93 protein-coding genes and 1 pseudogene (1 of these 94 cut by a window edge) are annotated in these 109,756 nt (G+C 70.1%); 60 read left to right on the forward strand and 34 right to left on the reverse strand.

What is annotated here, in order from left to right:
- On the reverse strand, positions 1–566 hold the 5' portion of the coding sequence (locus ACH4TV_RS18365) for a S8 family peptidase (protein ID WP_398399207.1). Its footprint begins 1,213 nt before the window's first position; 566 of the gene's 1,779 nt are visible here — the first part of the coding sequence; the start codon lies at positions 564–566; its stop codon lies off the left edge, out of view.
- Positions 567–879: 313 nt separating this feature from the next.
- Here ACH4TV_RS18365 and ACH4TV_RS18370 point away from each other — a divergent pair, with 313 nt between their 5' ends.
- Positions 880–1,845, forward strand: coding sequence for an SMP-30/gluconolactonase/LRE family protein (locus ACH4TV_RS18370; protein WP_398399209.1), 966 nt, complete (start codon positions 880–882; stop codon positions 1,843–1,845).
- Positions 1,846–1,955: 110 nt separating this feature from the next.
- Here ACH4TV_RS18370 and ACH4TV_RS18375 read toward each other — a convergent pair whose 3' ends face one another.
- The 8 genes from ACH4TV_RS18375 to ACH4TV_RS18410 form a co-directional block, all read right to left on the reverse strand.
- Entirely contained in the window at positions 1,956–2,960 is a 1,005-nt protein-coding gene (locus ACH4TV_RS18375; RefSeq protein ID WP_398399211.1) for a PAC2 family protein, read from the reverse strand.
- 202 nt (positions 2,961–3,162) lie between these two features.
- Positions 3,163–3,834 (reverse strand): FadR/GntR family transcriptional regulator, encoded by a 672-nt coding sequence (locus ACH4TV_RS18380; protein ID WP_398399213.1) that lies wholly within the window; start codon positions 3,832–3,834, stop codon positions 3,163–3,165.
- 209 nt (positions 3,835–4,043) lie between these two features.
- The gene (locus ACH4TV_RS18385) at positions 4,044–5,357 is read right to left on the reverse strand and encodes an amidohydrolase (protein ID WP_398399215.1); all 1,314 of its coding nucleotides are present in this window, start codon (positions 5,355–5,357) and stop codon (positions 4,044–4,046) included.
- Complete coding sequence (locus tag ACH4TV_RS18390; protein WP_398399217.1) at positions 5,354–6,127, reverse strand: nucleoside phosphorylase; 774 nt, start codon at positions 6,125–6,127, stop codon at positions 5,354–5,356. Before ACH4TV_RS18390 ends, ACH4TV_RS18385 begins: the two co-directional genes overlap by 4 nt.
- On the reverse strand, positions 6,124–7,020 hold the full coding sequence (locus ACH4TV_RS18395) for an ABC transporter permease (RefSeq protein WP_398399218.1): 897 nt from the start codon (positions 7,018–7,020) through the stop codon (positions 6,124–6,126). Before ACH4TV_RS18395 ends, ACH4TV_RS18390 begins: the two co-directional genes overlap by 4 nt.
- The gene (locus ACH4TV_RS18400) at positions 7,020–8,084 is read right to left on the reverse strand and encodes an ABC transporter permease (RefSeq protein WP_398399220.1); all 1,065 of its coding nucleotides are present in this window, start codon (positions 8,082–8,084) and stop codon (positions 7,020–7,022) included. Before ACH4TV_RS18400 ends, ACH4TV_RS18395 begins: the two co-directional genes overlap by 1 nt.
- A 1-nt stretch (position 8,085) precedes the next feature.
- Entirely contained in the window at positions 8,086–9,651 is a 1,566-nt protein-coding gene (locus ACH4TV_RS18405) for an ABC transporter ATP-binding protein (RefSeq protein ID WP_398399222.1), read from the reverse strand.
- Entirely contained in the window at positions 9,632–10,684 is a 1,053-nt protein-coding gene (locus ACH4TV_RS18410; protein ID WP_398399224.1) for a BMP family ABC transporter substrate-binding protein, read from the reverse strand. Before ACH4TV_RS18410 ends, ACH4TV_RS18405 begins: the two co-directional genes overlap by 20 nt.
- A 337-nt stretch (positions 10,685–11,021) precedes the next feature.
- On the opposite strand from ACH4TV_RS18410, the gene mtnA reads away from it, so the two are divergent.
- Positions 11,022–12,062 carry an S-methyl-5-thioribose-1-phosphate isomerase gene (mtnA, locus tag ACH4TV_RS18415; RefSeq protein WP_398399226.1) on the forward strand — a complete coding sequence of 347 codons (1,041 nt, stop codon included), beginning with the start codon at positions 11,022–11,024 and terminating at the stop codon, positions 12,060–12,062.
- 65 nt (positions 12,063–12,127) lie between these two features.
- Here mtnA and mtnB read toward each other — a convergent pair whose 3' ends face one another.
- The 3 genes from mtnB to ACH4TV_RS18430 are packed head-to-tail and all read right to left on the reverse strand — an operon-like array spanning position 12,128 to position 14,057.
- Positions 12,128–12,736, reverse strand: a complete 609-nt coding sequence (mtnB, locus tag ACH4TV_RS18420) for a methylthioribulose 1-phosphate dehydratase (RefSeq protein WP_398399228.1) — start codon at positions 12,734–12,736, stop codon at positions 12,128–12,130.
- The gene (mtnC, locus tag ACH4TV_RS18425) at positions 12,733–13,461 is read right to left on the reverse strand and encodes an acireductone synthase (RefSeq protein WP_398399230.1); all 729 of its coding nucleotides are present in this window, start codon (positions 13,459–13,461) and stop codon (positions 12,733–12,735) included. The genes mtnB and mtnC overlap by 4 nt, the downstream gene beginning before the upstream one ends.
- Positions 13,458–14,057, reverse strand: coding sequence for a 1,2-dihydroxy-3-keto-5-methylthiopentene dioxygenase (locus tag ACH4TV_RS18430; protein WP_398399232.1), 600 nt, complete (start codon positions 14,055–14,057; stop codon positions 13,458–13,460). Before ACH4TV_RS18430 ends, mtnC begins: the two co-directional genes overlap by 4 nt.
- A 581-nt stretch (positions 14,058–14,638) precedes the next feature.
- On the opposite strand from ACH4TV_RS18430, the gene ACH4TV_RS18435 reads away from it, so the two are divergent.
- The 4 genes from ACH4TV_RS18435 (at position 14,639) to mtnK (ending at position 19,664) form a co-directional block, all read left to right on the forward strand.
- Entirely contained in the window at positions 14,639–15,736 is a 1,098-nt protein-coding gene (locus ACH4TV_RS18435; RefSeq protein ID WP_398399234.1) for a substrate-binding domain-containing protein, read from the forward strand.
- Positions 15,723–17,267: a sugar ABC transporter ATP-binding protein gene (locus ACH4TV_RS18440; protein WP_398399236.1), complete on the forward strand. Its 1,545-nt coding sequence runs from the start codon at positions 15,723–15,725 to the stop codon at positions 17,265–17,267. Before ACH4TV_RS18435 ends, ACH4TV_RS18440 begins: the two co-directional genes overlap by 14 nt.
- A gap of 172 nt (positions 17,268–17,439) precedes the next feature.
- Positions 17,440–18,480, forward strand: a complete 1,041-nt coding sequence (locus tag ACH4TV_RS18445; protein WP_398399238.1) for an ABC transporter permease — start codon at positions 17,440–17,442, stop codon at positions 18,478–18,480.
- A gap of 11 nt (positions 18,481–18,491) precedes the next feature.
- A complete protein-coding gene (mtnK, locus tag ACH4TV_RS18450; RefSeq protein WP_398399240.1) occupies positions 18,492–19,664 on the forward strand; it encodes an S-methyl-5-thioribose kinase in 1,173 nt (390 codons plus the stop codon).
- 6 nt (positions 19,665–19,670) lie between these two features.
- On the opposite strand, the gene ACH4TV_RS18455 is transcribed toward mtnK, so the two are convergent.
- The 5 genes from ACH4TV_RS18455 to ACH4TV_RS18475 all read right to left on the reverse strand — a co-directional run bounded on the left by ACH4TV_RS18455 (position 19,671) and on the right by ACH4TV_RS18475 (position 25,652).
- Positions 19,671–20,231, reverse strand: a complete 561-nt coding sequence (locus ACH4TV_RS18455) for an SMI1/KNR4 family protein (RefSeq protein WP_398399242.1) — start codon at positions 20,229–20,231, stop codon at positions 19,671–19,673.
- A 114-nt stretch (positions 20,232–20,345) separates the two neighbouring features.
- Positions 20,346–21,962, reverse strand: coding sequence for an FAD-dependent oxidoreductase (locus tag ACH4TV_RS18460; protein WP_398399244.1), 1,617 nt, complete (start codon positions 21,960–21,962; stop codon positions 20,346–20,348).
- 8 nt (positions 21,963–21,970) lie between these two features.
- The gene (gene glpK / locus ACH4TV_RS18465; RefSeq protein ID WP_398399246.1) at positions 21,971–23,527 is read right to left on the reverse strand and encodes a glycerol kinase GlpK; all 1,557 of its coding nucleotides are present in this window, start codon (positions 23,525–23,527) and stop codon (positions 21,971–21,973) included.
- Between the two features lie 132 nt (positions 23,528–23,659).
- Entirely contained in the window at positions 23,660–24,454 is a 795-nt protein-coding gene (locus ACH4TV_RS18470) for an MIP/aquaporin family protein (RefSeq protein ID WP_398399248.1), read from the reverse strand.
- 433 nt (positions 24,455–24,887) lie between these two features.
- Complete coding sequence (locus tag ACH4TV_RS18475; protein ID WP_398399250.1) at positions 24,888–25,652, reverse strand: IclR family transcriptional regulator; 765 nt, start codon at positions 25,650–25,652, stop codon at positions 24,888–24,890.
- 308 nt (positions 25,653–25,960) lie between these two features.
- Between ACH4TV_RS18475 and metH the strand changes: the two genes are divergently transcribed.
- The 4 genes from metH to ACH4TV_RS18495 all read left to right on the forward strand — a co-directional run bounded on the left by metH (position 25,961) and on the right by ACH4TV_RS18495 (position 33,985).
- Positions 25,961–29,473, forward strand: coding sequence for a methionine synthase (metH, locus tag ACH4TV_RS18480; RefSeq protein WP_398399252.1), 3,513 nt, complete (start codon positions 25,961–25,963; stop codon positions 29,471–29,473).
- A 98-nt stretch (positions 29,474–29,571) separates the two neighbouring features.
- Complete coding sequence (locus tag ACH4TV_RS18485; protein WP_398399254.1) at positions 29,572–30,273, forward strand: HAD family hydrolase; 702 nt, start codon at positions 29,572–29,574, stop codon at positions 30,271–30,273.
- A 444-nt stretch (positions 30,274–30,717) separates the two neighbouring features.
- Complete coding sequence (locus tag ACH4TV_RS18490) at positions 30,718–32,319, forward strand: ABC transporter substrate-binding protein (RefSeq protein WP_398399256.1); 1,602 nt, start codon at positions 30,718–30,720, stop codon at positions 32,317–32,319.
- Positions 32,320–32,404: 85 nt separating this feature from the next.
- Positions 32,405–33,985: an ABC transporter substrate-binding protein gene (locus ACH4TV_RS18495; protein ID WP_398399258.1), complete on the forward strand. Its 1,581-nt coding sequence runs from the start codon at positions 32,405–32,407 to the stop codon at positions 33,983–33,985.
- Between the two features lie 76 nt (positions 33,986–34,061).
- On the opposite strand, the gene ACH4TV_RS18500 is transcribed toward ACH4TV_RS18495, so the two are convergent.
- Together ACH4TV_RS18500 and ACH4TV_RS18505 are read right to left on the reverse strand one after the other, a co-directional pair.
- On the reverse strand, positions 34,062–34,733 hold the full coding sequence (locus ACH4TV_RS18500) for a response regulator (protein WP_398399260.1): 672 nt from the start codon (positions 34,731–34,733) through the stop codon (positions 34,062–34,064).
- 129 nt (positions 34,734–34,862) lie between these two features.
- Positions 34,863–35,741, reverse strand: coding sequence for a RecB family exonuclease (locus tag ACH4TV_RS18505; protein WP_398399261.1), 879 nt, complete (start codon positions 35,739–35,741; stop codon positions 34,863–34,865).
- Positions 35,742–35,920: 179 nt separating this feature from the next.
- On the opposite strand from ACH4TV_RS18505, the gene ACH4TV_RS18510 reads away from it, so the two are divergent.
- From ACH4TV_RS18510 to ACH4TV_RS18520, 3 genes are all read left to right on the forward strand, one after another.
- Complete coding sequence (locus tag ACH4TV_RS18510; RefSeq protein ID WP_398399262.1) at positions 35,921–37,396, forward strand: site-2 protease family protein; 1,476 nt, start codon at positions 35,921–35,923, stop codon at positions 37,394–37,396.
- A gap of 38 nt (positions 37,397–37,434) precedes the next feature.
- Positions 37,435–38,337, forward strand: a complete 903-nt coding sequence (locus ACH4TV_RS18515) for a tRNA (adenine-N1)-methyltransferase (RefSeq protein WP_398399263.1) — start codon at positions 37,435–37,437, stop codon at positions 38,335–38,337.
- 204 nt (positions 38,338–38,541) lie between these two features.
- Complete coding sequence (locus tag ACH4TV_RS18520; RefSeq protein WP_398399265.1) at positions 38,542–39,123, forward strand: hypothetical protein; 582 nt, start codon at positions 38,542–38,544, stop codon at positions 39,121–39,123.
- A gap of 118 nt (positions 39,124–39,241) precedes the next feature.
- On the opposite strand, the gene ACH4TV_RS18525 is transcribed toward ACH4TV_RS18520, so the two are convergent.
- Entirely contained in the window at positions 39,242–39,547 is a 306-nt protein-coding gene (locus ACH4TV_RS18525; protein ID WP_398399267.1) for a ferredoxin, read from the reverse strand.
- Between the two features lie 253 nt (positions 39,548–39,800).
- On the opposite strand from ACH4TV_RS18525, the gene arc reads away from it, so the two are divergent.
- From arc to prcA, 6 genes are all read left to right on the forward strand, one after another.
- The gene (gene arc / locus ACH4TV_RS18530) at positions 39,801–41,567 is read left to right on the forward strand and encodes a proteasome ATPase (protein WP_398399269.1); all 1,767 of its coding nucleotides are present in this window, start codon (positions 39,801–39,803) and stop codon (positions 41,565–41,567) included.
- 234 nt (positions 41,568–41,801) lie between these two features.
- On the forward strand, positions 41,802–43,313 hold the full coding sequence (gene dop, locus ACH4TV_RS18535) for a depupylase/deamidase Dop (RefSeq protein WP_398399271.1): 1,512 nt from the start codon (positions 41,802–41,804) through the stop codon (positions 43,311–43,313).
- Positions 43,314–43,468: 155 nt separating this feature from the next.
- On the forward strand, positions 43,469–43,684 hold the full coding sequence (locus ACH4TV_RS18540; protein WP_006379817.1) for a ubiquitin-like protein Pup: 216 nt from the start codon (positions 43,469–43,471) through the stop codon (positions 43,682–43,684).
- Positions 43,681–44,295, forward strand: coding sequence for an endonuclease VII domain-containing protein (locus tag ACH4TV_RS18545; protein WP_398399273.1), 615 nt, complete (start codon positions 43,681–43,683; stop codon positions 44,293–44,295). The genes ACH4TV_RS18540 and ACH4TV_RS18545 overlap by 4 nt, the downstream gene beginning before the upstream one ends.
- Positions 44,247–45,092 (forward strand): proteasome subunit beta, encoded by an 846-nt coding sequence (gene prcB / locus ACH4TV_RS18550; RefSeq protein WP_398399275.1) that lies wholly within the window; start codon positions 44,247–44,249, stop codon positions 45,090–45,092. Before ACH4TV_RS18545 ends, prcB begins: the two co-directional genes overlap by 49 nt.
- 55 nt (positions 45,093–45,147) lie before the next feature.
- Complete coding sequence (prcA, locus tag ACH4TV_RS18555) at positions 45,148–45,888, forward strand: proteasome subunit alpha (RefSeq protein WP_398399277.1); 741 nt, start codon at positions 45,148–45,150, stop codon at positions 45,886–45,888.
- 89 nt (positions 45,889–45,977) lie between these two features.
- Here the strand turns inward: prcA and ACH4TV_RS18560 are convergent, their stop codons facing one another.
- Positions 45,978–46,997 carry a LacI family DNA-binding transcriptional regulator gene (locus tag ACH4TV_RS18560; RefSeq protein ID WP_398399279.1) on the reverse strand — a complete coding sequence of 340 codons (1,020 nt, stop codon included), beginning with the start codon at positions 46,995–46,997 and terminating at the stop codon, positions 45,978–45,980.
- A gap of 108 nt (positions 46,998–47,105) precedes the next feature.
- Here ACH4TV_RS18560 and ACH4TV_RS18565 point away from each other — a divergent pair, with 108 nt between their 5' ends.
- The 11 genes from ACH4TV_RS18565 to ACH4TV_RS18615 all read left to right on the forward strand — a co-directional run bounded on the left by ACH4TV_RS18565 (position 47,106) and on the right by ACH4TV_RS18615 (position 58,806).
- Entirely contained in the window at positions 47,106–48,365 is a 1,260-nt protein-coding gene (locus tag ACH4TV_RS18565) for an MFS transporter (protein ID WP_398399281.1), read from the forward strand.
- A 9-nt stretch (positions 48,366–48,374) separates the two neighbouring features.
- The gene (pafA, locus tag ACH4TV_RS18570) at positions 48,375–49,736 is read left to right on the forward strand and encodes a Pup--protein ligase (protein ID WP_329279181.1); all 1,362 of its coding nucleotides are present in this window, start codon (positions 48,375–48,377) and stop codon (positions 49,734–49,736) included.
- 130 nt (positions 49,737–49,866) lie between these two features.
- Positions 49,867–50,871 (forward strand): FKBP-type peptidyl-prolyl cis-trans isomerase, encoded by a 1,005-nt coding sequence (locus ACH4TV_RS18575; protein ID WP_398399283.1) that lies wholly within the window; start codon positions 49,867–49,869, stop codon positions 50,869–50,871.
- Positions 50,872–50,980: 109 nt separating this feature from the next.
- Positions 50,981–51,352: an FKBP-type peptidyl-prolyl cis-trans isomerase gene (locus ACH4TV_RS18580; protein WP_398399285.1), complete on the forward strand. Its 372-nt coding sequence runs from the start codon at positions 50,981–50,983 to the stop codon at positions 51,350–51,352.
- Between the two features lie 201 nt (positions 51,353–51,553).
- Positions 51,554–52,507, forward strand: a complete 954-nt coding sequence (locus ACH4TV_RS18585) for a helix-turn-helix transcriptional regulator (protein ID WP_398399287.1) — start codon at positions 51,554–51,556, stop codon at positions 52,505–52,507.
- A 16-nt stretch (positions 52,508–52,523) separates the two neighbouring features.
- Positions 52,524–53,570, forward strand: a complete 1,047-nt coding sequence (locus ACH4TV_RS18590) for a helix-turn-helix transcriptional regulator (protein WP_398399289.1) — start codon at positions 52,524–52,526, stop codon at positions 53,568–53,570.
- A complete protein-coding gene (locus ACH4TV_RS18595; protein ID WP_398399291.1) occupies positions 53,567–53,860 on the forward strand; it encodes a hypothetical protein in 294 nt (97 codons plus the stop codon). Before ACH4TV_RS18590 ends, ACH4TV_RS18595 begins: the two co-directional genes overlap by 4 nt.
- 179 nt (positions 53,861–54,039) lie before the next feature.
- Positions 54,040–54,234: a hypothetical protein gene (locus tag ACH4TV_RS18600; protein WP_398399293.1), complete on the forward strand. Its 195-nt coding sequence runs from the start codon at positions 54,040–54,042 to the stop codon at positions 54,232–54,234.
- A 258-nt stretch (positions 54,235–54,492) separates the two neighbouring features.
- On the forward strand, positions 54,493–54,777 hold the full coding sequence (gene tatA, locus ACH4TV_RS18605; protein ID WP_398399295.1) for a Sec-independent protein translocase subunit TatA: 285 nt from the start codon (positions 54,493–54,495) through the stop codon (positions 54,775–54,777).
- Positions 54,778–54,830: 53 nt separating this feature from the next.
- Complete coding sequence (gene tatC, locus ACH4TV_RS18610; protein ID WP_398399297.1) at positions 54,831–55,793, forward strand: twin-arginine translocase subunit TatC; 963 nt, start codon at positions 54,831–54,833, stop codon at positions 55,791–55,793.
- 151 nt (positions 55,794–55,944) lie between these two features.
- Positions 55,945–58,806 carry a DEAD/DEAH box helicase gene (locus tag ACH4TV_RS18615; protein ID WP_398399299.1) on the forward strand — a complete coding sequence of 954 codons (2,862 nt, stop codon included), beginning with the start codon at positions 55,945–55,947 and terminating at the stop codon, positions 58,804–58,806.
- 76 nt (positions 58,807–58,882) lie between these two features.
- Here ACH4TV_RS18615 and atzF read toward each other — a convergent pair whose 3' ends face one another.
- The 4 genes from atzF to ACH4TV_RS18635 all read right to left on the reverse strand — a co-directional run bounded on the left by atzF (position 58,883) and on the right by ACH4TV_RS18635 (position 66,043).
- On the reverse strand, positions 58,883–60,616 hold the full coding sequence (gene atzF, locus ACH4TV_RS18620) for an allophanate hydrolase (RefSeq protein WP_398399301.1): 1,734 nt from the start codon (positions 60,614–60,616) through the stop codon (positions 58,883–58,885).
- A 482-nt stretch (positions 60,617–61,098) separates the two neighbouring features.
- Positions 61,099–64,614: a 5-oxoprolinase/urea amidolyase family protein gene (locus ACH4TV_RS18625; protein WP_398399303.1), complete on the reverse strand. Its 3,516-nt coding sequence runs from the start codon at positions 64,612–64,614 to the stop codon at positions 61,099–61,101.
- Entirely contained in the window at positions 64,611–65,222 is a 612-nt protein-coding gene (locus tag ACH4TV_RS18630) for an urea amidolyase associated protein UAAP2 (RefSeq protein WP_398399305.1), read from the reverse strand. The genes ACH4TV_RS18625 and ACH4TV_RS18630 overlap by 4 nt, the downstream gene beginning before the upstream one ends.
- Positions 65,219–66,043 carry an urea amidolyase associated protein UAAP1 gene (locus ACH4TV_RS18635; RefSeq protein WP_398399307.1) on the reverse strand — a complete coding sequence of 275 codons (825 nt, stop codon included), beginning with the start codon at positions 66,041–66,043 and terminating at the stop codon, positions 65,219–65,221. Before ACH4TV_RS18635 ends, ACH4TV_RS18630 begins: the two co-directional genes overlap by 4 nt.
- Before the next feature lie 207 nt (positions 66,044–66,250).
- On the opposite strand from ACH4TV_RS18635, the gene ACH4TV_RS18640 reads away from it, so the two are divergent.
- The 6 genes from ACH4TV_RS18640 (at position 66,251) to ACH4TV_RS18665 (ending at position 71,927) form a co-directional block, all read left to right on the forward strand.
- Complete coding sequence (locus ACH4TV_RS18640; protein ID WP_398399309.1) at positions 66,251–66,895, forward strand: TetR/AcrR family transcriptional regulator; 645 nt, start codon at positions 66,251–66,253, stop codon at positions 66,893–66,895.
- Between the two features lie 329 nt (positions 66,896–67,224).
- Positions 67,225–68,901, forward strand: a complete 1,677-nt coding sequence (locus ACH4TV_RS18645; protein WP_398399311.1) for a sensor histidine kinase — start codon at positions 67,225–67,227, stop codon at positions 68,899–68,901.
- The gene (locus tag ACH4TV_RS18650) at positions 68,898–69,305 is read left to right on the forward strand and encodes a roadblock/LC7 domain-containing protein (protein WP_398399313.1); all 408 of its coding nucleotides are present in this window, start codon (positions 68,898–68,900) and stop codon (positions 69,303–69,305) included. Before ACH4TV_RS18645 ends, ACH4TV_RS18650 begins: the two co-directional genes overlap by 4 nt.
- On the forward strand, positions 69,302–69,781 hold the full coding sequence (locus ACH4TV_RS18655; protein WP_398399316.1) for a DUF742 domain-containing protein: 480 nt from the start codon (positions 69,302–69,304) through the stop codon (positions 69,779–69,781). Before ACH4TV_RS18650 ends, ACH4TV_RS18655 begins: the two co-directional genes overlap by 4 nt.
- The gene (locus tag ACH4TV_RS18660; RefSeq protein WP_398399318.1) at positions 69,762–70,388 is read left to right on the forward strand and encodes a GTP-binding protein; all 627 of its coding nucleotides are present in this window, start codon (positions 69,762–69,764) and stop codon (positions 70,386–70,388) included. Before ACH4TV_RS18655 ends, ACH4TV_RS18660 begins: the two co-directional genes overlap by 20 nt.
- A 72-nt stretch (positions 70,389–70,460) precedes the next feature.
- On the forward strand, positions 70,461–71,927 hold the full coding sequence (locus ACH4TV_RS18665; RefSeq protein ID WP_398399320.1) for a cytochrome P450: 1,467 nt from the start codon (positions 70,461–70,463) through the stop codon (positions 71,925–71,927).
- Between the two features lie 11 nt (positions 71,928–71,938).
- On the opposite strand, the gene ACH4TV_RS18670 is transcribed toward ACH4TV_RS18665, so the two are convergent.
- Entirely contained in the window at positions 71,939–72,883 is a 945-nt protein-coding gene (locus tag ACH4TV_RS18670; protein ID WP_398399321.1) for an RluA family pseudouridine synthase, read from the reverse strand.
- Positions 72,884–73,021: 138 nt separating this feature from the next.
- Between ACH4TV_RS18670 and ACH4TV_RS18675 the strand changes: the two are divergent.
- The 5 genes and pseudogenes from ACH4TV_RS18675 to ACH4TV_RS18695 form a co-directional block, all read left to right on the forward strand.
- Positions 73,022–73,590 (forward strand): annotated as a pseudogene (locus ACH4TV_RS18675) (GNAT family N-acetyltransferase); the annotation flags it as partial.
- A gap of 344 nt (positions 73,591–73,934) precedes the next feature.
- Entirely contained in the window at positions 73,935–74,318 is a 384-nt protein-coding gene (locus ACH4TV_RS18680; RefSeq protein ID WP_398399323.1) for a transposase, read from the forward strand.
- Positions 74,319–74,669: 351 nt separating this feature from the next.
- A complete protein-coding gene (locus tag ACH4TV_RS18685) occupies positions 74,670–75,713 on the forward strand; it encodes a hypothetical protein (protein ID WP_398399325.1) in 1,044 nt (347 codons plus the stop codon).
- 109 nt (positions 75,714–75,822) lie between these two features.
- On the forward strand, positions 75,823–77,199 hold the full coding sequence (locus ACH4TV_RS18690; protein ID WP_398399327.1) for a cytochrome P450: 1,377 nt from the start codon (positions 75,823–75,825) through the stop codon (positions 77,197–77,199).
- Positions 77,200–77,243: 44 nt separating this feature from the next.
- Positions 77,244–77,384 (forward strand): hypothetical protein, encoded by a 141-nt coding sequence (locus ACH4TV_RS18695; RefSeq protein WP_398399329.1) that lies wholly within the window; start codon positions 77,244–77,246, stop codon positions 77,382–77,384.
- A 537-nt stretch (positions 77,385–77,921) separates the two neighbouring features.
- On the opposite strand, the gene ACH4TV_RS18700 is transcribed toward ACH4TV_RS18695, so the two are convergent.
- From ACH4TV_RS18700 to ACH4TV_RS18710, 3 genes are all read right to left on the reverse strand, one after another.
- The gene (locus ACH4TV_RS18700) at positions 77,922–79,484 is read right to left on the reverse strand and encodes an amino acid permease (RefSeq protein ID WP_398399331.1); all 1,563 of its coding nucleotides are present in this window, start codon (positions 79,482–79,484) and stop codon (positions 77,922–77,924) included.
- 338 nt (positions 79,485–79,822) lie between these two features.
- Complete coding sequence (locus ACH4TV_RS18705; protein WP_398399333.1) at positions 79,823–80,671, reverse strand: siderophore-interacting protein; 849 nt, start codon at positions 80,669–80,671, stop codon at positions 79,823–79,825.
- Positions 80,672–80,881: 210 nt separating this feature from the next.
- The gene (locus tag ACH4TV_RS18710; protein ID WP_398399761.1) at positions 80,882–81,811 is read right to left on the reverse strand and encodes a 5'-3' exonuclease H3TH domain-containing protein; all 930 of its coding nucleotides are present in this window, start codon (positions 81,809–81,811) and stop codon (positions 80,882–80,884) included.
- Positions 81,812–82,020: 209 nt separating this feature from the next.
- Between ACH4TV_RS18710 and ACH4TV_RS18715 the strand changes: the two genes are divergently transcribed.
- The 4 genes from ACH4TV_RS18715 to ACH4TV_RS18730 all read left to right on the forward strand — a co-directional run bounded on the left by ACH4TV_RS18715 (position 82,021) and on the right by ACH4TV_RS18730 (position 86,923).
- Entirely contained in the window at positions 82,021–83,109 is a 1,089-nt protein-coding gene (locus tag ACH4TV_RS18715) for a glycine betaine/L-proline ABC transporter ATP-binding protein (protein WP_398399335.1), read from the forward strand.
- On the forward strand, positions 83,102–84,940 hold the full coding sequence (locus tag ACH4TV_RS18720) for an ABC transporter permease/substrate binding protein (protein WP_398399337.1): 1,839 nt from the start codon (positions 83,102–83,104) through the stop codon (positions 84,938–84,940). Before ACH4TV_RS18715 ends, ACH4TV_RS18720 begins: the two co-directional genes overlap by 8 nt.
- 468 nt (positions 84,941–85,408) lie before the next feature.
- Positions 85,409–85,978, forward strand: coding sequence for a helix-turn-helix domain-containing protein (locus ACH4TV_RS18725; RefSeq protein ID WP_398399339.1), 570 nt, complete (start codon positions 85,409–85,411; stop codon positions 85,976–85,978).
- A 201-nt stretch (positions 85,979–86,179) separates the two neighbouring features.
- Positions 86,180–86,923, forward strand: coding sequence for a helical backbone metal receptor (locus ACH4TV_RS18730; protein ID WP_398399341.1), 744 nt, complete (start codon positions 86,180–86,182; stop codon positions 86,921–86,923).
- Here ACH4TV_RS18730 and ACH4TV_RS18735 read toward each other — a convergent pair.
- Positions 86,850–88,043 carry a TDT family transporter gene (locus ACH4TV_RS18735; protein WP_398399343.1) on the reverse strand — a complete coding sequence of 398 codons (1,194 nt, stop codon included), beginning with the start codon at positions 88,041–88,043 and terminating at the stop codon, positions 86,850–86,852. The genes ACH4TV_RS18730 and ACH4TV_RS18735 overlap by 74 nt on opposite strands.
- A gap of 70 nt (positions 88,044–88,113) precedes the next feature.
- On the opposite strand from ACH4TV_RS18735, the gene ACH4TV_RS18740 reads away from it, so the two are divergent.
- Positions 88,114–89,037 (forward strand): LysR family transcriptional regulator, encoded by a 924-nt coding sequence (locus ACH4TV_RS18740; protein WP_398399345.1) that lies wholly within the window; start codon positions 88,114–88,116, stop codon positions 89,035–89,037.
- Positions 89,038–89,125: 88 nt separating this feature from the next.
- Here the strand turns inward: ACH4TV_RS18740 and ACH4TV_RS18745 are convergent, their stop codons facing one another.
- Together ACH4TV_RS18745 and ACH4TV_RS18750 are read right to left on the reverse strand one after the other, a co-directional pair.
- Positions 89,126–89,842, reverse strand: a complete 717-nt coding sequence (locus ACH4TV_RS18745; protein WP_398399347.1) for a gamma-glutamyl-gamma-aminobutyrate hydrolase family protein — start codon at positions 89,840–89,842, stop codon at positions 89,126–89,128.
- 49 nt (positions 89,843–89,891) lie between these two features.
- Positions 89,892–90,632, reverse strand: coding sequence for a FadR/GntR family transcriptional regulator (locus ACH4TV_RS18750; protein ID WP_398399349.1), 741 nt, complete (start codon positions 90,630–90,632; stop codon positions 89,892–89,894).
- Between the two features lie 95 nt (positions 90,633–90,727).
- Between ACH4TV_RS18750 and ACH4TV_RS18755 the strand changes: the two genes are divergently transcribed.
- The 6 genes from ACH4TV_RS18755 to mycP all read left to right on the forward strand — a co-directional run bounded on the left by ACH4TV_RS18755 (position 90,728) and on the right by mycP (position 99,387).
- Positions 90,728–92,098, forward strand: coding sequence for a glutamine synthetase family protein (locus tag ACH4TV_RS18755; RefSeq protein ID WP_398399351.1), 1,371 nt, complete (start codon positions 90,728–90,730; stop codon positions 92,096–92,098).
- Between the two features lie 11 nt (positions 92,099–92,109).
- Positions 92,110–93,501 carry an aldehyde dehydrogenase family protein gene (locus tag ACH4TV_RS18760; protein ID WP_398399353.1) on the forward strand — a complete coding sequence of 464 codons (1,392 nt, stop codon included), beginning with the start codon at positions 92,110–92,112 and terminating at the stop codon, positions 93,499–93,501.
- Positions 93,498–94,289 carry a 3-oxoacyl-ACP reductase gene (locus ACH4TV_RS18765; protein ID WP_398399355.1) on the forward strand — a complete coding sequence of 264 codons (792 nt, stop codon included), beginning with the start codon at positions 93,498–93,500 and terminating at the stop codon, positions 94,287–94,289. Before ACH4TV_RS18760 ends, ACH4TV_RS18765 begins: the two co-directional genes overlap by 4 nt.
- Before the next feature lie 72 nt (positions 94,290–94,361).
- Positions 94,362–95,282: a DUF2510 domain-containing protein gene (locus ACH4TV_RS18770; protein WP_398399357.1), complete on the forward strand. Its 921-nt coding sequence runs from the start codon at positions 94,362–94,364 to the stop codon at positions 95,280–95,282.
- A gap of 1,697 nt (positions 95,283–96,979) precedes the next feature.
- Positions 96,980–98,185 carry a hypothetical protein gene (locus ACH4TV_RS18775; protein ID WP_398399360.1) on the forward strand — a complete coding sequence of 402 codons (1,206 nt, stop codon included), beginning with the start codon at positions 96,980–96,982 and terminating at the stop codon, positions 98,183–98,185.
- On the forward strand, positions 98,182–99,387 hold the full coding sequence (gene mycP, locus ACH4TV_RS18780) for a type VII secretion-associated serine protease mycosin (RefSeq protein WP_398399361.1): 1,206 nt from the start codon (positions 98,182–98,184) through the stop codon (positions 99,385–99,387). Before ACH4TV_RS18775 ends, mycP begins: the two co-directional genes overlap by 4 nt.
- 26 nt (positions 99,388–99,413) lie before the next feature.
- Here mycP and ACH4TV_RS18785 read toward each other — a convergent pair whose 3' ends face one another.
- Positions 99,414–100,406: a serine hydrolase gene (locus ACH4TV_RS18785; RefSeq protein WP_398399363.1), complete on the reverse strand. Its 993-nt coding sequence runs from the start codon at positions 100,404–100,406 to the stop codon at positions 99,414–99,416.
- 149 nt (positions 100,407–100,555) lie between these two features.
- On the opposite strand from ACH4TV_RS18785, the gene ACH4TV_RS18790 reads away from it, so the two are divergent.
- Positions 100,556–101,287 (forward strand): SseB family protein, encoded by a 732-nt coding sequence (locus ACH4TV_RS18790; protein WP_398399365.1) that lies wholly within the window; start codon positions 100,556–100,558, stop codon positions 101,285–101,287.
- Here ACH4TV_RS18790 and ACH4TV_RS18795 read toward each other — a convergent pair.
- Entirely contained in the window at positions 101,284–101,649 is a 366-nt protein-coding gene (locus tag ACH4TV_RS18795; RefSeq protein ID WP_398399367.1) for a DUF1844 domain-containing protein, read from the reverse strand. The genes ACH4TV_RS18790 and ACH4TV_RS18795 overlap by 4 nt on opposite strands.
- Before the next feature lie 370 nt (positions 101,650–102,019).
- Between ACH4TV_RS18795 and infC the strand changes: the two genes are divergently transcribed.
- The 7 genes from infC (at position 102,020) to pheT (ending at position 109,653) form a co-directional block, all read left to right on the forward strand.
- Positions 102,020–102,739: a translation initiation factor IF-3 gene (gene infC, locus ACH4TV_RS18800; protein WP_398399762.1), complete on the forward strand. Its 720-nt coding sequence runs from the start codon at positions 102,020–102,022 to the stop codon at positions 102,737–102,739.
- A 106-nt stretch (positions 102,740–102,845) separates the two neighbouring features.
- Entirely contained in the window at positions 102,846–103,040 is a 195-nt protein-coding gene (rpmI, locus tag ACH4TV_RS18805) for a 50S ribosomal protein L35 (RefSeq protein WP_398399369.1), read from the forward strand.
- Positions 103,041–103,142: 102 nt separating this feature from the next.
- The gene (gene rplT, locus ACH4TV_RS18810) at positions 103,143–103,526 is read left to right on the forward strand and encodes a 50S ribosomal protein L20 (RefSeq protein ID WP_383281281.1); all 384 of its coding nucleotides are present in this window, start codon (positions 103,143–103,145) and stop codon (positions 103,524–103,526) included.
- Between the two features lie 268 nt (positions 103,527–103,794).
- Positions 103,795–104,640 (forward strand): TrmH family RNA methyltransferase, encoded by an 846-nt coding sequence (locus ACH4TV_RS18815; RefSeq protein WP_398399370.1) that lies wholly within the window; start codon positions 103,795–103,797, stop codon positions 104,638–104,640.
- Positions 104,641–104,694: 54 nt separating this feature from the next.
- A complete protein-coding gene (locus ACH4TV_RS18820; protein ID WP_398399372.1) occupies positions 104,695–105,873 on the forward strand; it encodes an ATP-binding protein in 1,179 nt (392 codons plus the stop codon).
- A gap of 148 nt (positions 105,874–106,021) precedes the next feature.
- Positions 106,022–107,149 (forward strand): phenylalanine--tRNA ligase subunit alpha, encoded by a 1,128-nt coding sequence (pheS, locus tag ACH4TV_RS18825; RefSeq protein ID WP_398399374.1) that lies wholly within the window; start codon positions 106,022–106,024, stop codon positions 107,147–107,149.
- Positions 107,149–109,653 carry a phenylalanine--tRNA ligase subunit beta gene (pheT, locus tag ACH4TV_RS18830; protein WP_398399376.1) on the forward strand — a complete coding sequence of 835 codons (2,505 nt, stop codon included), beginning with the start codon at positions 107,149–107,151 and terminating at the stop codon, positions 109,651–109,653. The genes pheS and pheT overlap by 1 nt, the downstream gene beginning before the upstream one ends.
- Positions 109,654–109,756 lie beyond the last annotated feature (103 nt).

Raw genomic sequence — 109,756 nt, forward strand, 5'->3', positions numbered from 1 at the left:
CAGTGGGCGTCCACACCCTCGGGCGCGGGCCGCAGATAGCCCTGGCGGTGGGTGAAGTCGGGCGTGGCGGGCGCGCCCTCCTTCAGCCGCCGCCCGTCGTCCGTGCTCGGTCCGGTCGTCTGCAACGAGGCCGGTACGGAGCCCGGCTTCACGTACGCCGTGTCGATGCCCGGCAACGCGGCGATCCTGGCGCGCAGTTCCTGGGCGCGGTCCTCGCCGCCGCGCACCCGGTAGAAGAGCGCGAGGTCGGGCAGGCTCTCCGAGCCCATGCCCATGCCCATGCCCATGCCCATGTCCGTCCCGGCGGTGTGCTGGGCCTGCTGGAGGCGCTCCTCGCTGCCGAACAGCGGTTGCAGAGCGAGCTGTTCGTCGTCGAGGAACATGTTGAGGGCCGATACGTCGCCGCCGGCCGCCGAACGTACGCCGTCGGGCCGGGCGCGCAGCCTGGCCTCGGGTCGGGCGACGACGATCAGTTCCTGCTCGGTCCCTCGATAGGTGAATCCCGCTCCGTCGGGCCCCGGCCCGGAAGCTCCCGGGCCCTGGGCCGGCTGTACCTGGTCGGTCATCGGATACCGCTCCCTTCGATCCGTGCGGGTGCCAAGCAGCGGGTCGTTCCGGGGCTCACCCTGCTCCTCCGGCGGGAGTCCGTCCACCCCATGGCCACCAACAGGGTTTTAAATCAAGTTGAATTGGGCACCGTGTACAAGCTTCCGCAATACGTCCTCAAACAGATGTCACGCCATAATCCGGCCAGATGCTGTCGAGGTGCTGTCGACTCTCTGCGCCGGGCTGTGGCGTGAGTCGACATGTGATGTGGTGTCAGGGTCAGTTGACCCGCAGGACCGGCCAACTGCCGGTCCCTTCCCGGAGGGAAGCCCCGTGGCACCCACGCACGGTTCCTTCGCACACCACGTCAGCCGCCGCGGAATCCTCGCGGCGGGCGCCGCCACCGTCACGGCCGCGCTGGTCGCCTCACCGGCCGCCGCGTCCCCGAAGTCCTGGCCGACCCTGATACCGCTGCCCAACGGCTTCCGCCCGGAAGGCATAGCCACCGGCGCCGGCCCCTACGCCTACCTGGGCTCGCTCGGCGACGGCTCGATCTACCGCGCTGATCTGCGCACCGGCGCGGGCGAGATCATCTCGACCGGGCCCGGCACCCCGTCCGTCGGGCTCAAACTAGACGGCCAGGGACGGCTGTTCGTCGCCGGACGTACCGAGGGCGCCCGGGTCGTCGACACCCGCACCGGCGCGATCCTCGCCTCGTACGCCCTCACCACCGCGACCCCGACCTTCGCCAACGACGTGTTCCTGACGCCCCGCGGAGCGGTGTTCACGGACTCCTTCCAGCCCGTGCTGTACGTCCTTCCGCTCGGCCGGGGCGGCGCGCTGCCGGGCGCCGGCGATGTCGTACGGATCACCCTGAGCGGTGACTGGAGTCAGGTGCCCGGCGAGGTCTTCAACGCCAACGGCATCACGGGCACGCCCGACGGGAAGGCGCTGCTCGTCGTTCAGTCCGGCGTGGGCGGACTGCACAGGGTGGACCCGCGCACCGGGGTCACCAGGCTCGTGGACCTCGGCGACGCGGCCCCGCTCACCAACGGCGACGGCCTGCTCCTCCTCGGGCGCACGCTGTACGTCGTACAGAACCAGCAGAACGCGGTCGACGTGTTCACGCTCTCGCCGGACGGGAGCAGCGGGGTCTTCCGACGGCGCATCACCGACCCGGACTTCGACGTGCCGACCACCGCGGCGGCGTACCGGAACCGGCTGTATCTGCCCAACGCCCGGTTCTCGACCACGCCGACGCCCGAGACGACGTACGCCGTGGTCGCCGTGGACCGCTGACGGACGCCGATACGTCACGTACGGCGGAAGGGCCGGTGCGCGTGGTGCGCACCGGCCCTTCTCGCTGTTTCTCCGAACTCTTCCGGACTCTTCCGGAGAGATCGCGGAGATCACTCCTCGGGGGAGTCCTCGTCGTCCGTGCTCGGGAGCTGGGGCGGTTTCGGCGGCTGCGGTTTCGGGCGGCCGGCCGGGTTGTCCCGCAGGTACGGCGGGCTGTCGGTGCCGTCCGCGGTGGCGTGGCCGCCGGGGCCCGGGCCGGGGCCTGCCGGGCCGGTGCCGTCGCGGCGGCGCAGATAGCGTTCGAACTCGCGGGCGATCGCCTCGCCCGTCGCCTCGGGCAGCTCGGCGGTGTCCCGGGCCTCCTCCAGCGTCTGCACGTACTCCGCGACCTCGCTGTCCTCGGCGGCCAGCTGGTCCACGCCCACCTGCCAGGCACGCGCGTCCTCGGGCAGTTCGCCCAGCGGGATGCGGATGTCGATCAGGTCCTCCAGGCGGTTCAGGAGGGCCAGCGTCGCCTTCGGGTTCGGCGGCTGTGAGACGTAGTGCGGGACCGCGGCCCACAGGCTCACCGCCGGTACGCCCGCGTGCGTGCACGCCTCCTGCAGGATGCCGACGATGCCCGTGGGGCCCTCGTACTTGGTCTCCTCCAGGTCCATGCGCTGGGCCAGATCCGGGTCGGACGTGACCCCGCTGACCGGAACCGGACGTGTGTGCGGGGTGTCGCCGAGCAGTGCGCCCAGGATCACCACCAGCTCCACGCCCAGCTCGTGCGCGAAGCCCAGCAGCTCGTTGCAGAACGAGCGCCAGCGCATCGACGGCTCGATGCCCCGGACCAGCACGAGATCGCGCGGCTTGTCGCCGCCGACGCGGACCACTGACAACCTTGTCGTCGGCCACGTGATCTTGCGTACGCCGGCGTCCAGCCACACGGTGGGGCGGTTGACCTGAAAGTCGTAGTAGTCCTCGGCGTCCAGCGCCGCGAACACCTCGCCCTTCCACTCCCGGTCCAGATGCGCGACCGCGGCGGAGGCGGCGTCACCGGCGTCGTTCCAGCCCTCGAACGCGGCCACCATGACTGGGTCGATCAGCTCGGGAACCCCCTCCAGCTCGATCACCCAGCGCCTCCTTCCGACGTGCCCTCGCTTGACCACCCAACCTTACGGCGTGCGGCGGGGGCGCTCGCAGCCCCCTTGCACGGGGGAGTGACCGGATCACTGCCCCGATAGCCACCCCGAAACACCATCCGTGAGCCACCCCTCCTCACCCGGTCATTCATCCGAGCGTTCGGTGACGGCGGGACCGGGGGCTCCGGCACGGCTAGAGGGTCGATCTCAGCCACTGCTCCACGCTCGCGATGTGCACTGTCGCCCACGACCGCGCCGCCTCCGCGTCCCGGTCGCGCAGGGCGCCCAGGATCGCCCGGTGCTCGTGCAGGGTGCGGCTGACCGCGTCCTCCTGGGTCAGCCCGCGCCAGATCCTGGCCCGGGTGGTGGGCCCGGACAGACCGTCGAGCAGCGAACACAGCACCGAGTTGCCGGAGCTCTGCACGATCCCCCGGTGGAACTCCAGGTCGGCGGCGACCAGCTCCTCCACCGACGGTTCACCGCCCAGCCGGTCCAACTGGGCGGACAATGCGTCAACTTGCTGCTCGCTGATGCGCAGCGCCGCCATCGCGGTCGCGGCCGGCTCCAGAATGCGGCGCACGGCCAGGAACTCCAGGACCGTGTCGTCGCGGTGGAAGTCGACGACGAAGCTCAGTGCTTCGAGCAGGAGTTGGGGATCCAGACTGGTGACGTAGGTGCCGTCGCCCTGCCGTACGTCGAGGATCCGGATGAGCGACAGAGCGCGCACCGCCTCCCGCAGGGAGTTGCGCGACAGGCCGAGTTCGGCGGCCAGCTCGCTCTCCTTGGGCAGCCGGTCGCCGGGGCGCAGCGACCCGGAGACGATCATTCCCTTGATCTTTTCGATCGCCTCGTCGGTGACTGCCATGGCGGGCCTCCCTGTCGTTCAGACATCCGATGTCTCAGGCCATTATGGGGGTTCAGTGGGCTGAACGGGACACAAAATGCGATGTCAGCCCGTACGAGGGTCCCTCAAGGGTGGCTGGAACGGTACCCGCGGGCTGCCGGATCGGCAGCCCGTTCGGGTGGCGGCCCGGCAGCCAGTACGGGCTCCCGGGCCGGCATCCCGTGCGCGGGTCAGACCAGCGCTTCCAGATCGGCGAGGGCGGCGGCCTCGTCGAGCGTGGTCAGCGTCCGGTTCCGCATGAGGACCCTGCCGTCCACGACGGTGTCCCGGACGTCCGCCGAGTGCGCCGCGTACGCGAGCGTCGACCACGGGTCGTGCCGGGGCCGCAGATGCGGGGCGCTGAGGTCGAGCACGATCAGGTCGGCCCGCTTGCCCGCCTCCAGGGAACCCAGCCGGTCGCCCAGACCCAGCGCCTTCGCGCCCTCGACGGTCGCCATGCGTACGGCCTGTTCGGCGCCGACGGCAGTGGGGTCGCCGCCCGCCTTGTGCACGAGGGCCGCCTGCCGCACCGCCCCCAGCACGTCCAGCGTGTTGGAGCTGACGGCCCCGTCCGTGCCGAGCCCGACGGTCACACCGGCGCTGAGCAGCCGGGGAACCGGCGCGATACCGCAGCCGAGCTTCAGGTTCGAGACCGGACAGTGGGCGACGGACGTGCCGGTGCGGGCCAGCGCCGCGATCTCCGGGCCGGTCAGGTCCACGGCGTGGGCCAGCAGCAGGTCGGGGCCGAGGAGCCCGAGCGAGTCGAGCAGTTCTACGGGGCGCTTGCCGTACCGCACCTCGACGGTGGCGACCTCGGTCGCGTTCTCGGCGGCGTGGATGTGCAGCAGCGCGCCGAACTCCCTTGCCAGGGCGGCGATTTCGACCAGCTGGTCGGGGGAGAGAGTGTAGGTGGAGTGCGCGAAGAGGACGGGGCGGTGGCCGGGGCGCGGTGTGCCCCGGGCGGCCAGGTCCTGGCGGGCCCACTCCAGACGGTCCTCGTAGGCGATGCCGTCGGGCGGCTCCGGTACGTCCATGAAGGTGGGGCCCGTGTGCAGCCGCCAGCCCGCCTCGCGGGCCGCCTGTTCGGCCGCCTCGTGGAACCAGTACATGTCGAGGGCCGACGTCACCCCGGCCCGTACGCTCTCGGCGACCGCGACCCGGACGGCCGCCGCCACGTTCTTCGGCGCCAGCAGCTGGGCCTCCCACTTCAGCACCCGCTCCAGGAAACCCTGGAGGGTGACGTCGTCGGCCCGGCCGCGCAGAAGCGTCATCGCGAGGTGGGTGTGCGTGTTGACCAGGCCGGGGAGAACCAGGCAGTCCGTGGCGTCAAGGGACTCGGCGGCTGTGAACCGGGTTGTCAGCTCGGCGGCCGGGCCCACGGCGACGATCTCGCCGTCGCGGACGGCGACTGCCCCGTCCTGCACGACGGTTCCGGCCTCGTCGACGGTGAGGACGTCACCGCCGTGGACCAGGAGGTCGATCCGCTCACTCGGCTGCCCGCTCATACGACGGGCTCCCCGTCCTCGGCGGCTTCGGACTCCGCCAGCAGGCGCAGCGCCTCCAACGACACGACAGCGCCGCGTTCGACGCCCTCCGCCACCACTTCCCGGTGCGGGTCGTAGCCGCCGGTGGCGATCTCGTCGACCAGTTCGTCGGCGTTCGCTCCGTCGATGACGACCACTCCGCCCGCGACCAGCCCCCGCAGTGAGGCCGTCACCAGCAGCGCGCTCAACTCCATCTCGATCGCGGCGAGTCCGGCGCCCTCGTAGGAGAAGAGGGGGAGGAGACCGGGCTGGAAGGCGGCCCGGGTCCACACGATGCCCCGGTGGTGGGGGGCGCCCGCCTCGCGCGCCGCCCGCTGGAGTGCGAGCACCGCCTCGGGCGAGGACACGGCCGGGTACTCCGGGGGCAGCAACTGCTGGGTGACACCGTCGTCCCGGACGGCCGCCTCGGCGATGACGAGGTCGCCGTCGCCGATGCCCGGCTTCATCGCACCGGCCGTACCGAACCGCAGGAACGTCCGCACGCCGGCCTCGGCCAGCTCCTGGAACAGCAGGATGGCACCCGGGGCGCCCACCCCGTGCGAGGCGACCACCACCGGCACGCCCTTCCAACTCCCGCTGAACACGCGGTATTCGCGGTGGTAGGACACCTCCTGCGCGCCCTCCAGCTTGGCGCCGACGAGGGCGGCGCGCAGCGGGTCGCCGACGACCAGCGCGCGCGGCGGCAGCCCCGTGCGGGGTATCCGGGTGACGGGCAACAGGTCCTGCGTCATGAAACGACTCCGGTGGCAGTGGACGTGGGAGGGGACACGGAGGGGGAAGGGCTGCGGCGACGGCGCCGGGCCGTCGTCAGGAAGAGGGCGCCCAGCGTGACGACGTACGGCGCCGCGTCGGTCGCCTGCTGTGGCAGGCCGAGGCCCTGGAGGCGGAAGCCGACCGCCTCGGCGACGCCGAACAGCAGCGCCGCCAGCAGGACACCGAGCGGCAGCGCACGGCCGAGCATGACCGCGACGACGGCGATCCAGCCGCGCCCCGCCGTCATGTTCTCGGAGAACAACGTGACGTTGCCGAGGGCGAGTTGGGCCCCCGCGAGCCCGCACAGCACACCCGACACGAGCACCGCCGCGTACTGGTATCTGACCGGGCTCACACCGAGCGTGGCCGCCGCGTCCGGTGCCTCGCCGACGCCACGGAGCCTGAGCCCCCACACATGCCGGGACAGCATCAGCGCGGCAACGCCGACCGCCGCCCACGCCAGATACGCGAGCGGTGAGAAGCCACCGACCAACGGCAGCCCGGTCAGTGACGGATCGTCAAAAGTGCCCTGCACACCGAAGACCGTACGGAGGAGGAAGCTGGTCAGGCCGACCGCCAGGAGATTCAGGGCGATTCCGAGCACTACGGCGTCCCCGCGCAGGGTCACCGCACCCACGGCCAGGATCAGCGAGTACGAGGCGGAGGCGAGGGCCGCCGCCAGGACGCCGAGCCAGGGGCTGCCGGTGAACCAGCTCGTGGCCACGGCGGTGAAGCAGCCCATCAGCATCATGCCTTCGAGGCCGATGTTGAAGACGCCCGCCCGTTCGCAGATCGCCCCGCCGAGCGCCGCCAGCAGGATGGGGGTCAGCGCGCGCAGCGCCGACATGAGGAGATCGGAGTCGAAGAACATCACACCGCCTCCTTACGACGGTTGAACCACCACTGGGGAAAGCGCAGTCGCGCCGCCAGGAACACGATCACGATCGCTTGCAGCACCTGGGTCAGCTCGCGAGGTACCTCGGTCGTCCGCTCCATCGACAGCCCGCCGACCTGGAGCATCGCGAAGAAGAAGGACGCGAGAACCGTGCCGACGGGTGCGGCGGCGGCGAGCAGGGCCGCCGTCAGACCCGTCCAGGTGTAACCGGACGCGGTGAGCGAGCCGTCGAGGAAGCGGTACGGGAAGCTCAACACGCCGATGGCGCCCACGAGTCCGGCCAACGCGCCGGACACCGCCATCAGGCGCAGCGTCAGACCCTTACGTTCGACGCCCGCGTACGCGGAGAAGCGGGAGTTGAGGCCGGTCATCCGCATCTCGTAGCCGAACGCGGTGCGTTGGTCGGTGAACCAGTACGCGGCGGCGGCCACGGCGACCAGCAGCAGCCCGCCGGTCACGGTCGACGAACCGAACGCGGGCAGCGCCACCCCGTCCGGCAGCTGGCGGGTCTGGGGGAGGCTGGAGCCGGGCTCCTTGAGCGGATAGCGGGCCAGGTAGGAGGCGAAGGACGCCGCCGGGTAGCTGAGCAGCAGGCTGCTCACCAGCAGCGGTACGCCGAACCGGTTCTCGCACAGGGCGGCCAGGGCCGCGTACCCGGCGCCGGCCGCCATGCCGGCGAGCAGCGCGAGGACGACGGTGAGCGGCGCGGGCAGTGGCGAGTACAGCCCGGTGACCGCCGCGGCCATCCCGCCGAGCACCAACTGGCCGTCCCCGCCCAGGTTGATGAGCCCGGCGCGCAGCGGCACGGCCAGCGCGAGCGCCAGGCCCAGCACGCTCGTCAGGGTGGTCAGCGTCGACCCGATGCCGTCGGCGCCGAGCGAGCCGCTGAGCACCGCGCCGTACGCGGCGACCGGATCGGCGCCCGTCCCCAGAAGGAACAGGGCACCGATGACGACGCCGGCGAGCACCGAGAAGGCGACGGGGGAGCGGAGAGCTTTCGTTATGTGGGTCACCGGTGATGTCCGGGTTGTTTGTTTCATGTCACTCTCTGACCTTTGCCTGGGCCACCGGAGTGACCTGAGCCGAGCTGTCGGTGCCGCCCGCCATCGCGAGGCCCAGCGTCCGTTCGTCGGCGTCGGCCTTGGCGTACGACGCCGTCACGCGGCCCTCGTACATCACCAGGACCCGGTCCGCGAGGCCCCGGATCTCGCTCAGCTCGGCCGAGACGAGCAGGACGGCGTGGCCGGCGTCGCGGTAGGCGATCAGCTGGTCGTGGATGTTCTGGACGGCGCCGATGTCGACTCCGCGCGTGGGCTGCTCGACGAGCAACAGCGGGGCGTCGTGGGCGAGTTCGCGACCGATGAGCAGCTTCTGCAGGTTGCCGCCGGACAGCGAGGACGCGGGCACCTCCGGTCCGGCCGCCTTGATGCCGAAGCGCTCGATCAGGCGCCGCGCGTGGGCGCGTACAGCCGCGGGCGGAAGGAGTCCGCGTGCGGAGAGCGACGTACGGTGGTGGCCCATCGCCAGGTTGTCCGCGACGGACGCGGCAGGGGCCGTTCCGACGGCGTGGCGGTCCTCGGGGACGTAGGCGAGGCCCTTGGCGCGGCGCTCGGTCGCCGAGGCGTGAGTGATGTCGTCGCCGAGCAGCGCGACCCGTCCGGAGGTCACCGGGCGCAGTCCGGCCAGCGCCTCCACCAGCTCGCTCTGGCCGTTGCCGGCGACGCCCGCGATACCGACGATCTCCCCTGCGCGGACGGCGAGTTGAACGTCCCGTACGCCGTCCGTGGCGAAGTCGGTGACGTCCAGGACCACATCGCCCGGAGTGCCGGGGGCGTGGACGCGGTCGAGTTCCACGGCGCGGCCGGTCATCGCGGCGGCGATCGCGGCGGCGGACGTCTCGGCGGTGACCAGCCGGGCGACGACCCGGCCGTCCCGCAACACCGTGACGTTGTCGCTGCCTTCGAGGACCTCGCGCAGTTTGTGCGTGACCAGGATGACCGTACGGCCCTGTGCGGCAAGGGACTTGAGGACTGTGAAGAGGGCGTCCGCCTCGGCGGGCGTGAGGACGGCGGTCGGTTCGTCGAGGATGAGCGTCCGGGCGCCGCGGTGCAGCAGCTTGAGGATCTCGACGCGCTGGCGCAGTCCCACGGGCAGGTCGCCGACCCGGGCGTCCGGATCGACCGACAGCCCGTGTTCGTCGGCCAGTTCACGCACCCGGCGGCGGGCCGCTGCCCGGTCCACGAGGCCGAAACGGCGCGGCTCGGCGGCGTACACCACGTTCTCGGCGACGCTCAGCGAGTCGAACAGCTTGAAGCTCTGGTGGACCATGCCGAGCCCGGCGGCCATCGCGTCGCCGGGGTCGGAGAAGGCGACCTCGTGTCCGTCGACGTGGACCGAACCGGCGTCCGGCCGTTCCATGCCGTACAGGATCGACATCAGCGTGGACTTGCCGGCGCCGTTCTCGCCCATCAGGGCGTGGATCTCACCGCGCCGGACGGTCAGGTCGACGGAGTCGTTGGCGAGCGTGCCGGGGAACCGCTTGGTGATTCCCCGGAGCTCGACGGCCACCGCCGGTGCGTCGGTCGCGTCAGGCGGCGGCGGGGTCATCGACCGTCAGCTCTCCGGACACGATCTGGTCGCGCAGCGCCTCGACCTTCTTCAGGACGTCCGGGTGGGTCGCGATCACGCACTGGGAGTCGGCCACACCGTCCTCCAGACCCGTGAGGCTGATGCCGCCCTCCTTCAGGCCGTACGAGGTGGTCGTGCCCGTCTGACCGGTGAGGACCTGCTCGACGCCCTTCTCGACGGCGATGTCCGTGCGCTTGATCACATTGTCGACGATCGTGCCGGGCGCCGAGGGGCACTGGTTGACGTCGACGCCGTACGCGAAGGCGCCCTTCGCCTTGGCCGCCTCGAACACGCCGTAGTTGCCGGCCGCGGCAGCGGCCATCAGCTGGTCGTAGCCCTTGGAGAGCAGGGAGTTCGCCTGCTCCTTGGCGCGCGCCGAGTCGTCGAACGGGGACTGGCCGCCGACGAAGCGTGTGGACGTCTCCGTCTTGGGCGCGACCTGCTGGGCGCCGGCCGCGAACGGGTCGCTGAAGCGGCGGAACACGGGCGTGTCCAGCACGTCCACCGCGCCGACCTTGCCGCTCTTGCTCAGCAGCCCCGCCTCGGCGCCCGCGAGGAAGACGCCCTCGTGCTCGCGGAAGACTCCACAACTGACGTTGTCGAACGCCTTCGTCGTGCACGCGTCGATCATCAGGAACTGCTGCTTGGGGTGCGCCTCGGCCTGCTGCGCGACCAGGTCCGCGAACTCGAAGCCGACCAGCACGACGACGTCGGGCGCCGCGTCGACGGCCGCCTGCACGTTCTGCTGCTGGGAGGCGGTGTCGGTGGACTCGAACACCTTCTCGGTCCCGTTGTGCGCCTTCGCGGCGGCCTTGACGCCGGTCACCGCCAGCTTGAGGAACTCGTTCTGCCCGACGGCGTCCGGCGTGACCAGCGTGAAGGACTTCCCGCTGCCCGCGCTGCTGTCGTCGGACGCGTCGTTCTTCGCGGCGGCGTTGCAGGCGGTGGCACCGGCGACGAGCAGCGCGACGGTGGCGGCGAGGGGGAGCGTACGACGGGATCTGCGAGGCATCGGGGACCTTCCGGAGGTACGTACGGCTGGTTGCGTACGACACAGCCCGCGCTCTGCGCTGAGCACGGGAAGGGGGAGCGAACGTGATGAGCGGGCGGGACGGAACGGGGGACGCCGAGGGGGACGGGTCAGCGTCGACAGCCGTCGCTCGCGCACCGGCCGTGATCGAGGAAGCGGCGCATCGTGAGCAACACGTTTCCTCCTTCGCATCGGCCGGCGGGTACAGGTGCTGGACTCTAACATCGGATTCCGGCCACCGGCCCAGCTGTCTCGAACTGTGGTTTGCCGAGGTCATGTACGGTGTCGCGCACCGTCGGAACTTCAGGAGCGTCCCGCTATGCCCCAGGAACTGCGCGCCGTCGGCTGGACCGGAAACAGCCTCGCGCTCATCGACCAGACCCTGCTGCCGCACCGCAACGAGACCATGGATGTCCGCGATGTGGACACCCTCGTGGACGCGATCCAGCGGCTCGTCGTGCGCGGCGCACCCGCGATCGGTGCGGCAGGCGCGTACGGGGTCGCCCTCGCGCTGCTCCAGGGCGAGCGGGAGGGGTGGTCCGAGGAGCAGGTGCGCAAGGCCGTGGCCCGGATCCGCGAGGCCCGGCCGACCGCCGTCAACCTCATGGTGTGCGTGGACCGGGTCATGACGCGCTTCGGGGAGGGGCTGGAGGCGGTTCTCGACGAGGCCGCCGCCGTCCAGCGCGAGGACGTCGAGGGCAACCGGGCGATGGGCGCGCACGGCGCCGACTGGCTGATCGAGCGCCTCGCCGCGAGCGTCGGCGACCGCCCGCTGCGCATCCTGACCCACTGCAACACCGGCGCGCTCGCAACGGCCGGATGGGGTACGGCACTTGGCGTCATCCGCGAACTGCACGCACGGGGCCGGCTGGAGGTCGTGTACGCCGACGAGACGCGCCCGCTGCTCCAGGGCTCACGCCTGACCGCCTGGGAGCTGGTCCAGGAGGGCATCCCGCACTACGTTCAGGCGGACGGGGCCGCGGCCGGCACGATCCTGCGCGGCGAGGTGGACGCGGCGATCGTCGGCGCCGACCGGATCGCGGCCAACGGGGACACCGCCAACAAGGTCGGCACGGTCGGGGTCGCGCTGGCCTGCGCCGACGCCGGAATACCGTTCCTGGTGGCGGCGCCCACGACCACGGTCGACCTGGCGACGGCCACGGGCGCCGGCATCCACATCGAACTCCGGGGCGAGGACGAGGTGGTGGAGTGGGCGGGCGTACGGACGGCGCCCGCCGAGTCACGCGGCCACAACCCGGCGTTCGACGTGACACCGGGGCGACTGGTGACGGGGCTGGTGACGGAACGGGGCGTGCTGGAGGTCTCCGCCGGTCAACTGCCGGGCGAGCACCTGCAGTAGACCGAAGAACAGTCAGGGGGTCCCCGGATTCCGGGGACCCCCTGACCGCTGTTCACCGACCGACGTCAGCGCGGCGAGAGTTCCAACTCCAGCAGCCACTCCACGACTTCGGTGTGGTGCCGTGCCTGGCGGGGGTCGTCCCCCCAGACATACAGCCCGTGTCCCGCGACCACGACGGCCGGCATCCGGGGGTCGCGGGCCGCTTCCAGACGGTCCCCGAGCACCTTCATGTCCTGGCTGTTGGTGATGACCGGCAGGGTCACCTCGACGTCGTGGGCGGGCTGGCCGACGCCCTTGAGCATCTCGACGTCCTTGAACACGATCCCGCCGGGCTCGCGCCGGCCCATCGCCACGGACGCCACGGTGTGCACGTGCACCACCGCGCCGGCGCCGGTCAGCGCGGCGACCCGGGCGTGCAGCTCGGCCTCGGCGGACGGCTTGCCGCCGTTCACCGCCGCGCCCTGTGCGTCCACCAACACCACGTCCGCGGGCGTCAGTTCACCCTTGTCGTGGCCGCTCGCGGTGACCGCGAGGAGCAGCGGATCGCGGGACAGCACCACGGACAGGTTCCCGGAGGTGCCCCGCATCCAGCCGAAGGAGGCGAAGCGCGCGGACTCGGCGGCGAGTACCGCTCCGGCCTCCTCAAGGTCGAGCGTGCTGATGTCGGCGGTCACGTGGTGCTCCTAGTCGTGCGGATGCTGATCTCGTCGAACGACCCCGCCTGCGCGTGGTCCCCGACGCCCTGCTCGTAGTACGGCTCCCCGGGCCGCCGGATCCCGACGGTCCGCCACCCGGCGGTGCGTGCCGCGTCCAGCTCGCCCGGCCGGTCGGAGAGGAAGAGGAGACGGCTCGGGTCGGCGGTGCCGGTCGCCTCCGCGATACGGCGGTACGACTCCGGCTCCTGCTTGGGCCCCGCGTTCTCGGTGTCGTACAGGCCCGAGACGAGCGGCAGCAGGTCGCCCTCGGGGGTGGACGCGAACCACGCGCGCTGCGCGGCGACCGACCCGGAGGAGTAGACGTACAGCCGAAGCCCGCTCGCGTGCCAGGTGCGCAACGCGGGCAGGACGTCGTCGTAGAAGTGCGAGACGAGGTCGCCGCGCGCGAAGCCCTCGGACCAGATGATGCCCTGGAGGGTCTTGAGGGGCGTCGCCTTACGGTCCTCGTCGAGCCAGGCGTTGAGGGTCTTCTCGACGCGTACGGCGTCGGCGCCGGGCTCGTCGATCAGCTCGCGCACCTGCGCGACCGCCCGCGCCACCTCCGGCTCACCGCTCCGCTCCGAGAGCAGTGCTCCGAAGCGAGAGCGGGAGTACGGATACAGCACGTCGACGACGAACCCGGTCGCGCTCGTGGTGCCCTCGATGTCGAGCACCACAGCGTCCACCGTGAACTCCAGGGTCACGCGGCGGCCCTGTCCTGCTGGAACCCGGCGTCGATCGTGTCGTAGTCCGGGAAGCGGGAGGCGATGGGCGAGCCGGTGAAGCTGCCGATCCAGCCGTCCTCCTCGTGGAAGAAGCGGATCGCGGTGAAGGCAGGGCTCGTGCCCATGTCGAACCAGTGCGTGGTGCCGCGCGGCACGCCCAGCAGGTCGCCCTTCTCGCAGTACACGGCGTGTACTTCGCCGTTCACGTGCAGATAGAAGATGCCGGAGCCGGAGACGAAGAAGCGGACCTCGTCATCGTCGTCGTGCGTGTGCTCCTGGAGGAACTTCTCGCGCGCCGCCTTCGCCTTCGCCGGGAACCCCGGGTCGTCGCTGGGGTGCAGACCGAGGACGTCGACCGTGGTGAAGCCCTCCTCGGCGTTCAGCTTGTCGATCTCCGCGCCGTACGCGGCGAACACGGTGTCGCTGTCGGCGTCCGCGGGGACGTCCTCGCGGATCGGCCACTGCTCGTAGCGCACACCGATCGGGGCCAGCGCGGCGGCGATCTCGACGGGGTCGGAGGTACGGCGCACGACGGTCTCCGGGCCGGACTCGGGCCAGGTCGTCAGCAGGGTCATAGGACAACTCCAGGTGGCTGGAAGGCTGGAAGGGGGGAGTGGAACGCGAGCACGAACGAAAACGAAGGCAAGGGGAAGGAGGGCTACGGAGGGGGGAGGCGCAGGAGCAGGAAGGCGACCGGGGCCGGTCGTCAGTCGCGACAGCCGCGACACAGCGCGTCGGTACAGCGTCGTACCGCTGTCGCGCAGGGTGTCGTCATCATCGGAGCCTCACTGTCCCGGGTCGGGTGCCGGTCCCGTGATGGTAACTCCCGGCGGCGGGTCGGCAGAGTGTGACGAATCAGGCGTTCCATATAGTGAGATGCGATGTCCAAGCCTTTGACGAATGGCTGGAAACGTTCTCATGATCTCCCTATGAAGACGCTGCTGCTCGTGCGGCGGCTGTACGTGGACTTGCTCCGGTCGACCACAGCCCGCTGTCGCTGACCTGACCCGGAGTACCCGAGACGCCCCCGGCCACGGTGTGAATGCCACCCCGTCGCCTCCTCGCGCTCGGGGCCGGACACTCCCGCGCCTGCGCCTTCCGGCCATCGCCCCTCCCTCTTCATCCCTCCCGTACTGCCCTGCCCCTGGAGCCCCGCATGTCCCGCACCCGTCTGCCCCTTGCCGCGCTCTCGCTGGCCTCCGTCTCGGCGCTCTTCCTCGCGGGCTGCTCGCAGTCGACGAACGCGTCGACGGACACCGGTGACACGGCCGCCTCCGCGGCGGCGGCCACCGGCACCAAGCCGGCGCCCTTCGACAAGGGCACGGTCAAGGTCGCGCTGGTCCGCCAGAGCGGCGCCGGCGACTACTTCGAGCAGTGGGGCAACGGCGCCAAGGCGCAGGCCAAGGCCCTCGGCATCGACCTGACCGTGTACGACGCCCAGGCCGACAACGCCAAGCAGGCCACCGACCTGTCCTCGGCGATCAACTCCGGCGCGCAGGCGATCATCGTGGACCACGGCTTCCCGTCCACCATCCAGCCCGAGATCGACAAGGCCGTGAAGCAGGGCATCAAGGTCGTCGTCTACGACGTCGAGACCGCGACCAAGGGCGTCGTCAGCACCAAGCAGGACGACGCGAGCATGGCCCAGGCCGTCCTCGACGTGATGGCGAAGGAACTCGGCAAGGACGCCAAGGTCGGTTACGTCAACGTGGCCGGCTACGCGGCCCTCGACAAGCGCGACAGTGTCTGGAAGTCGACGGTCGACGCCAACGGCTGGAAGCAGGCCTTCAAGGTCGGCAAGGTGACGGACTCCACCGCCACGGACAACGTGCCGCTGGTCTCCGCCGCGCTCACCCAGCACTCGGACGTGGCGGGCATCTTCGCGCCGTACGACGAGCTGGCCAAGGGCACCGTCCTCGCCGTGCAGAACAAGAAGCTCCAGGACAAGGTGAAGGTGTTCGGCGCGGACGTCTCCAACGCCGACATCCAGAACATGACCGCGGACGGCAGCCCATGGGTCGCCACGGCGGGCACCGACCCGTCCGCCGTCGGCGCCGCCGTCGTCCGTACGGCAGCCCTGGAACTGGCCGGCCAGCTGAACAAGACGTCGGTCGAGTTCCCGGCCGTCGCCATCACGCAGGACTTCCTGAAGAGCAAGAACATCCAGAACATGGACCAGCTGCGCGCCGCGCTGCCCGCCCTCAACCTCTCCCAGGTCAGCACGGCCGACTGGATCGCCAATGTCGCCCACTGAGGCGTCCCAGGCGTCCCAGGCTTCCCCCGCGGCAGTGGGTCTGCGGGACGTCAGCATGGCCTTCGGCGGCAAGCCGGTCCTGGAGTCCGTCTCGCTGGACATCGCACCGGGCAGCGTCGTCGCGCTGCTCGGCGCGAACGGGGCCGGCAAGTCCACGCTCATCAAGATCCTGTCCGGCGTCCACACGGACCATGGCGGCAAGGTGACCGTCAACGGTTCCCCGGCCGCCCTCCAATCCCCGCTCGCCGCCCGCCAGTTGGGCATCCAGACGGTGCACCAGCGGATCGGTGAGGGCATCGTGCCCGGGCTCACGGTGGCCGAGAACCTGGTCTTCGAGGAGCTGGCCCAGGCGCGCGGCAACCCGTTCCTCAACGGGCGCCGCGTGCTGGCCCGCGCCCGCGAGATCCAGTCGGCCCTGGACCTGGGCTGGAGCGACGCCCTGCTGAAGCGGGACGTCACCGAACTCGGCATCTCCGACCGCCAGTTGCTCATCCTGGCCCGCGCCCTGGCCACCCGTCCGCGGCTCCTGATCCTCGACGAGCCGACGTCCGCGCTCTCGGCCGCCGAGGCGGAACGCCTCTTCGCGCTGGTCGAGAAGATGCGCGACGACGGCATCGCGGTGCTCTACGTCTCCCACCGCCTCGGCGAGATCGACGCGCTGGCGGACCGGCTGGTCGTTCTGCGGGACGGCCGTCTCACCGAGGACCAGGTCAAACCCTTCGACTGGGACAGCGCCCTGCGCGCCATGCTCGCCCAGGCCCAGGAAGCGACCACGGCCCGCCCCCGGCCGGCCGGCGGCCCGGGCGAGACCGTCCTCTCGCTGCGCGGCGTACGGCTCCTGGACGGCCGTACACCCCAGGACCTGGATCTGCGGGCGGGCGAAGTCACCGGCATCGTCGGCCTGTTGGGCGCCGGCAAGACCGAACTGGCCCGCGGCCTCTTCGGCGCCGAACCGTTCACCACGGGCGCCGTACAACTCGACGGCAAGGCGTACGAGCCGCGCCGCCCCGCCGACGCGATCCGCGCCGGCATCCATCTGGTCCCCGAGGACCGGCACGCGGACGCCCTGGTCCCCGGCTGGTCGCTCGCCCAGAACATCTCCCTCCCGTTCCTCAAGTCCCTCTCGACCGCCGGGCTGGTGAACCGCTCGAAGGAGGACGCCCTCGGTCGCGCCACCATCGAGGCGCTCGGTGTCGTCGCCCGCGACGAGCACAGCACCGTCGAGGAGCTGTCCGGCGGCAACCAGCAGAAGGTCGTCGTCGGCCGCTGGCTCGCCGAACGCCCCCGCGTCCTCATCCTGGACGAACCGTTCCGAGGCGTGGACATCGGCGCCCGCCGCGACATCGGCCGCCGCGCCCGCGCGCTGGCGGCGGAGGGCTCCGCCGTCCTGGTCCTGTCGGCCGACGTGGACGAGGTCCTGGAGGTCGCCGACCGGGTCGTTGTCCTGGCGGCCGGGGAGATCCATCTCGACGCGTACGGCGAGGACGCGGAGCGGGATCGGGTCATCCAGACGATCTCGGCATCCGTCTGATGTCGGCCGGGGGAGGGGCGGTTCGTTGGCTGCGGGCCGGTGGGGGCTGGTCGCGCAGTTCCCCGCGCCCCTGTCGGGGCGCGGTAGTGCGCCCGGCTTTCCCGGCCCCGCCACCCGTCGCCCCCGCCCACCTCACGCCGGCCCCACTCCATGCCACCCCAGGAAGCACCCCATGACCACCACTCAGAGCGCCCCCGTGAAGACGGCGACCCCGCCATCACTCGCCGCCGGTCCGCGCATCCAGAACGCGGTCATCAAGTACGGCTTCATCTTCGTCACCGTCACGCTCTTCATGTACTTCGCGCTGAGCGAGCCGTCGTTCCGTGACTCCGCGACGCTTCTCGACACCCTCCGGTACGTCTCCGTCGCCGCGATCCTGGGCCTCGGTGTCACGCTCACCATGGCCGTCGGCGGAATGGACATGTCGGTCGGCGCGGTGGCCGGGCTCGGTGTGACCGTCGCGGCGAAGACGATGGTCTCGTACAACCAGGTCGGTGTGGTCGCGATCATCGCGGTGATCGTCGCGGGCGCCCTCGCGGGCCTGCTCAACGCCCTGCTCATCGTGGTCCTCAAGATCCCCGACATGCTGGCCACGCTGGGCACCATGTTCGTCATCCAGGGCACCAAACTCATCCTGGTCGACGGGCAGTCGATCACCCCGGGCATGACCCAGTCCGACGGCACGACGGCCCCCGGCAAATTCACCGAGGGCTTCCTGCGCATCGACCGCGGCACGATCCTCGGCATCCCCGTCTCCGTCGTCATCTTCGGTGCCCTGACGGTCGTCGCCTGGGTCTTCCTGGCCCGCACCCGCTGGGGCCGCGTGCTGTACGCGATCGGCGCCAACCCCGAGGCCTCCCGCCTGGCGGGCATCCGCGTGGGCGCGTACCGGGCGCTGGCCTACGTCCTTTCCGGCGTCCTCGCCTCGATCGGCGGCCTGATCCTGGCGGCGCGCATCGGCCAGGGAGACGTCTCCGCCGGTACGTCCCAACTCCTCGAAGCCGTCGCCGTAGCCCTGGTCGGCACCTCCGTCCTCGGCCGGGGCCGTCCGAACGTGTGGGGCACCGCCCTGGGCGCGGTCCTGATCGGCATCATCACCACGGGCCTGACCATCAAGGGCCTGCCGTACTACACGCAGGACGTGGTCGAGGGCGCCGTCCTGATCCTCGCCCTCGTCTTCAGCTTCACCCTGTCCAAGCGCCGCACCGCATAAGGAAGTTCACGATGGGCTACCGCATCCTGGAGCCGGCCGACATCCCCGCGTACCTGAACGAGCGAGGCCACTGGCCGGACCCGTCGGACATCGAGGTCCGCGAGGTCTCCGACGGCAACATGAACCGCGTGTTCCTTGCCTCGTCCGCCGACGGCACCCGCAGCCTCGCCGTCAAGCAGGCCCTGCCCTGGGTCCGGGTGGCCGGCCCGTCCTGGCCGATGAGCCCGGAGCGCGCCGACGCCGAGGCAAGGGCGTACGAGCAGGTCGCGAAGGTGGCCCCCGACAAGATCCCGGCGATCCTCGGCTACGACCCGGAGAACTACGCCCTCGTCATGGAGGACATGTCGGACCTGGAGGTCCTGCGCACCCTCCTCAACGAGGGCGCCGCGTACGGCCCGGACACGTCCGCCCGGATCGGCGAGTTCGTCGCCCAACTGGCGTTCGCGACCAGCGACTTCGGCATGCACTCCGCCGAGCGCAAGGCGCTCGTCGCCGCCTCCGTCAGCCCTGAGCTGTGCAAGATCACCGAGGACGTCGTCCTCTCCGAGCCGTACATCGAGCACGAACACAACCACTGGCACGCGGACTTGGACGACCTGGCGACGGAGTTCCGCGCGGACGCGAGGCTCCGCACGGAGGTCGCCGACCTCCGCCACACCTTCATGACGAGCGCCCAGGCCCTCCTCCACGGCGACCTGCACACCGGCAGCGTCATGGTCGGCGACCGCGAAGGCGCCCCGGTGGTACGGGTCTTCGACCCCGAGTTCTCCTTCGTCGGCCCGATCGGCTACGACCTCGGCGTCTACTGGGCCAACGCCCTGGTCTCGGCGGAACGGGCCCGGGCGCTCGGCACGCTGTCCGACCACGCCGACCAACTCGCCCTGTCCTGGGATGCGTTCGAGGCCGAGTTCCGCCGCCTGTGGCAGACGAGGGTCGACACCTTCTTCGACGACGCGTACCTGGACCGCTTCCTGCACAGGATCTGGACGGAGTCGCTCGGCTACACCGGCACCGAGATCATCCGCCGCATCATCGGCTTCGCCCACCTGACCGACCTGACAACGCTGCCGGACCCGGTTCCTGCCTCACGCAGGGCACTGCTGCTCGGCCGCGAACTGGTCGTCCGCCGCGAGGAGTTGACGGACGTCGACGCAGTACGCGCGGTAGTGGAGTCCCTGGCCTGACGGGCATCACGCCATGTCGAACCATCCGTTGCCGGCCGCCCAGTGAGCGACCCAGCCGGCGAAGCCGGGCGCGGAGGTCGTGTACCCGAACTCCGCGCCGAACGGCATGGCGCCCACATCGGTGATGTGCCAGATGTGCCCCCGCTGGGGTCCGGTGACGACGAGGTGCCAGTTGATGGCGCACCCGTCCGTGCCGAGCACGATCGAACCGTGCTTGAGGACGTGCTCGATGACGGCGTCGGGATCCTCGTAGGGTCCGTCGTCCTCCTCCCACAGCCACTTCTGTGCGAGCGGGAACGGTTTGGCCAGGTCCCGGGCCGTCCCGTCGTCGCTCCAGTCGTCGGGCAGTTCGGCCAGTCCCACGAGCCCGTACTCGGGCGGCCCGGCGTACGAGCCGTCGGTGACTTCGGCGACGAACGTCCGGTACGGCTCGGGCAGGACGACCCGGTGCTCCGCCTCGAAGGCGCGCACCGCCGCCCAGCCGAGGGCGGACTCGCCGCCGTCGTCCACGTCGAACGCGGTGCGCAGCGCGGCGAGTTCAGCCGGATCGGCGTGTTCGGTGTTCATGAGGCAAGGGATAGCACCCGCCTCTGACAACGGCTGACGCACCCGTACACGCACCGACGCACGCCGAAGGGGCGCCCCCCCGGCCAGGGAGCCGCCCCGTCACGCTCGTACCGCCTACTTCTTGTCGAGCAGATCCTGGACCTTCGCCCGGACGTCGTCCGTGGCAAGTCCCCGAATCGTCAGTGTGGTCCGACGGCGCAGCACGTCGTCGGCCGTCTCCGCCCACTCGTTGTCCCGCGCGTAGACGACCTGCGCCCAGATCTCCGGCGCGTCGGCGTGCACACGCTCACCCAGTTCGGGGTTCTCGTTGGCCAGCCGCGCGATGTCGAACGCCAGCGACCCGTAGTGCGTCGCGAGGTGCCTCGCCGTGTCGGCGGCCATCCGCGGACCCGGCGCCGGCGCGTCCACCAGCAGCCGGTGCGCGACGGCGCGCGGGTTGGCCACACCGGGAAGCGGCAGCCTCTTCGGCAGGGCCGAGACGGGCTCGAAGCCGTCACCCAGCGGAGCGCCGGGCAGCGTCTCCAGCTTCTGCATGACCATGCGGCCGATGTGCCGGAAGGTAGTCCACTTGCCGCCGGAGACGGACAGCATCCCGCCCCTGCCCTCGGTCACGACCGTCTCCCGCTTGGCCTTCGCCGTGTCACCGGGGCCACCCGGCAGCACCCGCAGACCCGCGAAGGAGTACGTGATCAGGTCGGGGGACAACTGCTGGTCGCGCACGGAGAACGCGGCCTCGTCGAGGATCTGCGCCGTGTCCTTCTCGGTGACCGAGACGTCCGCCGGGTCGCCCTCGAACTCCTCGTCGGTGGTGCCGAGCAGGAGCATGTCCTCCCAGGGCAGGGCGAAGGTGATGCGGTACTTGTCGATCGGGGTGGCCAGCGCGGCCTTCCACGGAGACGTCCGCTTCAGGACCAGGTGCGCGCCCTTCGACAGCCGGATGGACGGCGCCGCGTCCGGGTTCTCCATCTTGCGCAGGTGGTCGACCCAGGGGCCGGTGGCGTTGAGCACGAGCCTGGCGTTGACGCCGAAGTCGTCACCGGAGAGCCGGTCGCGCAGGTCGGCGCCGGTGACCCGGCCGTTGGTGAAGCGCAGCCCGGACACCTCGGAGTGGTTGAGCACGACCGCGCCCGACTCGACGGCCGCACGGACCGTCATCAGCGCCATGCGCGCGTCGTTCATCTGTCCGTCGCCGTACACGGCCACGGCCTTGAGGTTCTCGGTGCGCAGCTCAGGCACGTCCTGCGCGGCCTTGGCCGGCGACAGCAGGTGCCCGACGCCGTCACCGAACGCCGACAGGGCGGAGTAGGCGAAGACGCCCGCCCCCAGCTTCGCCGCGCCGTGCGGCCCGCCCTTGTACACGGGGAGGTAGAACGTGAGCGGGTTCGCCAGGTGGGGGGCCACCTGACGCGACACCGCACGGCGCTCGAAGTGGTTCTCCGCCACCAGCCTCACCGCGCCGGTCTGCAGGTAGCGCAGACCGCCGTGGAGAAGCTTGGAGGAAGCGGAGGAGGTGGCGCCGGCGAAGTCACCGGCGTCGACCAGAGCCACCCGCAGACCGGACTGCGCGGCATGCCAGGCCGTCGAGATGCCGAGGATGCCACCGCCGATCACGAGAAGGTCGTACGTCGCCTTGGAGAGCTGCTCCCGGGTCTCGGCGCGGCTGGGGTTCGTGCCGGAGGCCGGGTGCGTACCGAGGGCAGGCACGGACTGCAGGGTGGACTGGCTGGTCATGTGGTTTCTTACTCCTCGACAGAGCTGTCTTCGAGCCAGCCCATGGACCGCTCCACGGCCTTGAGCCAGCTCTTGTACTCACGGTCGCGCTTGGCCGCGTCCATGTTGGGGGTCCACTCGGCGGCCCGGCGCCAGTTGGCGCGCAGGTCGTCGGTGTTGGTCCAGAAGCCGACGGCGAGACCGGCGGCGTAGGCGGCACCGAGGCAGGTCGTCTCGGCGACCATCGGACGCACCACGGGGGCGTCCAGGAAGTCCGAGAGGGTCTGCATCAGCAGGTTGTTGGAGGTCATGCCGCCGTCGACCTTGAGGGCCGCGAGCTCGACGCCCGAGTCCTTGGTCATGGCGTCCGTGATCTCACGGGTCTGCCAGGCGGTGGCCTCCAGGACGGCGCGCGCGAGGTGCGCCTTGGTGACGTACCGGGTCAGGCCGGCGATCACACCGCGGGCGTCGGAGCGCCAGTACGGGGCGAACAGACCGGAGAAGGCCGGTACGAAGTAGGCGCCGCCGTTGTCCTCGACCGATGACGCGAGCGTCTCGATCTCGGCGGCGGTGGAGATCAGGCCCATCTGGTCGCGCATCCACTGCACCAGCGAACCGGTGACCGCGATCGAGCCCTCCAGGGCGTAGACCGGGGCCTGGTCGCCGATGCGGTAACCGACCGTGGTCAGCAGGCCGCTGTAGGAGTTGATGATCTTGTCGCCGGTGTTCATCAGCATGAACGTGCCGGTGCCGTACGTCGACTTGGCCTCGCCCTCGGCGAAACAGGTCTGGCCGAACAGGGCCGCCTGCTGGTCGCCGAGCGCGGAGGCGACCGGGATGCCGCCGAGCAGGTCGCCCAGCTTGCCGCCCGTGACCTCGCCGTACACCTCGGCGGAGGAGCGGATCTCCGGGAGCATCGACAGCGGGACGCCGATCGACTCGGCGATCTTCGGGTCCCACTCCAGCGTGTGCAGGTTCATCAGCATGGTGCGGGAGGCGTTGGTGACGTCGGTGACGTGACGGCCGCCGTTGACACCACCGGTCAGGTTCCAGATGACCCAGCTGTCCATGGTGCCGAAGAGGATGTCCCCGGCCTCGGCGCGTGCGCGGAGGCCCTCGACGTTGTCGAGCAGCCAGCGGGCCTTGGGGCCGGCGAAGTACGAGGCCAGCGGCAGGCCGGTCTCACGGCGGAAACGATCCTGCCCGACGTTGCGGCCCAGCTCCTTGCAGAGCGTGTCCGTACGGGTGTCCTGCCAGACGATGGCGTTGTGGACCGGCTCACCGGTGTTCTTGTCCCACAGCAGCGTCGTCTCGCGCTGGTTGGTGATGCCGATGGCCTTGATGTCGTCGCGGGTGATGTTGGCCTTCGCGATGGCGGAGGCGACGACCTCTTCGACGTTCGTCCAGATCTCGACGGCATCGTGCTCCACCCAGCCCGGCTTCGGGAAGATCTGCTCGTGTTCCTTCTGGTCGACGGAGACGATGCGGCCGTCCCGGTCGAAGACGATGCAGCGGCTGGAGGTGGTGCCCTGGTCGATGGCTGCGATGAACGGCCCGGTGCCGTGGGAATGCGTGGCGGCGGTCACTGTGAGCTCCTGAAAGGTCCGTGGGTTCCGTGGGTATGGGGCTGGCTTACGGCGTGTTCGCCGGCGGCTCCGAGCGGGCGTACCCGCTCGTTCGGGCAGATGTACCCGCTCGCGGGAGCGGGCGCACCGGCTCTAAGCAAAGGCGACGTTGTAGATGCCCGCAGCGATGGCGCCGCCGATCAGCGGACCGACCACCGGAATCCAGGCGTAGCTCCAGTCGGAGCCGCCCTTGTTGGGCAGGCGCAGGAGGGCGTGCACGATGCGCGGACCGAGGTCACGGGCCGGGTTGATCGCGTAGCCGGTCGGGCCACCGAGCGAGAGGCCGATGGAGACGACCACGAGGGCGGTGATCAGCGCGCCCAGGGTGCCGAGACCCTTGCCGCTGTCGTTGAGACCCTGGGTGAGGACCGCGAGGACCAGCACGACGGTGCCGATGATCTCGGTGGCGAGGTTCTGCCACGCGACGCGGATCTCGGGACCGGTGGAGAAGATGCCGAGCACAGGGCCCGCGCCCTTCTCCTGCGCCTCGACGGCCTTGGTCTTCGTGGCCTGCGCGCCCGGACCGCCGACGATCTCCCTGTCGGTGAGGTGCGCGTGGAACTGGCCGTAGTAGGCCACCCAGACGAGCGTCGCGCCGATCATGGCGCCGAGCAGCTGACCGCCCCAGTACTCGGGAACGGTGCTCCAGTCGTCGTTCTTGATCGCGAGGGCGAGAGTCACGGCCGGGTTGAGGTGGGCGCCGGAGAGCGGCGCCGAGGTGTAGACGGCCGTCAGTACGGCGAAACCCCACCCGAAGGTGATGGCGAGCCAGCCGGCGTTGCGGGCCTTGGAGGCCTTCAGCGTGACGGCGGCACAGACACCGCCGCCGAGCAGGATGAGTATGGCGGTACCGATGGTCTCGCCGATGAAGATGTCGGAGCTGGACACCCGCGACTCCTTTGTCCTTCGTCCAGGGGAAGCTGCCGGCCCTTGGCGTTGTCACACTCTAACGCCTATTGCCGGTCGGTGTTCGACAATGTCGACCGATGGACGCGAGTCTTGTCCCGGTGTTACAGGCGCGTCAAGAGTTCTGTTATCGAAAACACGATCGTTATTGATTGCTGTGAGCTATCGATCTTGAGCTGAGTCCACCGGGGTACGGGAGAGGGGGGGGGCGGGGGGCCGCCCCCCCCCCCCCCCCCCCCCCCCCCCCCCCCCCCAACCCCCCCCCCCCCCCCCCCCCCCCCCCCCCCCCCCCCCCCCCCCACCCCCCGCCGTTCGGGCGGGCCTGCGAGATCTCGAGCGCGCCGGGCGCCCCCGGGGGGGGGGGGGGGGGGGGGGCGGGGGCCCCCCGCCCCGCCCCTCTCCCGTACCGCAGACCTCAGAAGCGCCCCGCGCCCAGATCGCGCGACACCGCGCGCGCACAGTCCCGGACCGCCGCGATCAGCTCCGGGCGCAGCTCGCCGTCCCGGCAGACCCGTTCCACCGCGCCGGTGACGCCGACCGCGCCGACCGGCATCCGCCGCCGGTCGTGGATGGGCGCCGCGATGGACGCCACACCCTCCCAGGTCTCCTCGACGTCGGCCGCGTACCCGCGCGCGCGGGTGAGGTCCAGGACGCCCTCGAAGCCCTCCAGATCGCTGATCGTCCGGTCGGTGTACGACTTGCGCTCGGCCTCCAGGACCTCGCTGTGCGCGACCGGGTCGTAGGCCGACAGGACCTTGCCCAGGGCCGTGGAGTGCAGGGGTTGCATGGCCCCGACCTCCAGCACCTGCCGGCTGTCGTCGGGGCGGAAGACGTGGTGCACGATGAGCACGCCGTGCTGGTGCAGCACCCCCAGGTGGACGCTCTCGCCGCTGGAGCGGGCCAGGTCGTCGGTCCACACCAGGGCGCGTGCGCGCAGCTCGTGGACGTCCAGGTAGGTGGTGCCCAGGCGCAGCAGTTCGGCGCCGAGCTGGTAGCGCCCAGAGGCGGGGTCCTGCTCGACGAAGCCCTCGTGCTGGAGGGTGCGCAGAATGCCGTGGGCCGTGCCCTTGGCGAGGTCGAGCGACGAGGCGATGTCCGAGAGGCCGAGCCGACGCTCGCCGCCCGCGAGGAGCCGCAGCATCGCCGCCGCCCGTTCGAGCGACTGGATGTTCCGTGCCATCGCCGTCCTGCCTCCGTCCCCTTCGACCGCCAGCAACCGGCGCTCGCTACCACCGTTCGGCAATGTCGAACACTACCGGTCCCTGGTGACTGCCCGCCAATGGCCGGTCGACACCTGTTACATCCCGCGTACATCCGGATGGATGTACCGCGTACGTGCCGACGGCTTTCGGCCATGACACGCTCGCCACGTACGTCCGTCCCGTGGACGCCCTGACCATACGGCCCCGCCCCGGGCTACCCTGGCGGCGTGCGCCTTCTCCGCGAAGCCGCAAAGCCGACAGCCGTCGCACTCCAGGGAGCCCTTACATGGCCTCGTTGCCCACCCCTTCCGCCGACAACAGGACCCGTGTGTCCGCCCTCCGGGACGCACTCGCCACCCGTGTGGTGGTGGCCGACGGCGCGATGGGCACCATGCTGCAGGCGCAGGATCCGACGCTGGAGGACTTCGAGAACCTCGAAGGCTGCAACGAGATCCTGAACGTCACCCGCCCCGACATCGTCCGCTCCGTCCACGAGGCGTACTTCTCGGTGGGCGTCGACTGCGTCGAGACGAACACCTTCGGCGCCAACCACACGGCGGCGACCGAATACGACATCGCCGACCGCGTGTACGAGCTCTCCGAGTCCGGTGCCCGCATCGCCCGCGAGACCGCCGACGACTTCGGCGCCCGCGACGGCCGTCAGCGGTGGGTCCTCGGCTCGATCGGCCCCGGCACCAAGCTGCCGTCCCTCGGCCACATCGACTTCCAGACCCTCCGCGACGGCTTCCAGGCGAACGCGGAGGGACTCCTCGCCGGCGGCGCCGACGCCCTGATCGTGGAGACCACGCAGGACCTCCTCCAGACGAAGTCGTCGATCCTGGGTGCCCGCCGGGCCATGGAGGCCACCGGCCTCGACGTACCCCTGCTGGTCTCCATGGCCTTCGAGACGACCGGCACGATGCTGCTCGGCTCGGAGATCGGCGCCGCGCTGACCGCGCTCGAACCGCTCGGCATCGACATGATCGGCCTGAACTGCTCGACCGGCCCGGCCGAGATGAGCGAGCACCTGCGCTATCTGTCCCGCAACTCCCGCACCCCGCTCCTCTGCATGCCCAACGCCGGCCTGCCGATCCTCACCAAGGACGGCGCCCACTTCCCGCTCGACCCCGAGGGCCTGGCCGACGCCCAGGACACCTTCGTACGGGACTACGGCCTGAACCTGGTCGGCGGCTGCTGCGGAACCACCCCGGAGCACCTGCGGCAGCTCGTGGAGCGCGTGCAGGGCGCCACGCCCGTCGAGCGCCGGCCGCAGCCCGAACCCGGCGCCGCCTCGCTCTACCAGACGGTCCCGTTCCGCCAGGACACCGCGTACATGGCGATCGGCGAGCGGACGAACGCCAACGGGTCGAAGAAGTTCCGCGAGGCCATGCTCGACGCCCGCTGGGACGACTGCGTGGAGATGGCCCGCGACCAGATCCGCGAGGGCGCGCACATGCTCGACCTGTGCGTGGACTACGTCGGCCGGGACGGCGTCGCCGACATGAAGGAACTCGCCGGCCGCTTCGCCACCGCCTCCACGCTGCCGATCGTCCTGGACTCCACGGAGGTTCCCGTCCTCCAGGCGGGCCTGGAGAAGCTCGGCGGGCGCGCCGTCATCAACTCGGTGAACTACGAGGACGGCGACGGACCGGAGTCCCGCTTCGCCAAGGTCACGAAGCTGGCCCAGGAGCACGGCGCCGCGCTGATCGCGCTGACGATCGACGAGGAGGGCCAGGCCCGTACCGTCGAGCACAAGGTCGCCATCGCCGAACGGCTGATCGAGGACCTGACGACGAACTGGGGCATCAACGAGTCGGACATCCTCATCGACACGCTGACCTTCACCATCTGTACCGGCCAGGAGGAGTCCCGCAAGGACGGCATCGCCACGATCGAGGCGATCCGCGAACTCAAGCGCCGCCGCCCGGACGTGCAGACCACCCTCGGTCTGTCCAACATCTCCTTCGGCCTCAACCCGGCCGCCCGCATGCTGCTCAACTCGGTCTTCCTCGACGAGTGCGTCAAGGCGGGCCTCGACTCGGCGATCGTGCACGCGTCGAAGATCCTCCCCATCGCCCGCTTCAGCGAGGAGGAGGTCACCACCGCCCTCGACCTGGTCTACGACCGGCGCGCAGAGGGCTACGACCCGCTCCAGAAGCTGATGGCCCTGTTCGAGGGCGCCACCACCAAGTCCCTCAAGGCCGGCAAGGCGGAGGAACTCGCCGCCCTGCCCCTGGACGAGCGACTCCAGCGCCGCATCATCGACGGCGAGAAGAACGGCCTGGCGGCGGACCTCGACGAGGCCCTGACGACCCGCCCCGCCCTCGACATCGTCAACGACACCCTCCTGGAGGGTATGAAGGTCGTCGGCGAGCTCTTCGGCTCCGGCCAGATGCAGCTCCCGTTCGTCCTCCAGTCCGCCGAGGTCATGAAGACGGCCGTCGCCTACCTCGAACCCCACATGGAGAAGACGGACGACGACGGCAAGGGCACGATCGTGCTCGCCACCGTCCGCGGCGACGTCCACGACATCGGCAAGAACCTCGTCGACATCATCCTCACCAACAACGGCTACAACGTCGTCAACATCGGCATCAAGCAGCCGGTCTCCGCGATCCTCGAAGCCGCGCAGGAGCACCGGGCCGACGTCATCGGCATGTCCGGCCTCCTCGTGAAGTCGACCGTGATCATGAAGGAGAACCTCCAGGAACTCAACCAGCGCAAGCTGGCCGCCGAGTACCCGGTGATCCTCGGTGGTGCAGCCCTGACCAGGGCGTACGTCGAACAGGACCTCCACGAGATCTACGAGGGCGAGGTCCGCTACGCCCGCGACGCCTTCGAGGGCCTGCGCCTGATGGACGCCCTGATCGGCGTCAAGCGGGGCGTCCCCGGCGCCAAGCTGCCCGAACTCAAGCAGCGTCGCGTCCGCGCGGCCGCCGCCGTACAGGTCGAGGAGCGCCCCGAAGAGGGCCACGTCCGCTCCGACGTCGCCATCGACAATCCGATCCCCACCCCGCCCTTCTGGGACACCCGGGTCATCAAGGGCATCCAGCTCAAGGAGTACGCGAGCTGGCTCGACGAGGGCGCCCTCTTCAAGGGCCAGTGGGGCCTCAAGCAGGCCCGCGCCGGTGACGGTCCGACCTACGAGGAGCTGGCCGAGACCGAGGGCCGCCCCCGGCTGCGCGGCCTCCTGGACAAGCTCCAGACGGAGAGCCTGCTGGAGGCGGCCGTCGTCTACGGCTACTTCCCGTGCGTCTCCAAGGACGACGACCTGATCATCCTCGACGACCAGGGCAACGAACGTACGCGCTTCACGTTCCCGCGCCAGCGCCGTGGCCGCCGGCTGTGCCTGGCCGACTTCTTCCGCCCGGAGGAGTCCGGCCAGACGGACGTCGTCGGGCTCCAGGTCGTCACCGTCGGCAGCCGGATCGGCGAGGAGACCGCCAAGCTCTTCGAGGCGAACTCCTACCGCGACTACCTCGAACTGCACGGCCTGTCCGTCCAGTTGGCCGAGGCGCTCGCCGAGTACTGGCACGCGCGCGTGCGCTCCGAACTGGGCTTCGCCGGCGAGGACCCGGCCGACGTCGAGGACATGTTCGCCCTCAAGTACCGCGGCGCCCGCTTCTCCCTCGGCTACGGCGCCTGCCCCGACCTGGAGGACCGCGCCAAGATCGCCGACCTTCTCAAGCCCGAGCGCATCGGCGTCCACCTCTCCGAGGAGTTCCAGCTCCACCCCGAGCAGTCCACCGACGCCATCGTCATCCACCACCCCGAGGCGAAGTACTTCAACGCACGCTGATCGGACAAGACGTAGACTGGTCGGTCCATCGCAGGCCGGTTGCCCTCTGTGCACTCAGGGGCAACCGGCCTGATCGTCCCTCAAGGAGGTGCGCCAGGATGACCAGCACGGTCCCCGCGCTCGGAACCCGTACGGCCGAAGGCTCAGCACTCCAGGCCGTACTCCTCGACATGGACGGCACCCTGGTGGACACCGAGGGCTTCTGGTGGGACGTCGAGGTGGAGATCTTCGCCGGCCTCGGTCACACCCTCGACGACTCCTGGCGGCACGTCGTGGTCGGCGGCCCGATGACCCGCAGCGCCGGGTTCCTCATCGAGGCCACCGGCGCCGACATCACCCTCGCCGAACTCTCGGTCCTGCTCAACGACGGGTTCGAACACCTCATCAGCCGCGCCCTGCCGCTGATGCCGGGCGCCGCCCGCCTCCTCGCCGAACTCTCCGCGCACGAGATCCCGACCGCCCTCGTCTCCGCCTCGCACCGCCGGATCATCGACCGCGTCGTGGCCTCCCTCGGCCCGCAGCACTTCGCCCTGAGCATCGCCGGGGACGAGGTGGAGCGGACGAAGCCGTACCCCGACCCCTATCTGCTCGCGGCGGCCGGCCTGGGCGCCGACCCGGCGAGATGCGCCGTCATCGAGGACACGGCGACCGGCGTCGCCGCCGCCGAGGCCGCCGGCTGCCACGTCATCGCCGTGCCCTCGGTCGCCCCCATCGCCCCCGCCGCGCGCCGCACGGTCGTCACCTCGCTGGAAGAAGTCGACCTGCCCTTTCTCCACGGACTGATGACGGAAATGCACTGACCCCTTCACCGAGTGTGCCCGTCGAATGCGGGAAAACGCGCGGATGAACGCAAGGGCCGTCATCTGAGAATTACCGCGGCTCCACGGAATCTCTCGCAATGGCAAAATTCGCGTATGCACCAATCACGCTGAACGTGTGAGCTTCGCCACGCGGAAAGGCCCCGGCGACGGGCAAGTGGCGTGTACACGCGCCCCTTTCAGGGGCTCTCGGCACGCCCTTGTGTCCCGTTTGGGGAGAACCTGCGCGGAATCATTCCGCCGCCGGTTTTTCGGTGCGTCCGCACCCGGTTCCGCAGCGTGATGAGCCCTCAACTCCGGCTGCCTGTGGGCCCCTCCGCGGTGCGGACTAACCTCGTTGAGAGAACATCGAACTAATCCCGTACCCGCGCGCACCACCCCACGCACGCCGGGTTTCTGGGATCGACAGCCTGGAGAAACCCGAGCATGAACCGCAAGACTCTGGTGCTGCCCGCCGCGCTCGGCCTGCTCGTTCCCGTGCTCGCCGCCTGTGGCGGAGCCGGTGGCAGCGGCAGCGGCGGCGATGCCATCGTTGTCGGCACCACGGACCGGTTCACCGCCTCGACCGAGACTCCGGCGCCGATCGACCCGGCGTACGCCTACGACGTCGGCACCTGGAACATCCTGCGTCAGACCGTGCAGACCCTCATGGTCCAGCCGCGCGGCGACGGCGACCCGGTGCCCGAGGCCGCCGAGAAGTGCGGGTTCACCGACACCGGCAACGAGCGCTACGCCTGCACCCTGCGCAAGGGCCTCAAGTTCGCCGACGGCAGCGACGTCAAGGCCGCCGACGTGAAGTTCTCGATCGACCGGGCCCTGCGGATCCAGGCCGACAGCGGTGTGTTCGCCCTGCTGTCCACGATCGACACCGTCGAGACCGAGGGCGACCGCGAGGTCGTCTTCCACCTCAAGACCGCCGACGCCACCTTCCCGTTCAAGCTGTCCACCCCGGTCGCGGGCATCGTCAACCCGGACGACTACGACAAGGACAAGCTGCGCGACGGCTTCAAGGTCGACGGCTCGGGCCCGTACACGCTCCACGCCGAGGTCAAGAACGACGAACTCGTCAACGCCGTCTTCACCAAGAACCCCCATTACGAGGGGCAGTTGACGCCGAAGAACGACAAGGTCGAACTGCGTTCCTTCGAGGACGCCGCCGCCATGGGCACCGCCCTCTCCAAGGGCGACATCGACCTGATGACCCGCACGATGTCGCCCGAGCAGATCCGGAAGCTCGACGACGAGTCGGCCGGCGACATCGACCTCGTCGAGATGCCCGGCCTCGAAATCCGCTACCTCGCCTTCAACACCAACGCCCCGACGGTGAAGACCAAAGCCGTCCGCCAGGCGATGGCCCAGATCATCAACCGCGCCGAACTCGTCTCCACGGTGTACGGCGACGAGGCCCAGCCGCTCTACTCGCTGGTCCCGGCCACCATCACCGGTCACTCGAACTCCTTCTTCAACAAATACGGCGAGCCGAGCGACATCAAGGCCAAAACCCTGATGGCCAACGCCGGTATCACCGCCCCGGTGAAACTCACCCTGCACTACACGACCGACCACTACGGCCCGGCCACCAAGCAGGAGTTCGAGGAACTGCAGAAGCAGCTCAATGCCAGCGGGCTGTTCAGCGTCACCATCGAGGGCACGCCCTGGGCCACCTTCGCCCCCGCCGAGCGAGAGGGCGAGTACGACGTCTACGGCATGGGGTGGTTCCCCGACTTCCCCGACGCGGACAACTACCTCGCGCCGTTCCTCGACAAGGACAACTTCCTCAAGTCGCCGTACGCCAACAGCCGGATCCGCGCCACCCTGATCCCGGAGTCCCGCCGCCAGGCCGACCGCCTCACCGCGTCCAAGAGCCTCACGGACATCCAGGACATCGTGGCCGACGACGTACCCGTGCTGCCGCTGTGGCAGGGCAACCAGTACATCGCTGCCCGCGACGGCATCACCGGCGCCGAGTGGGCCCTCAACTCCTCCTCGACGCTCCAGCTCTGGGAGCTCGGCCGCGGTGTGAGCTGACCGGCACACCCGTCCGACGCACGTTTCCCGACCCGGGACCGGGACGGTCCCGGGTACTCAAGACCCGACGACAAGGCACATCCACGTGAACCTGCGCAACCAGTGGCCAGTCCTGCCCATCGTGGCGGGGCTGGCCTCCGGCCTCCTGACCGGATGCGGCTCGGAGAACGGTGACTCGGGGGCCGACGGCTCCACGGTGGTGATGGGGATGTCCGACGACGTCCTGGCCACCGACCCGGCCTCCGGCTACGACCCCGGCTCCTGGCTGTTGTTCAACAACGTCTTCCAGTCGCTCCTCAGCTTCCCCAAGGGCGGCACCGAACCGGTGCCCGAGGCCGCCAGGGAGTGCGCCTTCAGCGACGCGCAGACCAAGGTGTACAAGTGCACCCTGCGCGACGGCCTGAAGTTCAGCAACGGTGACTCGCTCACCTCGGAGGACGTCAAGTTCTCCTTCGACCGCATGCTGAAGATCAACGACGACGCCGGTCCCGCGATCATGTTCCCCATGCTCGGCTCGGTGGACACCCCGGACGAGAAGACCGTCGTCTTCAACCTCAAGGTGGCCGACGCCACCTTCCCCAGCAAGATCGCCTCCGGCGCAGGCTCGATCGTCGACCACCGGCAGTACGACGAGGACGGCCTGCGCAAGGACGGCGAAGCCGTCGGCTCCGGCCCCTACCGGCTCGACTCGTTCGGCGAGGACAGCGCCGTCTTCTCCGTCAACCCGAACTACAAGGGCACCGCCGAGGTCCAGAACTCCGGCGTCACCCTCAAGTTCTTCCACGGCGACCAGACCAAGCTGAAGAAGGCCTTCCTCGACAGGGACGTCGACATCGCCTACCGAGGCCTCAAGGCCGGCGACATAGCCGACCTGGAGCAGAACAGCGGCGACGAGGGCATCGACGTCGTCGAGGGCACCAGCGCCGAGGTCCAGCACCTCGTCTTCAACATGAACGACCCGGTCACCGGAAAACTCGGCGTGCGCAAGGCCATCGCCTACCTCCTCGACCGCGAAGCCCTCGTCGACCAGGTCTACGAGGACACCGCGACGCCCCTCTACTCGATCATCCCGGCCGGCATATCCGGTCACAACACGGCCTTCTTCGACACCTACGGCGCCCGCCCCTCCCAGACCAAGGCCAAGGCGGCCCTCCAGGCCGACGGCATCACCGGCAAGGTCAAACTGACCCTCTGGTCGACCCCGTCCCGCTACGGCCCCGCCACCGACGACGAGTTCGCGGCCATCGCCAAGCAGCTCAACGCCAGCGGCCTCTTCGAGGCGACCGTCCGCTCCGTCCCCTTCGAGCAGTACGAGAAGGACATCGAAGCCGGCAAGTACGGCGTGTACGTGAAGGGCTGGGTGCCGGACTACCCCGACGCCGACAACTTCACCGCCCCCTTCTTCGGCAAGGGCAACGTCCTCGGCAACAACTACACCAACAGCACCATCACCGACACGCTCATCCCCGGCACCGCCGCCGAGAGCGACCGTGCCGCCACCGACGCGGACTTCGCCGAACTCCAGGACATCGTCGCCCAGGAGGTCCCCTTCCTCCCTGTCTGGCAGGCCAAGCAGTACGCCGTCGCCCACGACAACGTCTACGGCCTCGAGTACTGCCTCGACGCCTCGACCGTCTTCCGCTTCTGGGAGATCAACAAGGGCTGACCCGGCCGGTACGCGAACGAGGGCGCCCCTTCCGTTCCCGGAAGGGGCGCCCTCGTCGTCGTACCCACAGACCCGGCTACTGAGCGCCGGGACGCACCAGCCCGCTCTCGTACGCGTACACCGCGGCCTGTACCCGGTCGCGCAGCCCCAGCTTGGTCAGCACATGCCCGACATGCGTCTTGACCGTCGTCTCGCTGACGAACAGGTCAGCGGCGATCTCCGCGTTCGACAGCCCCCGCGCCACCAGCTTCAGCACCTCGACCTCACGCTCGGTCAGCGTGTGCAGGGTGTCGGGCACCGGCTCGTCGCCCGACGGCAGATGCCCCGCGTACTTGTCGAGAAGCCGCCGGGTGATGCTCGGCGCGAGCATCGCCTCGCCCGCCGCCACCACCCGGATCGCCTGCACCAGCTCGACCGCCGGCGCGTCCTTCAGCAGGAAGCCACTGGCACCGGCCCGCAGCGCCTCCACCACGTACTCGTCGAGATCGAAGGTCGTCAGCACCAGCACCTTCGCCGGCCCGTCCCGCCCCGGCCCGGTGATCTGCCGGGTCGCCTCCACACCGTCCATCCGCGGCATGCGGATGTCCATCAGCACCACATCGGGCTGCAACGCACGCACCTGGTCGATCGCCTGAAGACCGTCTCCGGCCTCGCCGACGACCGCGATGTCCTGCTCGGCCTCCAGAATCATCCGGAACCCGGTACGCAGCAGCGGCTGGTCGTCGACAAGTAGGACGCGGATGGCCACGTAAGTCTCCTTCGCTAGTCCGCCCCCATTCTGCCTTGCGGGGGCACAGCCCCTCGCAGGGGCGCGGGGCTGTGCCGATCTGCGGCTCCGCCGCGGGGCGCGCTCAGCCCCCACCGCCCCGCAGACGACTCACGACCCACCCGGCGGAGCCACCCGCACCGGCAACGGATAAGGCGGGGGAGTACCCCCGAACTCCGGACAAACCGCCTGGTGGTCGCACCACCCGCACAGCTTCGTCGGCCGGGGCCGCCACTCACCCGTCTCCGTCGCCTCCCGGATCGCCTCCCACAACGCGTGCAGCTTCCGCTCCACCCGCTCGAGATCGGCCGGCACCGGGTCGTACGTCAGCACATCCCCACTGCCGAGATACACGAGCTGAAGCCGCCGCGGCACCACGTTCTTCAGCCGCCACACCACCAGCGCGTAGAACTTCATCTGGAACAGCGCGCCCTCCGCATACTCCGGACGCGGCGCCTTCCCCGTCTTGTAGTCGACGATCCGCACCTCGCCCGTGGGCGCGACATCGACCCGGTCGATGATCCCGCGCAGCTTCAGCCCCGAATCCAGCTCCGCCTCGACGAACAGCTCACGCTCCGCCGGCTCCAGTCGCGTCGGATCCTCCAGCCCGAACCAGCGCTCGACCAGCCGCTCCGCCTCACCCAGCCACCGCGCCAGCCGCTCCCCGTCCGGATCGTCCGCGAACAGCTCCACCACCTCCGGCCGCGTCTCCCGCAGCCGGTCCCACTGCCCCGGGATCAACGACTTCGCGCGCGGCGCCGTCCGCTCGGCCGCCGGCGCGTCGAAGAGCCGCTCGAGAACCGCGTGCACCAGCGTGCCTCTCGTCGCCGCCTCACTCGGCTTCTCCGGCAACCGGTCGATCACCCGGAACCGGTACAGCAAAGGACACTGCATGAAGTCACTGGCCCGCGAGGGCGACAGGGACGCCGGCGCGGAGGGCAGCACGACCGGCGAGACGGACTCGGCGGCGCCCTCGGTGCTGATTTCCATGACGACGACCTTACGGCCCACCACTGACAGTGACCCGACCGCCGCCACGGCCCACCCACGACAGCCCGGCGAACACGGGGGGTGCCGGGGCGGAACACGACGCGACGGCCGCATACCATCGACCCGAGACCCTTTCGCCCCGGAGCGGAAGGGGGAGACGCATCTGACAAGGGGACACCGTGGACGAGAGCGGCGGGAGCGGACAGCCGCGCTCCGGCAACGACCAGTCGACCGACCGCCACACCGGGCGAACGGCCCCGACCACCGACCCCACACCCCCCGAACCCACAACGGCCGCCACCCGCCTCACCCAGACCGAGCAACCCGAGCCGGAGACCGCGCAGGCCGACGAGCACACCGAGCCCGAGAAGCCGACCCCCGCCCCGGAACCGGAGCCCGCGAAACCGGCGGAGCCCACAAAGACGAAGGCGCCCGACGACACCCCCGAGCGCATCCGCACCACCCCGCGCCTCGCCAAGTCCCGCGCCCCCCGCAAACCCAAGGAACCCGGCGGCGGGCTCCTCATGGGACGTCCCTTCGGCGTACCCGTCTACGTCGCACCCAGCTGGTTCCTCGTCGCCGCCCTCATCACCTGGGTCTTCGGCGGCCAGCTCGACCGCGTACTGCCCGAACTCGGCGCCCTGCGCTACCTCGTCTCCCTCTTCTTCGCGGTCGCCTTCTACGCCTCCGTCCTCGTCCACGAACTCGCCCACACCGTCGCCGCCCTCCGCTTCAAACTCCCGGTACGCCGCATCCAGCTCCAGTTCTTCGGCGGCGTCTCCGAGATCGAGAAGGAGTCCGAGACCCCTGGCCGCGAATTCGTCCTCGCCTTCGTCGGCCCGCTCCTCTCCCTGATCCTTGCGGGCGTCTTCTACCTCGCCCTCCAGACCGTCGAACCCGGCACCGTCCCCGGCGTCCTGCTGGCCGGCCTGATGATCTCCAACCTCATCGTCGCCGCCTTCAACCTCCTGCCGGGCCTGCCCCTCGACGGCGGCCGCATGCTCCGCGCCGTCGTCTGGAAGATCACCGGCAAACCCATGAGCGGTACGATCGCCGCCGCCTGGGTCGGCCGCGCCCTCGCCGTCTCCGTCCTCATCGGACTCCCGCTGCTCACCCAGTCCGGCGCCCTCGGCTCCAGCGCCGAGGACAGCGTCGGCATGGACACCGTCACCGACGCCCTGCTCGCCGCCATCCTCGCCGCGATCATCTGGACCGGCGCCGGCAACAGCCTCCGCGTGGCCCGCCTGCGCGAACACCTCCCCGAGCTGCGCGCCCGCAACCTCACCCGGCGCGCCGTCCCCGTCGAGACCAACACCCCGCTCTCCGAGGCCCTGCGCCGCGCCAACGACGCCGGAGCCCGCGCCCTGGTCGTCGTCGACCCCGACGGCGAACCCCTCTCCCTCGTCCGCGAAGCCGCCATCGTCGGCGTACCCGAACACCGCCGCCCCTGGGTCTCCGTCAGCGGCCTCGCCCAGGACCTCACCGACGGCATGCGCGTCTCCGCGGAACTCTCCGGCGAGGAACTCCTCGACACCCTGCGCGCGACCCCCGCCAGCGAATACCTGGTCGTCGAGGAGTCCGGCGAGATCTACGGAGTCCTCTCCGCAGCCGACGTGGAACGCGCCTTCGTCAAGGCCATGGCCCGCCCCTCCTAGTGGTCGGACGCCCCCGTCAACACCGGTAGGCTGTTCACATGTCCGAACCGACCGGTGCCGCCCGCAGGCGCGGGCCCTTCAAGGTCGGGGACCAGGTTCAGCTGACCGACCCCAAGGGCCGCCACTACACGTTCACGCTCGAAGCCGGAAAGAACTTTCACACCCACAAGGGTTCCTTCCCGCACGACGAGCTGATCGGCGCACCCGAGGGCAGCGTTGTCCGCACCACCGGAAACGTCGCCTACCTCGCGCTGCGCCCCCTGCTCCCCGACTATGTCCTGTCCATGCCCCGCGGCGCCGCCGTGGTCTACCCCAAGGACGCGGGCCAGATCCTGGCCTTCGCCGACATCTTCCCCGGCGCCCGCGTCGTGGAAGCGGGCGTGGGCTCCGGCTCGCTCAGCAGCTTCCTGCTGCGCGCCATCGGCGACCAGGGCATGCTGCACTCCTACGAGCGCCGCGAGGACTTCGCCGAGATCGCCCAGGCGAACGTGGAGCGCTACTTCGGGGGCCCGCACCCCGCCTGGCAGCTCACCGTCGGCGACCTCCAGGACAACCTCAGCGACACCGAGGTCGACCGCGTGGTCCTCGACATGCTCGCCCCCTGGGAATGCCTCGAAGCCGTCTCCAAGGCACTCGTCCCCGGCGGCATCGTCTGCTGCTACGTGGCGACCACCACCCAGCTCGCCCGGACCGTCGAGTCCATCCGCGAGATCGGCTGCTTCAACGAGCCGAGCGCCTGGGAGTCGATGGTCCGCAACTGGCACATCGAGGGCCTCGCCGTCCGCCCGGACCACCGGATGATCGGTCACACCGGCTTCCTGCTCACCGCCCGCCGCCTCGCCGACGGCGTCGAGCCCCCCATGCGCCGCCGCCGCCCCTCCAAGGGCTCCTACGGCGACGACTACTCCGGCCCGAACCCCGACGGCGGCAACAGCCGCTGACCGCACCAACGCACGGACACCGTGGCCGAGTTCCCCCGATACTCCGGGAACTCGGCCACAACGCTTTCCGGTTGACGCGGCCGACGCAACAACGGCACCACTACTCACACCCGACACCGCGTACCCCGCCGTTCCCTCGCAGTGTGACGTGTGGCACCATGCGGGACACCCCACCGGCACAGCCCTCCACGGGAGACACTCCGAGTGCAGCAGTCCGCCGTCCCGGAACTGGCCCACACACACGCCCGCCCCATCCACTGGCTCGCCACGGCCACCGCCCTCGCCGGTGTCGTCGCCCTCTCCTCGGCGCTCCAGCCGGGCTCCGCGACCGCGGCCCAGGCAGCCGGCCCCGGCCCCGCAGGAAGACCCGCAGCGGCGGCAGCACCCCCTGACCCCACCGGCGTCGACTTCCCCCTCCAGTGCGGCCCGCTCCCGGTCCTCGTGGAGAACAAGGCCACCGGAGACCTCGACGGCGACGGCAGACCCGAAACGGTCGCCTCCGTGCGCTGCGACGCCGGCTCCGGCACCCCGCCCAACGGCGTGTACGTCCTCACCCAGGCCGCCGACACCAAGGAGCCGCGCCTCGTCGCGACCCTCGTCGACCCCAAGGACCGCCTCACCGCCACCGACCTCACGGTCAGCGACGGGACGGTCACCGCCACACTCCTCGGCTACTCGTCCCTCGACGTCCCCAGGTGCTGCCCCGACGTCAACGAGCGCGCCAAGTGGCAATGGAAGAACGGCGCGTTCCTCCGCTCGACACCCGCCGGCGCCCAGAGCGTGTGACACGCGCCCCTGGGGCGACGGGTGGCCGCGGAACGTACGTACGACCAGCGCCCTGTGAGAAACCAGACAGCGCCGAGGGGCGGATTTCAGCCAGTCGTAGCGCGGAGAAGTCGGACGGTCACTCCGCGTCCGGGCCGAAAACCTCGACCCTGTCCGAAACTCGACGTACGTGAATACAGTCGCCCGGACACTCCTTCGCGGAGTCCACCACATCGGTCAGCAACAACAGCGGAACCGGCGTCGTCGCACCCGGGGCCTGCAGCAACTCGTCCCCGGAGCTCTTCACATACGCCAGCCCGTCGATGTCCAGCTCGAAGACCTCCGGCGCGTACTGGACACAGATTCCGTCCCCCGTACACAGGTCCTGATCGATCCAGACCTCCAGCGCCTCGGCGCCGGTCCCGGCCTCCTCCTGCACGGTCACATCTCCTGCCGTTTCTGCGCCGAGCAAGGCAATCCGACGGCAAGTCGGCCCAGCTCTGACGGGTGTTGAACACTTCGACCCTACCTCCGGCCGCTTCCCAACCACGTTCTGTGGGTATTCCCCTGGCGTGAGGGAGAGCGCAAGGGTGAAGATCGGACACACCTCGACAGTCTTTGTGATCTAGGGGTTTCAATCGACACCCACCCAGGTAGGGTCTGGAAGCGTCCAGCTCCCCTTGGAGGAGGTGAGGACCGTGGCAGCCCACGACGACGACATGAACCGCGGCATCCGCCCGGGACGAGGGTCCGACGACCCGTCCGGGCAGATTGCCTACCTTGAGCAGGAGATCGCCGTCCTGCGGCGCAAGCTCGCCGACTCTCCGCGACACACGAGGATTCTCGAAGAGCGGATCGTCGAGCTGCAGACCAACCTGGCCGGCGTGTCCGCACAGAACGAGCGGCTCGCCAACACACTCCGTGAGGCCCGCGACCAGATCGTGGCCCTCAAGGAGGAGGTCGACCGGCTGGCACAGCCCCCGGCCGGCTTCGGTGTCTTCCTGGTCGCCAACGAGGACGGCACGGCGGACATCTTCACCGGAGGCCGCAAACTCCGCGTGAACGTCAGCCCAAGCGTCGAGCTCGAAGAGCTCCGACGCGGCCAGGAAGTGATGCTCAACGAAGCTCTCAACGTGGTCGAGGCCATGGAATACGAGAGCGTCGGAGACATCGTCACCCTCAAGGAGATCCTTGAGGACGGCGAACGCGCCCTGGTGCAGGGGCACACCGACGAGGAACGGGTGGTACGGCTCGCCGAGCCCCTCCTGGACGTCGTCATCCGCCCCGGCGACGCACTCCTGCTCGAACCCCGCTCCGGCTACGTCTACGAAGTCGTACCGAAGAGCGAGGTCGAGGAACTCGTCCTCGAAGAAGTACCCGACATCGGCTACGAGCAGATCGGCGGCCTGGGCAACCAGATCGAAATGATCCGCGACGCCGTCGAACTCCCGTACCTCCACCCCGACCTCTTCAAGGAGCACGAACTCAGGCCGCCCAAGGGCGTTCTGCTCTACGGGCCCCCCGGATGCGGAAAGACACTCATCGCCAAGGCCGTCGCCAACTCGCTGGCCAAAAAGGTCGCCGAAGTCACCGGCCAGGCCACCGGCAAGAGCTTCTTCCTCAACATCAAGGGCCCGGAACTCCTCAACAAGTACGTCGGCGAGACCGAGCGGCAGATCCGCCTCGTCTTCCAGCGTGCGAGGGAGAAGGCCTCCGAGGGCACCCCCGTCATCGTCTTCTTCGACGAGATGGAATCCCTCTTCCGCACCCGCGGATCCGGCGTCAGCTCGGACGTGGAGAACACCATCGTCCCGCAGCTGCTCGCCGAGATCGACGGCGTGGAAGGCCTGCAGAACGTGGTCGTCATCGGCGCCTCCAACCGCGAGGACATGATCGACCCCGCCATCCTGCGCCCCGGCCGCCTCGACGTGAAGATCAAGATCGAGCGTCCGGACGCCGAATCCGCCAAGGACATCTTCCAGAAGTACCTGACCGAGCGCCTCCCGCTGCACCCCGAGGACGTGGGGGAGCATGGCGGCGACAAGATCGCCACGGTCCAGAGCATGATCCAGACAGCCGTGGAACACATGTACACGGAATCCGAGGAGAACCGCTTCCTGGAGGTCACCTACGCCAACGGTGACAAGGAAGTCCTCTACTTCAAGGACTTCAACTCCGGCGCCATGATCGAGAACATCGTGGGCCGGGCCAAGAAGATGGCCATCAAGGACTTCCTCGACCACAAGCAGAAGGGCATCCGCGTCTCCCACCTCCTCCAGGCTTGCGTGGACGAGTTCAAGGAGAACGAGGACCTCCCCAACACCACCAACCCGGACGACTGGGCCCGGATCTCCGGAAAGAAGGGCGAACGGATCGTCTACATCCGTACGCTCATCACCGGGAAGCAGGGCGCGGACACCGGACGCTCCATCGACACGGTGGCAAACACCGGTCAGTACCTGTAAAAGACGGGGTGGCTGCGGGTGCCCTCACCGGGTACCCGCAGCCAACTGTTTTTCAGGCCACAGCTGGAGCAAGGCAATGACGCAAATGATCTCCCCACCAGCGCAAAGGCGTTCTAGGCTCTTTCGTACCGCCGAGTCGCGCAGTGCGGGGACGGGCACCGCACACGCACCGGAGCGCCAGCGGTACTTGAGCGGCGTCCCCGACCGAGGACACCGCCGGGCAAGGAGGGCCGCATGACCGTACGGCGAGTAATGGGCATCGAGACGGAGTACGGGATCTCCGTCCCCGGCCACCCCAACGCCAATGCCATGCTCACCTCGTCCCAGATCGTCAACGCCTACGCGGCGGCGATGCACCGGGCCCGGCGGGCCCGCTGGGATTTCGAGGAGGAGAACCCGCTGCGAGACGCGCGAGGCTTCGACCTCGCCCGCGAGTCCGCCGACTCCAGCCAGCTCACCGACGAGGACATCGGCCTGGCCAACGTCATCCTGACCAACGGCGCGCGGCTGTACGTCGACCACGCACACCCCGAATACAGCTCCCCCGAGGTCACCAACCCCCGCGACGCCGTCCTCTGGGACAAGGCCGGCGAACGCATCATGGCCGAAGCGGCCGAACGCGCCGCGCAACTCCCTGGCGCCCAGCCGATCCACCTCTACAAGAACAACACCGACAACAAGGGCGCCTCCTACGGCACGCACGAGAACTACCTGATGAAGCGGGAGACCCCCTTCTCGGACATCGTGCGCCACCTGACGCCCTTCTTCGTCTCCCGCCAGGTCGTCACCGGAGCGGGCCGCGTGGGCATCGGCCAGGACGGCCACGAACACGGCTTCCAGCTCAGCCAGCGCGCGGACTACTTCGAGGTCGAGGTGGGCCTGGAAACCACCCTCAAGCGCCCCATCATCAACACCCGGGACGAGCCCCACGCGGACGCGGAGAAATACCGCCGACTCCACGTGATCATCGGCGACGCGAACCTCTCCGAGATCTCGACCTACCTGAAGCTGGGCACGACGGCGCTGGTCCTCTCCATGATCGAGGACGGCTTCATCGCGGTCGACCTGGCGGTGGACCAGCCCGTACGCACCCTCCACCAGGTCTCCCACGACCCGACGCTCAAGCGCCTGGTCACGCTCCGCAGTGGACGCACACTGACCGCCGTACAACTTCAGATGGAGTACTTCGAACTCTCGCGCAAATACGTGGAGGAGCGGTACGGGGCTGACGCCGACGACCAGACGAAGGACGTCCTGGCTCGCTGGGAGGACACCCTGAACCGCCTGGAGAACGACCCCATGAGCCTCGCCGGCGAGCTCGACTGGGTCGCCAAGCGGGAACTCATGGAGGGCTACCGGCGCCGTGACAGCCTCGACTGGGACGCCGCCCGGCTGCACCTGGTCGACCTCCAGTACGCGGACGTACGGGCCGAGAAGGGCCTTTACAACCGCCTCGTGGCCCGTGGCCGCATCAAGCGCCTGCTGGACGAGGGAGAGGTCGAGAGGGCGCGTACGAAGCCCCCGGAGGACACGCGCGCGTACTTCCGCGGACGCTGCCTGGAGCAGTACGCGGACGACGTCGCGGCGGCCTCCTGGGACTCGGTGATCTTCGACCTGCCGGGCCGGGACTCGCTCCAGCGCGTCCCAACCCTGGAGCCGCTTCGCGGAACGCGTAATCACGTGAAAGAGCTCCTGGACCGCTGCCGCACGGCAGAAGACCTGGTCAGGGTCCTGTCGGGCCACTGAGCGGGCCTTCGGGGCGCGACGGCCGGACAGGGTGGAAAGTGCGGCGTCCGGGAATCATCGAGGTGGTTCCCGGACGTTGTAGGAACAGCGGGGCCAATGTCGGACCCTGCTTGTAGGGTCTGATCAAGAACGTCGAACCGAGCGGGGTGAGGGTTATGGCGACCAAGGACACCGGCGGCGGACAGCAGAAGGCGACGCGCAGCACCGAGGAGGTCGAGGAGGCACCTGAGGCACAGGTATCCGAAGACCTCAAGGAGCGCCAGGAGAAGCTGAGCGACGACGTGGACTCCGTCCTCGATGAAATCGATGACGTACTCGAGGAAAATGCCGAGGACTTTGTTCGTAGTTTCGTGCAAAAAGGTGGAGAATGACCGATCTGTCCGACTCGCCGCAAGGTAAGCGGTGTACGGGCTGTAAGCGCGCATTGCCTACGGAGTGCTTCGCGGCGGACAGGAATCGTTGCGACGGCCTTCAGGTGCGGTGCCGGGAGTGCGTGGCTGAGTACAGTGCCGCGCACTACCGGCGGCGCCGGCAAGCGGTCGGGAAGTCTGTGCGGGAAAAGTTGGAAGTCCCGCATGGGCACAAGCTCTGCCGGACCTGTGGCGAGATCAAGCCGCACAGTGAGTGGCACCGTAACGCAACCGCGTCGGACGGCCTGTCGACGCGTTGCAAGGCATGCCGGGTCATTCAAGGGCGACAGGGTCATCTGAAGCGCAACTACGGCATGACCGAAGCCGAACGTGACGAGATGGTCGCCTCTCAAATGGGGCTCTGCGTGATCTGCCTGAAAGCTCCTGCCATTCATGTGGATCATTGCCACGAGACGGGTAGGGTCCGTGGCGTACTGTGCTTCAACTGCAATTCGGCCATCGGCAAGTTGGGAGATGATCCCGACGCTGTTCGTCGGGCTGCCGCCTACTTGGAAGGATCCCCGTGGAAGCCAACACTCGTAGCACCGGGCGTCTACCGGCTGCCTTCCTGACGCCCGGGTCGTCGTCCTTCATGGACTTCCTGTCCGACCATCAGCCGGAGATGCTCCCGGGCAAGCGGCAGTTGCCGCCTACCCAGGGTGTGATCGAGGCGCCGCACGGCACGACCATCGTGGCCGTCACCTTCCCGGGTGGTGTCGTGCTCGCCGGTGACCGGCGAGCGACCATGGGGAACGTCATCGCGCAGCGGGACATCGAGAAGGTGTTCCCGGCGGACGAGTACTCGGCTGTCGGGATCGCCGGCACCGCCGGTCTGGCCGTCGAGATGGTCAAGCTGTTCCAGCTGGAGCTGGAGCACTTCGAGAAGGTGGAGGGGGCGCAGCTCTCGTTGGAGGGCAAGGCGAACCGGCTGTCCACCATGATTCGTTCGAACCTCGGTATGGCCATGCAGGGTCTTGCTGTGGTGCCGTTGTTCGCCGGGTTCGATGTGGACCGGGGGAAGGGGCGCATCTTCTCGTACGACGTGACGGGTGGGCGTTCCGAGGAGCACGGGTATGCCGCGACGGGGTCCGGGTCGGTCTTCGCGCGGGGTGCGATGAAGAAGCTGTACAGCCGTGATCTGAGCGAGTCGGAGGCGACGACGCTGGTCATCCAGGCGTTGTACGACGCCGCGGACGACGATTCGGCGACCGGTGGTCCTGATGTCGCGCGCAGGATCTACCCGATTGTCACGGTGATCACCGAGGACGGTTTCCGCAGGCTGACGGACGAGGAAGGCGCGGAGATCGCCCGTTCGATTCTGGCGCGGCGTCTGGAGCAGCCCGACGGTCCGCGTGCCGCCCTGCTGTAGTGCCTCTCGTTCTTCAGGTGGTCCAGTGACTTCGACAGAAAGGGACGGTTAACCGGTGTCGACGCCGTTCTATGTCTCACCCCAGCAGGCGATGGCCGACCGGGCGGAGTATGCCCGTAAGGGCATTGCCCGTGGTCGCAGCCTGGTTGTGCTGCAGTATGCCGACGGCATCGTGTTCGTCGGCGAGAACCCGTCCCGTGCGCTGCACAAGTTCAGCGAGATCTATGACCGGATCGGCTTCGCGGCTGCCGGTAAGTACAACGAGTACGAGAATCTGCGGATCGGCGGTGTGCGGTATGCCGATCTTCGGGGGTACACGTACGACCGTGATGATGTGACGGCTCGTGGTCTGGCCAACGTCTATGCGCAGACGTTGGGCACGATCTTCTCGTCGGCGGCGGAGAAGCCGTACGAGGTGGAGCTTGTGGTCGCCGAGGTCGGTGAGTCGGCCGACGGTGATCAGATCTACCGGTTGCCGCACGACGGGTCGATCGTCGACGAGCACGGTTCGGTGGCGGTCGGTGGTAACGCGGAGCAGATCAGCACGTATCTGGATCAGCGTCATCAGGACGGTATGTCGTTGGCCGAGGCGCTGAAGTTGGCGGTTCAGGCGCTGTCGCGCGATACGAACGGTACCGAGCGGGAGATTCCGGCGGAGCGGCTGGAGGTGGCGGTGCTGGACCGTACGCGGCCGCAGAAGCGGAAGTTCAAGCGGATTGTCGGTCGTCAGCTGGGGCGGTTGCTGGAGGCCGGCGGGGCGACTACGGAGGCGGAGAGCGCCGAGGAAGAGGAGTAGTCGTCCGGTGGGCGGTTGTGTTCCGCCTGTTGTTTCTTGTTTTCGCACCCCGGTCGCTTCTGGCGGCCGGGGTGCGGGCGTTGGTGGGGTCAGGAGTGGCGTCTGGGGGGTGCTGTGGAGCCTCGTACGACGAGTTGGACGGGGATGTCGCCCTGGGTGGGGGTGCGGCCGTCGAGGACGGCGAGGAGGGCTTGCATGCCGCGTTCGCCGAAGAGTTCGGCGTCGAGGCGGACCGTCGTCAACTCGGGGTCGATGGCGGTGGCGAGGGCGAGGTCGTCGAGGCCGGTGACGGAGAGGTCGTCGGGGATGCGCAGGCCGAGGCGGCGGATGGCCTTGTAGGCGCCGGTGGCGAGTTTGTCGTCGTCGCAGACGAGGGCGGTGGGGTGCGGGCCGGGGCCGCTGAGGGCGGCCGTGGTGGCCTGCTGGGCGCCTTGGAAGGAGATGGGGGCCTGGATGGTGCGCAGGTCGGTGCCGGGGACGCCGGAGAGCCGTGTGGTGAGTGCCTGGGCGCGTACCTCGAAGGTCCAGGAGGGGATGTCGGCGGCGAGGTGGAGGAAGCGGCGGTGGCCGAGGCCGAGCAGGTGTTCGGCGACTTGGCGTACTCCGTCGGCGATGTCGAGGTTGACGGTGGCGGCGCCGAGGCTGCCCCGGGGGTCGCTGTCGAGCATGACGAGGGGGAGTTGGTCGCCGCGGATGGCGGTGAGGGCGTCGGCGGCCATGGAGGAGGCGAGGACGCCGTCGAGGGCGGCCTGGGCGGAGTGGAAGGGGTCGCGGGCGGGGCCGATGCCCTCGGGGGAGGGGTAGAGGACGACGCCGAAGCCGTGTTCGGCGGCGATGCGGGCGGCTCCGGTGTAGACCCCGGCGAAGAACTCGGTGGTGAGGGCGGGGACGACGAGCAGGACGGTGCGGGTGTGGCCGAGGCGGAGGTTGCGGGCGGCGAGGTTGGGCCGGTAGCCGAGGTCGCGGGCGGCGGCCCGTACGCGTTCCGCGGTGGCCTCGGAGACCCGGCCGCGCCATTTGTCGCCGAGTACGAGGGAGACGGCGGCCTGGGAGACGCCCGCGGCCTGGGCGACGTCACGGCTGGTGGGTCGGGTGCTGCCTCGTGCCACCGTGGGCCTGCTCCTTCGTGTGGACGTGCGGACTGCGCACATGGTACGTATGACGGGCGACGTTATACGTAACACTTCCGGCGTCGCGGTCGACGGGAAGGGCTGGTCATGGCGGCGGGATACCTGGAGATCCTCAGGGCACGGCATGCGGTGCGGCTGCTCGTGGGCACCCTGGTGGGCCGGTTGCCGAACGCCACGGCGGCGATCGCGATCGTGCTGTTCGTCTGTGCCGAGGGCGGCACCTACAGCCTCGCCGGCGGGCTCGCCGCGGCGTACGGGGTGGCGAACGCCGTGGGGCAGCCACTGCTCGGGCGGCTGGTCGACCTGTACGGGCAGCCGCGGATCCAGTTGTCGGGCGCGCTCGTGTCGGCGTTCGGCATGGGGGTGTTCGCGTTCGCGGGCACCGATCCGCTGCCGCTCGCCTATGCCGCGGTGGCGGTCGCCGGGCTTTTCACGCCCCCCTTGGAGGGCGGTCTGCGTGCGCTGTGGCCCTCTGTCCTCCGTAAGGAGGACCACGTGCACACGGCGTACGCGATGGACGCGGTGGCGCAGGAAGTCATGTTCACCGTGGGGCCGTTGCTGGTGACGCTGTGCGCGTCGCTGTGGTCGGCGCAGGCCGCGCTGCTCGTCATGAACGTGATCGGGGTCCTCGGCGCGCTCTCCGTGGTGCTGTCGCCGCCCTCGCGTGCGTGGCGTTCGGCGCCGCGCGAGGCGCACTGGCTGGGCGCGCTGCGTTCGCCGGGGCTGCTGGCGATGCTCGGGGCGTTCCTGTTCGTCGGGATCGCGCTGGGGTCCATCACGGTCGCCTCGGTGTCGTACGCGGACGACAACGGAGGTGACACGGTGTACGGCTGGCTGATGGCGGCCATCGGGCTGGGTGCGCTGCTCGGCGGCACGGTGTACGGGGCGCGGCAGTGGAGCGGGCCGGCGGAGCGACGACTGACGGTGCTGGTGGGGCTTCTGGCGGTGTGTTACCTGCCGTTGACGCTGATGCCGGGCGCCGTGGCGATGACGTTGCTGATGGTGCTCGCCGGGGTGTTCCTGGCGCCGGCCCTCGCATGTGTGTTCGTGCTGGTGGACCGGCACGCTCCGCGGGGGACGGTCACCGAGGCTTTCTCCTGGCTTGTGACGACGTTCACCGTGGGCGCGTCGCTGGGAACGGGCCTGGCGGGGCCGGTCGTCGAGTGGGGCGGAACGCTGTGGGGGTTCGTCGTGCCGGGGGGTGCGGGGGCCGTGTCGTTGCTGGTTCTGCTGGTCACCGGGCGGGTCCTGGCGGTGCCCTCGGGAGGTGCGGTGGTTGCGGTCTCATCGGAAAATGATCCAAACCGTGCTGCCGGAACCCGTTTCAGCACAGGGGATCGGGCGTAATGTTCAGTCATGGACCGCCGCATTTTCGGGCTGGAGAACGAGTACGGCGTCACGTGTACGTTCAGGGGACAGCGGCGTCTGTCTCCCGACGAGGTGGCTCGGTACCTCTTCCGCCGTGTCGTGTCATGGGGCCGCAGCAGCAATGTCTTTCTGCGAAACGGCGCCCGCCTCTATCTTGACGTGGGATCACATCCGGAATACGCGACACCGGAATGTGACGACCTGACGGAACTCGTCACCCACGACAAGGCCGGCGAGCGCATTCTCGAAGGACTCCTGGTGGACGCCGAACGACGCCTGCACGAGGAAGGAATCGCGGGCGACGTCTACCTCTTCAAGAACAACACGGACTCGGCGGGCAACTCTTATGGTTGCCACGAGAACTATCTGGTGGCCCGGCACGGGGAGTTCTCCCGGCTCGCGGACATCCTCATTCCGTTCCTCGTCACCCGCCAGCTCCTGTGCGGTGCGGGCAAGGTACTGCAGACTCCGCGCGGTGCCGTGTACTGCGTGAGTCAGCGGGCCGAGCACATCTGGGAGGGCGTCTCCTCGGCGACGACCCGGTCCCGGCCGATCATCAACACACGTGACGAACCGCACGCGGACGCCGAGCGCTACCGTCGGCTGCACGTCATCGTGGGCGACTCGAACATGTCCGAGACGACGATGCTCCTCAAGGTCGGTGCCACCGACCTCGTGCTGCGCATGATCGAGGCGGGCACGGTGATGCGGGACCTGACCCTGGAGAACCCGATCCGGGCGATCCGCGAGGTCAGCCATGACATCACGGGCCGTCGCAAGGTGCGGCTGGCCAGCGGCCGGGAGGCCTCGGCGCTGGATGTGCAGCGCGAGTACTACGAGAAGGCCGTGGACTTCGTCGACCGGCGAGGTATCCGCACGGGCACGGTCGCGCAGGTGCTGGAGTTGTGGGGCCGGGTGCTCGACTCCATCGAGGCCGAGGATCTGGACCGGATCGGTACCGAGATCGACTGGGTGATGAAGTACCAGCTCATCGAGCGGTACCGGGCCAAGCACAATATGACGATGTCGCATCCGCGCGTCGCTCAGATAGACCTCGCTTATCACGACATCCACCGCAGGCGGGGTCTTTACTACCTGCTGGAGAGGAAGAACCAAGCCGCTCGGATCTGCAACGACTTGAAGATCTTCGAGGGCAAGTCGGTTCCGCCGCAGACCACTCGGGCGCGGCTGCGCGGTGACTTCATCCGGCGGGCTCAGGAGCAGCGCCGTGATTTCACGGTCGACTGGGTGCATCTGAAGCTCAACGACCAGGCACAGCGCACGGTGTTGTGCAAGGACCCGTTCCGCAGCGTCGACGAGCGGGTGGAGAAGCTGATCGCCGGTATGTGAGATTTGCGGCCGGGCGAGTTTCCGGAACGCAACACGGGCGCCGTACGTTTTCCGTACGGCGCCCTTCGCACGCCGTAGAGTTGCGCGGACGCCAGCAACACAAGATCGACACCGATACGAGGCTTTCACCGTGCGCCGACGCTCAGTTCTCCTTGCCGTACCTGCCGGACTTGTCACACTCGCCGGATGCGGTGACGACAAGTCCGACACGAGCAAGGCCAGTGACAGCAGCCCGTCCCCTTCGGCGTCGGGTTCGTCCGGCGCTCCGGCTCCGAAGATCGTCGACGGTCCGCTGCCGGCGGTCACCGCGGGGGCGAAGTTCGGCGAGAAGCCGACGGTGGCCAAGGGCAGCGGTGCCGCGTCGAAGGATCTCGCGGTGAAGACGCTCGTCGCGGGCAACGGCAAGACGGTCGTGGAGAACGACTACGTCGTGGCGAACTACCTGGGCCAGGTCTGGGATTCGGCGAAGGTCTTCGACAACTCGTACGACCGGGGGACCGCGCTCGTCATCCAGCTCGCGCAGGGCAGCATCATCGACGGCTGGCGGTATGCGCTGACGGGCAAGAAGGCCGGCAGCCGTGTCGAGATGGCCGTCCCGCCGACCTGGGGCTACGGCACGCAGGGCAACGCGCAGGCGGGCATCAAGGGCACCGACACGCTGGTCTTCGTCGTGGACGTCGTGGACACGTTCAACGCGAAGAGCTCGGCGAAGGGCAAGGTCGTCGCCCAGGACGACGCCGCTCTGCCGAAGGTCGGTACGAACACCGACGGGGCGGCTCCCTCGATCGAGATCCCGAAGTCCGCCGCGCCCACGAAGCTGGTGGCGAACTACGTCATCGAGGGCGAGGGCGAGGTCGTCAAGGAGACCGAGTCGGTCCTCGTGCAGTACAAGGGCGTGCTGTGGGACACCGGCAAGGAGTTCGACTCGTCGTACAAGAACGGGCAGCTGGTCTCGTTCGGGTTGTCGCAGGTCGTCAAGGGCTGGTCGCAGGGGCTGACGGGCAAGAAGGTCGGCAGCCGCGTGATGATCTCGATTCCGCCGGCCCTGGGCTACGGCGACAACCCGCCGCAGGGCAGCGGTATCGAGAAGGACTCGGTGCTGGTGTTCTCCGTGGACATCCTCGCCAAGATGTGAGCCCTTGTGTGACCTCTTCGTGGAGGTCGGCCTGGCGCGGGCGTCACCTCGCCGGGGATGAAAGACTGTGCGCGTTGCCTTTGTTCATTCACCAGCAGGAGCCAGAGACGTGAGCATCGAGAAGCCCGAGATCGACTTCCCCGGCGGCGAGCCCCCGGCGGACCTCCAGATCAAGGACATCTGGGAGGGCGACGGAGCCGAAGCGAAGGCGGGTCAGAACGTCACCGTCCACTACGTGGGAGTGTCCTTCAGCACGGGCGAGGAGTTCGACGCCAGCTGGAACCGGGGCAACCCGTTCAAGTTCCCGCTGGGCGGCGGCCGGGTCATCAAGGGCTGGGACCAGGGTGTCCAGGGCATGAAGGTCGGCGGCCGGCGTGAGCTGACCATCCCGGCCCACCTCGCCTACGGCAACCAGAGCCCGACCCCGGCGATCAAGCCGGGCGAGACGCTGATCTTCGTGGTGGACCTGATCGCGGTCTGACCGTCCGGTCCGATCGTCGCACGACAGTCGAATGGGATCGGGATCAGGTCGGATCGTCGTACGACATCGGTACGGGATGTGACCGGACTCGATCATCCGGGGTCCATGCCTGTCCGGGCATGGGCCCTCGGCTTTTGCCGCGCCACTTCGGGGCGGTACGGTCATCCGTCGTAAGCACCATAGGGAAGGCGAAGGGCGTCGATGGCCATTGCCAAGGCAGAGCGGCTGATGAACCTGGCGCTGTGCCTGCTCGGAACGCGCCGGCCGCTGAGCAAACGCGAGCTGCGCGACTCCATCGAGGCCTACCTCGAAGCGGGCAGCGACGACTCGTTCAACCGGATGTTCGAGCGGGACAAGGACGATCTGCGCGAGCTCGGGCTGGTCATCGAGACGGTGGAGAACCTCGACGGTGAGGTCGGCTATCGCGCCGGCCGTGACAGCAACCGGCTGCCGCCCATCGCCCTCGACGCCGAGGAGGCCGCCGCCCTGGGCCTGGCCGCGAAGGTCTGGCAGCAGGCCCGCCTCGCCGGTGCGGCCAGCGGCGCCCTGCAGAAGCTGCGCGCGGCCGGGCTGCCCGAGGACGTTGACCCGTACGAGTGGCACGGCGCCCTGGAGCCGCGCATTCCGGTGCACGAGGCCGCCTTCGAACCGCTGATGCTGGCCTGCCGGGACCGCCGCCCGGTCGTCTTCGACTATCGCAAGGCCACCGCCGTCCGCCCCGAGCCTCGTCATGTGGAGCCGTGGGCGCTGGAGTGCTGGCGCGGCCACTGGTATCTCGCGGGCTGGGACCGCGACCGGGGCGCCGAACGGGTGTTCCGGCTGTCGCGGATCACCGGCAAGGTTCGCAGCCGGGGCGCGAAGTACACCGCCGAGGTCCCCGACGTCGTCACCGTCCGCGAGACCGTCGCCAGCTGGGCGGGCGAGACCGCCGACCGGTCCGCGCTGATCCGGCTGCGGGCGGGCGCCGGTTACCCCCTTCGGGCGAAGGCGGCCCAGGTCCGGGAACTCGGCGACGGCTGGGACGAGTTGGAGATTCCGTACGGGCACGGGCTGGACGCCTGGCTGGTGGAGTTCGGGCCGGATGTGGTGGTCCTGGAGCCGGCCGAGCTGCGCGCCGACGTGGTGGACCGGCTGCGCGCTGTGGCCAAGGGCTGAGGGGGAGCACAAGCAAGTGGCAGGCAAACCGGTCAGGCCCGTGAACGCCATCGACCAGACGCGGCGGATGCTGTCCCTGGTGACGTATCTGCGCGAGCGGCCCGGCGCGCGTGTCGGCGATGTCGCCCGCGCGTTCGGAATCACCGAGGACGAGCTGGTCTCGGACCTGGATGTGCTGCCCATGTGCGGCACCAGCTTCCGCGGTGGCGACCTCCTCGACATCGACACCGACGGTGACCGGATCTGGTGGCACAACCCCGCGGCCCTCGGGGAGGAGGCGGCCGAACCGCTCAGGCTGGCCGCCGACGAGGCGACCGCGCTGCTGGTCGCCGCCCGCGCGGTGTCCACGCTGCCCGGGCTGCGCGAGGGCGACCGGCAGGCGCTGCTGCGGGCCACCGCCAAGGTGGAGACGGCGGCCGGCGAGGCCGCCGGGGCCAGCGCGCGGCTGTCGGTGACCTTCGAGTCCGAGGGCGGGGTCTTCGCGGACGTCGACCGGGCGATCTCCGAGCGGCGCCGCCTGTGGATCCGCTACTACTCGCCCGCGCGCGACGAGCTCAGCGAACGGGAGATCGACCCGATCCGCCTGGTCAGCGTCGGGCACACGTACGTGGAGGCATGGTGCCGGCGCTCCGAGGCGCGCCGCACGTTCCGCCTCGACCGGGTCGCCGAGATCAGGATCCTGGACGAGCCGTCCGCACCGCCCGAGATAGAGCTGCGGGACCTGTCGGAGGGGCTGGTGCAGCCGGCCGCCGAGGACCCCGAAGTCGTCGTCGAGGTCGGGCCCGGGGGGCGCTGGGTCGCCGAGTACTACCCGCACGACAGCGCCGACGAGCTTCCCGACGGCGGTCTGCGCATCACCCTGCGCACCCCCGATCCGGCGTCCCTGCGGCGTCTGGCGCTGCGGCTCGGCCGCGACGGGCGCATCGTCTCCCCGCAGGGCCTGGCGGACAGTGCCCGGCAGGCCGCCAGGGAGGCGCTGACGGCGTACGACGGACCGCAGGACGCCCACGGGGCGCAGGGAGTCCAGGACGGGCTGTACGACAGGCGGGAGCAGGGGCGTTGAGCGAGTCTCCGGTGTCAGGTGTGCGGGAAATGACGGTGGAGGCAGCCTTCGCGGGGATGCGAAGAGTGGCCCCCGTGGTGTTCCGGGCCGCCTGCCCGGACTGCCGCGGCAGCTTCGAGCTCACCGCGAGCGCCCTGCGCCTGGCCATCGGCGCCACCAGCCGCACCACCTTCTACTCCTTCACCTGCCCCGACTGCGACGTGACCGTCCGCAAACCGGCCGGTGAACGCGTCGTCGAGCTGCTCACCGGGGGAGGGGTCAGGACCCTGCGGCTGGCTGGGCCGTCTTGAGGGTGCGCTGGTGTGTGTTCTTCGCCCCCGTCGCCCTTACCCGTTCCCATCCCTGAGGGCTGCGCCCCCAGCCCCCCTTTCGCGCTGCACGCGCTCGTCCTCATACGCCGGACGGGCTGAAATGCCCCCGGCCGCCCTTGAACTCCGGACGTGCTGGAAATGCCGCTAGGCTCCGTGGCATGTTCTGGCCGATGTTCGCGATCGCTGTGGGGTTCCTGGGTCTGGCCGTTCTCGGGGTGCTCGCCGTCCGGGTCTTCCTGGAGGCGCAGCGGCTGGGGCAGCAGGTCATGGACTCGGCGCGGCGTATCAACCGTGCCGCCGAGGACCTGGAAAAAGCCGCGGTGCACACGGCACGCTCTGTTGATGCGCTGTGAGTCCGAGGCGGCTCTTCTGTGAGTTCATGGGTTGATGTGTTTTGGGCGACTTCGCCCTGTCACCTTGTCGGTGTCGGCAGGTACGCTGCTGATCGCGGCCGGCAAACGAGGCCCGGACCGCAAACCGGGAGTACGCACAGGGATTGCCTCAGGTTTACCCCAGAGCGTTACGATCGCTGTGAACACGACGGTCGGACACCTGTCCGAACGATCGGACAGCACCCCCACCCAGCCGCCTCGGTGAGAAGGTAAAGACTTATGTTCGGAAGGCTCGGAGCTCCCGAGATCATTCTCATCCTCGTCGTCATCATCCTGCTGTTCGGCGCGAAGAAGCTTCCGGACATGGCGCGCTCGCTGGGCAAGTCCGCGCGCATCCTGAAGAGCGAGGCCAAGGCGATGAAGTCGGAGGGCCAGGAGACGGCCCCCGCCGGCCCGCCGACCACCGACGAGCAGTCCCCGGCTCAGCGCACCATCCAGGCAGCCCCCGGTGACGTGACGAGCTCGCGCCCGGTCACCGAGCCGACGGACACGACCAAGCGCTGATGCAGACGCAAGGCCGGACGCCTCCGGCCTGCCGCACGAGATGAGGACGTGGGTTGCTTAAGTCTGCCCGCAACAAGGAGGAGAAGGGGAGGGATCCCGAGGGGCGGATGCCCCTCGTGGAGCACCTCCGTGAGCTCCGCAACCGGGTCGCGAAGGCCCTGCTGGCGATCGTCGCCGTCACGGTCGTGGCCGCCTTCTTCTACAACGACATCATCAACTTCTTCACCAAGCCCGTGCTCGACTCGGTCGGATGCCCGTCATCCTTCTCCGAGCTGGCGAAGCAGCAGGCCGAGGGGGACAACCCCTGCGCGCAGATCACGATCAACGGCCTGCTCGCACCCTTCACGCTCGCGCTGAAGGTGTCGCTGATGGCCGGCGTCGTGCTCGCCTCCCCGGTCTGGCTCTACCAGCTCTGGGCGTTCGTCGCCCCGGGCCTGCACAAGAACGAGAAGAAGTACGCGTACGCGTTCGTCGCATCCGGTGTCCCGCTGTTCCTCGGCGGGGCCTACTTCGCCTACCGGGTACTCCCGACCACCGCGAAGGTGCTGATCGAGTTCACGCCGTTCGGCGTCGACAACCTGCTGCCGCTGGACGACCTGCTCGACCTCGTCACGCGCATGGTGCTCGTCTTCGGTCTCTCCTTCGAACTGCCGCTGCTGCTGGTCATGCTCAACTTCACCGGGATCATCACCGGCAAGCGCATGGCCGGCTGGTGGCGTGCCATGATCATGGGCATCACGGTGTTCGCGGCGGTCGCGACGCCCAGTACGGACCCGTTGACCATGCTGGCGCTCGCCGGACCGATCTGGATCCTGTACTTCGGCGCGGTGGCGGTCTCGCTGACGAACGACCGGCGCAGGCGCCGGCGCGACGAGGCGGGCCCCGGCGACGACGAGGCCTCCGACCTGGACCTCACCCCGGAGGACATCGGCGAGATCGAGACCGTCTCCGCCAGCCGCGCCCTGCCCGAACAGGCAGGCACGGAGCGGGTCAACGGCTACGACGATGTGACCTGAAGCACTCTTCGCATCACACCGACGCGGAAGCGGCCGGGCGCGCCCACACGGCGCACCCGGCCGCTTCCGCGTCGCGGGGCTCCGCGCCCTCCGGGCCGTCGTCGGCGCTGAGCTGCGGAGATCCTGGGTCTCACAGGCACCGATCCGGATAATGATCGTCCTGTTGTCAGTGGGGGCCGGTAGTCTCGAAAGCACGATGACAGAGGATCTCTCACCGGCCGAGCGGTATGCGGCAGCGCGCAGGCGCGCTGTCGAGCAGGCCACCGCGCTCGCGTCCTTCCGCGAGATGTACGACTTCGGCCTCGACCCCTTCCAGATCGAGGCCTGTCAGGCACTCGAAGCGGGGAAGGGCGTGCTGGTGGCCGCCCCCACCGGTTCGGGCAAGACGATCGTCGGCGAGTTCGCCGTCCATCTCGCCCTCCAGCAGGGCAAGAAGTGCTTCTACACGACACCCATCAAGGCGCTGTCGAACCAGAAGTACGCGGACCTGTCCCGGCGTTACGGCGCGGACAAGGTCGGCCTGCTCACCGGCGACAACAGTGTCAACTCCGATGCCCCGGTGGTCGTGATGACCACCGAGGTGCTGCGGAACATGCTGTACGCGGGCTCGCAGACCCTCCTCGGCCTCGGTTACGTGGTCATGGACGAGGTGCACTACCTCTCCGACCGCTTCCGCGGCGCCGTGTGGGAGGAAGTGATCATTCACCTCCCCGAGTCGGTCACTCTCGTCTCGCTGTCGGCCACCGTGTCCAACGCCGAGGAGTTCGGCGACTGGCTCGACACCGTCCGCGGCGACACCCAGGTGATCGTCTCCGAGCACCGGCCCGTGCCCCTGTTCCAGCATGTGCTCGCCGGGCGCCGGATGTACGACCTCTTCGAAGAGGGTGAGGGCAGCAAGAAGGCCGTCAACCCCGACCTCACCCGGCTCGCGCGGATGGAGGCCCAGCGGCCCTCCTTCCAGGACCGCAAACGCGGGCGTGCCATGCGTGAGGCCGACCGCGAGAGGGAGCGCAGATCGCGCTCACGCGTGTGGACACCGGGGCGTCCCGAAGTCATCGAACGGCTCGACTCCGAGGGCCTGTTGCCCGCCATCACGTTCATCTTCAGCCGCGCGGCCTGCGAGGCCGCCGTACAGCAGTGCATGTACGCGGGGCTGCGGCTGAACGACGACGAGGCGCGGGAACGGGTGCGGGGCATCGTCGAATCGCGCACCTCCTCCATCCCCACCGAGGACCTGCACGTCCTGGGGTACTACGAGTGGCTGGAGGGCCTGGAGCGGGGCATCGCCGCCCACCACGCGGGCATGCTGCCCACGTTCAAGGAAGTCGTCGAGGAACTCTTCGTGCAGGGCCTCGTGAAGGCCGTGTTCGCCACCGAGACCCTCGCCCTCGGCATCAACATGCCCGCCCGCTCGGTCGTGCTGGAGAAGCTCGTCAAGTGGAACGGCGAGCAGCACGCCGACATCACGCCGGGCGAGTACACCCAGTTGACCGGCCGCGCCGGCCGTCGCGGCATCGATGTCGAGGGCCACGCCGTCGTCCTATGGCAGCGGGGCATGAGCCCCGACCACCTGGCGGGACTGGCCGGCACGCGCACGTACCCGCTGCGCTCCAGCTTCAAGCCGTCGTACAACATGGCGGTCAACCTTGTGGAGCAGTTCGGGCGGCACCGGTCGCGCGAGCTGCTGGAGACCTCGTTCGCGCAGTTCCAGGCCGACAAGTCGGTCGTCGGGATCTCCCGGCAGGTGCAGCGCAACGAGGAGGGCCTGGACGGCTACAAGGAGTCCATGACCTGCCACCTGGGCGACTTCGAGGAGTACGCGGGACTGCGCCGCGACCTCAAGGACCGCGAGACCGACCTGGCCCGGCAGGGCGCCGCCCAGCGGCGTGCCGAGGCCGCCGTCGCCCTGGAGAAGCTCAAGCCCGGTGACATCATCCACGTCCCCACGGGCAAGTATGCGGGCCTCGCGCTCGTCCTGGACCCGGGGCTGCCCGCCGGCCGGTCGAACGGCCATCGCGGCTTCGAGCAGCACGACGGCCCGCGTCCGCTGGTGCTGACGGCTGAACGGCAGGTGAAGCGGCTGGCGTCGATGGACTTCCCGGTGCCTGTCGAGCCGCTGGAGCGGATGCGGATCCCCAAGTCCTTCAACCCGCGCTCGCCGCAGTCCCGCCGCGACCTCGCCTCCGCGCTGCGCACCAAGGCCGGGCACATCCCGTCCGAGCGGTCGCGCAAGCAGCGGTCCCAGGCGGCCGACGACCGCGAGATCGCCCGGTTGCGCACCGCGATCCGCGCCCACGCCTGTCACGGCTGCAACGACCGTGAGGACCATGCCCGTTGGGCCGAGCGCTACTACCGGCTGCAGCGCGACACCTCGCAGCTGGAGCGGCGCATCGAAGGCCGTACGAACACCATCGCGCGTACGTTCGACCGCATCGTCGCCCTGCTCACCGAGCTGGACTATCTGCGCTCCGACGAGGTGACGGAGCACGGCAAGCGGCTCGCCCGGCTCTACGGCGAGTTGGACCTGCTCACGAGTGAATGCCTGCGTGCGGGCGTGTGGAACGGGCTCGCGCCCGCCGAACTCGCCGCGTGCGTCTCGGCGTTGGTGTACGAGTCGCGGGCCGGCGACGACGCCATGGCGCCGAAGCTGCCGTCCGGCAAGGCCAAGGCCGCACTCGGCGAGATGGTCCGCATCTGGGGCCGGCTCGACGCGCTGGAGGAGGAGTTCCGGATCACCCAGAGCGAGGGCGTGGGCCAGCGCGAGCCGGACCTCGGCTTCGCGTGGGCGGCCTACGAGTGGGCCTCGGGCAAGGGCCTCGACGAGGTGCTGCGCGAGGCGGAGATGCCGGCGGGTGACTTCGTACGGTGGTGCAAGCAGGTCATCGACGTCCTCGGCCAGATCTCGGCGGCGGCGCCGGTCTCCGGTGGTGAGGGCTCGACGGTCGCGAAGAACGCGCGCAAGGCCGTGGAAGGGCTGCTGCGGGGGGTTGTGGCCTACTCGTCGGTTGGCTAGCCGGTAGGTCGGTAGGAGTGGGTGGGTGCGTGCGTGCGGGGTTGTGTGCCGTTGCTCGCGCGCACCCGGCGGTTGTTCAGAGGCGGTCGTTCAGGTACGCGCGCCAGCCGCCGTACGTCGTGATGTCCTCGGCGCCTTCGAGGGCGGCCGGCTCGCACAGGAAGCCGGGTACGTGGGTGCCGTCGGCGAGTTCGACGCGGCCCAGGGCCATCGGGCGGGGGAGGGCGGCGAGGAGACGGCCGAGGCCTTCGGCCGGGAGGCGCCACACCTCGGCCTCCACGGCCGTTCCGCCGGTCTCTTTGTCGCCGACGTGGACGAGGCCCGGCTTCGGCGGAGTGGTGGCGAGGGCGTGCAGACGGTAGACGGGGGCCGTCGTGGTCGTACGCTCCAACCGGGCGCCCAGGGCGAGGAGCTGGGGGTTCAGTGGCTGGCCCGCGAGATGCGCGCCGACCACCGCGAGGCGGGCCTCGGGCTGGAGCAGACGGGCGATCGTGGCGAGCCGTTCGTCGGTGAACGCCGGGCCGATCAGCATCACACCGAAGGGGAGACCGTCGACCTCGCCCCCGGGTACGGCGACCGCGGCCAGGTCGAAGAGGTTCGTGGAGTTGGTGAAACGGCCCAGGCGGGCGTTGGCGCCCAGCGGATCGGCGGCGACCTCGGCGAGGGTGGGGTGACCGGGGGCCGTGGGCAGCAACAGCGCGTCGGCGTCGGCCAGTTCGGCGAGCGCGTGGGTGCGCAGGGCTGCCAGCCGCTCCTGGTCCGCGTAGAGCTGGTGGGCGGGGATGTCGCGGGCGCGGGTGATGATGCCGGCGACGGTGGGGTCGAGGGTCGTGCTCCCCTCGCCCCCCTCGGCGATCAACTTGTCGACAAACGCACCTACCGCTGTGTAGCGCTCCGCGACGAACGCGCCCTGGTACAGCATCGCGGCGGCCTCGGTGAACGGGGTGAGGTCGATCGTGCGGACGGAGGCGCCCGCGGTGCGGAGTTGGGCGACGGCGGCTTCGTAGGCCTGTGCCCAGCCCGGGTCGAGTTCCCCGAGCTGGTCGAGGGGCGGGACCGCTACGCGCCAGGGGCCGGGGGCGCGCTGGGCGAGGGCGGGGAGGTCGCGGTCGGGCGGGGATGCCATGTGGGCGAGTGCCTGTTCGGCCTCGGGGAGCGTACGGGCGAAGACGGTCACGCAGTCGAGGGAGGCGCAGGCCGGGACGACGCCGGTGGTGGGGACCAGGCCCCGGGTGGGCTTGAGGCCGACGATGCCGTTGAAGGCGGCGGGAACGCGGCCGGAGCCGGCGGTGTCGGTGCCGAGGGCGAAGTCGACGAGGCCGAGCGCTACGGCGGTGGCGGAGCCGGAGCTTGATCCGCCGCTGATGCGGGTGGGGTCGTGGGCGTTGCGGACGGGGCCGTGGGGGGAGCGGGTGCCGACGAGGCCGGTGGCGAACTGGTCGAGGTTGGTGGTGCCGAGAATGATGGCGCCGGCGTTTCGGAGGCGGGCGACGACGGGGGCGTCGGCCTCGGGGAGGTAGGCGTAGGCCGGGCAGCCGGCGGTGGTGGGGAGGCCTTGGACGTCGATGTTGCCCTTGGCGGCGAAGAGTTTGCCGGCGAGGGGGAGGTGTTCGCCTGCGGCGAGGCGGTCGTCGATGCGGGTGGCCTCTGTCTCGACCTCTGCGAGGGGGCGTAGGTCGATCCAGACCTCGGGGCGGTCCACGGCGTCGATGCGGGCGTAGGCCATGCGGACTCGGGTCAGGGTCGACATCTGTGCTCCTTGGTTGTGGGTGGTGTTTGTTTCGCCCCCGCCGCCCTTACCCGTTCCCATCCCTGGGGGCTGCCGCCCCCAGACCCCTGCTACGGCCCTGAACGGGCCTTGTCCTCAAACGCCGGACGGGCTGGGGTGCCTGGGCCTGGGCTGTAGAAGCGGCGGGGGCGGGTGGGCGGGAAAGAAGCTGGGGCTGAAGGGGCCTTGTCCTCCAACGCCGGACGGGCTGGGCTGCCGGGGCCTGGGCTGAAGATGTGGCCCGGCGGGTGGGTGGGAAAGAAGCTGGGGCTGAAGGGGCCTTGTCCTCCAACGCCGGACGGGTTGAGCTGCCGGGGCCTGGGCTGAAGATGTGGCCCGGCGGGTGGGTGGGAACGAAGCTGGGGCTGGAGGGGGCTTGTCCTCGGTCGCCGGCGGGCTGGTATGTCAGCCTCTTGGGGGTCCCCCTCTGGGGGAGTTTGAGGAGCGGGGGTTCGGGGGCAGCGCCCCCGAGGATGGGACGGGTAGGGGCGGCGGGGGCGAGAAACGTCTCTCAGGCGTGACCCTCAGGTGATCGGGGTCAGGACCATCAGTGCTGTGCCCGCCTCCACCTGGGTGCCCGGTTTGATCAGGATCTGGTGGACGACCCCTGCTGCCGGGGCGTGTATCCGGGATTCCATCTTCATCGCCTCCAGGGCCAGGAGCGGCTGGCCCGCTGTCACCTCGTCGCCCGGCGAGACGTTCAACTGCCAGACCGACGCGGCGAATTCGGCCTCTATCAGGCGGCCCCCGGGCGGGATCGTCACCTCGGGGGAGGCGGCCGGTGGTGCGGTGACCGCCTCTGCCCTGGTGAACTCGCCCGCTGCCTCCCAGGCGTCCCGTTCCGCGGAGAAGGCCGTGCCCTGGCGGGAGCGGAACTCCGCTATCGACTCGGCGTTCTGCGCGAGGAACGCCTCGTGCTCGGCCAAGGAGAAGACGCCCTCCTCGATGCGTGGGACGAAGCGGCCCGAGACGATGTCGGCGCGCAGGTCGAGGAGTTCGTCGGGGTCCACGGCGTACCACTTGATGCGGTCGAAGAAGCGGAGCAGCCACGGTGAGCCCGGCTCGAACGCGCCGCGCTGCTGCCAGCCCGACCAGACCTGGGTCGTACGGCCGACGAACTGGTAGCCGCCGGGGCCCTCCATGCCGTAGACGCAGAGGTACGCGCCGCCGATGCCGACCGAGTTCTCGGCCGTCCAGGTGCGGGCCGGGTTGTATTTCGTCGTCACGAGGCGGTGGCGGGGGTCCAGCGGAGTTGCCACGGGCGCGCCCAAGTAGACGTCTCCCAGGCCCAGTACGAGGTACTCCGCCTCGAAGACCGTGCGGTACACGTCGTCCACCGAGTCCAGGCCGTTGACCCGGCGGATGAACTCGATGTTCCACGGGCACCAGGGGGCGTCGTCGCGGACGCCCGCCATGTAGCGGGCGATCGCCTCGCGGGTCGCCGGGTCGTCCCAGGAGAGGGGGAGGTGGACCGTACGGGAGGGGACAGCCAGGCGGTCTGTCGGGGGCATGCCGGTTGCTATCTCCCTTACGGCAGCCAGGAGTTCGGGCTGGGGGAGCAGGGTCGGACTCGCCTGGATCTGGAGTGAGCGGATGCCCGGCGTCAGGTCCGTCACGCCCTCCAAGGACGCCTCCGTCACCGCCTCCATCAGGGCGTGGACGCGCATTCGGAGTGCCAAGTCAAGCTGCATTGGCCCGAATTCGACGAGCAGGTTGTCGTCGCCGCTGCGGCGGTACGTGATGTCGCCGTCCCGGGCCAGTACGCCCCCGTCGACAATCGCGGCCCGAGGCACGCCCGTTGTGTCCACCGGTGCGAAACGGACCGTGTCGCCCGGGCGCAGCTGGCCCAGTTTCCAGCGCTCCGTGCTGATGACGGTCGCCGGGCACACGAAGCCGCCGAGGGAGGGGCCGTCCGGGCCCAGCAGGACCGGCATGTCGCCCGTGTAGTCGACGGCGCCCACGGAGTACGGCGTGTCATGGATGTTGGACGGGTGCAGGCCGGCCTCACCGCCGTCGGTGCGTGCCCAGCGGGGCTTGGGGCCGACGAGTCGTACGCCGGTGCGGGCCGAGTTGAAGTGGACCTTCCAGTCGGCCGCGTAGAAGTCGTGGATGTCCTCCTCGGTGAAGAACTCCGGTGCCGCGTGCGGGCCTTCGACGGCGCCGATGTGCCAGGGGGACGCGAACTCCGGGCGGTCGTGCGGGGGTACCGGGGTCGCCGATGCCGTCACCGCTCCGCCGTGCAGGACGTCGCCCGTGCGCAGCGCCCGGCCGCCGTGTCCGCCGAATCTGCCCAGCGTGAAGGTGGCCGCGCTGCCGAGGAACGGCGGCACGTCCAGGCCGCCGTCGGCGAAGAGTACGTACGTCCGCAGGCCCTGGTCTGCCGGGGCGCCGATCTCCAGTACGGCACCCGCCGGTACCGTCACCGGCTCCCACTGCGCGACCGGCGTGCCGTTGAGGGTAACCGGTGCCGGGGCGCCCGTCACGCACACGGTCGTGGGGTGCGAGAACCTCAACGCCGGGCCCTGGAGGGTGCATTCGAGGCCGGGTGCGCCCTCGTCGTTGCCCAGGGCGCGGTTGCCGAGGCGGAAGGAACGGTCGTCCATCGGGCCGCACGGAGGGACGCCCACCTGCCAGTAGCCGGTGCGGCCCGGCCAGTCCTGGACGGTGGTGAGCGTTCCGCCGGAGACGACCTCGATGCGCGGAGTCGGGTCGCTCACCCCGGCGAGGGTCGCCGTCGAGTGCGTCGCGGAGCGGAAGTCCCGGTGCGCCAGTGCCGCCCGCACCAACCCGAGGTTCGTCTCGATGCCGTCGACCCGGGTGCGGGCCAGCGCCTCGTCGAGCCGGCGCAGTGCGTGTTCCCGGTCGGAGCCGTACGCGATCACCTTGGCGAGCATGGGGTCGTACGACGTGGTCACCTCGGTGCCCGTCTCCACCCAGCCGTCGATCCGCACCCCGCCCGGGAACTCCACCCGCGTCAACAGGCCCGCGCTGGGCCGGTGTTCGCGGGACGGGTCCTCGGCGTAGACGCGGGCCTCGACGGCATGGCCCCGGGGCGTACCGGGATCCCGTACGACGTCTCGCTCACCGCGGGCCAGGCGCAACATCCAGGCGACGAGGTCGACGCCGTAGATCTCCTCCGTGACCGGATGCTCCACCTGGAGCCGGGTGTTGACCTCCAGGAAGTACGCCTCCTCGCGGGCGGCGTCGTACACGAACTCCACCGTGCCGGCGGAGCGGTAGCCGACGGAGGTACACAAGGCGCTTGCGGCGGTGGCTAGTTGGGCCCGGACACGCGCGGGTATCCCCGGCGCCGGAGCTTCCTCCACCACCTTCTGGTTGCGGCGCTGGAGCGAGCAGTCGCGGTCGCCGAAGGTGACCACCCTGCCCTCGCCGTCGCCGAAGACCTGTACCTCGACATGGCGGGCCCGTTCGACGAGCCGTTCCAGGAACACGCCCGCCGAGGAGAAGGAGGCGGCGGCGACGCGCTGCACCCGCTCCCAGGCGTCGGCGAGTTCGGCGGGCGAGGCGCACGCCGACATGCCGATGCCGCCGCCCCCGCCGGTCGCCTTGAGCATCACGGGATAGCCGATGGCGGCGGCCTGCTCCACAGCCTCCTCCAGCGAGGCCAGCAGCCCTGTTCCCGGCGCCAGCGGCACGCCCGCCGCCTCGGCCGCAGCCCGGGCCGTGTGCTTCGCGCCGAACAGCTCCAGCTGCCCCGGCGTCGGCCCCACGAACACGATCCCGGCGTCCTCGCAGCGCCGCGCGAAGGCCGCGTCCTCGGAGAGGAAGCCGTACCCGGGATGGATCGCCCCGGCGCCCGTCTCCTTGGCAGCCGCCAGCACCAGGTCGGCGTCGAGGTACGACTCCTTCGCGGGCGCCGGACCGAGCCGCACCGCCTCGTCGGCGAGCCGGACGTGCGGGGCGGAGCGGTCGGGGTCGGAGTACACCGCGACCGTGCGCAGGCCCAACTCCCGTGCCGTACGGATGATCCGTACCGCGATCTCGCCCCGGTTGGCGACCAGTAGCGTGTCGAAGCTCATGAGGCTTCCGCCGCGGAGCCGGTGCCAACGATGGTCATCTCCACGGCAGTCGGCTCGAAGCCGTTGCAGGGGTTGTTGATCTGGGGGCAGTTGGAGACGAGGACCAGGACGTCCTGCTCGGCGCGGAGTACGAGTTGCAGCCCGGGCGACGAGAGACCGTCGACGATGCCGAGCGTGCCGTCCTTCTCCACCGGCACGTTCATGTACCAGTTGATGTTGGAGACCAAGTCCCTTTTGCCCAGGCCGTGTTTGGCACCCTCGGCGAGGAAGTTGTCGACGCACGCGTGCTGCGACCAGGTGTGGTGGCCGTACCGGAGGGAGTTCGACTCCTTGGAGCAGGCGCCGCCGACCGTGTCGTGCCGGCCGACGTCGTCGGCGACCACGGTCATCAGGGGGGTGTGCTCGTTCGACATCAGGACGCTGCCCGTGGTGAGGAAGATGCCGCCCTGCGCGTGGATCGTGTCGGGCGCGCTGTAGCGAACGGATGTGTCGTGGGCGTCGTACACGAGGAAGTCGACGGCCTGGTTGCCGTGCAGGTCGGTGATGGTCAGCGTCTCGCCGGCGCGGACGACGGACGACCAGGCGGCGCGGGCGGGAACGACGGTCATGCGAGCCCCCTCGTGGCGAGGAATTCGGCGGTGTTGAGGAAGGCGCGGCGGCCCTCGGGGGTGGCCTCCCACAGGGGGTCGCCGGGCCCGGTCGCCTCCGCGCGCCAGGCCAGCACCTCCAGCGGGGTGCTGGTGTAGGCGTCGCGCGGGTCGGCGGGGTGCGGGACGTTCGCGATGAGCACCGTGACGTCCTGCTCGGCGCGCAGCGTCACACTGCCGCCCGGTCCGGCCGAGCCGGTGAAGTCGAGGGAGCCGTCCTCACGTATCTCCACGCCCTGGAAGAAGGAGAGCGAAGGCGGCAGATCGCGCGGCTGGAGGCCGTTCTTGGCGGCGGCCAGCTTGAACAGCTCGCGGCCTGCGGGGGAGGGCGACTGCGGGGTGCCGTCGCCATAGCGGTCGGTGTTGCGTACGAGGGCGGAGGTGCCGCACAGCGCGTCGTGGCGCCCGGAGGTGTCGGCGACCAGGGTGGCGAGGACGCGGCCCTGGTCGGACAGGAGCAGCTGTCCCTCGCCGAGGTAGGCGTTCCACTGCACCTTGACGGTGTCGGCGACGTTCAGCCGCTCCCAGGGCCGGTCCGCGACGAACAGCAGCAGATGGGCGCAGGCGTCGCCGTGCAGGTCGGTCAGGCGTAGCTCGGTGCCGCGGGCCAGCACCCGGTGCGTGTAGTTGCCGCCCGCCACCGTCTCGGCCCACACCAGCCGGCCCGCCGCAGAGGGCGGCTCCGGCCAGTCGGCGGCCGGGACGACGGGCATGGCGTCGGCCCGGGCGCCTCCCTGGGCGCGGGCGTGGTCGCGGGCTCCGTACGTGGTCGATGTCCCCATCGCGGGTCCTCCGGCTCCGAAGTCGTGCTGCGGGTCGTACTGCCTGTAGGGGTCGTACGTGTCCTGGTGCTTGTCCTGGTACTTGATTTCTGTCGCGCGACAGAAATTAGGCGGGCGACGCGACGCCGGAATTGCCCATGTGTTTCTGTCCCGTTACCGATTCCTCACGGAGATCATCGGACCGGGCGGTATGCGAGGATCGAACACATGGGAACGACGGGTAGGCCGGGTGAGCCGGGTGTGCGGCGCGTCGGCAGGCCGCGGGCCGCGCAGCGGCCGGACAGTGGGCTCACCCCGCGAGCCGAACTGCTCGCCGCCGCTGCCGAGTTGTTCACGACCCGAGGCTATGCGGCCACCACCACCCGGACCATCGCCGAGCGGGCGGGGATGCGCCAGGCATCCATGTATCACTACGTCTCCGGCAAGGAGGAGCTGCTTGCCGAGCTCCTGGAGTCCACGGTCACACCGTCGCTGACGTACGCCCGCCAGTTGCTCGCCGACGACGCGGCCCCGGCCGAGGGCCGGTTGTGGGAGTTGTGCCGCACCGACGTCGAGCTGCTGTGCGGCGGCTCGCACAACCTCGGCGGCCTCTACCTCCTCCCCGAGGTGCGCGCCGAACGCTTCGCCGGGTTCCATGCCGTACGGGCCGAGCTCAAGGACGCCTACCGGCAGTTGCTCGCCGGCACCGCGGCCGGCGGGATGCTCGCCAAGAGTGAGCTGGACCTGCGGACGGATCTGCTCTTCGGGCTCATCGAGGGCGTGATCCTGGTGCACCGCTCCGACCCCGAGCGCCCGGTCTCGGCGTTCGCGGAAGCCACGGCGGACGCGGCACTGCGCATCGCCGGTATCTGAGGCCCGCGGCGGCGCCCCGGGGTTCCGGAGGCCCGCATTCACCCGTCACGGTGAGTGGTTTTCGTACGCCCATGCGTCGTGACGCAGTGTGTGCGATTGCATCCGCAGCGTGCAAATGGGCTGAGACTACTCCAGTCGAAGGGGGCATTTCAGAGCCTTGCCGAATATGACACGGCGTTGATCCGGTCGGACTAAGCTCGCCCGCAGCGCACCGAGTTGAGGTGTATTCGTGCGCTTGTTCCCAAAAATACCGAAGATCCAGACAATCCCCAGACGTACCCCACAGCAAGCTCCCCCAACCCCCAGCCGACCTGTCTCAGAGGGCATACATGGTGAGTCTTCAATCGCCTCCCGGTGGCCGTGAACTTCCCTACGCGCGCGTGCTGTTGATGCCGGCCATAGCAATGGCCGGGGCGACCGGAGCCGCCGTCGCCCTGGTGGCGGGGCCGGCCCGGGCCGCCGTCGGCTGGTGCGGAGCCGTCGCCACGATCCTGGTCGTCGTGGTGGCCGCCGAAGCGGTCCGCCGCGGCCGGACCGTCCGCAGCCTGCGGGCCGAGCACACCCGTCACACCGCGTATCTGGAGCGGCGCCTCGCCGCCCACGACGAGGACTTCGACCGGTTCGGCAAGGAAGTCCTGCCGTACGCGCTCCACACGCTGCGTAGCGCCGGTTCACCCGCAGAGGTGATTCGCCGACTGGGTCTGCCGGACTCCACGTACCGCGAACTTCCGGTGCCGCAGCGCAATCTGCTCCAGCAGGTCATGGAGATCATCGACCGCGAGCAGTCCATGCGGGACGGCTCCCAGCGCGCGTTCGTCAGCATCGCCCGGCGCGTTCAGGCGATCGTCCACCAACAGGCCAACGAACTCCGGGAGATGGAGGAGGACCACGGCCGCAACCCCGAGGTCTTCGACGACCTCCTGCGCATCGACCACGGCACCGCGCTGATCGGCCGTCTCGCCGACTCCATCTCCGTGCTCGGCGGTGGCAGGCCCGGACGCCAGTGGCCCCAGCCCGTCGCGCTGTACAGCGTGCTGCGCGGTGCGATGTCCCGGATCCTGGAGTACCGCCGCATCGATCTGAGCTCCATCGCGAAGGTCAACGTCGACGGCAACTCCGTCGAGCCGCTCATCCACGCGGCGGCCGAACTCCTCGACAACGCCACGCGCTACTCGCCGCCCCACACCAAGGTCCACGTCACCGCGACCGAGGTGCAGACCGGCATCGCCATCGAGATCGAGGACGCCGGCGTCAGCCTCAGCGAGGAGTCGCGAGCGCGCGCCGAGGACATGATCGCCCGCGCCCAGGCCGGCTTCGACCTCAACGACCTCGGCGAGGCCCCGCGCCTCGGCCTGGCGGTCGTGGGACGCCTCTGCGAGTCGTACGACATGCAGATCTCGCTCAGGCAGTCCGCGTACGGCGGTGTCCGCGCCGTCCTGGTGGTACCGAGCGACATGCTCACCAGCGACCCGGCCCCCGGACTCGCCCACGGCATCGGCTCCACCGGCGCGCCCAAGATCGAACTCGGTGCGCTGGAAGGCCCCAAGCGCCCGCCCAAGAGGCGCCGCCCCACCACGGGCCCGCGCATCCCGGCGAGCGTCTCCATGGAGGACGACGTCCCGGTCGTCACCGAGTGGACCGACAACGGCCTGCCGCAGCGCCGCAGCCGGGTCAAGACCCCGCTCAGCGAGCGGTACGCCCGCTCCAGGGCCGCCGAGGCCGAGATGGAGGCCAATCCGGAGCTCCGGAAACTGTGGGAGCCCGAGAAGCCGAAGAAGGACGACGAGCCCCTGCCTGGCCTGTGGGTCGAGGCGTTCATGGAGGGCCTCAAGGGCGACCCGGACCCCACGGCCTTCACCCGGAACCCCGACGACCCGACGACGCTCTCCGGCCACCCGGACGACAGCGAGGCCTTCGGCGGCCACCGGGAAGAACCGAGCGCGTCCAGCGCGACCAACCAGCAGCCGGCCCACGCTGAGGCCGACGACGAGGGGGACCTCAAGTGATCTCGCAGCGAGCCAACTTCGACTGGATGCTCAAGGCGCTCGCCGACGGAGTACCGGGTGTCCAGCAGATCGTGGTGCTCTCCGCCGACGGCCTGCGCATCGCCCGCTACGGCGGCGATCCCGACGCCGCCGACCGTGTCGCCGCCGCCTGCGCGGGGCTGCAGAGCCTTGCGGGCGCCGTCGCGCACGAAATTCCGGACAGCGACGGCACCATGCGCATGGTCATCATCGAGGTCACCGGCGGCTACTTCTACCTGATGGCCGCCGGTCCCAACGCCTACCTCGCGGTCCTCGCCAACGTGGTCGCCGAACCCGGCAACATGAGCAACCACATGCGCGACCTGGTCGTCCGGATCGGTGAGCACCTCACCAGTCCGCCCCGGCGGAACGGGCAGACCGTATGACTCCTCCGCAGCGCCGTCGGCGCTACCCGATCAGGCAGGAGCCCCCACCGGAACCGCTCCACCGGAGCGTGGCCGGTACGGAGGGCGGGACAGACCCGGAGAGCGCGGCGGGCCCGGCGCAGAGCACCGAGGGCACCGAGGGGGAGCGGAAGAACCCCGAACGGTTCTATGTGCTCACCGGCGTCGCCCAGGGCGGCGACCGCGCCTCCCTCGACCTCGTCACGTTAATCGTGGCGTGCGCCGAGCCCCCGCCGTCCGCCCCACCGGAGCAGTCGGCGCTGCTCCGGCTCTGCCAGGCCCCCCTGTCCGTGGCCGAGCTCTCGGCCTATCTCAGCCTGCCGTTCAGCGTGGTGACCGTCCTGCTCACCGAGCTGCTGACGGCCGAACTGGTACAGGCGCGCGACCCGCTCATCAGCCAGTCGCTCGCAGACCGTTCCCTCCTCGAAGCGGTGATGCATGGACTTCAAAAGCTCTGACACCATCACGGGTCCACGGACCGAGGACCGCCTGTCGCAGTCCGTCGAGTCCGCGGTGAAGATCGTGATCGTGGGCGGTTTCGGCGTCGGCAAGACGACCATGGTCGGCTCGGTCAGCGAGATCAGGCCGCTGACCACCGAAGAGACCATGACGCAGGCCGGCATCGGCGTCGACGACAACTACGGCTCCGAGTCCAAGACGGCCACCACCGTGGCCATGGACTTCGGCCGGATCAGCATCACCGACCAGCTGGTGCTGTACCTGTTCGGCACCCCGGGCCAGGAGCGCTTCTGGTTCCTGTGGAACGGCCTGTTCGAAGGCGCCCTCGGCGCGGTCGTCCTGATCGACACCCGGCGCCTGGAAGTCAGCTTCGACGTCATAGGGCGACTGGAGGAGTGCGGCGTCCCTTTCGTCATCGCCGTCAACTCCTTTCCGGACGCGCCCCGTTACCCGGTCGAGGACCTGCGCGCGGCTCTCGACCTGGCCCCGGAGATCCCGATCGTGGAGTGCGACGCACGGCGGCGGGCTTCCAGCAGGGACACGCTCATGACGCTGATGCGCTTTCTGCATTCCCTGGAGATGGCGAAGGCGAAAACGTCTGTCTGAACGCGCGGTTCCCACCCGGCACACCATCAACTCATCCGACATCGGATCCACTTCAGTTTCGGAGCGATCACTGTGACGCCTGAGCCCCACTCCCTGACCGGTACGGACGACACGGCCCTCGGCCCACCCCCCGGCTGCCCCGCCCACGGCACGGGCCCCGGCGGGCTGCGTCGGCTCTACGGCCCCGAGGCGGAGGACCTGGGAGCCGTGTACGAGAAACTCCGCGCCGAACACGGCGCGGTGGCCCCTGCGTTGCTCCACGACGATGTGCCGATCTGGGTGGTGCTCGGCCACGGCGAGAACATGCACATGGTGCGCACGCCTTCGCAGTTCAGCCGTGACACCCGGTTGTGGGCTGCCCTGCAGGACGGCACGATCAAGCCCGATCACCCGCTCATGCCGATCGTCGCCTGGCAGCCCATCTGCTGCCACGCCGAAGGCGACGAGCACCTGCGGCTGCGCGGCGCGGTCACCGGCGCCATGTCGACCATCGACCACCGGGGCATCCGCCGCCACATCAACCGCGCGACCCAGCACCTCGTCAACAAGTTCTGCGAGGAGGGCAGGGCCGATCTGGTCGGCCAGTTCGCCGAGCACCTGCCGATGGCGGTGATGTGCGAGGTTCTGGGCATGCCCGACGAGTACAACGACCAGATCGTGCAGGCCGCCCGCGACCTGCTCAAGGGCACCGAGACCTCAATCGCCAGCAACGCCTACATCATGGACGCCCTGATGCGGCTCACCGTCCGCCGCCGGGCCGAACCCAAGGACGACTTCACCAGCCATCTGATCAACCACCCGGCGGGGCTCAACGACGAGGAGATCGGCCAGCACCTGCGCGTGGTCATGATCACCTCGTACGAGGCCACCGCCAACCTCCTTGCCAACGTGCTGCGGGTGGTGCTCACCGACCCGGGGTTCCGCGCCCGGCTCAACGGCGGCCAGATGACGGTGCCCCAGGCCGTCGAGCAGTCCCTGTGGGACGAGCCGCCGTTCAGCGCCATGCTGGGCTACTTCGCCAAGCAGGACACCGAGCTCGGCGGTCAGCACATCCGCAAGGGTGACGGTCTCCTCCTGGGCATCGCCCCGGGCAACGTCGACCCACGCGTGCGCCCCGACCTCAAGGCCAACATGCAGGGCAACCGCTCCCACCTCGCCTTCAGTGGCGGTCCCCACGAGTGCCCGGGCCAGGACATCGGCCGCGCCATCGCCGACGTGGGTGTCGACGCGCTGCTGACCCGCCTCCCGGACGTCCAACTCGCCGGCGAGGAGTACGAACTGCACTGGCGGACGTCCATCTTGAACCGGCACCTCGTGGAACTGCCGGTGAAGTTCGCGCCGAAGCCCCAGCAGGACGTCATGCAGCGGCCCTCCAGCAACCCGGTGCCGCCGCAGCGCCCGAACAACTGGCAGGTCAGCACGCCGCAGCCACAGTGCACAGCTCAGGAGCCCGCTGCTCCGACGCCGGCGGCGATGCCCGAACCGGCCCGTCGGCCGGGCGTGTTCCGGCGCCTCCTGCGCTGGTGGCGCGGCGACTGAGCCGACCGGGGCTACTCGGCCCACTCCTCGTACGACGACCAGGCCCGTAGCACACGCGGGCTGACTATCCGGTGCTCGCGCCCCGTGACCGGATCGGTGAACTCCAGGACCCGCGCCAGCAGTTGGAGCGGGCGCCGGAAGTCACCGTCCGCCACGGGGCCGGTCACCACGGGATAGAGGGGATCGCCGAGGATCGGCACCCCCAAGGTGCTCATGTGCACCCGGAGCTGGTGCGTCTGCCCGGTGCGGGGTCTCAGTCGATAGCGAGCCAGCCCGTCGTCCCGTTGTTCCAGCAACTCCACGTCGCTGACGGCATTGGGCTCGCCCTCGACCTCGCGCGCCGCCATGACCCCACGCTCCTTGACGATCCGGCTGCGCACGGTGCGCGGCAGTGCGAGCGACGGATCGTGCAGGGCGACTGCCTCGTATTCCTTGGCGATGAGCCGGTCGCGGAACAGCGACTGGTACGCGCCGCGCTCCGCGGGGCGCACAGTGAACAGGACCAGCCCGGCGGTGAGCCGGTCCAGGCGGTGGGCGGCGCCGAGCGTGGGCAGGCCCAGCTCCCGGCGAAGCCGCGCAAGCGCGGTCTCCGTGACATGGCTGCCGCGCGGTGTCGTGGCCAGGAAGTGCGGCTTGTCGACGACGACGACGTGCTCGTCGCGGTACACGACGTTCAGCGCGAACGGCACCGGCACCTCGCAGGGCAGTTCCCGGTGGAACCACACGAACATGCCCGGCACGTACGCCATGTCACGCGGTACGGCACGCCCGTCGGCGTCCACGATCAGCCCTGCGTCCAGCATCCCGTCGATCACCCCCGCTCCGGCCGCGAGTCGCTCCACCAGATGATCACGCACGGTCGCCCATTCCGCCCCCTGCGGCAGCTGCACCCGCACCGGATCGACCCCGTCGCGCTGCGGCAGGGGGGAGGGGGGAATCGGGCTTCTGCGTCTCATCGCGATCAAGCTTACGAGGGGGCACTGACAGCGGAGGTGCGAGCCGGTCGGCCTTGTTCTCGGGTCGGTAGAAAGCCGGACTTCCACGGACCGAGGCCGGTACAGATACGGTGTGCCCGCCCGCGCTCCGTTGGCAGAATGCGGGCCGTGCCTTTCCTCACCAGCGCAGTCCTGCCCGCCGGAACATTTGCCCGAACATTTGCCCAGCGCCCACAGCACACCCTGGCCACCGGTGACGGCCCGCTCCTGCCCATGGTCCGCAAGGCCTTCGAGGACCCGCTCCTGAACCGGTGGCACATCCGACGGTCCGAGTCGGAGAGCGAGGTGCGCGGTTGGCTCGGCGGGTGGCTCAAGGCCTGGTCGGGCGAGGACAACGCACGGTGGGCCGTCACCGACGCGGACACCGACCGGCTGCTGGGGCGTGCGGCGCTGCGGGCATCGTGCTTGCCGCCGGCTGCGCCGAACTCGCCTACGGGACATGGACCGCGCTGTGGGCTCGGGGCCAGGGTGTCGCCCCGAGTGCGACGGCGATCCCGACTCGCTGGACCCTCGACGAGATCGGCTTCCACCGCCTCGAACTCCTCCACGCCGTCCGCAACGAGGCGTCCTGCCGGGTGGCCACGAAATCCGGCTTCGCTTTGGAGGGCACCAAGCGCCGGGCCCTCCTCCATCCGGACGTCCGGCGCGACATGCACCTGGACGCGCGTGCAGAGCGACTGACGCTACGCGCGCGTAGCGAGCTGTTCCGGTCTCTGACTCAGCTCGGCCGCCGCTCAGACCCCGATCGCAGAGGGGGCGCGCGTCCTGATCGGGCGACTGCTCAAATGTGAGTGCAACACATTCACGCTTGAATCAACGGCGGCCACTTCCGGTCTGCACCGAACTGCGATGTGATAGAGGGTGTATCGCCGAAGGTGGCGCGTCTGTTCGCGCCACCGTGGAAGGGGCAGCCCGTGGTGCCACGCGTCCCGTTATCGCCCACCGCGGCCGCCACTGCCTCGGCCCTCTTGGCGCGCGCCCGTGCCCGGGCACGCCAACAGCCCAAACGGACATGACCTACGGCCGGCCGGCCGATCCGCGCAGCGTGGCAGGGCAAGGAACTCCTGCGCGACCTCCTGGTCCTGACCGTCACCCGCAGGCACGTCACCCCCGACCGCTCCGCGATCTCCGCCGCCCGCCACCGCTTCTTCGCCCATGTCGCCGACCACGCTCACCTGCCCGAACTCCTCACCTCGGCGAGACCGTCGAGCAGTGGTGGAACGGCCTCGAGACCTACTTGACCACCGGCATCACCAAGGCCGCCGCGGAGGGCAACAACTGCCTCATCAAGCTCGCAGCACGTAACGCCTTCGACTTCCGGAACCGAGCGAACCAACGCCTCTGCTCACGCTGTGCAACCACCCGACGGAACCGACGGGAGGCACGCCCCCACTGAATTCGAAGTCCCCATCTGCTGCCCCGGCGTCTGCCGCACCACGGTGGTCTCACGCCGGCCTGGAGGATGCGCTGCCCCGGCCTGCTGAGGCCGAGCTCCGCCGGTTGACTCTGCTGTGGGAATCGGGGCCATCCGTCGGCGATGTGGCTGGCCACATGCTCTTCCCGTCCGGGAATCTACTGCGGCCGATGCTGCTGCACTGCGCCCCCGCATCGCCACTGGTTTGCCGGATTGCCGGGTGCACCTGTTGTCGTCCGGGGAGTTTCCCCGGGTTACCTCGAGAGCCCGTGCGCGGCAAGGCGGCGCAGCACATCTCGCGAGGAAGAAGCCGATCAGAAAGAGGTGCTCAGCATGGACAAGAACGCGATGGGCGCGTGCATACGCCCCGCCGCGAGAGGGGATTTGCGGGACGGGGTAACGGATCGCGTTCACGCTCACCTCCGTGGCACTCAGGACAGCCTGACCACACCCTTTGTGGTGCGGGAGAACACCTGGGCTCGTGACGTCTTCGCCGCGTCTGTGCAGTGGATGCAGGAGCACGGGCTACTGACTGGCGAACGGCGTCGGTGGCTGGAGAAATGCAACATCGGGGCGCTGCTCGGTCTGACCAATCCGCACACGGACCCCCACCTCCTCCGGCTTGCCGGGGACTGGTACGTATGGCTGTACGCCTTTGACGACGGTGTGTGCGATGAAGCGTTCACTGGTGCCCAGGCGTGGGACATGGCCCATCTGACACTGCGACTCAAGCGATCCGTGACGGGCTTCGCGCCGGGCGAGGAGCCCGAAGAGAACTACGCGCGTGCTCTGTTCGACCTGCGGTGCCGTATCGCCGAACATGCGACGCCCGCCCAACTCGTCCGCTGGGCGGAAGCAGTCCGTGACTACCTGAACGGGCAACTGTGGGAATCCATGTACCGCGCCACCGGACAGACTCCCGCTCTGGACGACTACATCACGATGCGTGAGTCAGCTTCCGGCTGTCTGACCTGCTTCGCGCTCTTACCCTTACTCAACCGCTACCACCTGTCTGAAGAAGAACGCGCCCATCCGGACGTGGAGCAGCTCTCCCGCTCCGCCAACCGAATTATCGCCTGGGACAATGACCTGTTCTCCTACTGGAAAGAGCAGGGAGACCACTCGGCGTTTGCCAACCTCATCACCGCAGTGGCACAGCAACAGCAGTGCGAGACCGCTGTGGCTATCACCTACACCCGAAAGCGGCGCGACGACGAATTGGCCACGTTCCTGCGCACCGAGAAGCGTATCGCCCGACACCTCAGCACGGAGGGAAGGAGTTATATCGCTAATCTCAGGAATTGGGTGAGTGGAAGCCTGGAATTCCACAAGACGAGCCGACGCTTCGCCGCGATGCCCCGCGCCGTGCACCTCTGATCCCTCGCAGCCCCAGAGATCCCTAGCCGACGCGCAGAGAGAGCCGGGGCGCGGGTCTCTGGTTCAGGCAGGTCCGAACTTCAGCTGTTCACACCCCAGGGAGGAACACATGACTAACCGGGCCGGCATTCCTCGGGCGCCAGGATCCTTTCCGCTGATCGGCCACGCGCCGTCCCTGTTGCGTTCCCCGCTGCCGTTCCTCAGCTCGCTGGCTTCGCACGGCACGCTGGTACAGGTCCGAATCGGCCCCATGGTGGCCCTGGTCGTGTGCGACGCACAACTGACACGTCAAGTCCTGCTCAACGACAAAGTGTTCGACAAGGGCGGCCTGCTGTATGACCGGGTCAGGGAGGGATTCGGCAACGGGCTGGCCTTGTGCCCGCATTCATCCCATCGACGTCAACGCCGCTTGATTCAACCAGTCTTCAACCGCGGAAGCCTAGCCCAATATGCCGACACGATGACTGAGGTGATCTACTCGACCATCAATGGATGGGTGGACGGACAAACCATCGACGTCCTCGCGGAGATGCAGGAGGTCACTGCGCGGACCATCGTCGCCTCGATACTGGGCCAGACCTTCACGGAACATGAGCTTTCCGCAATGCTTCGGGACTTCGGAACACTGTCCCGCGGCAGTTACCGGAGAATGTTTCTGCCACCGGCCATGGCGAAACTCCCCACTCCCGGCAACCGGAGCTACCGCGCTGCGCGAGCCCGCGTCCGTCAAGCGCTGACCGCAGCCATCCATACGCGTCGCACCGGGGCTACTTCCCACAAGGACCTCCTGGGAGCGCTCCTTGAGACATCGCAAGAGGGAGAGAGGCTGACGGACGACGAGGTGGTCGACCAGGCAATGATTTTCTTCTTCGCCGGCATGGAATCCACCGCAGCGACACTAGCCTGGTCTCTGCATCTCATAGCCGCTCAGCCAGACATCGAAGGCGCACTGCACAGAGAAGTGGACGCCGTGCTGGCCGGGGCGTCGGCTACTGTCGGTTTTCTGGCCGACCTGGCATACACCCGAAACATCATCACGGAAACCCTACGAATTTACCCCCCCGGCAGTCTTTTCACTCGCGTGACCACCACCCAAACAGATTTGGGCGGCTACGAGATAGGGATGGGGACGACGATTATCTGCAGCCCCTACCTCGTACATCATCAGCCCGCAAATTTTTCCGCGCCAGACGTCTTCGACCCGAGCCGCTGGAACGATACGCTGCGGACCGAGGCGGAGAGGGCAACGTTCATTCCTTTCGGCGGAGGTCCCCGCAAATGTATCGGGGACAATTTCGGCATGATGCAAGCCGTTCTCGCACTGGCCGCCATCGCATCCAGGTGGAAACTCAGCCCTGTTCCTGGAGCCAAGGTGCGTGCCGGAGTCCGGACTGTCATAAATCCGCAAGGACTGCTGATGACTGCAGCATCGCGGTCCACCCATGACGGGTCTTCGAATTCAGTGGGGGTGCGGGGGCGAGTGTGACGCAGGTCAAGGATGACCAGGCAGGCGGATCGGCGGTGTACGTCGTGACGAACGAAGAGTCCGCGGGGGCCTACCCGTCGTGCGGGGTTTTCTCCACCCGGCTGAAGGACTACCTCCCCACCGCCCCCGGGCGCCTGTCCTGCGGCGGGCGCCCGGTGAGCATCGGCGGGCGCAAGGCACGCTGACAGTGCGCCGAACGCGACAGTGACCGCCGCTCGTTCACCGAGTCCATAGGCCAGGTGCCCACGCGGTTGCGTACGACCGGGATCTGGGCCTGTCCTGGCCGATCGTGCAGCACTGCTTCGAAGACTGCGCCGCGAAGCAGTGCTGCCCAAGGAGCCGCCGGTGACCGAGTCGATCGGGATCGACGAGACCCGACGGGTCCAACCGGTGTGGAAGCCTGACTCGGACACGTAGAAGTGGGAGCTTGTCGCGGATGCCTGGCACATCGGCTTCGTCGACGCGATCGGCGGACGCGGACTGTTCGGCCAGGTCGAGGGCCGCAACGCAGCGTCGGTCGCCGACTGGCTGAGCACCCGGCCCGCCGCCTCACGCGAGCAGGTCCGCTACGTCGCCATCGACGCCTCCGGAACCGAGCGAACCAACGATTCCGCTCACGCTGTGCAACCACTCGGCGGAACCGACGGACATGACGGCAGCCGTGATCGAGTTGGTGCTGGGGTTCCTCCCGGTGGTAAGCGCGGACACGACGGCGACGGCGATCAGCTGGATTCTGAGGGCACTGCCGGCGGTGCCCCTTCCTCCGCGATGTGCCCTCGATATGCCCTCTGCCACCGATACAGGCACCCCAGTCCCACCGTGACCCCCAAGAACAACACCGTGAACCACTGGAAGTACCAGTGCCCGCCCGCCGGGTCGTACACCGCCGCTCGCGGCCAGGCCAGGTTGACGGTCATGAAGAGGCCGTAGAGCAGGGCGAGGGCGTTGACGGGGATGCCCCAGCGGCCCAGCGAGAAGAGGGGCTTGCCCGTCTCGTCCGTGCCGTCCGCGTGGAACGTGCCGCGCAGGCGCTGGACCAGCATCGGGCCGGTGACCATCGCGTACGCCAGGTACAGCATCACGATGCACGTGGTGCCGATGGCCAGGAACGCCTCCGGGGACGCGAAGTTGAGGAGGAGAAGGGCCGCCGCCAGGACGCCGACGACGAGGGCCGGGGCGCCCGGCATGCCCGTGCGCGGGTTGACCTTGGCGAGGCGGGCCGAGAACGGCAGCTGGCCGTCGCGGGCCATCGAGAACAGCATCCGGCAGGCCGACGTCTGGATCGCGAGGGTCGCCACCGTGATGGCCACGACCACGTCGGCCAGCAGGGCGCGGCCCACGCCGTCACCGAGGCTGCTCGTCAGGACGTAACTCAGGCCCTCGACGCTGAGCCTGCCGTCGGTGAGGCTCGGGGCGGCGAGCAGGCCGGCGAGGATGATCAGCCCGCCCAGCAGGCCCGCGGAGGCGAGCGCGGCGAGGATCGTACGGGGCGCGGTACGCCGGGGGTCGCGTGTCTCCTCGCTCATCTCGCCCGCGCTGTCGAACCCGATCATCACGTACGCCGCCGTGAACGAGCCCACCAGCAGCGCACCCAACAGGCCTGGCTCCAGCGCCGTACCGGTGTGGAAGGTGATGCCGGGAGTGCGCTCGGAGTGGGTGAACAGAAGGACGATGATCAGGACGGCGCCGATGATCTCGGCGGTCACGCCGACGCGGTTGATCAGTGACATCACGCGGTTGTCGATGACGTTCACGAAGGTCGTCAGGGCCAGCAGGATCACGCCGAGGATCGCCGCGTTGGCCGCGCCGCTCGCCGACGTCGGGGCCGGGTCGTCGCCGACCAGCTGGAAACCGGACCAGATCGCGGGCATGACGACCTGGAGTGCGAGCGCCGCCGCGGCGACCACCACGATCTGCCCGATCACCATGATCCAGCCGGCGAACCAGCCGAAGGTGAGGTTGGAGAGCCGGGACGACCACTGGTAGATCGCGCCCGAGATCGGATAGCGAGCGGCCAGTTCCGCGAAGCACGCGGCGACCAGCAACTGGCCGATCAGCACGGCCGGCCAGGCCCAGAAGAAGACGGGGCCGCCGAACGCGTACCCGAAGGCGAAGAACTGGAAGACGGTCGTCAGGACGGAGATGAAGGAGAATCCGGCGGCGAACGAGGCGTACCGGCCGAGGCTGCGGTGCAGCTCCTGGCGGTAGCCGAACTCGGCCAGGGAGCCGTCGGCGGACGGCTCCTGCGGATCGGGACGTAGGTCGGAGGGAGCGGTCGTGGTCACGGCGGCACCTGCCTTCGGCGCGGTATTCCTGTCGGGTGACAGAAATTAGGGATGCGCTGTTTCGCAGGGATGTCGCGGCCGTGTCGAGGCGGGGCCCAAGTCCTCACGTGCCGACGGCGACCCGGCAATGCGACGAGGCTCGCCGGGATGATATTGCTCGGAAAGGGTGTTCGAACGGCGCCTTCGAGACATCGCGCAGATGTCTCCCGGGGTGCGCGCGACCGGCCTCGACCCGCCCAACTGGGCGATGGTGGCGGGGAGTTCGATGGAGCTGGGCACCGTGGACCCGTAGTTTCCGCTCCGCGCGTCACGCGGAGCGCTCTACGGGCCCCGGAATCTCAGTCGGCTGTCGGTGCGGCGGCCTCCTGCTCTGCCTCCACCTGTGCGTTCCACTCCGGCTTGGACGCCTGCCAGCCGTCCTCGTTGTGGCCGAGACGCCAGTAGCCGGAGATCGAGAGGTCCTCGCGGGGGATCTCGAGCTCCACCCGCAGCAGCCGGCGCAGGTCCTTCACGAAGGCGGCCTCGCCGTGCACGAAGGCGTGTACCCGGCCCGCGGGGAACTCCAGGGCGCGTACGGCCTCGATGAGGGCCTGGCCCAGGGGGCGTTCGCCGCGGTGCAGCCAGACGACCTCCACGTCGGAGTTGATCTTCTGCTCCTCCTCGGGGCCGGCGATCTCCACGAACGCGCGCGCCTTGGCGCCGTCGGGGAGGGCCTCCAGGGTGCAGGCGATCGCGGGCAGCGCGCTCTCGTCGCCGACGAGCAGATGCCAGTCGGCGTCGGGGTTGGGCGCGTAGGCGCCGCCGGGGCCGCCGAAGGCCACCGTGTCGCCCGGCCGGACGCGCATCGCCCATGGGCCGGCCAGGCCCTCGTCGCCGTGCAGGACGAAGTCGAGGGTCAGCTCACGCAGTTCGGGGTCCCAGGCGCGCACCGTGTAGGTCCGGGTCACCGGCCACTGCTCGCGCGGGAACTCCTCGCGGATGCGCTGCATGTCGAAGGGCTGCGGGTAGGTGACGCCCTCGGCCGGGAACAGCAGCTTCACATAGTGGTCCGTTCGGGTGCCTGCCGAGAACTCGGCGAGGCCGTCGCCGCCCAGCACCACGCGCTGCATGTGCGGGGTCAGCCGCTCGGTGCGGACGACTTGTGCGGAGTGGGTCTTCGGAGCCCTGCGTTCCGGGCGCTCTGCCATGACGGCCTCCCTGTTACCTTTGCTTAGGCTTACCTAAGTTAGCATCTCTCCCTGGGAAATCCCTGTTACCCGAGGCAATTGGTTTCGTGGCCATGTCTCAAAACGAGAGCGGCGTTCTCTGTGGCGAGGATGTCGTTCTCTCCGGGCGAGGGTGTCGTGCCTGGTGGTGAGGCACGAGTACATCGTGCCTCGCGCCGGAGAAACGGTGCCTCAGCTTCCGAGTGTCGTGAGCAATCTCTCCAACGAACCCCCAAGTCCCCAGCGGGCGGCGAGCGCTTCGAGCGCCGCGGGGTCGCGAGGAGTACGCGGCACCGCCGTATTGACGTCCGGCAGCGGGACATCGCCGGCGACCAGGACGACCTTGGGCGCGACCTCGACGTACGGCCGTGACTCGTCGAGCCGTTTCCGCTGCGACGGCGTCAGCTTCGCCTTCGGGTCGTCGACCGCGGCCATGATCCCGGCCAGGTCGCCGAACTCGGCCAGCAGCTTCGCGGCCGTCTTCTCGCCGATGCCCGGCACGCCCGGCAACCCGTCGCTCGGGTCGCCGCGCAGCAGCGCCAGATCCGCGTACCCCTTCCCGTCCACCCCATACCGCTCGCGCAGCCACGCCTCGTCGGTCAGTTGCAGGCTGCCCACGCCCTTCAGCGGGTACAGCACACGCACCCCCCGCGCGTCGTCGACCAGCTGGTACAGGTCCCGGTCGCCGGTGACGATGTCGACCGGGCCGTCGGCGCGGCCCGTGAAGGTACCGATCACATCGTCCGCCTCGTACCCCGAGACGCCCACGCGCGCGATCCCGACCGCGTCCAGGACCGCCTCGATGACCGGCACCTGGGGCGACAGCGTGTCCGGCACCTCCTCCTCGTCCGGACCGACCTCGCGCTCCTCGGCGACGCGGTGGGCCTTGTACGAGGGGATCAGGTCGACCCGCCACTGCGGACGCCAGTCCGCGTCCATGCACGCCACCAGGTGATCCGGGTGGTGGTCCCTGACCAGCCGGTCGATGAATTCGAGCAGCCCGCGCACGGCGTTCACCGGCGTGCCGTCCGGAGCCCTCACGGAATCCGGGACGCCGAAATAGGCGCGGAAATAGAGCGAGGCGGTGTCGAGAAGCATCAGTCGTCCGGTCACGCCTCGCATCATGCCGTACACCACTGACAGCCACCCCGCGCGCCGCCTTCCGTCGCCCCGGCGGGCCCGCGCAAGGGCCCCGCCGTTCCATCTGCGAAGGCCTTGTGAACTGGCCCACTCGACCGTTTGCCCATGTCGGGCAGGGGCAGGCGCGACCAGGAACGAGCCCGGTTGTTCGCGCAACCGTGGCAACCGAGGAGCACGACCGAGGAGCACCCTTGTCATCCAGGCTTGAGGCCGAGCATCTGTACAAGGTGTTCGGCAGACGACCCGAGGACGCGGTGAAACGGCTCGAACAGGGAGCCGACCGCGAGGAACTGCGCGACGACGGCACGACCGCGGCCGTCATCGACGCGTCCTTCGCCGTGGAACCGGGCGAGATCTTCGTCGTCATGGGCCTGTCCGGCTCGGGCAAGTCCACGCTGCTGCGCATGCTCAACGGCCTGCTGGAACCCACTGCCGGACACATCCGCTTCGACGGCCAGGACCTGACCGCACTCGGCGACCGCGAACTGCGCGAGGTCCGGGCGAGCAGGATCAGCATGGTCTTCCAGCACTTCGCACTCTTCCCGCACCGCAGCGTCCGCGAGAACGCCGCGTACGGCCTGAGCGTGCAGGGCGTGCCCCGCGCCGAGCGCGAGCGCCGCGCCGACGAGGCGCTCGCCCTGTGTGGCCTGGCCGGCTGGGAGGACTCGTGGCCCGACGAGCTGTCCGGCGGTATGCAGCAGCGCGTGGGCCTGGCCCGGGCGCTCGCCACCGACGCCGACCTGCTGCTCATGGACGAGTCGTTCAGCGCGCTCGACCCGCTGATCCGCCGTGACATGCAGGACCAGCTCCTGGAACTCCAGCAGACCCTCAAGAAGACCATCGTGTTCATCACCCACGACCTCAACGAGGCCATGCGCCTGGGCGACCGCATCGCCGTCATGCGCGACGGCCGCATCGTCCAGACCGGCACCGCGCAGGACATCCTCGTCCGCCCCGCCAACGACTACGTGGCCTCGTTCACCAAGGACGTCGACCGCTCCCGCGTGCTCACCGCGGCCGCCGTCATGGACCCGCAGACACGCGGCGACGAGGCCGACTGCGGCTGCGCGACCGCGACGCCCGACACGCCGTTCACCGAACTGTGCGCGCTGAGTGCCCGCCTGTCCCACCCGGTCGCGGTGCTCACCGCGGACCACGAACTGGTCGGCGTCGTCCCGAGACAGCGGCTCGTCGGCATCCTCGGCGACCAGCAGGGGGACCCCGCGCCCTGCGACAGCCCGCGCGACGCCCGGGACGGGAAGGTGACCGCCGGTGCCTAGGCTCCAGCTCGGCGACTGGGTCGACGACGGCGTCAGCTGGCTCGTCGACCACATGTCCTGGCTCTTCGACGCCATCAAGGCGGTCGTGGAGGGCCTGTACGACGGCATCGACGCGGTGCTCACCGCCCCCGAGCCGCTCCTCCTGGCCGGCATCCTCGCGGTGGCCGCCTGGTGGCTGCGCGGCCTGGTCGCGGGCGTCCTCGCCTTCGCCGGATTCGCGCTCATCGACTCGATGGCCCTGTGGGACCGGGCCATGTCGACACTCTCCCTGGTGCTCGTCGCCACCCTGATCGCCCTGGTGATCTCGCTCCCGCTGGGCATCTGGGCGGCCCGCTCCAGGACGGTCAGCGCCGTCGTACGCCCCGTCCTGGACCTGCTCCAGACGATGCCGTCGATGGTGCTGCTGATCCCGGCGATCCTGTTCTTCGGCATGGGTGTGCCTGCCGGAGTCGTCGCGACCCTGATCTTCGCCCTCGCCCCGGGCGTACGCATGACCGAACTCGGGATCCGGCAGGTCGACGCCGAACTCGTCGAGGCCGCCGAGGCGTTCGGCACCCCGCCCCGCGACACGCTGCTGCGCGTGCAGCTGCCGCTCGCGCTGCCGACGATCATGGCGGGCGTCAACCAGGTCATCATGCTCGGGCTGTCGATGGTCGTCATCGCCGGCATGGTCGGCACCGGCGGTCTCGGCGGCGCCGTCAACGAGGCCATCGGCCAGCTCGACATCGGCCTCGGCTTCGAGGCGGGCCTCGGCATCGTCGTCCTCGCCATCTACCTCGACCGCATGACCGGCGCCCTCGGCGCGCAGATCTCCCCGCTGGGCCGCCGCGCCGCCGCCAAAGCCCGTACCGCGGGCACCCCGAAGCTCTGGAACCACCGTCCCCGCCCGGCGATCGCGCTGGCCGGCGTGGTCGTCCTGGCACTCGTCGCGGGCGGCCTCGGCATCTTCGGCTCTTCCTCGCAGCCGGCCCAGGCCACCGCGACGGACGTGGGCCGGGGCAAAAAGGTCACCATCGGCTACATCCCCTGGGACGAGGGCATCGCCACGACGTTCCTGTGGAAGGAGCTCCTGGAGGAGCGCGGCTTCGACGTCACGACCACCCAGTACGCGGCCGGCCCGCTGTACACCGGCCTCGCCACCGGCCAGATCGACTTCCAGACGGATTCCTGGCTGCCCGTCACCCACGCCGAGTACTGGAAGAAGTACGGCGACCAGCTCGAAGACCTCGGCAAGTGGTATGGCCCCACCTCCCTGGAGCTGGCCGTCCCCTCGTACGTGAAGGGCGTCGACTCGCTCGCCGACCTCAAGGGACAGTCGTCGAAGTTCAACGGCCGGATCGTCGGCATCGAACCGAGCGCCGGAATGATGGGCCTCCTCAAGGACAAGGTCCTGGGGGAGTACGGCCTCGACGGCGAGTACGACGTCGTCGACGGCTCCACCCCGGCCATGCTCGCCGAACTCAAGCGCGCGTACGCCAGGAAGGAACCGGTCGTCGTCACCCTCTGGTCGCCGCACTGGGCCTACAGCGACTACGACCTGACGAAGCTCAAGGACCCCAAGGGCGCCTGGGGAGAGGGCGACGGCGTACACACCCTCGCCCGCAAGGGCTTCGCCGCGGACAACCCCGAGGCCGGCACCTGGCTGAAGAACTTCTCCATGACCGAGCGACAGCTCACCGGTCTGGAGGCGCAGATCCAGCGGTCGGGCAAGGGCAAGGAGCAGGACGCCGTCCGCACCTGGCTGAAGGCGAACCCCGGACTCGCCGAGAAATGGGCGCCGATCGACGGCTCGGAGGGGAGGAACGCGGCCCAGGGGGTATCGAACAACTGAGGGAGCCGCTCAGGAGGGGTGGGTCGCATCAGGAGGCACGCGCGTGTGCGCGGGTGCCTCCTGTGGGGCCCACCCCTCGCGGCGTTCCCGGACGGACACGTTCCACGTAAGAAAAAGATCCGGACAACCACGGAGCGCTACGCCGTCCCCCCGACCGGACCGCCCTGTCGGCGGCTCCCGCTGGTCAGCTTCCTCACTCACGCGCGCGCAGTGCCGTCAGGAGGGCTCGGACGGCTCATCCACTGGCGCGAACCGTGAGGGTTGTGCGCGACGCGAGGTGACACCGATGCGACGGGCGCATGAAACGGTTTGCCGAACATGCGTAGGGTGCAAGGAACTCATCAGAGAACGCGTCGTACGTGGTTCGGGGGCGATCCGGCGAACAGCCGCCGAACACGCGGCGCGATGCGCTGTGATGGGGCGTACGGAGACGGGACGCGACGACGAGCCGAGGAGGGAGCCGGAGCTATGGGCGACCACAAAGAACAGCCCCTGCGGGTGGGCGCGGCCGTCCGGCGGCGGCGCCGGGCGCTGGAACTCACCCTCGCCGTCGTGGCCGAGCGCAGCGGCCTGTCGGTGCCCTTCCTGAGCCAGATCGAGAACGAGCGGGCGCGGCCCAGCCGCAGCTCCCTGGAGAAGGTCGCCGACGCCCTGCGCACGACCGCGGTCGAACTCCTCGCGGCGGCCGACCCGGCGTGCAGCGTCGACGTCGTCCGCGCGGACGCCACCGAACCGCCCCCGGACGAGCCCCGGGTGCGCTCCCTCATCCGCGGCCACCAGCAGCTGCACGCCATGGAGTTCACCGGCGACCACGATGCCGGCCGCGAATTCCAGCACCGCAACGACGAGTTGATGTACGTCGCCGACGGCGCCGTCGAGATCGAGGCGGAGGGCCGCGCACACCGGCTCGGCCGCGGCGACACGCTGTACCTGACGGGCGGGGTGCGCCACCGCTGGCGGGCGACCGTGCCGGACACCCGGGTGATCGTGGTGGCGGTGGCCGAGCACATCGAGGCGGTGCAGGACGGGCGGCGCTGAGGACCTGATGCGCTGAGGACCCGACGCGTTGAGGTGCTGAGGTGCCTCTCCGGCCCTCGATGTCAGACCCCACCGCCATACTGGCGACATGTCCGGCACCTCTGCGTATGCCTTCGACGACGCCTCCGAACACGCGGGCGGCCGTTTCGCTGCCCTCCGTACCGGCTACGAACCGGTGTTCGCCAGTTGGGGGACGCGGCCATGAGGGTGATCTCGTTGGTGCCGTCCCTGACGGAGGCGGTGGCGGTCACGGTACCCGGCGCTCTCGTCGGGGCGACGGACTGGTGCAGCCATCCCGCCGACCTCGGCGCCGAGGTCGTACGGATCGGCGGCACCAAGAACCCCGACGTCGAGCGGATCGTCGCGCTCGCTCCCGACCTGGTCGTCGCCAACGAGGAGGAGAACCGCGAACCCGACCTCGCGGCACTGCGCGCGGCAGGCGTCGAGGTACTGCTCACCGAGGTGCGGGACGTGCCGCAGGCGTTGCGGGAACTGGAGCGGGTGGTGACGGCGTGCGGGGCGAGGACGCGACCCCGGTGGCTGGACGAGGCCGAGGCGGCCTGGTCGGCGCCGGAGCGGTGGTGGGGGACGGCCGCGGGCGCTCGTACGACCGCTGTCGTGCCGATCTGGCGGCGGCCGTGGATGGTGCTGGGGCGGGACACCTTCGCGGGTGACGTGCTGGCCCGGCTGGGGGTCGACAACGCGTACGCGAGCCACGCCGAACGCTATCCGCGCATACCGGTCGAGGAGTTGCGGGCCGCCGTGGCATCGGGGGTGGTCGTACTGCCGGACGAGCCGTACCGCTTCACCGCGGAGGACGGGCCCGAGGCGTTCGAGGGGCTGCCCTGCGCGCTCGTCAGCGGGCGCCATCTCACCTGGTACGGGCCGTCGTTGGCGGCGGCACCCCGGGTGCTGAGCGAGGCCCTGCGAGCAGCTCACCGCTGACCAGACCGCGGACGGTACGGCTCGCGGCGCCGGCCCAGGCGGCGACGAGCAGGACGTACAGGGCGACCGCGAGAGCGTCGAAGGCGACGAGCCCGGTGTGCCGGGCGAGGCTCGTGGCGCCGGTGACACAGGTGCCCACAGGGAAGGTGAAGGCCCACCAGGTCATCGCGAAGCCCATGCCCCGGCGCCGGGCGCGCAGCACCAGCGCACCGGCGAACGCGAGCCACAGCAGGGCGAAGCCCATGACGGGAACGCCGTAGGCGACGGCGACGGCCGAGGCAGCGGTGTGCGGGATGTGGACGACGCCGGGGGCGAGGTCGGCGAAGTTGCCGGCGGCGGTCGTGGACTGGCCGAGCGGGCCCAGGACCAGGAAGAGGGTCGGGGTGAGGACGAGCGGCAGCGGACCGGCCGTGACGAGCCGCGCGAAGACGACCGGCAGCATCACCAGCGTCGCGAGCAGGCTCAGCGTGAACATGCCGACACAGGCGAACAGCAGGGTCCGCTGCCACTGCCCCGGCGGTAGATGGGGGACGAGCAGCGGGCCGAGCGCCGCGGACACCATGGGAGCGACGACAGGGAGCAGCCATACGGGGCTCACCTGTCCCGGGCCGGATCGGCGGCCGGGGCCGCGGACGACGAGGAGATACGGGACGGCTACGGCGGCGACAAGTGAGACGACCGTCCCGGCGGTGAACAGGACCGCGTCCAGGGCGAGGGCGGCCGGGACGCCGATCCAGTCCCGGCCGACGGTGAGGGTGCCGCCGCCGACGGCCGTCAGGGCCATGGCGAGACAGCCGTAGAAGGGTGCCGTCGCCGGGTCGAGGAGCTGGGCGCGGGCCTGGTCGCGGTGGTGGACCCAGTGCAGGGCACGGGCGCCGAGGAGGGTCAGCAGCAGGGCCAGGGAGAGGGCCCAGACGGCCGTGCAGGCGGTACGCAGTCCCGGGATGCCGTCCGTGCCGGTGAGGCCCGCGCCGGCGGTGCCCACGATGGCGGTGCCCATGACGGGGGCGTACCAGTTGGGGCCGAGGTGGCGGAGGCCGCCGAGGAAGGGCCGGGGGAGGGGGTGCGGATGGGGGAGGAGTCGGCGGGGGAGGGGGACGGCGGGTGCTGCGGTGGCCATGTCCTCACGGTCGCGTGGGGTGAGGACGGTCACCAGGGGGGTTGGGTGAATGAGGGCATAAGCTGGATCTATGGGTGATGGCCAGGGCAGGGGCGTGCAGCCGGGGGGAGTCGCGCGACGGGTCCCGGACCTCGGAGCGATGGAACTGCTGCTCGCGGTGGCGCGGCTGGGGAGCCTCGGGCGGGCGGCGCAGGAACTGGGTGTCACACAGCCGGCCGCCAGCAGCCGGATCCGGTCGATGGAACGCCAGTTGGGCGTGGCCCTCGTGGACCGCTCGCCGCGCGGGTCCCGGCTCACGGACGCCGGTGTGCTCGTCACCGACTGGGCGCGGCGGGTCGTGGAGGCGGCGGAGGCGTTCGACGCCGGGGCGCAGGCGTTGCGGGTGCGACGGGACTCCCGGTTGCGGGTGGCGGCGAGCATGACGATCGCCGAGTACCTGCTCCCGGGGTGGCTGCTCGCGCTGCGGGCGCTCCGTCCCGAGACGGCGGTGTCGTTGCTCGCGGGGAACTCGGCGGCCGTGGCGGAGCGGGTCCTGTCGGGCGAGGCGGACCTCGGCTTCGTGGAGGGCATCGGCGTACCGGGCGGGCTGGACTCGGTGGTCGTGGCGAGGGACCGGCTGATCGTGGTGACGGCGCCGGGGCACGTGTGGGCGCGGCGGCGGAAGCCGGTGGGGGCACAGGAGCTGGCGGCGACGCCGTTGATCCTCCGGGAGGAGGGGTCGGGGACGCGGCAGGTGCTGGACACGGCGCTGGGTGGGCTGGCGCGGCCGCTGATCGAGTTGTCGTCGACGACTGCGGTGAAGGCTTCGGCGGTGGGTGGGGCGGGGCCGGCGGTGCTGAGTGAACTGGCGGTGGGGGAGGAGTTGTCGACGCGGCGGTTGGTGTGCGTGCCGTTGGACGGGGTGCGGTTGGACCGGGATCTGCGGGCGGTGTGGCCGACGGGGCATCGGCCGGTGGGGCCGGCGCGGGAGTTGTTGGGGTTGACACGGAGGTAGGTGTTCCGCCCCCGCCGCCCTTACCCGTTCCCATCCCTGGGGGCTGCCGCCCCCAGACCCCCGCTACGGCCCTGAACGGGCCTTGTCCTCAAACGCCGGACGGGCTGGAAATTGCCGCCCGCACCAGCGCTCCCATTACCCGTACGTCCTCGCCCATCTCCGGATGCCACTGCACCCCCAGGACCCACCCGGAGTCGGAACCCCCCGGTTCCACCGCCTCCACCGTGCCGTCCGCCGCGTACGCCGAAGGCAGCAGCCCCTCCCCGAGGCGGTCCACCGCCTGGTGATGGAATGTCGGGACCGATGTCTCCTCCGGCACCGCCTCCGCGAAGCGGGTCCCCGGTACCGGCTTCACCGTGTGGTGGCCGAAGACCCCCGGGGTCTGGGCGTGACCGTCGATGTGCTGGACCAGTGTGCCGCCCAGGGCGACGTTCAGGAGCTGCATGCCCCGGCAGATGCCCAGCAGCGGGGTACCGGTCGCCAACGCCGCCTCGATCAGGGCCAGTTCCCAGGCGTCCCGGGCCGCGGCGGGCGGGCCGGTGCGCGGGTCGCGCTCCGCGCCGTACCGGTCCGGGTCCACATCGGGACCGCCCGCGATCACCACACCGTCGAGCCGGGCGACCGTCGCGGCGGCGTGTGCCGGGTCGTCCGGCGGCAGCATCGCGGCGATGCCGCCGGCCCGCTGCACGAGCCGCGGATACCCGGCCGGCAGCAGTGCGGCGGGCAGCGCCCATGTGCCCCAGCGCACTTCCGACTCCAGGTACGTGCTGACGCCGATGAGCGGGCGTCGTCCGGTTGCCGTCACGAGGGCCTCCCTGGCATCCAATGGCGCACTACCATACCTTTGCGGATGTTCACGTCAGGAACCCCCGCAGCAGCGCCGCCGTCCCCGAGCAGTGCTCCCGCATCATCTCCCGCGCCCCGTCCGCGTCCCCGACGAGCACCGCGTCCACCAGTGCCGCGTGCTGGCGCTGCGAGTGCTCCAGGTTGCGTACCAGCAGCGGGATGCAGTCCAGCAGGTCGTTCACCGTCGCCCGTACCGCCGCGTACTGCGCGGTCAGCGTCGGGGAGCCGCACAGCTCGGCCAGCGTGAGGTGGAACAGCGTGTCCAGGCGGCGGTAGTCCGCGAGCGGGGCGTCCTGCATGCGGGTCAGCGCCTCCCGCAGTCTCCCCGCCTGCTCGGCGGACAGCCCGTGCTGCGCGCACAGCCCGGCTCCGCCCACCTCCAGCACCTCCCGGAACCGCAGCACGTCCTCGATGTCGACCGCGCTGATCCGGCGCCGCAACTCGTCCTCGCCGCCCGCGCCCGCGTCGCCGCGCGGCAGCACGAACGTGCCGCCGTACCGGCCGCGCCGCGACTCCACCAGTCCCTGGTCCTGGAGCACCTTCAACACCTCGCGCAGCGTCACCCGGCTGATCCCGAGCCGCTCCGCGAGTTCGCGCTCGGCCGGCAGCCGCTCGCCGCCGGGTACCAGGCCCAGCCGTACGACCTGCAGAATCTGTTCCAGCGCCTCCTCGAACCCGTTGCCCGCCCGCACGGGCCGCAGCACCGGCGTCAACCGGTCCTCCAAGCCGCCCTCCGCGTCCAGCGACATGTAGCCGTGCCCCCTTCCCAAGCAATGGTTCTCCGCAATACCTTATGGCTTCCGGCCCGGCCGAAAAAGCGCGCAGAAGCCGAAGGAGCTTTCCCGTGGCAGACCGCACACCCCCGCTCAGCGTCGAGGAGCTGCACACCCTCGTCGCCGGCGGCGAGATCGACACTGTTGTCCTGGCCTTCCCCGACATGCAAGGGCGGCTCCAGGGCAAGCGGTTCGCCGCCCGCTTCTTCCTCGACGACGTCCTGCAGCACGGCACCGAGGGCTGCAACTACCTCCTCGCCGTCGACACCGAGATGAACACCGTGGACGGGTACGAGATGTCCTCGTGGGAGCGGGGATACGGCGACTTCGCCATGCGTCCCGACCTCTCCACGCTCCGCCGCCTGCCCTGGAACGCGGGTACAGCGTTCCTCGTCGCCGACCTCGCCTGGAACAACGGGTCCCCGGTCGTCGCCGCTCCCCGGCAGGTTCTGCGCCGGCAACTGGAGCGGCTCGCCGAGCACGGGTTCGACGCGAAGGTCGGCACCGAGCTGGAGTTCATCGTGTTCAAGGACACGTACGAGCAGGCCTGGGACGCCAACTACCGCGGGCTGACCCCGGCCAACCAGTACAACATCGACTACTCGGTCCTCGGCACCGGCCGCATCGAGCCCCTGCTGCGCCGCATCCGGAACGAGATGACGGCCGCCGGGCTGATCGTCGAGTCCGCCAAGGGCGAGTGCAATCCGGGTCAGCACGAGATCGCCTTCAAGTACGACGACGCCCTCGTCACCTGCGACCAGCACGCCGTCTACAAGACCGGCGCCAAGGAGATCGCCAGCCAGGAGGGGGTCTCGCTCACCTTCATGGCCAAGTACAACGAGCGCGAGGGCAACTCCTGTCACATTCACCTCTCGCTCGCCGACGCCGACGGCACGAACGTCATGGCCGGTACGGCGGCCGACCCCGGCGGCATGTCCGAGGTGATGCGGTACTTCCTCGCCGGGCAGCTCGCCGCCCTCCGGGACTTCTCGCTGCTCTACGCGCCCAACATCAACTCGTACAAGAGATTCCAGCCGGGCTCGTTCGCGCCGACCGCCGTCGCCTGGGGGTACGACAACCGCACCTGCGCCCTCCGGATCGTCGGCCACGGCCGGTCCATGCGATTTGAGAACCGGTTGCCCGGCGGCGACGTCAACCCGTATCTGGCCGTGTCCGGGCTGGTCGCCGCCGGGCTGTACGGCATCGAGCAGAAGCTGGAGCTGCCCGAGGCGTGCACGGGGAACGCGTACACCGGCGAGTACGCGCACGTCCCCACGACGCTGCGCGAGGCCGCCGAGCTGTGGGAGAACAGCCCCATCGCCAAGGCCGCCTTCGGGGACGAGGTGGTCGCCCACTACCGCAACATGGCCCGCGTCGAACTCGACGCCTTCGACGCCGCGGTGACCGACTGGGAGCTTCGCCGCTCCTTCGAACGTCTGTGAGAGGTCTTTTCTTGTCTGACGAACGTGAGTACGAGCATGAGCTGCGCGTACTCAACCCCGCCACCGAGGACATCGTCGCCACCGTCCCCGCCGCCACCCGTGAGGACGTCGACGCGGCCGTTGTACGGGCCACACACGCCCAGACGCGCTGGGCCGCCCTCGCGCCCGCCGACCGCGCCCGGCTGCTGCGCCGCTTGGCGGCCACCGTCGACGAACACCTCGAAGAACTCGCCCAGTTGGAGGTGCGGGAGGCCGGGCACGTCATCGGCAACGCGCGCTGGGAGGCCGGCAACGTCCGTGACCTGCTCGACTACGCGGCGGGGGGAGTGGAACGGCTGGCCGGACGACAGATCCCGGTCGCCGGCGGCCTCGACATCACCATCCTCGAACCGCTCGGTGTCGTCGGCGTCATCGCGCCCTGGAACTTCCCCATGCCCATCGCGGCCTGGGGCACGGCTCCCGCGCTCGCCGCCGGCAACGCGGTGATCCTCAAGCCCGCCGAGACCACCCCTCTGACGGCCCTGCGCCTCGCCGAACTCGCCCTGGCGGCAGGACTGCCGGAGGGCCTCTTCCAGGTGCTGCCGGGCCACGGCCCCGTCGCGGGCAACGCGCTCGTCGAACACCCGGGCGTCGCGAAGATCGTCTTCACCGGGTCGACAGCCGTGGGCAAACAGGTGCTGGCGAAGGGGTCGGCCCTGCTGAAGCGGGTCACCCTCGAACTCGGCGGCAAGAGCCCCAACATCGTCTTTGCCGACGCGGACATCGAGGCCGCAGCGGCCGCCGCCCCCATGTCCTTCCTCGACAACTCCGGCCAGGACTGTTGCGCCCGCACCCGCATCCTCGTCCAGCGCTCCGTGTACGACCGCTTCCTCGAACTCCTCGCCCCCGCCGTCGAGTCCGTCCTCGTCGGCGACCCGGCCGACGAGAAGACGCAGATGGGCCCTCTGATCTCCAGGGCCCAACTGGACCGCGTACGCGCGTACGTCACCGACGACCTGGCCGGCATCCGGGGCGAGGCGCCCGCGGGCCCCGGCTTCTGGTTCCCGCCCACCGTCCTCACCGACGTCGACCCGCACGCGCGCGTGGCCGTCGAGGAGGTCTTCGGCCCCGTCGCCGTCGTCCTCCCCTTCGACGACGAGGCGGACGCCGTGGCGCTCGCCAACGGCACCGACTACGGACTCTCCGGCTCCATCTGGACCCGGGACGTCGGCCGCGCCCTGCGCGTCTCACAGGCCGTCAGGGCGGGCAACCTGTCCGTCAACTCGCACTCCAGCGTGCGCTATTCGACCCCCTTCGGCGGCTTCAAGCAGTCCGGGATCGGCCGCGAGCTCGGCCCGGACGCCCTCACCGCCTTCACCGAGACGAAGAACGTCTTCATCAGCACGGAAGGCCCCGCACAGTGACCCAGTCGACCGAAGAGAACATCTGCCGACGCCTGGTCGGCCGTACCGCCGTCATCACCGGTGCCGGCAGCGGCATCGGCCTCGCCACCGCGCGCAGGCTCGCCTCGGAGGGTGCCCACGTCGTCGTCGGTGACGTCGACGAGACACGTGGCAAGGCCGCCGCCGACGAGGTGGGCGGGATCTTCGTCAAGGTCGACGTCACCGACCCCGAGCAGGTCGAGGCGCTCTTCAAGACGGCGTACGACACCTACGGCAGCGTCGACATCGCGTTCAACAACGCCGGTATCTCGCCGCCCGACGACGACTCCATCCTGGAGACCGGCCTGGAGGCCTGGAAGCGCGTCCAGGAGGTCAACCTCACCTCCGTCTTCCTGTGCTGCAAGGCCGCGATCCCCTACATGCGGCGCCAGGGCAAGGGCTCGATCATCAACACGGCCTCGTTCGTGGCGAGGATGGGCGCGGCCACGTCCCAGATCTCGTACACCGCGTCCAAGGGCGGCGTCCTCGCCATGTCCCGTGAACTGGGCGTGCAGTTCGCGCGGGAGGGCATCCGCGTGAACGCGTTGTGCCCCGGTCCGGTCAACACCCCGCTTCTCCAGGAACTGTTCGCCAAGGACCCCGAGCGGGCCGCCCGCAGGCTCGTCCACATCCCGGTCGGACGGTTCGGCGAGGCCGAGGAGATCGCCGCCGCCGTCGCCTTCCTGGCCAGCGACGACTCCTCCTTCGTCAACGCCACCGACTTCCTGGTCGACGGCGGCATCGCGGGCGCGTACGTGACGCCCCTGTAGGCAACAGCCGTACGGATTCCGGGTTCTGGAACACGTACGCAATCCGTTCGGGGCGCGCCCTACAGTGCCGCTATGAGCACGACGCCCCCGCCCGGCTGGTACCGCGACCCGTCCGCCCCGCACGTCGAACGCTGGTGGGACGGCACGGCCTGGACCGAGCACCGGCGCGCACCCGAAGCGCCCGCACCCCCGCCGCAGCCCGGCGGGGGTGCGGGCACAGGCCGCGCCAGGGGCCCCGCCCTCGCGGCCGCGGCGGGCGTCCTCGTCGCCGCGATCGTCATCGGGGCCCTGGTCCTGAGCGGCGGCGACGACACGGGCACGAAGGCGAGTACGGGCAGCACCGGGACGAGCACCACCCCCTCGCCCGCGCCGACCACCTCCGTCCCCGATCAGCCACCGTCGTCCGCTGCCGCCGCCGACGACCCCACACTGGTCACCGACGAGCTCAACGGCATCACCTTCCCCCTCCTCGACGGCTGGGTCAGGCCCGAGTTCGTCGCCGAGGACAACGTCGTCATGACCACCGACGGCACGTACGACTGCCCGGGCGACCCCGGTGTCTGCCGCCACGGCCGGGTCATCTCGCGGACGGTCACCGAGAACGCCGAAACGTCCCCCGAGGCCCTGGCCCGAGCGGACATCGCGGACGCGGCCGACGACGCGTACGACCGTGACCTCGTCGGCAGCAGGCCCTTCGGCGGGCTCACGTCCCACCGGGTCGTGGGCTCGGGAACGGTCGCCGTCGCGGGCCGCGCCGGGTACTTCGTCCGCTGGCGGGTCACCACCGAGACAGGGCCCGGCGGTTACGTCCAGTCGCTCGCCTTCCCGACCACCGTCGGTACGGGGGCACCCGTCATCGTCCGGTTCGTCTTCGACGCGGGCACGGACGGGCCACCGCTCGCCGACCTGGACCGGATCACCAAGGGCATCCGCCCGATCGGCGACACGGACACCGGCGGGGGAGTGGGCAGCAGCATCGGCCCGTCGAACTGACCCGGAGAGCAGGGGAGTTGGAGGTACGGGAACGTGTGTCCCCCCGGTACGTCAGGGCGGCCGCCTTCATGCCAGGCCGCAGCTGGTCGCCGACGGGCAGACCGTCGACGGGCGGGCCGAGCAGCGGCGTCCGCACCTCACCCGGCAGCCGGTCGGACAGCTGCCGCGCGCACAGACAGCCCGGCGCCCCTGTCATCGCAACGGGCCCGGTCAGCGGCGCGCGCAGCCATGAACGACGCCTGCCGGACCTGACTACCGCAGGGCAGGGGGGACGATCCGGGCAGATGCCCCGGTGCCGCGGACTGGTTCCCGCGCTGTCGGTGTCAACCCGTAGAGTGACGCTTCACGCAGGGGAGGTACCACCGCGCGCGGACGTTGTGCGCCCGGATGGCTGCCCGCCCGCGCGGGTATGCGTGCCCGGGACGGCCGCGTCCCGCGCCGCACGGACTCCGCCGACCCTGCCACCGGTACGACGAAACGGGGGGTGCATGAGCACGGAAGCGCGCCGCGCCTCCATCCCCCCGCGTCCGACCACCCCACCACCACCACCGGCCGAGCCACCGGTCACAGAGGACGCGGACGGCACGGCTGCTGGATCTCCGCCGGGCGCAGCGGAGGGTGCGGGGAGCGCCGTGGGCTTCGTCGCCCACGGCCCGCGTACGGCGGGAAACGCGCCGGGCGGCGCCGCACGCAACGGCGCGCAGAGCGCGGACCACGAGCCCGGCCCGAGCCGCGCGGCAACCGGCGACGCGGCAAGCACGTCCGCACACACGCCCGGTACGCCCCGTGTGCCGATGCCTCCGTCGACGAGCCCCCGCGCGGGACGCGACGACGACAGGCTCCCGAGCGGCGCCCGGCCACCGGGCACAACTCCGCCCGGTACGGCACTTCCTGGCGCGCGGGTGACTGACGCGGCGGCCCCTGGGACGAGGGTTTCTGATTCGCCGGTTCCCGGTGCTGCGCCCCCTGGCGGGCCGGTCTCGGGTACGCGGGTCGCTGGCGCGGGTGTGCCCGGCGCGTCGGCGCCCGGCGCGAGGGTTCCTGACACGTCGGGTTCCGGTGCTACGCCCTCGGGGAGGCCGGTTCCGGGTACGCGGGTTCCTGGCGCGGGCGTTCCTGATACGTCGCCCCCTGCCGCTACGCCCCCAGGCAGGCCGGTCCCCGGTACCTCGACCCTCGGCACCACATCCCACGGCAGGGCAGTTCCCGGCACGCGAGTCCCCGACGCATCGGCCCCTGGCGCCTCTGCCCCCGGCACCATGCCCCCTGGCGCGGCGGTTCCCGGCGCCTCGGTCCCCCGCACCACGCCCCCTGGCAGGGCAGTCCCCGGCGCAGCCGTGCCCCGTACGTCGGGCCCGGGCACCTCGGCCCCCCGCACCACGCCCCCCGGCAGGGCAGTCCCCGGCGCGGGCGTGCCCGGTGCGTCGGCCCCGGGCACCTCGGCCCCCCGTACCGCACCCCCCGGCACGCCGGCCGCACCCGCCCCCGGGGCGGCCTCGGTGTCGGGCGTGGCCGAAGACACAACCCCGCCCCGCTTCCCCAGGCTGCGTACCCCCTCCGGCAGGGACACCGGACCCATAGCCCCGCCCCCGCCGCCCTCCTCGGCCCGGTTCCCGGAGGCGCCGCCGGTCGAGCGGTCCGGGGGGACAGCGCGGCCGAGGCCTGATCTGCCGCCGCGGCCGGCGCATCAGCCGCCGGTGGCGCCCTGGCGTCCGACCGTCCCCGCCGAGAGCGGGTCGGAGACGACCACCCGCCTCCGCAAGGTCCCGCCGAATACTCCGCCCCGGCCGGGCGACCAGCCGCGCACCGGCGAGACGGCCGCAGGCCGGCAGACGCACCCCGGTGAGGCGCCTCCCGCGCCCCGACGCAGACCGCGCATGCCGGACCTGCCGCCCGCCCCCGCAGGCCGCCCGTACCTCCCCGGCGCCGACCTGCCGCAGGCGTCGAACGGCCGCCCGGGCACTGCCGAGATGCCTCCGGCGCCGGCCGAACGGCCACGTCCCGCGAACGCGCCCTCCGTCCCCGCGGGCCCCGGCATGCCCGACCCCGCCTTCTCCTGGGCCGCGCCCTACAGCGACGCCGGTTCCGGGCGGCCCGTCGTCTCGCTCGCGCAGCCCGACGTGTACGGCGGTGAGCCGTGGCACCGGTCCTTCAGCGGGCGGGCGGTGCTGGCCGCCGCCTGTGCCGTGCTCGGGCTCGGGCTCATCGGGGGTGCGCTGGCCGGGAGTTGGCTGACCGGGGACGGTTCGGGGGACACCGGTGCGCGCACCGCCTTCACCACGGCCGGGACCCTCTGGCACAGCATCCCTGTGGACCAGCTCTTCCCGCCCACCGTCGAAGGCGCCGGGGCCGGCCCCGGCGGCGCCGACCGGGAGTGGACCCGGATCGCCGTCGCCCCGGACACGGGCTGCGTCGATGCCTTCGACCCGCTGCTGCGCAAGGCGCTCGCGCCCGTCGGCTGCCAGCGACTCCTGCGCGCCACCTACACCGACGAGACCCAGAGTTATGTCACCACCGTCGGCCTGCTCTTCACCAAGGCCGACGTCACCGCGATGCGTGCCCTGCGCGCCCGCTTCAACAACGAGAACCTCGACCGGCGCACCGACCTGATGCCCCGCCCCTACGCGGCCAGGAACACCGTCGCCGCCGATTTCACGGACGCCCAGCGCGCCTCCTGGACCATCTCCGTCCTCACTGACGCCCCCGTCGTCGCGTACGCCGTCTCCGGCTGGGCCGACGGCCGCAAAGTCGACACCCCGGAGCCCGCCGAAAAGGCCATGGCGTCCGGCGCCACCACGGCCCCGGCCCAGGCGGGCCTCGGCCATGAGGCGAAGGGCCTGGCCGACCGCGTCGAACGGGCCTTCCGCAAGACCGCCACCTCGGCCGCGGAGAAGCCGTCATGACCTGGAAACGCCCGGCCCGGAGCGGGCTCCTCGTCCTGCTCCTCGCCGGCTCCCTCACCGTCCTGCCCGCCACCACCGCGTACGCCGACGGCATCCGGGCTCAGCAGTGGGCCCTGGACGCGATGCACGCGCAGGAGGCCTGGCGGACGACCAAGGGCAAGGGCATCACGGTCGCCGTCCTCGACACCGGCGTCGACGCCGACCACCCCGACCTCGTCGGCAACGTCCTCGAAGGCAAGGACATGGTCGGCTTCGGGGCGAGCAGGGGCGACCCGTCGTGGGCCAAGCACGGCACCGCCATGGCCGGCATCATCGCCGCTCACGGCCACGGCTACAACAACGACGACGGAGTCCTGGGCATCGCCCCCGAGGTGAAGATCCTCCCCGTCCGCGTGATCCTCGAAGACAAGGACTCGGCCCGCGGCAAGGCCCGCAACACCCGCGGCAACGCCCTCGCCGAAGGCATCCGCTGGGCCACCGACCAGGGCGCCGACGTCATCAACCTCTCCCTCGGCGACGACTCCAGCTCCGCGCACCCGGAACCCGCCGAGGACGAGGCCGTCCAGTACGCCCTGGAGAAGGGCGCCGTCGTCGTCGCCTCGGCCGGCAACGGCGGCGAGAAGGGCGACCACATCTCCTACCCGGCCGCCTACCCGGGCGTGATCGCCGCGACCGCCGTCGACAAGTACGGCACCCGCGCCGCCTTCTCCACCCGCCGCTGGTACGCCACGGTCAGCGCCCCCGGCGTCGACATCGTCATCGCCGCCCCCGACCAGCGCTACTACCAGGGCTGGGGCACGAGCGCCGCCGCCGCCTTCGTCTCAGGTGCGGTCGCCCTCATCAAGGCCGCCCACCCGGGACTGACCCCGGCGCAGATCAAGCAGCTCCTGGAAGCCACCGCCCGCAACGAACCCAAGGGCGGCCGGGACGACTCCCGGGGCTTCGGCTTCATCGACCCCGCGGCGGCCATCGAGGCGGCCGGCCGCCTCACGCCGGAAGAGCTCAAGGCGGCCGCGTACGGCAAGCAGTACTTCGGTACGGGCCCGGACCCGGCCCCCGAGGAGAAGGACACCTCCAGCTGGGCCGGCCCTGTCGCGGGCGGCCTCGGTGTCGTGCTCCTGGTCGCGGCGGTCCCGCTCTGGCGCGGTCGCCGCAGGACGGTCGAGCAGCCCGCCTACGACTCCTACGACGACGACTTCTGAGCCCGGACAAGAAACCTGACCACCCGTCAGGATGCGGTGTCCGTGCTGCTGTCGCTGTCGGCGTCCGTGCTCGTGAACACCGACACCGCCGCCCGCGCCGCCGCCTCCACCAGCGAAACCCCCTTCGCCTTGGTCGCGTTGCCGTCCGACACCACCGCGACCAGGAACTCCCGCCCGTCCGCCGTCGTCACCCGACCGATGCTGTTGATGACCCACAGCCCGGTCGCCGTACGCGGCAACCACCCGTTCTTCAGGGCGAACCGGCCGCCTGCCGTACCTGTGGCACCCGCGGCCGACACCCCCCAGTCCTGGTCCACGGCTATGGAACCCATCAGGCCCTGGAGATACGTCCGGGACGCCCCGCTCAGCGCCGACGCCTCCCCGTTCTCCGCGAACACCTGCTGAAGCAGGGTGAGTTGATCGGCCGCCGTGGTCTGGGTCAGCCCCCACAGCATGCCGGAGCCGCCCTCGGCGCCGGTCAGCCCGAGGCGCTCGTTGGCGGCGGCGAGGCCCTCCGCCTTTCCGATCGCCGTCCACAGCGCCGACGCCGAGGCGTTGTCGCTGACCTCGATCATCGCGGTGGCGTACCGCTTCTCCTGCGCGGTGAGACCCCGGTCCTCGTCCTGCGCCCGGAGCAGCAGCGCCGCCAGGATGTTCACCTTGACGATGCTCGCCGTGTCGAACGCCCCGTCGCCGTACGTGGCGCTGTCGCCCGACGCGACGTCGAGCACGGCCACGGACACCGCGGCCCCTGCTGCCACGCTCACCGACTTCATCGCCTGGGACAGCAACGTGTCCGGCGCCACCGTGGGCGTGGGGTCCGCGACGGGTTCCACCGACGCCTCCTCGCTCGCACCGGCCGCCACGGGCGCTGCCGCCGCCGACGATACGCGGCCCACGTCCGCGTGCGCCTGCGCCTTCATGTACGCGGTGCCCGCACCCGTACCGCCCATGACGACCGCGGAGGCGAGGACGACGTAGACGAGCGACCGGCGCCGGGGAGCTCTCTGAGAGGCCATGCCGTGATGCTGGTGGCTCTGACTGTGCGGTTGATTAGGCGCATGTTAGATGTCTGTCAGCGATGGCTGAGAATCCCGTGAAACCGGTGAACACCAGGTTTCCGGGGCGGCGAAAGCCCAGGAGCGATCCCCCGATAGGGTCGGTCACCGTGGCGAACAAGAACATTCCCGACTCCGGCTTCCCCGACGACGACGGCGGCGCCGACCCCGTCCTGAGCGCCGCACTGGCCGACTGGGCCGAGGACCGCACCGCCGTCGGGCCGGTGCTGGCGGCCCTCAAGGGCGCCCGGCTGCTCGTCCCGGTCGTCGCCGTGCTGGGGGAGGTCGAGGAGGACGAGAACGGGCTGCGCCACGAGAAGAGCAGCGACATGGCCGTACCGACCCTGAAGGCGGGGGACCGGACCGCCCTGCCGGCCTTCACGTCCACCGACTCGCTGGCCCGTTGGGACCCGGCCGCCCGCCCGGTCGCCGTACCGCTGCACCAGGCCATCCAGGCCGCCGTGCACGAGAAGGCGGACACGATCGTGCTCGACCTGGCCGGTCCCGTGCCGTACGAGCTGTCGGGCGCCGCGCTGCGGGCGCTCGCCGAGGGGCGGACGACGGCGGATCCGCTCGCCGATCCCGCCGTGGTCGACGCCGTACGCGCCGTCGTGGCCGCCGAGCCCGCCGTGCTCCGTGCCCACCTGGGCCCGGGAGAGGCCGACGGCACCCTCGCGCTCGTACTGGACCCGGCCGCGCCCCCGGCCGACGCCGCCCGCGCGGTCGCCGGGCGTCTCGCCGCCGACGAGACGCTCAGGGCCCGCCTGGTGCTCGGCCTCGACCTGGCACTCCTGCCGGCCGGGACGACGCCCCCGGGCGAGCCCCTCTACGTACGTTCCTAGCCGTAGACCGGGCCCGTGTACTTCTCGCCCGGGCCCTGACCCGGGTCGTCCGGGACGAGGGACGCCTCGCGGAACGCCAGCTGGAGCGACTTCAGACCGTCGCGCAGCGGGGCCGCGTGGAAGGAGCTGATCTCCGTCGTGCTGGCGTCGAGGAGCCCGGCGAGGGCGTGGACCAGCTTGCGGGCCTCGTCCAGGTCCTTGTAGTCGTCGCCCACCCCCTCCTGTGGGGCCAGACCGAGCTTCACGGCGGCGGCGCTCATCAGGTTCACGGCGACCGTCACGATCACCTCGACCGCCGGTACCTCGGCGATGTCGCGGGTCATGGCGTCGAAGTCGGCATTCTGGGGAGGGGTCTCACTCATGCCCCACACGATAGGCCCCGGCCCGCCGGGGCCTGGGCGCGGGAGCCGGGTGCCCGCGGGTTAGCACCCACCCCCCTCTTGGTGTTAACCTTTTGGAACGACCGGCTGGACACTTATGTGCCCGGCCCACAAGTGGAGGCTCCGAACTCCCACCCGGCTGTCCTCACGGACGGCGGGTCACCCGGTCAGGCGGCCACCATCGTTCCGTACGGACGATGGAGCCGCCCGAAGTGCGCCCCGCGGTTGACCGCGGCGGTGCTCCGGTATTCCTTTGGAGCCCCGCCTGTGACCCGTCGGGGCATTTTTCATGTGCCCCGGTAGTTGGTCTGAATTGTCATCAGAGACATACGCGGCTGTCCGCCAGACCGCCGTGTGGTGCTACCGAGGAGGATCCATCAGCACCGAGCCCCGCATCAACGACCGGATTCGCGTTCCCGAAGTGCGACTTGTCGGTCCCAGCGGCGAGCAGGTCGGGATTGTTCCGCTTGCCAAGGCCCTGGAGCTTGCGCAGGAGTACGACCTCGACCTGGTCGAGGTGGCGGCGAGCGCACGCCCGCCGGTCTGCAAGCTCATGGACTACGGGAAGTTCAAGTACGAGTCGGCCATGAAGGCCCGTGAGGCGCGCAAGAACCAGGCGCACACGGTCATCAAGGAAATGAAGCTCCGGCCGAAGATCGACCCGCACGACTACGACACCAAAAAGGGTCACGTCGTCCGGTTCCTCAAGCAGGGCGACAAGGTCAAGATCACGATCATGTTCCGTGGTCGCGAGCAGTCCAGGCCGGAACTCGGCTACCGACTGCTGCAGCGGCTCGCCTCGGACGTAGAGGATCTCGGGTTCATCGAGTCGAACCCGAAGCAGGACGGCCGAAACATGATCATGGTTCTCGGTCCGCACAAGAAGAAGACCGAGGCGATGGCCGAGGCCCGTGAGGCCCAGGCGGCCCGCAAGGCAGAAGCGAAGGCCAACCCGGGCAAGTCGCAGAACGCCGCGGAGAGCGACGAAGTCGGCGAGGACATCGACGACGACGTGGACATCGCCGAGGACGAGACTTCCGAGGCCCCGGCCGAGGTTTCCGCCGAGGCCTGATCCCAGGGCTCACGCCCCGGGATGCCAACCGATAGATATGGCGTTCCACCGTGCCCGGTCTCACGACCGGGCACCGGACCGCCACTGACGAGGAGAGAACGGCGCTATGCCGAAGAACAAGTCGCACAGCGGTGCCAGCAAGCGCTTCAAGATCACCGGCTCCGGCAAGGTGCTCCGTGAGCGCGCCGGCAAGCGCCACTACCTCGAGCACAAGTCGTCCCGTCTGACGCGTCGCCTCACCGGCAACGCCGAGATGGCCCCGGGCGACGCCAAGAAGATCAAGAAGCTTCTCGGCAAGTGACGTGCCGGCGCCTCGGCGCCGTACGTACGTCTGAAGACCGGGACCCTGTCGAAATCCGGGCCGTGTGACGACAACCACGGCCCCGCTACAAGGAGTTAACTAGTGGCACGCGTCAAGCGGGCAGTCAACGCACACAAGAAGCGCCGGGCGATCCTCGAGGCCGCCAAGGGCTACCGCGGTCAGCGTTCGCGCCTGTACCGCAAGGCCAAGGAGCAGGTCACCCACTCCCTGGTCTACAACTACAACGACCGCAAGAAGCGCAAGGGCGACTTCCGTCGGCTGTGGATCCAGCGCATCAACGCCGCTGCCCGCGAGAACGGCATGACGTACAACCGCCTCATCCAGGGTCTGAACGCCGCCAACATCGAGGTGGACCGCAAGATCCTCGCCGAGCTGGCCGTCAACGACCCGAACGCGTTCGCCGCGCTCGTCGAGGTCGCGCAGAAGGCTCTGCCGTCGGACGTCAACGCCCCCAAGGCGGCGTGACGCTCGCGCTGGCCTTGCGCCGAGTGTGATGTGAGTCGGACCCGCAGGTGCTTGGCGCCTGCGGGTCCGGGCGTTTTTGGGTGCGTTGTCGGGTGCGGGCCGGTGGGGCTTCTCGCGCAGTTCCCCGCGCCCCTGAAAAGCAGGGGCTGCGCCCCGTGCTTTTCGGCCCGCAGGGCCGGGTCCTTGTCTTTAGGGGCGCGGGGAACTGCGCGACCAGCCCCCACCTACCCGCACCCGACAATGAACCGAATCCTCGAAAAGGTGCCCCATGCCTGCCACCCCCGAGTTGATCTCCCCGCGCTCTCCCCGCGTCTTGGCCGCGCGGCGGCTGGCCCGGCGGAACCTGCGGAGCAAGGAGCGGCTGTTCCTCGCTGAGGGGCCGCAGGCCGTGCGGGAGGCGGCCGGGCACGCGGGCACCCTGGTCGAGCTGTTCGCAACGGTCGACGCCGCGGAGCGGTACGCCGACATCGTCGGGGAGGCGCGCGGCGCCGGCGCCCGGGTGCACCTCGCCGACGAGGAGGTCATCGCCGACATCTCCACCACCGTCACCCCGCAGGGGCTCGTCGGGGTCTGCCGGTTCCTCGACACCTCGTTCGAGGACATTCTCAAGGCGCGGCCCAAACTCGTCGCCGTCCTCGCGAACGTGCGCGACCCCGGCAACGCCGGCACCGTGCTGCGGTGCGCGGACGCCGCCGGAGCCGAGGCCGTCGTCCTCACCGACGCGTCGGTGGATCTCTACAATCCCAAGGCCGTACGCGCCTCCGTGGGCTCCCTGTTCCATCTGCCGGTCGCTGTCGGGGTGCCCGTGGAAGAGGCCGTGGCCGGGCTCAAGGACGCCGGCGTGAGGATTCTGGCCGCCGACGGCACGGGTACCGACGACCTCGACGACGAGCTGGACAAGGGGACCATGGGCGGGCCCACCGCCTGGGTGTTCGGGAACGAGGCCTGGGGGCTTCCGGAGGAGACGCGGGCGCTGGCCGACGCCGTCGTGCGTGTTCCCATCCACGGAAAGGCGGAAAGCCTGAACCTGGCGACCGCCGCCGCCGTATGTCTCTACGCGTCCGCCCGTGCACAGCGCGCCTCCGGAGGGTGCCGTTCCGTCACCGAGAGCTAGTAGGGTGACGGGCTCGGGGGCCCACTGCGCCAGTCCGAGAGGTGGGGTACGGGGATGAGTGTCGGCACGAGCGGTACGGCGAGGTCACTGGGGGTACGGGGCGCGCGGGGCGAACCCGCCTCCCGGCACGGTGATCCCGCCGGGCCCGGAGCCGGATTCGGAACCGAGCTGGGCATCGACCCCGACGACCTGCCCGACGGTCTCGTCGTCGCCGACGAGCACGGCCGCGTCATCTGCTTCAACGCCGCCGCCGCACGCATCACCACCGTCCCCGCCGCCGACGCCCTCGGCCGACAGCTCGAACGGGCCCTTCCGTTAGAAGACCTGGAGGGGCGTCGCTGGTGGCAGCTCACCGACCCCTACGGCGGGCTCGCGATCAGGAACGGCCAGCCCGAGCGGAACCTGCTGCTGCCCGGCGGGCGTGAAGTGCTCGTCTCGGCGCGTTACCTCCGTACGCACCCCACCGGACCGGTCCGCCGGGTCGTCGTCTCCCTCCGCGACACCGAGGCCCGCCGGCGCACCGAGCGCAGCCACGCCGAGCTGATCGCGATCGTCGCCCACGAACTGCGCTCGCCGCTCACCTCCGTCAAGGGCTTCACCGCGACCCTGCTCGCGAAGTGGGAGCGGTTCACCGACGACCAGAAGAAACTGATGCTGGAGACCGTCGACGCCGACGCCGACCGCGTCACCCGGCTCATCGCCGAACTGCTCGACATCTCGCGCATCGACTCCGGGCGGCTGGAACTGCGCCGCCAGCCCGTCGACATAGGCGCTGCCGTCGGCCGCCACATCCAGGCGTACGTGGCCGCCGGACAGCCCGCCGACCGGTTCCTGCTCCGGATCGAGCATCCGCTGCCGGCCCTGTGGGCGGACCCCGACAAGGTCGACCAGGTGCTCAGCAACCTGCTGGAAAATGCCGTGCGCCACGGCGAGGGAACCGTCACTATCGACATCACGGCCGCGCTGTCCCCGCGGGAGGGGGACGCCGACCAGAACACGGTCACGTCGGTCACGGTGAGCGACGAGGGGCCCGGCATCCCGGAGGAGTCCATGAACCGCGTCTTCACCCGCTTCTGGCGGGGCAGCAAGCGCGGCGGCACCGGCCTCGGGCTGTACATCGTCAAGGGCATCGTCGAGGCCCACGGCGGCTCCATCACGGTCGGCCGCGCCCCCGACGGCGGCGCCGAGTTCCGATTTATGCTGCCCGTGAGCATCCCGGCGTACCTTCAGTAACGCCGACGAGGGCCCACGGGCGCGTTCGCACACCTCACCCCCGTTAGACTCGGCCTTTGGCACCTTTGCGTCCCTCTCTGTGGACGATTCGTCTCCGAGCCGTGGACGACGGGGACCATCCGCCAGCCAACCGGAAGCACGGGAAGAGATGTCGGCACCGAATAAGTCGTACGACCCTGTAGAGGTCGAGGCCTTGAAACCGGAAGAGATCGAGCGCACGCGGGACGAGGCGCTCGCCGCCTTCGCCGCCGCGGACTCCCTCGACGCCCTCCAGGAGGCCAAGGTCGCCCACACCGGCGGCACCTCGCCGCTGGCCCTCGCCAACCGCGAGATCGGCGCGCTGCCCCCGCAGGCCAAGGCCGCCGCCGGCAAGCTCGTCGGCCAGGCCCGGGGCGCCGTCAACAAGGCGCTCGCCGCTCGCCAGAGCGAGCTGGAGGCCGACCGGGACGAGCGCGTGCTGGTCGAGGAGGCGGTGGACGTCACGCTGCCGTACGACCGCGTACCGGCCGGCGCCCGCCACCCGCTGACCACGTTCATGGAGCGCGTCGCGGACGTCTTCGTCTCCATGGGCTACGAGGTCGCCGAAGGCCCCGAGGTCGAGGCGGAGTGGTTCAACTTCGACGCCCTCAACTTCACCCCGGACCACCCGGCCCGGCAGATGCAGGACACCTTCTTCGTCGAGGGCCCCAAGGGGTCGGTGGGCGACGAGTCGGGTGTCGTCCTGCGGACGCACACCTCGCCCGTGCAGGCCCGGTCCATGCTGGACCGCGAGCCGCCGGTCTACATCGTGTGCCCCGGCCGCGTGTACCGCACGGACGAGCTGGACGCCACGCACACCCCCGTCTTCCACCAGATCGAGCTCCTCGCCATCGACGAGGGCCTGACCATGGCCGACCTCAAGGGCACCATGGACCACATGGTCCAGTCGCTCTTCGGCCCGGACATGAAGACGCGGCTGCGGCCCAACTACTTCCCCTTCACCGAGCCGTCCGCCGAGATGGACATGCTCTGCTACGTCTGCAAGGGCACGTCCGTCGGCAACCCGGACCGCCCCTGCCGGACCTGCTCCAGCGAGGGCTGGATCGAGCTCGGTGGCTGCGGCATGGTCAACCCGCGCGTACTCGTCGCGTGTGGCGTCGACCCCGAGAAGTACAGCGGATTCGCCTTCGGGTTCGGCATCGAGCGGATGCTGATGTTCCGCCACAACGTCGAGGACATGCGAGACATGGTCGAGGGCGACGTCCGGTTCACCCGGCCGTTCGGGATGGAGATCTGATGCGGGTCCCGCTTTCTTGGCTGCGGGAGTACGTCGACCTGCCGGCGACTCAGACCGGCCGGGACGTCCAGGAGAAGCTCATCACGGTCGGCCTGGAGGTCGAGACCGTCGAGCAGGTCGGCGCCGGCCTCAAGGGCCCCCTCGTCGTCGGACAGGTGCTGACCATCGAGGAGCTGGAGGGCTTCAAGAAGCCGATCCGCTTCTGCACGGTCGACGTCGGCACCGCCAACGGCACCGGTGAGCCCCAGGAGATCGTCTGCGGCGCCCGCAACTTCGCCGTCGGCGACAAGGTCGTCGTGGTCCTCCCGGGCGCGGTCCTGCCCGGTGACTTCGCGATCGCCGCCCGCAAGACGTACGGCCACACCTCGCACGGCATGATCTGCTCCGGCGACGAGCTGGGCATGGGCGACGACGGCAGCGGCGGCATCATCGTCCTGTCGCCGGAGCACGAGGTCGGCACCGACGCGATCGAGCTGCTCCAGCTCGTCGACGAGGTCCTCGACATCGCCGTCACACCCGACCGCGGGTACGCGCTCTCGCTGCGCGGCATCGCCCGCGAGACCGCGATCGCCTACGGTCTGCCGCTGCGCGACCCGGCCCTGCTCGACGTACCGGCTCCGAACGCGTACGGATACCCGGTCCAGGTCTCCGACCCGTTCGCCTGCGACCGCTTCACCGCCCGCACGGTGACCGGCCTCGACCCGGACGCGCACTCCCCGATCTGGCTCAAGCGGCGCCTCCAGAAGGCGGGCATGCGCCCGATCTCGCTCGCCGTCGACGTCACCAACTACGTGATGCTGGAGCTGGGCCAGCCCCTGCACGCGTACGACCGCTCCCGCGTCCAGGGTGCGATCGGTGTGCGCCGGGCCGAGCCGGGCGAGAAGCTCACCACCCTCGACGGTGTCACGCGCACGCTGGACACCGAGGACCTGCTCATCACCGACGACCGGGGCGCCATCGGCCTCGCGGGCGTCATGGGCGGTGCCAACACCGAGATCGACGACACCGAGGGCACCACCACCGAGGTCGTCATCGAGGCCGCCCACTTCGACGCGATCACCATCGCGCGCACGGCCCGCCGCCACAAGCTGGCCTCCGAGGCGTCCAAGCGCTTCGAGCGCGGCGTCGACCCGCAGGCCGCCTCGGCAGCCGCCCAGCGCACGGTCGACCTCCTGGTCCTCCTCGCCGGCGGCACCGCCGACGCGGGCGTCACCGAGGTCATCTCGCCGTCCGCGCCGCGCACGATCTCCATCCCGGCGAACCACCCGGACAAGGTCGCGGGCGTCGAGTACGGCCGCGAGACCGTCGTACGCCGTCTCCAGCAGGTCGGCTGCGACGTGTACGGGCAGGACGAGCTGATCGTCACCGTCCCGTCCTGGCGCCCGGACATGACGGACCCGAACGACCTCGCCGAAGAGGTCATCCGGCTGGAGGGCTACGAGAACCTGCCCTCCACCCTGCCCAAGCCCCCCGCGGGCCGGGGCCTGACCGACCGGCAGCGCCTGCACCGCCGCGTCGGCCGCGCGCTGGCGGGTTCTGGTTACGTCGAGGCGCTGAACTACCCGTTCATCGGCGAGCACGTCTTCGACCAGCTCGGCCTGGCCGCCGACGACCCGAAGCGCAAGGTCGTCAAGCTCGCCAACCCGCTCTCCGACGAGGAGCCCGCACTCCGTACGACGCTGCTGCCGGGCCTCCTCCAGGCGCTGCGCCGCAACGACGGGCGGGGCAGTCACGACCTGGCCCTGTTCGAGACGGGGCTGGTGTTCCATCCGCAGGACGAGCTGCTGATCGCCGGGCGTCTCCCGGTCGACCGGCGTCCCACGGACGAGGAGATCGCGTCCCTCACGGCCGCGCTCCCGGTCCAGCCCCGGCACGCCGCCGTCGTCCTCGCGGGCGCCCGCGAGCAGGCCGGCTGGTGGGGCAAGGGCCGCCCGGCCGACTTCGCCGACGCGATCGAGGCGGCGCGGAGCCTGGCGGCCGAGGCGGGCACCGAACTCCTCGTCCGCGCGGGCCAGTACGGGCCGTGGCACCCCGGCCGCTGCGCCGAACTGGCGGTCGTGGTCGACGGTACCGAGCAGGTCATCGGGTACGCCGGTGAGCTGCACCCCCGGGTCCTGAAGGCACTGGGGCTGCCCGCGCGCACCTGTGCGATGGAGCTGAACCTGGACAAGCTGGAGGCGGCGAGTTCGGGTGTGCCCACGGGCCCGAAGATCTCGACGTTCCCGGTCGCCACGCAGGATGTCGCCCTGGTCGTCGCCCGTGAGGTTCCGCACACGGACGTCGAGGCGGCGCTGCGGGAGGGGGCGGGTCCGCTGCTGGAGTCCCTTCGGTTGTTCGACGTGTACGAGAGCGGCGAGCAGTTGGGGGAGGGGCGGAAGTCGCTGGCGTATGCGTTGCGCTTCCGGGCCTCTGATCGGACGCTGACTGTCGATGAGGCGTCCGCTGCGCGGGATGCGGCGGTTGCTCTCGCGGGGGAGCGAACGGGAGCGGTGTTGCGTAGCTAGGTAGGTCTGGTGGGGGGTTGGTTGTCGGCTGCGGGATTCGTCGTGGCTGGTCGCGCAGTTCCCCGCGCCCCTGATGGGGGGTGTGGGGGCGTTGCCCCCACAC

It is taken from the genome of Streptomyces sp. NPDC020898 (assembly GCF_044333925.1).
GTDB lineage: Bacteria > Actinomycetota > Actinomycetes > Streptomycetales > Streptomycetaceae > Streptomyces.

Coding starts and splice junctions, on each gene's coding strand:
- ACH4TV_RS18380 (WP_398399213.1), bottom strand. CDS start 3,834: ATGGCAGTCACCGACGAGGCGATCGAAAAGATCAAGGGAATGATCGTC.
- ACH4TV_RS18385 (WP_398399215.1), bottom strand. CDS start 5,357: ATGAGCGGGCAGCCGAGTGAGCGGATCGACCTCCTGGTCCACGGCGGT.
- ACH4TV_RS18390 (WP_398399217.1), bottom strand. CDS start 6,127: ATGACGCAGGACCTGTTGCCCGTCACCCGGATACCCCGCACGGGGCTG.
- ACH4TV_RS18395 (WP_398399218.1), bottom strand. CDS start 7,020: ATGTTCTTCGACTCCGATCTCCTCATGTCGGCGCTGCGCGCGCTGACC.
- ACH4TV_RS18400 (WP_398399220.1), bottom strand. CDS start 8,084: ATGAAACAAACAACCCGGACATCACCGGTGACCCACATAACGAAAGCT.
- ACH4TV_RS18405 (WP_398399222.1), bottom strand. CDS start 9,651: ATGACCCCGCCGCCGCCTGACGCGACCGACGCACCGGCGGTGGCCGTC.
- ACH4TV_RS18410 (WP_398399224.1), bottom strand. CDS start 10,684: ATGCCTCGCAGATCCCGTCGTACGCTCCCCCTCGCCGCCACCGTCGCG.
- mtnA (WP_398399226.1), top strand. CDS start 11,022: ATGCCCCAGGAACTGCGCGCCGTCGGCTGGACCGGAAACAGCCTCGCG.
- ACH4TV_RS18430 (WP_398399232.1), bottom strand. CDS start 14,057: ATGACCCTGCTGACGACCTGGCCCGAGTCCGGCCCGGAGACCGTCGTG.
- ACH4TV_RS18435 (WP_398399234.1), top strand. CDS start 14,639: ATGTCCCGCACCCGTCTGCCCCTTGCCGCGCTCTCGCTGGCCTCCGTC.
- ACH4TV_RS18440 (WP_398399236.1), top strand. CDS start 15,723: ATGTCGCCCACTGAGGCGTCCCAGGCGTCCCAGGCTTCCCCCGCGGCA.
- ACH4TV_RS18445 (WP_398399238.1), top strand. CDS start 17,440: ATGACCACCACTCAGAGCGCCCCCGTGAAGACGGCGACCCCGCCATCA.
- mtnK (WP_398399240.1), top strand. CDS start 18,492: ATGGGCTACCGCATCCTGGAGCCGGCCGACATCCCCGCGTACCTGAAC.
- ACH4TV_RS18455 (WP_398399242.1), bottom strand. CDS start 20,231: ATGAACACCGAACACGCCGATCCGGCTGAACTCGCCGCGCTGCGCACC.
- ACH4TV_RS18460 (WP_398399244.1), bottom strand. CDS start 21,962: ATGACCAGCCAGTCCACCCTGCAGTCCGTGCCTGCCCTCGGTACGCAC.
- ACH4TV_RS18475 (WP_398399250.1), bottom strand. CDS start 25,652: ATGGCACGGAACATCCAGTCGCTCGAACGGGCGGCGGCGATGCTGCGG.
- metH (WP_398399252.1), top strand. CDS start 25,961: ATGGCCTCGTTGCCCACCCCTTCCGCCGACAACAGGACCCGTGTGTCC.
- ACH4TV_RS18485 (WP_398399254.1), top strand. CDS start 29,572: ATGACCAGCACGGTCCCCGCGCTCGGAACCCGTACGGCCGAAGGCTCA.
- ACH4TV_RS18490 (WP_398399256.1), top strand. CDS start 30,718: ATGAACCGCAAGACTCTGGTGCTGCCCGCCGCGCTCGGCCTGCTCGTT.
- ACH4TV_RS18505 (WP_398399261.1), bottom strand. CDS start 35,741: ATGGAAATCAGCACCGAGGGCGCCGCCGAGTCCGTCTCGCCGGTCGTG.
- ACH4TV_RS18515 (WP_398399263.1), top strand. CDS start 37,435: ATGTCCGAACCGACCGGTGCCGCCCGCAGGCGCGGGCCCTTCAAGGTC.
- dop (WP_398399271.1), top strand. CDS start 41,802: ATGACCGTACGGCGAGTAATGGGCATCGAGACGGAGTACGGGATCTCC.
- ACH4TV_RS18540 (WP_006379817.1), top strand. CDS start 43,469: ATGGCGACCAAGGACACCGGCGGCGGACAGCAGAAGGCGACGCGCAGC.
- ACH4TV_RS18545 (WP_398399273.1), top strand. CDS start 43,681: ATGACCGATCTGTCCGACTCGCCGCAAGGTAAGCGGTGTACGGGCTGT.
- ACH4TV_RS18565 (WP_398399281.1), top strand. CDS start 47,106: ATGGCGGCGGGATACCTGGAGATCCTCAGGGCACGGCATGCGGTGCGG.
- pafA (WP_329279181.1), top strand. CDS start 48,375: ATGGACCGCCGCATTTTCGGGCTGGAGAACGAGTACGGCGTCACGTGT.
- ACH4TV_RS18585 (WP_398399287.1), top strand. CDS start 51,554: ATGGCCATTGCCAAGGCAGAGCGGCTGATGAACCTGGCGCTGTGCCTG.
- ACH4TV_RS18600 (WP_398399293.1), top strand. CDS start 54,040: ATGTTCTGGCCGATGTTCGCGATCGCTGTGGGGTTCCTGGGTCTGGCC.
- tatA (WP_398399295.1), top strand. CDS start 54,493: ATGTTCGGAAGGCTCGGAGCTCCCGAGATCATTCTCATCCTCGTCGTC.
- ACH4TV_RS18615 (WP_398399299.1), top strand. CDS start 55,945: ATGATCGTCCTGTTGTCAGTGGGGGCCGGTAGTCTCGAAAGCACGATG.
- atzF (WP_398399301.1), bottom strand. CDS start 60,616: ATGGGAACGGGTAAGGGCGGCGGGGGCGAAACAAACACCACCCACAAC.
- ACH4TV_RS18625 (WP_398399303.1), bottom strand. CDS start 64,614: ATGAGCTTCGACACGCTACTGGTCGCCAACCGGGGCGAGATCGCGGTA.
- ACH4TV_RS18630 (WP_398399305.1), bottom strand. CDS start 65,222: ATGACCGTCGTTCCCGCCCGCGCCGCCTGGTCGTCCGTCGTCCGCGCC.
- ACH4TV_RS18635 (WP_398399307.1), bottom strand. CDS start 66,043: ATGGGGACATCGACCACGTACGGAGCCCGCGACCACGCCCGCGCCCAG.
- ACH4TV_RS18640 (WP_398399309.1), top strand. CDS start 66,251: ATGGGAACGACGGGTAGGCCGGGTGAGCCGGGTGTGCGGCGCGTCGGC.
- ACH4TV_RS18645 (WP_398399311.1), top strand. CDS start 67,225: ATGGTGAGTCTTCAATCGCCTCCCGGTGGCCGTGAACTTCCCTACGCG.
- ACH4TV_RS18655 (WP_398399316.1), top strand. CDS start 69,302: ATGACTCCTCCGCAGCGCCGTCGGCGCTACCCGATCAGGCAGGAGCCC.
- ACH4TV_RS18660 (WP_398399318.1), top strand. CDS start 69,762: ATGGACTTCAAAAGCTCTGACACCATCACGGGTCCACGGACCGAGGAC.
- ACH4TV_RS18670 (WP_398399321.1), bottom strand. CDS start 72,883: ATGAGACGCAGAAGCCCGATTCCCCCCTCCCCCCTGCCGCAGCGCGAC.
- ACH4TV_RS18680 (WP_398399323.1), top strand. CDS start 73,935: ATGACCTACGGCCGGCCGGCCGATCCGCGCAGCGTGGCAGGGCAAGGA.
- ACH4TV_RS18685 (WP_398399325.1), top strand. CDS start 74,670: ATGGACAAGAACGCGATGGGCGCGTGCATACGCCCCGCCGCGAGAGGG.
- ACH4TV_RS18690 (WP_398399327.1), top strand. CDS start 75,823: ATGACTAACCGGGCCGGCATTCCTCGGGCGCCAGGATCCTTTCCGCTG.
- ACH4TV_RS18705 (WP_398399333.1), bottom strand. CDS start 80,671: ATGGCAGAGCGCCCGGAACGCAGGGCTCCGAAGACCCACTCCGCACAA.
- ACH4TV_RS18710 (WP_398399761.1), bottom strand. CDS start 81,811: ATGCGAGGCGTGACCGGACGACTGATGCTTCTCGACACCGCCTCGCTC.
- ACH4TV_RS18725 (WP_398399339.1), top strand. CDS start 85,409: ATGGGCGACCACAAAGAACAGCCCCTGCGGGTGGGCGCGGCCGTCCGG.
- ACH4TV_RS18730 (WP_398399341.1), top strand. CDS start 86,180: ATGAGGGTGATCTCGTTGGTGCCGTCCCTGACGGAGGCGGTGGCGGTC.
- ACH4TV_RS18735 (WP_398399343.1), bottom strand. CDS start 88,043: ATGGCCACCGCAGCACCCGCCGTCCCCCTCCCCCGCCGACTCCTCCCC.
- ACH4TV_RS18740 (WP_398399345.1), top strand. CDS start 88,114: ATGGGTGATGGCCAGGGCAGGGGCGTGCAGCCGGGGGGAGTCGCGCGA.
- ACH4TV_RS18750 (WP_398399349.1), bottom strand. CDS start 90,632: ATGTCGCTGGACGCGGAGGGCGGCTTGGAGGACCGGTTGACGCCGGTG.
- ACH4TV_RS18770 (WP_398399357.1), top strand. CDS start 94,362: ATGAGCACGACGCCCCCGCCCGGCTGGTACCGCGACCCGTCCGCCCCG.
- mycP (WP_398399361.1), top strand. CDS start 98,182: ATGACCTGGAAACGCCCGGCCCGGAGCGGGCTCCTCGTCCTGCTCCTC.
- ACH4TV_RS18785 (WP_398399363.1), bottom strand. CDS start 100,406: ATGGCCTCTCAGAGAGCTCCCCGGCGCCGGTCGCTCGTCTACGTCGTC.
- ACH4TV_RS18795 (WP_398399367.1), bottom strand. CDS start 101,649: ATGAGTGAGACCCCTCCCCAGAATGCCGACTTCGACGCCATGACCCGC.
- rpmI (WP_398399369.1), top strand. CDS start 102,846: ATGCCGAAGAACAAGTCGCACAGCGGTGCCAGCAAGCGCTTCAAGATC.
- ACH4TV_RS18815 (WP_398399370.1), top strand. CDS start 103,795: ATGCCTGCCACCCCCGAGTTGATCTCCCCGCGCTCTCCCCGCGTCTTG.
- ACH4TV_RS18820 (WP_398399372.1), top strand. CDS start 104,695: ATGAGTGTCGGCACGAGCGGTACGGCGAGGTCACTGGGGGTACGGGGC.
- pheS (WP_398399374.1), top strand. CDS start 106,022: ATGTCGGCACCGAATAAGTCGTACGACCCTGTAGAGGTCGAGGCCTTG.
- pheT (WP_398399376.1), top strand. CDS start 107,149: ATGCGGGTCCCGCTTTCTTGGCTGCGGGAGTACGTCGACCTGCCGGCG.